86 protein-coding genes and 1 other RNA gene (2 of these 87 running past the window's edge) are annotated in these 115,343 nt (G+C 46.8%); 39 read left to right on the forward strand and 48 right to left on the reverse strand.

What is annotated here, in order from left to right:
- The 3 genes from BUR42_RS07675 to BUR42_RS07685 all read left to right on the forward strand — a co-directional run.
- Positions 1-1,357, forward strand: the 3' portion of a protein-coding gene (locus BUR42_RS07675) for a carboxypeptidase-like regulatory domain-containing protein (RefSeq protein WP_074238668.1). Its footprint begins 56 nt before the window's first position; 1,357 of the gene's 1,413 nt are visible here — the last part of the coding sequence; its start codon lies off the left edge, out of view; it ends in the stop codon at positions 1,355-1,357.
- Positions 1,358-1,448: 91 nt separating this feature from the next.
- Positions 1,449-2,591 (forward strand): TlpA disulfide reductase family protein, encoded by a 1,143-nt coding sequence (locus BUR42_RS07680; protein ID WP_074238669.1) that lies wholly within the window; start codon positions 1,449-1,451, stop codon positions 2,589-2,591.
- A 65-nt stretch (positions 2,592-2,656) separates the two neighbouring features.
- Entirely contained in the window at positions 2,657-4,255 is a 1,599-nt protein-coding gene (locus tag BUR42_RS07685; RefSeq protein WP_074238670.1) for a trypsin-like peptidase domain-containing protein, read from the forward strand.
- Positions 4,256-4,468: 213 nt separating this feature from the next.
- On the opposite strand, the gene BUR42_RS07690 is transcribed toward BUR42_RS07685, so the two are convergent.
- The 4 genes from BUR42_RS07690 to BUR42_RS07705 form a co-directional block, all read right to left on the reverse strand.
- On the reverse strand, positions 4,469-6,964 hold the full coding sequence (locus BUR42_RS07690) for a DUF5686 and carboxypeptidase regulatory-like domain-containing protein (RefSeq protein WP_074238671.1): 2,496 nt from the start codon (positions 6,962-6,964) through the stop codon (positions 4,469-4,471).
- A 61-nt stretch (positions 6,965-7,025) separates the two neighbouring features.
- Complete coding sequence (locus BUR42_RS07695) at positions 7,026-7,385, reverse strand: hypothetical protein (protein ID WP_074238672.1); 360 nt, start codon at positions 7,383-7,385, stop codon at positions 7,026-7,028.
- A gap of 8 nt (positions 7,386-7,393) precedes the next feature.
- On the reverse strand, positions 7,394-8,584 hold the full coding sequence (locus BUR42_RS07700) for a trans-sulfuration enzyme family protein (protein WP_074238673.1): 1,191 nt from the start codon (positions 8,582-8,584) through the stop codon (positions 7,394-7,396).
- 30 nt (positions 8,585-8,614) lie between these two features.
- Entirely contained in the window at positions 8,615-9,037 is a 423-nt protein-coding gene (locus tag BUR42_RS07705) for an OsmC family protein (RefSeq protein ID WP_074238674.1), read from the reverse strand.
- 143 nt (positions 9,038-9,180) lie between these two features.
- Between BUR42_RS07705 and metX the strand changes: the two genes are divergently transcribed.
- Both metX and BUR42_RS07715 read left to right on the forward strand, forming a co-directional pair.
- Complete coding sequence (metX, locus tag BUR42_RS07710) at positions 9,181-10,197, forward strand: homoserine O-acetyltransferase MetX (RefSeq protein WP_143197482.1); 1,017 nt, start codon at positions 9,181-9,183, stop codon at positions 10,195-10,197.
- 229 nt (positions 10,198-10,426) lie between these two features.
- Positions 10,427-13,309 (forward strand): TonB-dependent receptor, encoded by a 2,883-nt coding sequence (locus tag BUR42_RS07715; protein ID WP_084185446.1) that lies wholly within the window; start codon positions 10,427-10,429, stop codon positions 13,307-13,309.
- Between the two features lie 100 nt (positions 13,310-13,409).
- Here BUR42_RS07715 and ychF read toward each other — a convergent pair whose 3' ends face one another.
- On the reverse strand, positions 13,410-14,513 hold the full coding sequence (ychF, locus tag BUR42_RS07720; protein ID WP_074238677.1) for a redox-regulated ATPase YchF: 1,104 nt from the start codon (positions 14,511-14,513) through the stop codon (positions 13,410-13,412).
- Positions 14,514-14,656: 143 nt separating this feature from the next.
- On the opposite strand from ychF, the gene BUR42_RS07725 reads away from it, so the two are divergent.
- On the forward strand, positions 14,657-15,889 hold the full coding sequence (locus tag BUR42_RS07725; RefSeq protein ID WP_074238678.1) for a nucleoside recognition domain-containing protein: 1,233 nt from the start codon (positions 14,657-14,659) through the stop codon (positions 15,887-15,889).
- A 37-nt stretch (positions 15,890-15,926) separates the two neighbouring features.
- Positions 15,927-17,192, forward strand: coding sequence for a YeiH family protein (locus BUR42_RS07730; RefSeq protein ID WP_074238679.1), 1,266 nt, complete (start codon positions 15,927-15,929; stop codon positions 17,190-17,192).
- A gap of 47 nt (positions 17,193-17,239) precedes the next feature.
- Here BUR42_RS07730 and BUR42_RS07735 read toward each other — a convergent pair whose 3' ends face one another.
- Positions 17,240-17,539, reverse strand: a complete 300-nt coding sequence (locus BUR42_RS07735) for a thiamine-binding protein (RefSeq protein WP_074238680.1) — start codon at positions 17,537-17,539, stop codon at positions 17,240-17,242.
- Between the two features lie 5 nt (positions 17,540-17,544).
- Positions 17,545-19,068, reverse strand: coding sequence for a carbon-nitrogen hydrolase family protein (locus tag BUR42_RS07740; protein ID WP_074238681.1), 1,524 nt, complete (start codon positions 19,066-19,068; stop codon positions 17,545-17,547).
- Positions 19,069-19,140: 72 nt separating this feature from the next.
- Here BUR42_RS07740 and BUR42_RS07745 point away from each other — a divergent pair, with 72 nt between their 5' ends.
- The gene (locus tag BUR42_RS07745) at positions 19,141-20,334 is read left to right on the forward strand and encodes a glycosyltransferase (protein ID WP_074238682.1); all 1,194 of its coding nucleotides are present in this window, start codon (positions 19,141-19,143) and stop codon (positions 20,332-20,334) included.
- Between the two features lie 76 nt (positions 20,335-20,410).
- Here the strand turns inward: BUR42_RS07745 and BUR42_RS07750 are convergent, their stop codons facing one another.
- The gene (locus tag BUR42_RS07750; RefSeq protein ID WP_143197376.1) at positions 20,411-26,332 is read right to left on the reverse strand and encodes a PKD domain-containing protein; all 5,922 of its coding nucleotides are present in this window, start codon (positions 26,330-26,332) and stop codon (positions 20,411-20,413) included.
- Positions 26,333-26,704: 372 nt separating this feature from the next.
- Here BUR42_RS07750 and BUR42_RS07755 point away from each other — a divergent pair, with 372 nt between their 5' ends.
- Together BUR42_RS07755 and BUR42_RS07760 are read left to right on the forward strand one after the other, a co-directional pair.
- Complete coding sequence (locus BUR42_RS07755) at positions 26,705-28,039, forward strand: lipopolysaccharide biosynthesis protein (RefSeq protein WP_084185447.1); 1,335 nt, start codon at positions 26,705-26,707, stop codon at positions 28,037-28,039.
- Positions 28,040-28,042: 3 nt separating this feature from the next.
- A complete protein-coding gene (locus BUR42_RS07760) occupies positions 28,043-28,906 on the forward strand; it encodes a beta-1,6-N-acetylglucosaminyltransferase (protein WP_074238685.1) in 864 nt (287 codons plus the stop codon).
- 33 nt (positions 28,907-28,939) lie between these two features.
- On the opposite strand, the gene BUR42_RS07765 is transcribed toward BUR42_RS07760, so the two are convergent.
- The 7 genes from BUR42_RS07765 to BUR42_RS07795 are packed head-to-tail and all read right to left on the reverse strand — an operon-like array spanning position 28,940 to position 36,430.
- A complete protein-coding gene (locus tag BUR42_RS07765; RefSeq protein ID WP_074238686.1) occupies positions 28,940-29,707 on the reverse strand; it encodes a class I SAM-dependent methyltransferase in 768 nt (255 codons plus the stop codon).
- Position 29,708: 1 nt separating this feature from the next.
- Positions 29,709-30,836 (reverse strand): glycosyltransferase family 4 protein, encoded by a 1,128-nt coding sequence (locus BUR42_RS07770; protein WP_074238687.1) that lies wholly within the window; start codon positions 30,834-30,836, stop codon positions 29,709-29,711.
- A 1-nt stretch (position 30,837) separates the two neighbouring features.
- Positions 30,838-32,739 (reverse strand): asparagine synthase (glutamine-hydrolyzing), encoded by a 1,902-nt coding sequence (asnB, locus tag BUR42_RS07775; RefSeq protein WP_074238688.1) that lies wholly within the window; start codon positions 32,737-32,739, stop codon positions 30,838-30,840.
- On the reverse strand, positions 32,727-33,659 hold the full coding sequence (locus BUR42_RS07780) for a glycosyltransferase family 2 protein (protein WP_074238689.1): 933 nt from the start codon (positions 33,657-33,659) through the stop codon (positions 32,727-32,729). Before BUR42_RS07780 ends, asnB begins: the two co-directional genes overlap by 13 nt.
- Complete coding sequence (locus tag BUR42_RS07785) at positions 33,640-34,851, reverse strand: glycosyltransferase family 2 protein (protein WP_074238690.1); 1,212 nt, start codon at positions 34,849-34,851, stop codon at positions 33,640-33,642. Before BUR42_RS07785 ends, BUR42_RS07780 begins: the two co-directional genes overlap by 20 nt.
- Positions 34,851-36,005 carry a sugar transferase gene (locus BUR42_RS07790; RefSeq protein WP_084185448.1) on the reverse strand — a complete coding sequence of 385 codons (1,155 nt, stop codon included), beginning with the start codon at positions 36,003-36,005 and terminating at the stop codon, positions 34,851-34,853. Before BUR42_RS07790 ends, BUR42_RS07785 begins: the two co-directional genes overlap by 1 nt.
- Before the next feature lie 32 nt (positions 36,006-36,037).
- Positions 36,038-36,430 (reverse strand): response regulator, encoded by a 393-nt coding sequence (locus BUR42_RS07795; protein WP_074238692.1) that lies wholly within the window; start codon positions 36,428-36,430, stop codon positions 36,038-36,040.
- 900 nt (positions 36,431-37,330) lie between these two features.
- Here BUR42_RS07795 and BUR42_RS07805 point away from each other — a divergent pair.
- The 11 genes from BUR42_RS07805 (at position 37,331) to BUR42_RS07850 (ending at position 55,541) form a co-directional block, all read left to right on the forward strand.
- Positions 37,331-39,526 (forward strand): exopolysaccharide transport family protein, encoded by a 2,196-nt coding sequence (locus BUR42_RS07805; protein ID WP_074238694.1) that lies wholly within the window; start codon positions 37,331-37,333, stop codon positions 39,524-39,526.
- A 5-nt stretch (positions 39,527-39,531) separates the two neighbouring features.
- Positions 39,532-40,629, forward strand: a complete 1,098-nt coding sequence (locus BUR42_RS07810; protein ID WP_074238695.1) for an acyltransferase family protein — start codon at positions 39,532-39,534, stop codon at positions 40,627-40,629.
- Positions 40,626-40,754, forward strand: coding sequence for a hypothetical protein (locus BUR42_RS30070; RefSeq protein WP_262488000.1), 129 nt, complete (start codon positions 40,626-40,628; stop codon positions 40,752-40,754). The genes BUR42_RS07810 and BUR42_RS30070 overlap by 4 nt, the downstream gene beginning before the upstream one ends.
- Before the next feature lie 47 nt (positions 40,755-40,801).
- Positions 40,802-42,187, forward strand: coding sequence for an O-antigen ligase family protein (locus BUR42_RS07815; RefSeq protein ID WP_159442236.1), 1,386 nt, complete (start codon positions 40,802-40,804; stop codon positions 42,185-42,187).
- Between the two features lie 10 nt (positions 42,188-42,197).
- Positions 42,198-42,914 carry a TolC family protein gene (locus tag BUR42_RS07820; RefSeq protein WP_084185449.1) on the forward strand — a complete coding sequence of 239 codons (717 nt, stop codon included), beginning with the start codon at positions 42,198-42,200 and terminating at the stop codon, positions 42,912-42,914.
- Positions 42,915-42,942: 28 nt separating this feature from the next.
- Positions 42,943-43,740 (forward strand): carboxylesterase family protein, encoded by a 798-nt coding sequence (locus BUR42_RS07825; RefSeq protein WP_143197377.1) that lies wholly within the window; start codon positions 42,943-42,945, stop codon positions 43,738-43,740.
- Positions 43,737-44,309, forward strand: coding sequence for a gluconate 2-dehydrogenase subunit 3 family protein (locus BUR42_RS07830; protein WP_074238699.1), 573 nt, complete (start codon positions 43,737-43,739; stop codon positions 44,307-44,309). Before BUR42_RS07825 ends, BUR42_RS07830 begins: the two co-directional genes overlap by 4 nt.
- A 21-nt stretch (positions 44,310-44,330) precedes the next feature.
- Complete coding sequence (locus tag BUR42_RS07835; RefSeq protein ID WP_074238700.1) at positions 44,331-45,515, forward strand: glycosyltransferase family 2 protein; 1,185 nt, start codon at positions 44,331-44,333, stop codon at positions 45,513-45,515.
- On the forward strand, positions 45,512-46,669 hold the full coding sequence (locus BUR42_RS07840) for an acyltransferase family protein (protein ID WP_074238701.1): 1,158 nt from the start codon (positions 45,512-45,514) through the stop codon (positions 46,667-46,669). The genes BUR42_RS07835 and BUR42_RS07840 overlap by 4 nt, the downstream gene beginning before the upstream one ends.
- Before the next feature lie 310 nt (positions 46,670-46,979).
- Positions 46,980-53,774 (forward strand): fibronectin type III domain-containing protein, encoded by a 6,795-nt coding sequence (locus tag BUR42_RS07845; RefSeq protein ID WP_074238702.1) that lies wholly within the window; start codon positions 46,980-46,982, stop codon positions 53,772-53,774.
- A gap of 69 nt (positions 53,775-53,843) precedes the next feature.
- Positions 53,844-55,541 carry a GMC oxidoreductase gene (locus tag BUR42_RS07850; protein ID WP_074238703.1) on the forward strand — a complete coding sequence of 566 codons (1,698 nt, stop codon included), beginning with the start codon at positions 53,844-53,846 and terminating at the stop codon, positions 55,539-55,541.
- Between the two features lie 2 nt (positions 55,542-55,543).
- Here BUR42_RS07850 and BUR42_RS07855 read toward each other — a convergent pair whose 3' ends face one another.
- The 4 genes from BUR42_RS07855 to BUR42_RS07870 all read right to left on the reverse strand — a co-directional run bounded on the left by BUR42_RS07855 (position 55,544) and on the right by BUR42_RS07870 (position 60,299).
- The gene (locus BUR42_RS07855; RefSeq protein ID WP_074238704.1) at positions 55,544-56,632 is read right to left on the reverse strand and encodes an acyltransferase family protein; all 1,089 of its coding nucleotides are present in this window, start codon (positions 56,630-56,632) and stop codon (positions 55,544-55,546) included.
- 105 nt (positions 56,633-56,737) lie between these two features.
- On the reverse strand, positions 56,738-57,991 hold the full coding sequence (gene metK / locus BUR42_RS07860) for a methionine adenosyltransferase (protein ID WP_074238705.1): 1,254 nt from the start codon (positions 57,989-57,991) through the stop codon (positions 56,738-56,740).
- 20 nt (positions 57,992-58,011) lie between these two features.
- On the reverse strand, positions 58,012-59,379 hold the full coding sequence (locus BUR42_RS07865; RefSeq protein WP_074238706.1) for a DUF4270 family protein: 1,368 nt from the start codon (positions 59,377-59,379) through the stop codon (positions 58,012-58,014).
- 98 nt (positions 59,380-59,477) lie between these two features.
- Entirely contained in the window at positions 59,478-60,299 is an 822-nt protein-coding gene (locus BUR42_RS07870) for a glycogen/starch synthase (protein WP_074238707.1), read from the reverse strand.
- A 110-nt stretch (positions 60,300-60,409) separates the two neighbouring features.
- On the opposite strand from BUR42_RS07870, the gene panC reads away from it, so the two are divergent.
- The 7 genes from panC (at position 60,410) to BUR42_RS07905 (ending at position 67,877) form a co-directional block, all read left to right on the forward strand.
- Entirely contained in the window at positions 60,410-61,279 is an 870-nt protein-coding gene (panC, locus tag BUR42_RS07875; RefSeq protein WP_074238708.1) for a pantoate--beta-alanine ligase, read from the forward strand.
- Positions 61,280-61,353: 74 nt separating this feature from the next.
- Complete coding sequence (panD, locus tag BUR42_RS07880) at positions 61,354-61,698, forward strand: aspartate 1-decarboxylase (protein WP_074238709.1); 345 nt, start codon at positions 61,354-61,356, stop codon at positions 61,696-61,698.
- A 12-nt stretch (positions 61,699-61,710) separates the two neighbouring features.
- Positions 61,711-62,709, forward strand: coding sequence for a lysylphosphatidylglycerol synthase transmembrane domain-containing protein (locus BUR42_RS07885; protein ID WP_084185450.1), 999 nt, complete (start codon positions 61,711-61,713; stop codon positions 62,707-62,709).
- 107 nt (positions 62,710-62,816) lie between these two features.
- Positions 62,817-64,964: a polyphosphate kinase 1 gene (gene ppk1, locus BUR42_RS07890; protein WP_234979624.1), complete on the forward strand. Its 2,148-nt coding sequence runs from the start codon at positions 62,817-62,819 to the stop codon at positions 64,962-64,964.
- A 34-nt stretch (positions 64,965-64,998) separates the two neighbouring features.
- Entirely contained in the window at positions 64,999-65,892 is an 894-nt protein-coding gene (locus tag BUR42_RS07895; protein ID WP_074238710.1) for a Ppx/GppA phosphatase family protein, read from the forward strand.
- 74 nt (positions 65,893-65,966) lie between these two features.
- A complete protein-coding gene (gene panB / locus BUR42_RS07900; RefSeq protein WP_074238711.1) occupies positions 65,967-66,785 on the forward strand; it encodes a 3-methyl-2-oxobutanoate hydroxymethyltransferase in 819 nt (272 codons plus the stop codon).
- Between the two features lie 198 nt (positions 66,786-66,983).
- Positions 66,984-67,877 carry a DUF1338 domain-containing protein gene (locus BUR42_RS07905; RefSeq protein ID WP_074238712.1) on the forward strand — a complete coding sequence of 298 codons (894 nt, stop codon included), beginning with the start codon at positions 66,984-66,986 and terminating at the stop codon, positions 67,875-67,877.
- A gap of 472 nt (positions 67,878-68,349) precedes the next feature.
- On the opposite strand, the gene BUR42_RS07910 is transcribed toward BUR42_RS07905, so the two are convergent.
- The 9 genes from BUR42_RS07910 to BUR42_RS07955 all read right to left on the reverse strand — a co-directional run bounded on the left by BUR42_RS07910 (position 68,350) and on the right by BUR42_RS07955 (position 84,335).
- Positions 68,350-68,640, reverse strand: coding sequence for a hypothetical protein (locus BUR42_RS07910; protein WP_074238713.1), 291 nt, complete (start codon positions 68,638-68,640; stop codon positions 68,350-68,352).
- 1,419 nt (positions 68,641-70,059) lie between these two features.
- Positions 70,060-71,664 carry an IPT/TIG domain-containing protein gene (locus tag BUR42_RS07920; protein ID WP_159442237.1) on the reverse strand — a complete coding sequence of 535 codons (1,605 nt, stop codon included), beginning with the start codon at positions 71,662-71,664 and terminating at the stop codon, positions 70,060-70,062.
- A 10-nt stretch (positions 71,665-71,674) separates the two neighbouring features.
- On the reverse strand, positions 71,675-72,367 hold the full coding sequence (locus tag BUR42_RS07925; protein ID WP_074238716.1) for a fasciclin domain-containing protein: 693 nt from the start codon (positions 72,365-72,367) through the stop codon (positions 71,675-71,677).
- Between the two features lie 17 nt (positions 72,368-72,384).
- Positions 72,385-73,884, reverse strand: a complete 1,500-nt coding sequence (locus BUR42_RS07930; protein WP_074238717.1) for a RagB/SusD family nutrient uptake outer membrane protein — start codon at positions 73,882-73,884, stop codon at positions 72,385-72,387.
- 20 nt (positions 73,885-73,904) lie between these two features.
- Positions 73,905-77,129, reverse strand: a complete 3,225-nt coding sequence (locus tag BUR42_RS07935; protein ID WP_074240492.1) for a SusC/RagA family TonB-linked outer membrane protein — start codon at positions 77,127-77,129, stop codon at positions 73,905-73,907.
- Between the two features lie 25 nt (positions 77,130-77,154).
- Positions 77,155-78,189 (reverse strand): DUF5007 domain-containing protein, encoded by a 1,035-nt coding sequence (locus tag BUR42_RS07940; protein ID WP_159442238.1) that lies wholly within the window; start codon positions 78,187-78,189, stop codon positions 77,155-77,157.
- A 13-nt stretch (positions 78,190-78,202) separates the two neighbouring features.
- Entirely contained in the window at positions 78,203-79,828 is a 1,626-nt protein-coding gene (locus BUR42_RS07945; RefSeq protein ID WP_074238719.1) for a carbohydrate-binding protein, read from the reverse strand.
- Between the two features lie 11 nt (positions 79,829-79,839).
- On the reverse strand, positions 79,840-81,339 hold the full coding sequence (locus tag BUR42_RS07950; protein ID WP_084185453.1) for a RagB/SusD family nutrient uptake outer membrane protein: 1,500 nt from the start codon (positions 81,337-81,339) through the stop codon (positions 79,840-79,842).
- A 14-nt stretch (positions 81,340-81,353) separates the two neighbouring features.
- On the reverse strand, positions 81,354-84,335 hold the full coding sequence (locus tag BUR42_RS07955) for a SusC/RagA family TonB-linked outer membrane protein (protein ID WP_084185454.1): 2,982 nt from the start codon (positions 84,333-84,335) through the stop codon (positions 81,354-81,356).
- A gap of 709 nt (positions 84,336-85,044) precedes the next feature.
- On the opposite strand from BUR42_RS07955, the gene BUR42_RS07960 reads away from it, so the two are divergent.
- Positions 85,045-86,889 carry an eCIS core domain-containing protein gene (locus BUR42_RS07960; RefSeq protein WP_074238721.1) on the forward strand — a complete coding sequence of 615 codons (1,845 nt, stop codon included), beginning with the start codon at positions 85,045-85,047 and terminating at the stop codon, positions 86,887-86,889.
- Positions 86,890-86,892: 3 nt separating this feature from the next.
- Here BUR42_RS07960 and BUR42_RS07965 read toward each other — a convergent pair whose 3' ends face one another.
- From BUR42_RS07965 to BUR42_RS07975, 3 genes are all read right to left on the reverse strand, one after another.
- Positions 86,893-87,306 carry a hypothetical protein gene (locus BUR42_RS07965; RefSeq protein WP_143197378.1) on the reverse strand — a complete coding sequence of 138 codons (414 nt, stop codon included), beginning with the start codon at positions 87,304-87,306 and terminating at the stop codon, positions 86,893-86,895.
- Positions 87,307-87,439: 133 nt separating this feature from the next.
- Entirely contained in the window at positions 87,440-87,850 is a 411-nt protein-coding gene (locus BUR42_RS07970; RefSeq protein WP_234979625.1) for a DUF6691 family protein, read from the reverse strand.
- On the reverse strand, positions 87,847-88,416 hold the full coding sequence (locus BUR42_RS07975) for a YeeE/YedE family protein (RefSeq protein WP_074238723.1): 570 nt from the start codon (positions 88,414-88,416) through the stop codon (positions 87,847-87,849). The genes BUR42_RS07970 and BUR42_RS07975 overlap by 4 nt, the downstream gene beginning before the upstream one ends.
- Positions 88,417-88,451: 35 nt before the next feature.
- Between BUR42_RS07975 and amaB the strand changes: the two genes are divergently transcribed.
- The gene (gene amaB, locus BUR42_RS07980) at positions 88,452-89,978 is read left to right on the forward strand and encodes an L-piperidine-6-carboxylate dehydrogenase (protein WP_074238724.1); all 1,527 of its coding nucleotides are present in this window, start codon (positions 88,452-88,454) and stop codon (positions 89,976-89,978) included.
- Between the two features lie 143 nt (positions 89,979-90,121).
- On the opposite strand, the gene BUR42_RS07985 is transcribed toward amaB, so the two are convergent.
- Positions 90,122-90,658 (reverse strand): histidine phosphatase family protein, encoded by a 537-nt coding sequence (locus BUR42_RS07985; RefSeq protein WP_143197379.1) that lies wholly within the window; start codon positions 90,656-90,658, stop codon positions 90,122-90,124.
- 382 nt (positions 90,659-91,040) lie between these two features.
- Here BUR42_RS07985 and BUR42_RS07990 point away from each other — a divergent pair, with 382 nt between their 5' ends.
- Positions 91,041-92,726 (forward strand): S8 family serine peptidase, encoded by a 1,686-nt coding sequence (locus tag BUR42_RS07990; protein WP_074238726.1) that lies wholly within the window; start codon positions 91,041-91,043, stop codon positions 92,724-92,726.
- A 68-nt stretch (positions 92,727-92,794) separates the two neighbouring features.
- On the opposite strand, the gene BUR42_RS07995 is transcribed toward BUR42_RS07990, so the two are convergent.
- From BUR42_RS07995 to bioD, 12 genes are all read right to left on the reverse strand, one after another.
- Entirely contained in the window at positions 92,795-93,508 is a 714-nt protein-coding gene (locus BUR42_RS07995) for a hypothetical protein (RefSeq protein ID WP_074238727.1), read from the reverse strand.
- Between the two features lie 115 nt (positions 93,509-93,623).
- Positions 93,624-94,052, reverse strand: coding sequence for a DUF4870 domain-containing protein (locus BUR42_RS08000; protein WP_074238728.1), 429 nt, complete (start codon positions 94,050-94,052; stop codon positions 93,624-93,626).
- Between the two features lie 52 nt (positions 94,053-94,104).
- Positions 94,105-94,471, reverse strand: an RNA gene (rnpB, locus tag BUR42_RS08005) — RNase P RNA component class A.
- Positions 94,472-94,494: 23 nt separating this feature from the next.
- Positions 94,495-95,511 carry a Smr/MutS family protein gene (locus BUR42_RS08010; RefSeq protein WP_074238729.1) on the reverse strand — a complete coding sequence of 339 codons (1,017 nt, stop codon included), beginning with the start codon at positions 95,509-95,511 and terminating at the stop codon, positions 94,495-94,497.
- A gap of 40 nt (positions 95,512-95,551) precedes the next feature.
- Positions 95,552-96,007, reverse strand: a complete 456-nt coding sequence (locus tag BUR42_RS08015) for a DoxX family protein (protein WP_074238730.1) — start codon at positions 96,005-96,007, stop codon at positions 95,552-95,554.
- 100 nt (positions 96,008-96,107) lie between these two features.
- Positions 96,108-97,430, reverse strand: a complete 1,323-nt coding sequence (locus tag BUR42_RS08020; protein WP_143197381.1) for a hypothetical protein — start codon at positions 97,428-97,430, stop codon at positions 96,108-96,110.
- Position 97,431: 1 nt separating this feature from the next.
- Complete coding sequence (locus BUR42_RS08025; protein ID WP_074238732.1) at positions 97,432-99,102, reverse strand: amino acid permease; 1,671 nt, start codon at positions 99,100-99,102, stop codon at positions 97,432-97,434.
- A 77-nt stretch (positions 99,103-99,179) separates the two neighbouring features.
- A complete protein-coding gene (locus tag BUR42_RS08030; RefSeq protein ID WP_074238733.1) occupies positions 99,180-100,151 on the reverse strand; it encodes a polyprenyl synthetase family protein in 972 nt (323 codons plus the stop codon).
- Between the two features lie 15 nt (positions 100,152-100,166).
- Complete coding sequence (rnr, locus tag BUR42_RS08035; RefSeq protein ID WP_074238734.1) at positions 100,167-102,224, reverse strand: ribonuclease R; 2,058 nt, start codon at positions 102,222-102,224, stop codon at positions 100,167-100,169.
- A gap of 27 nt (positions 102,225-102,251) precedes the next feature.
- Positions 102,252-103,334, reverse strand: a complete 1,083-nt coding sequence (gene lpxK, locus BUR42_RS08040) for a tetraacyldisaccharide 4'-kinase (protein ID WP_074238735.1) — start codon at positions 103,332-103,334, stop codon at positions 102,252-102,254.
- Between the two features lie 12 nt (positions 103,335-103,346).
- Positions 103,347-103,934: a 5-formyltetrahydrofolate cyclo-ligase gene (locus BUR42_RS08045; protein ID WP_074238736.1), complete on the reverse strand. Its 588-nt coding sequence runs from the start codon at positions 103,932-103,934 to the stop codon at positions 103,347-103,349.
- Complete coding sequence (bioD, locus tag BUR42_RS08050) at positions 103,931-104,572, reverse strand: dethiobiotin synthase (RefSeq protein ID WP_074238737.1); 642 nt, start codon at positions 104,570-104,572, stop codon at positions 103,931-103,933. The genes BUR42_RS08045 and bioD overlap by 4 nt, the downstream gene beginning before the upstream one ends.
- Positions 104,573-104,658: 86 nt before the next feature.
- Between bioD and BUR42_RS08055 the strand changes: the two genes are divergently transcribed.
- The 8 genes from BUR42_RS08055 to BUR42_RS08090 all read left to right on the forward strand — a co-directional run bounded on the left by BUR42_RS08055 (position 104,659) and on the right by BUR42_RS08090 (position 111,717).
- Positions 104,659-106,017, forward strand: coding sequence for a pyridoxal-phosphate dependent enzyme (locus tag BUR42_RS08055; protein WP_074240495.1), 1,359 nt, complete (start codon positions 104,659-104,661; stop codon positions 106,015-106,017).
- A gap of 2 nt (positions 106,018-106,019) precedes the next feature.
- Positions 106,020-106,802, forward strand: a complete 783-nt coding sequence (locus tag BUR42_RS08060) for a helical backbone metal receptor (protein ID WP_074238738.1) — start codon at positions 106,020-106,022, stop codon at positions 106,800-106,802.
- 71 nt (positions 106,803-106,873) lie between these two features.
- A complete protein-coding gene (locus tag BUR42_RS08065) occupies positions 106,874-107,311 on the forward strand; it encodes a QcrA and Rieske domain-containing protein (protein ID WP_074238739.1) in 438 nt (145 codons plus the stop codon).
- A 175-nt stretch (positions 107,312-107,486) separates the two neighbouring features.
- Complete coding sequence (gene fbaA, locus BUR42_RS08070; RefSeq protein WP_074238740.1) at positions 107,487-108,557, forward strand: class II fructose-bisphosphate aldolase; 1,071 nt, start codon at positions 107,487-107,489, stop codon at positions 108,555-108,557.
- Positions 108,558-108,680: 123 nt separating this feature from the next.
- Positions 108,681-109,526, forward strand: coding sequence for an acetyl-CoA carboxylase, carboxyltransferase subunit beta (gene accD, locus BUR42_RS08075; protein ID WP_074238741.1), 846 nt, complete (start codon positions 108,681-108,683; stop codon positions 109,524-109,526).
- 56 nt (positions 109,527-109,582) lie between these two features.
- Positions 109,583-110,023, forward strand: a complete 441-nt coding sequence (gene smpB, locus BUR42_RS08080; RefSeq protein ID WP_074238742.1) for an SsrA-binding protein SmpB — start codon at positions 109,583-109,585, stop codon at positions 110,021-110,023.
- A 108-nt stretch (positions 110,024-110,131) separates the two neighbouring features.
- Complete coding sequence (locus tag BUR42_RS08085) at positions 110,132-111,274, forward strand: hypothetical protein (RefSeq protein WP_143197382.1); 1,143 nt, start codon at positions 110,132-110,134, stop codon at positions 111,272-111,274.
- A 41-nt stretch (positions 111,275-111,315) separates the two neighbouring features.
- Positions 111,316-111,717 carry an META domain-containing protein gene (locus BUR42_RS08090; protein ID WP_074238744.1) on the forward strand — a complete coding sequence of 134 codons (402 nt, stop codon included), beginning with the start codon at positions 111,316-111,318 and terminating at the stop codon, positions 111,715-111,717.
- Between the two features lie 37 nt (positions 111,718-111,754).
- On the opposite strand, the gene BUR42_RS29545 is transcribed toward BUR42_RS08090, so the two are convergent.
- From BUR42_RS29545 to BUR42_RS08110, 4 genes are all read right to left on the reverse strand, one after another.
- The gene (locus BUR42_RS29545) at positions 111,755-112,141 is read right to left on the reverse strand and encodes a helix-turn-helix domain-containing protein (RefSeq protein WP_143197383.1); all 387 of its coding nucleotides are present in this window, start codon (positions 112,139-112,141) and stop codon (positions 111,755-111,757) included.
- Between the two features lie 22 nt (positions 112,142-112,163).
- Positions 112,164-112,355, reverse strand: a complete 192-nt coding sequence (locus tag BUR42_RS08100; RefSeq protein ID WP_074238745.1) for a type II toxin-antitoxin system HicA family toxin — start codon at positions 112,353-112,355, stop codon at positions 112,164-112,166.
- 144 nt (positions 112,356-112,499) lie between these two features.
- Positions 112,500-114,674 (reverse strand): peptidase domain-containing ABC transporter, encoded by a 2,175-nt coding sequence (locus BUR42_RS08105; protein ID WP_074238746.1) that lies wholly within the window; start codon positions 114,672-114,674, stop codon positions 112,500-112,502.
- Positions 114,675-114,677: 3 nt separating this feature from the next.
- Positions 114,678-115,343 carry the 3' portion of an HlyD family secretion protein gene (locus tag BUR42_RS08110; protein WP_074238747.1) on the reverse strand. It continues 486 nt past the right edge of the window, so 666 of the gene's 1,152 nt are visible here — the last part of the coding sequence; its start codon lies off the right edge, out of view — the gene reads right to left on this strand; it ends in the stop codon at positions 114,678-114,680.

The following is a 115,343-nucleotide window of genomic DNA, read 5'->3' on the forward strand; positions in this document are numbered from 1 at the left end:
ACAACAACAAATAGTAGTTTCCGCAGGCGGAGGAGTTAATAATACGTTGCCTGCTGTAAAGGACAAGAGTTACCTGGGAAATGGTTCTAATATACAGGCAGATGTATTGGTGCCTTTTCTGAGTAAGGCCAATAACAGGTTTACAATCGGTATCCTGGCCGGAGGCACATATGTTACAGCCAAAAACCTGGCGCCAAACGTCGATAAACTTCGGGATGAATACAAACTATACAGCGGCAACCTGAGCATTTCCAATGCTCAAAACGGATCCAGTGCAGGCTTTACTGCGCACCTGGGCTTACAGGCCGGCCTTTCATTAGGAGCGCTTGTGCTATCGCCCTCCATTAGCGGTGGTTATTTCAACTTCTCACAAAAGGGTTTTGCACAAACCACCACTATTACAAACAACGGCACCCAACAAACCGTTAAACTTTCTGATCTGCCGGAAGTAAAGAGGACCGGCTTTGTAACGATCCCACAGCTAAAGATCAGTTTTCCGCTGGCAAAAACAATCAGCATTTATACCGCTGCCGGTTTGAACCTTGGGCCCAAAATAACAACAGGGCAAAGGAAATTAGAACCAGCCGGCGGTTATAACGCGGATCATACTTATGAACCTGCGCAGTTAAGTTCAGGGAAAATGACAGTACAACCTTCGGAAATAAATTACCGTTCATACATGCTTAGCGCGGGTCTGAGCTTCCGCATAGGAGGTAGAAGCAAACGCTCAGGAACGGCAGATACAACACGAAACCCTTTATTTGAAAATGGCGGTCTTTCCGGGCAAAATCCTATGTATGGACAAGCAATGCCGGGCTCGCCCATTGGCGGAATTGTGGTAAAGGGCGGCAAAAATCCGGGTGGAAATCTAATAACGGCCGTAAGCGATCATAACGGAACGTTTGAATTGAACGATCTGGAGCCCGGTATTTACAGGTTTACCCTTGAAATGCCTGGCCAACCACAGGGTAAAAGTATTAGTGAACAGGGAGTAAAAAGACAGGAATCAACTGAGCTGGAAACAAGAACATACACCGGCGGTCGTAAGAACGAACCACAGGGCAAAAGCATTAGTGAAAAAGGCCTAAAACGCAGCGACACAGCACAAATGGCACTTCCCGGGCAACCGATCGGCGGTATCGTAGTAAAAGGCGGAAAAAATCCCGGGGGGAACCTGAGCAATCTGACCATTGACACAGATGGATCCATCCGGTTTGAAGTTTTAGAAAAAGGCAACTATCAATTCCTGATCCAGGCAGGCGAACAGTCAAATAAAAGCGGATCTGACAAGAAACAGGGAGAAGTAAAAGGAAACGGGAGAACAGGTCTCAGGGATGTAGTTAAAACACAGGTATGATCCCGGCGGGGCTTATTTCCACATTTTTCATACAAAAACGCTAAGAAAAAGGCAGCATTGTGCTTTATCATATAGATAAACCAGCAATTACATGAAATTCAGATTCTTACTCTTAGCGTTATCAGCTCCTGTGTTGACTTTTGCACAAACATCCAACTTCAGCATAACCGGCAAACTTGGTAACCTGGATAAACCAGCCAAAGTTTATATTGATTATTCAGATGCCAGCGGACACGGTAAGGAAGACTCCGCTAATGTGATAAACGGCGTATTTACATTCAAGGGCGCCGTTTCCGGTCAGACTACCGCCCGTATGTCCCTCGATCATGAAGGAAAAGGCAAACCTTTTTCCATTTATTCTCCCGGCGCCGATGTGATCTATTTTTATTTCGGACCTGAACAGATCAAAGTAAGCTCCAAAGACTCATTAAGCACAGCCATGTTTACCGGTTCTAAAATATACGATGAGCATGCCGCATATAATAAGGCCATCGGCGGCTCCATCATGGAGCTGACTGCCATGTACCAGAAAGAGTATGCCCAGGCATCTCCTGAAGACAGAAAAGACCCCGAATTCATGCAGGCGCTTAATGCTAAACAAATGGAACTAAGGAAACAAAGAGGCGAGAAAATGATAGCGTTTGCCAAAGCTAATCCCAATTCCTTTTTCTCCCTTGTAGGGCTCTCTGAATCAGCAGGCATGTACACGGATATGGCTACCGCACAAACAATACTCAGCGGACTGAACAAAGATCTGCAGAAACTGGATATGGCTAAGGAACTGCAACAGCGTATAGACGCTGAGCGCCTTACCGCAGTTGGCAAACCCGCCCCGGCCTTTACACAGAACGACGTAAACGGTCAACCAATTTCACTAGCCAGCCTCAAAGGCAAAGTGGTACTGATCGACTTCTGGGCCAGCTGGTGCAGCCCCTGCCGCGCAGAGAACCCCAATATGCTGAAACAGTATAAGATCTATAAAGACAAAGGGTTTGAGATCCTCTCCGTATCCCTGGATTCCAAAAAAGAACCCTGGGTAGAGGCGATCGAACAAGATGGTCTTCCCTGGCTACATGTATCTGACCTGAAAGGCTGGAACAATACCGTAGGCCGCCTGTATGGTGTAAGAGGCGTTCCTGCCTGTTACCTGGTAGATAGGGACGGTAAGATCATTGCCACTGAAGTACGTGGTGAAAAACTGAACACAAAGCTGGCAGAGATCTTTAAAAACTGATCCCTTCTATCATTATATTCTCAAAACAAAGCCCCCTCTCCGGGGCTTTTAATTTTTTCTTCTATATGAAAAGATACAGGCTGCTGGTTATTTTTTTAACCATTACCTCCACCATTGCATATGGCCAGACCACCATGCAGAAAGCGATAGCAAAAGCCTGGCCTGCCAGCGTACGCATGTGGGGTTATGATACTGCCACCAAACAACAAATGAGCGCCCAGTTCAGCGCCGTGGTAGTAAGTGCTGAGGGAGACATCCTTACTGCAGCACATACTTCCACACCTGGTAAAACATACAGGGTAATGTTCCCCGATGGTAAGGAAGCTATTGCCCTGGCATTGGGTAAAATAGAAATGGCGGACGATCCCACCATACCGGATGTGTCTATGATGAAGATCATTACACCCGGCACCTGGCCGTATGCAGAGATGGGGTATTCCTCTTCGCTACAGCTCAACCAACCCTGCATCAGCATAGCATATCCTGAATCATTGAACCAGGCACTGCCAGGTGTGCGTTTGGGGATCATCACCAGCCTCGGCAATGAGCGTGGCTTCCTGCAATCCACCTGCGCCATGGAACCCGGCGACTCCGGCGGGCCGCTCTTTGATGAGCTGGGGCGTGTGATTGGCATACACAGTGCTATCAGCGTAGAAGAATCGCTGAACTATGAAATACCTGTGGACCTTTTTCGTAAATACAGAACGGCACTGGCCACTGCAAAGAAATACAATGCCTTTCCTGCTAATGCGGATAATGTGGGTAAAGATCCCTTGCAAATGCGGGTAAACACCCCTCCTGCTTTCAGCACCGCTAAAAACGCCTGCCTGCTTATTACCAGCCAGGTAAAGGATAAGCAAGAGAATATCTACGGAACAGTGATCAGCCCATTTTATGTAATAAGCAAAAGCTCTATGGTAGGCAGTGAACCGGTGATACACATAAATAACAAAACCTTTAAAGCTGCTATTATACGCCGCGACAGGGAAAAAGACCTGGTGCTGCTAAAAATGGATGCTCCTGTTAAAGACGGCATTAGCCTCGCAAAAGTAAAACCGGACAGCATCTCTTTCAAACAACTTGGCCAGTTCCTGGTAAGTCCGCGTTTAGATACAGCCAATGCGGTAAGCATAGTAAGCACCCTGCCATTCAGCCTGCCCAAAATTAACAGCACCGGTTTCCTGGGCGCCTCCATCGCACAAAAAAGCGGGCCATTGTTGCTCACCTTTGTACGTAAGAACTCCCCTGCTGCGGCCAATGATCTTAAGGTGGGCGACGAGGTGATCAGTATCAATAATGTTACGCTCCATAAAGCTGAAAATTTCACTGCAGCATTACAGCAATCCTGGCCGGGCGATACAATTACCATCAGCCTGAAAAGAGAAGGAAGTATTTATACGAAACAGGTTGTGCTGGACGAAAAACCAAAGATACCAGCCACCCACCCGGCCGAAATGTTTGCCGGTGGCAAAAGCTCACGCAGAGATGGATTTGAAAGGGTCTTTGCACACGATGCCTTCCTGGCACCTAACCAGTGCGGCGGCCCTGTGTTCGATGCAGCAGGTAATTTTATGGGGATCAATATTGCAAGGTATAGCCGTACAAGTACGTTGGCGATACCGTCAGAAATAATCCGGGAATTTATGCAGGAGCTGGCCTTTTAGGTCAGCTCTTACATTATAAGATGAAGGCATTGTATTGGTAAATTAATGCTTTTCTATTACCTTTGTACAGTCCTTAATTAGTTTAGTAACGTCAGCGGAATTGGACTGCTGTTTGCTAAACTAATTAAGGATTTTTTCTTTATGGACATATTCCATGAGGTTATACTCAGCGATCCATTGCAAAATTATCTTAAAACGTATAACGTACTCTTTTTACTCAAACTGGAACGCCTTTCCCAGGATCCCTCCAAACCCTACCCTCACCCCTACACGCGTAGGCAACTGGCTTTGATAGCCTGCCACCACATCTACCCGTATCACCTTGAAGATGTTTTCCAGGCCCGCAAATACTTCTACATAATTATTGTTCCTGTTCACATAAAAGGCATTAGACCCTGCTACCAGGTTCCATTTCAGCCGGTTGAACAAGGGTATCTTATTCGTCAGCAAACCGTTGAAATGATGCTCCACATTCGCTGTTGCATACAGGTTCGCCGATGTACTATACTGATAATAAGGCGCTAACTGGAAGCTGTTTACATATTTGGTGTTGTAAAAGGTTTGGTTACCATTAAAGTGTTGCAGATCAGGTATGCTCACTTTCTTATTGTTCAGGAAACCTCCTGTGGTGAATTTATAGGACAATGCACCGAAGAGCTTGAAATTCATATCGTCATGAACAGATAATTTCCATTTGTCGAAATCGCCGTCTATAAAGCCTTTGGTGTACATCAGCGTAAAAGTGGGATACTTGGAACCAATAGGCATTTTATATTTCGGGTACTCAATGAATTTCTGCCCGGGCTGATAACTCAGTGCACCCGTTAGCGTTAGTACCTGTTCTTTTTCGAAAGGCAGATGCGCTAACTCTTCCGGATGATTAGGCGTAAAGGTCCTGCCGGCGTTCTTAAAGAGTACATAGTCGGTAGTGTTCTCCAAAGGTATCCGGTCCTCATAAGTAACATTCACATTCAGCTTCATCGCATTCTGGAAGTTGCGGTTGAAGTTCAATGAACCGAACCAGTTCTCATATAACTTCATGTAATTCTGCTTCCCCAGCAGGGTATACAGGGAGTTAGCGATCGGCCCGATAGGGTTTTCCTTATTGAACTGGGAGATGCGTTTCCCTCCTGCTATGTTCCATACATTCCGCGATCCGAAATCATCCCGTCCTCCGCCGGAGAAGGTTAGCCCCGTGGAAGCATTCAGGTGTGTATTACTAAAGCCATACCGCACATAGTTATGCCATTGCAGGTATCGTTTATTCGGCAGGCTGAAGGTCACAGATGGCGTAATAGCTAAAGAAACCCCTTCCACTGTATTGTAACTCAAACCTTTGAGCAGGGATTGATTATGGAAGGAATGCGTGGCAATACTGCTGTCTCTTTTGAAATACCAGGTATGCCCGAAACCATTCAGCAGAACGGCATCCAGCTTTACCGGCTGTGGTTTTTTACGCAAAGAGTCCAGGTGATAACTGGAACGTGAGGAATCCCTTCTTACACGCGCTACACTGTCTTTCACGCGGAAGTCCTTTTGCTCATCAACTTCCAGTGGAACAGGACGGATGCTATCCCAGTATTTCAGATCGCGTTCGGCTGCGTCCTTTTCGTACTTCATCACCACTTTGTTAAAGAAGCCTTTCGGAAAAACAGGTTTAAGGTCGTAGTTAGAGTATACGTTCACGTTATTAGCAGCTACATCAAAGCCTAACATCTTCATGGCCACATATACCACCTGGTCTTTCGTGCGCCACACCTCATTATTCACCGGCACATGTGTTTGCCTGATGATCAATGTGTCCAGCAATTCCAGTTGATATTCCTTCGTAAGCATCAGGTCTGTGCTGTGGATGCGCCAGTCGTCTTCCGTGATATAGATGTAACCGGAAAACACGGGTTCGTATTTGCGGCGTGGTATCACTTTGATCTTGTTCACGAGTTTGCCATCTTCCATAAAAGTACCTTCCAGCCTGTATTTATAATTCATCATGGCGGTTTCTGCAATGGGCGAAATAAAACCACGTGGGCCTAATTGCGAGGTGATGGCTTCCACGTTATTATCATAGAAACTGATAGTGGTGGGAAAACTAAATCCTAATCCACCACCACTTTGCCGGGAAGAAAGTACGTCCACTTTCATATCCGGCTGCCGGTAATTTAAACGGGTGTAGGATTCTGATAAACCAACGATCCCTTTGCGGGTGGAGTCCAGCCCGAGATCTTCCGCATCCACTTTCTGGCCCAATACCTTTTTGGGGGCATTACGGAGTTTGGCCAGCATTTTTATATAAGCATCGCAGGTGTAGGCTTTCACCTGGTTCTGATAGAATGATCTTTTTTTGATGGCCTTCCGGATGATGGCATAGGCAGGATCTTCCCCGCCGGACTTCACGACCACCTCACGGATCTGCATACTTACAGGCTCCAGGCTAAAAGATAGTTCCTGGGCAGCAGTAGTGACCTGTATGGCCTTTTCCTGCTTTTTATAGCCCATATACTGGCAGAGGATGGTGTACTGGCCGGCTGGCAGATCTAACTGATAGCTGCCGTTGGCATTGGCGGTAGTGCCATTGGTGGTGCCTTTGATCATTACAGTGGCAAAGGGCAGTACCTCGCCTTTTTGATTGGTAACAGTGCCGTGTATTATACCGGCGTGGGTTTCAATGGCCAACAGAACAAACAGGGCAGGGAGTAGAAGTTTCGTCATATGCCAAAAATAACCGTTATGGCTATTGGATAGATATGCCACTAAATGGTTTATAGCAATTTTAACTTTTGGCTTTGCGGACCGGGCGGAACATACTGCCGGATAAAGCGCTGACTGCGCCTACAATGCCGCCAAGCAGGGCTGTTATGATTATCATGATAACCGGGGAACCAGGTTGTTTGAGGATCAGGTCCCCCATTCTGCCGGCCAGGATATGATCGTTGCGGTAATCAATGATCAGGGCCATGATACCCCATAAGAGGAATACGCCCAGGAATCCGCTTCCGAACGCCTTCGCCGGCGTTTGTGGGAACGCAAGCGCCACCACAAACGCCGCGATGGCAATGCACCACCAATCCAGGAATATTCCCAGCACATAGGCTAATAAGGCTGTTAAAAAAAGGCAAAGGAGAAAGCGCATATATGTTCTTATTTACTTGCTTCAAGTGCTTGTTCAATATCCTGCAGGATGTCGCCCAAATGTTCCAGGCCAACGGAAATACGGATAAGGCCTGGTGTGATCCCTACTTTCAACCGCTCAGCCTCGCTTAGCTTGGCATGGGTGGTAGATGCAGGATGTGAGGCAATGCTGCGGCTGTCTCCCAGGTTAGCGGTGAGGCTCAGCAGTTCCAGCTTGTCCAGGAAACGGCCTCCTCTTTCCAATCCGCCTTTGATCTCAAAACAAACAATACCGCCGCCGGCAGACATTTGTTTCTTTGCAATGGCATATTGGGGATGGCTGGGCAGGAAAGGATATTTCACCCATTCCAGGTGCGGGTTCTTTTCCAGCGCAGTGGCTAAAGCCAAAGCGCTTTCAGCGTGGCGGGCCATCCTTACATGCAGGGTTTCCAGGCTGCGGCTCAGTACCCATGCGTTGAAGGGAGACATCGCCGGCCCCGTGCTGCGGCAGAAGGCATATACTTCATCCACCAGCTCTTTACGGCCAACTACCACACCACCCAGCACACGGCCCTGGCCGTCTATCCATTTGGTGGCGGAATGTGTAACGAGGTCTACGCCTAAAGCGATGGGCTTCTGCAATACCGGTGTGGCAAAACAGTTATCCACGTTCAGGATCACCTTATGCTTCTTCGCTATTTTAGCCAGCGCCTCCAGGTCTATCACATCCAGACCGGGATTGGAAGGCGTTTCCACGAAGATCATTTTAGTATTGGGTTTGATCAGCGCTTCTATGGTTTCCGGTTGGGTGATATCGAAGTACGTATGTTCAATGCCCCATTTAGGCAGGAACTTCGTGATCACCGTATGGGTGGAACCAAAGATGGAGCTGGAAGACAGGAGATGATCGCCTGTTTTCAGGAAAGCCATGAAGCTGCCGAATACGGCGCTCATGCCGGATGCGGTGGCAAAACCGGCTTCGGCTCCTTCCAGGGCACACATCCTGTTGATGAACTCTTCTACGGAAGGGTTGGAAAAACGGGTATAGATATAAGCATCATTTTCGTCAGCAAAGGCTGCGCGCATGTGCTCTGCATTATCGTAGGTAAAACTGGAAGTAAGGTACAACGGCCCGCTGTGTTCCTTATGTGATGTACGTTCAGATTGGATCCTGATGGCCTGCGTTTCCGGATGGTATGTTGGTTTGTTCTTCTTGCTCATTAGTACTTGTCAAAAATAATTTGAATAATATCAGCCTTCGTTGAGCTTCACTTCCCAGGTAAGTTGTGTTTTACCCTGGCGGAGTGTTTCGGCAACGGAGCAATATTTGTTTACAGACAGTTCCACGGCGCGTGCCGCTTTGTCTGCATCAATATTGCCACTGAGGTGGAACACGATGTGCGCTTTTTCCCACAGGGAGGGCTCCTTTCCTTTCTCACGCTCTGCTTCGATCTCAATACGGAAGTCCGTGATCTCCTGGCGCTGCTTTTTCAGGATCATCACCACATCAATAGCGGAACAGCCTCCCAATCCCATGATAAGCATCTGCATGGGGCGTATGCCGTTGTTCTTACCGCCATTTTCAATGGAGGAATCCATCAATACCTTGTGGCCCTGCTCGTCCACAGCTTCCATGTTAAACCCGTCGTCAATACGTTTTAAAGCGATCTTCATGTGTTACTGATATTTTTCTAATCGACCCCAAAGATAACGCTTATACATTAAAAATTTCGGTATGACGAATCGTATTCATAATTACAAATTGACAATTCGTAATTGAATTTGTAGGTTTGCGCAAATTGAAAATGTAGTTGTCATTGCAAGTCTTTCATTATCATCAGCCTTTTCACCTGGAATCCGGCGAGGTACTCCCCTCCTTACAGATCGCTTATCACACTTACGGTACGCTCAATGAACAGGGCGACAATGTGGTTTGGGTATGCCATGCGCTGACCGCCAATTCCGATGTGGCTGACTGGTGGAAGGGCCTGATCGGGGAAGGCCGCGTGATAGATCCGCAAAAACATTTCATTGTCTGCGCCAACATCCTGGGCTCCTGTTATGGTACCTCCGGCCCGCTGACTATAGATCAGAACACCGGGCAGCCTTATTACCGGAGCTTCCCTACCGTTACCATCCGCGATATCGTTCAGGCCCATATCCTGCTGCGCCGGCATCTCAACATCGCCCGCATTCATCTGCTGGTAGGTGGTTCCATGGGAGGTTACCAGGTGCTGGAATGGGCGCTGATGGAACCTGAGCGGATCAACAGGCTCTTTTTACTTTGCACCGGCGCCGCTGAAAGTGCCTGGGGCATTGCCGTGCATACCTCGCAAAGGCTCGCCATTGAAGCAGACGATACCTGGGAGCAACCAAGAAAAGATGCCGGGGCACGTGGCCTCAAAGCCGCCAGGGCTATCGGTATGCTCACCTACCGCAACTACCGGACCTTCATGCGTGCCCAAACGGACCCGGATAAAGAGAAAACAGACAACTTCAAAGCCTCTTCCTATATCAATTACCAGGGAGATAAACTGGTAAAACGTTTCAACGCCCAAAGCTACTGGCTCCTCACCAAAGCTATGGACAGCCACAATATTGCCCGTGGCCGCCACCAGGATGTTGAAACCGCCCTCAGCCGGATAGAACAGAAAACCCTGCTCATCGGCATCACCAGCGACATCCTTTGCCCACCGGAAGAACAACAGTTGCTGGCAGAGAACATGCACAACACCAGCTACCACGAGATAGACTCCCCTTACGGCCACGACGGGTTTCTGATCGAATTCGAAAAAATAGGCCTGATCCTGGCCGCATTCCTGGAGAATAAATAATATTATCTGATTTATTATGCTTCCTAATTAACTATTAATCAACTCAATAATAGAAAACTTTTCATTTATCCAAAAAACCCTTAACTTCTCTGTAGAAAATCCAATGACGATTTAGCCCGGTGTCTTATCCCTTTAATTTTCATTATATTTAATTATACGGTTATTTGAGATCACGTAGTAAAACTTAAATTATTAAGGTCAGCCAATCCTCTCATTAAATTCGACGCTTATGAATTGCTATCTACCCAGGCAAGCATGGTTCATTGTTATGTTTATTTTTTTGTGCCAGACAGCCTTCTCCCAAAACTCCCGTACTATTTCCGGATCTGTAGTTGACGCCACCACCGGCAAAGGGTTGCAGGGCGTTTCTGTGTCTGTGAAAGGTGCCACTTCCGGAGCTATTACAGACGCCGGCGGTGCTTTCAGGTTCACCACAGGGCACTCCTTACCGCTTACCCTGCAGTTCTCGTTCGTAGGGTACAAACCGGAAGAAGCCACTGTTACAGATGCTTCCGTGAATGTGAACGTTCAGCTCTCTTCCACGGAGATCCTGGGGAAAGAGGTGGTAGTATCAGCCAGCAGGGTGGCGGAAAGTATCCTGCAATCGCCTGTATCTATTGAAAAGCTGGACATCCGGGCTATCAAAGCCACCCCCGCCCCTTCTTTCTACGATGCGCTGGCAAACATGAAAGGCGTGGAAATGAGCACGCAGAGCCTCACCTTCAAATCCGTGAACACCCGCGGTTTCAACAGCAATGGTAACACCCGCATGTTACAACTGATCGATGGTATGGATAACCAGGCACCCGGTCTCAACTTCTCCGTAGGTAATATTGTAGGGATCACCGAACTGGATATGGATAATGTGGAAGTATTGCCAGGTGCGGCTTCTGCATTATATGGCCCTAATGCCCTCAATGGTATCGTACTGCTGAACAGCAAAAGCCCCTTCCAGTACCAGGGCCTCAGCGCTAATATCAAAACCGGCCTGCTGAATGAATCCGGCAGAACCAACAGCAGCACAGGGTATTATGATGTGTCCGTTCGTTATGCCAAAGCCTTCAACGACAAATTTGCCTTTAAGATCAACCTTGGTTATGTAAAGGCAGACGACTGGCAGGCATATGATAAAAGGGACCAGAGCCTGCTCAATGGCAGCAAGCTCACCAACACCGGTCATGCTGCCAACCCCGGTTACAATGGCGTGAACACTTATGGGGATGAAACAAATGTGAACATGAAAGGCTCCTTGCGTTCTACTGCAATGACCACCGGCAATCCCCTCGGAAATGGTATTGCAGGGCTTTCTGCCGCTACCGGCGGAGCCATTACACGGGATATGATCTACAACGCCATCATGCCCGATTCCAACAACGCTTATGTATCCCGCACCGGTTATGATGAACGTAACCTCGCGGACTATGATACCAAGAACCTGAAAGTGAATGTGGCCCTCCATTATAAATTCAACAGCAACCTGGAATTATTAGGCCAGGGAAGTTATGGTACCGGTACCACCGTATATACAGGTGCAGACCGCTACTCTATCAAGAACTTCAGGATGGGGCAGTATAAGATAGAACTGCGTGCAGATAACTTCTATGTACGCGGTTATACCACGCAGGAACGTTCCGGCGACTCTTATGCCATCGGCACTTTGGGCGCAGGGATCAATGAAGCATGGAAGCCCAGCACTACCTGGTTCCAGCAATACTTCGGCACTTATGCAGGCGGTTCCTTAACTGCTTTCAGCACTGCATTCCAGCAAGCGCTGGGAGCCGGCCAATCTCCTGCTGCAGCATTTGCCGCCGCCACAGCCGCGGCCCAGGGAGGTTCCGCTAACTTCCACAATGCCGCAAGGACCACAGCAGACCAGGGCCGTTTATTACCCGGAACGCCCGCCTTTGATGCAGCCGCACAGAAAGTAAAAGACAAACCCATTCCCGGCGATGCAAGTGGCGTAGGTGCTAAGTTCAACGATAAAACCAATCTCTACCAGGGAGAGTTCATGTACAATTTCAAGAATCAGATCTCCTTCATGGAACTGATGGTAGGTGGAAATATCAGGCAATACGATCTCAACTCTGATGGTACCATCTTCGCCAAAGATGATAATGGAAAAGAATTCAACATCCTGGAATATGGCGGTTACCTGCAGGTCGGTAAAAGACTGCTGAATGATCAACTGAAACTTACCGGCGCATTACGCTATGATAAGAACGAAAACTTCGAAGGCCAGTTCAGCCCCCGTCTCTCCGCAGTATTCACCTTCCTGGAAACACATAATATCCGCGCCTCCTATCAGACAGGTTTCCGCATCCCGCACTGCCAGGACCAGTACATTGATCTGCTCACACCACAGGCAAGGCTGATCGGCGGTTTGCCATTCCTGCGGGAAAGATACGGCCTTAACACAGGCCCTGTGTACACATTGGAATCCGTACAGGCAGGCGCTCCGAAACAATATACTTTCAGAGAGTTCAAACCTGAAAAGATAGTGGCGTTTGAACTTGGATACAAGGCCCTCATCGCCAATAAACTGGTGATAGATGCTTACGTGTACACCAACACTTTCAAGAACTTCAACGGCACACAAATACTGGTGCAGCCCACCAGCCTTACCACGCGGAATATCTACTCTATCCCCGTGAACTACGAGAAAGATATTAAGTCGTGGGGATGGGCACTGGGCCTGGATTACAACCTGCCGCAACAGTTTGTTGTGGGGGGTAACGTATCTTATAACGAACTCAGCAACGAAAAAGACCTCGGCAGCTTCAAGGCTATGTACAATACACCAAAGGTGCGGTATAACATCTATCTCGGTAACCGCAACATTGCCCGCTCTTTCTTCAGCTTTAATGTTACCTGGAGATGGCAGGACAGCTTTATCTGGTCTTCTTCCTTCGTAGGCCCTGCCGTAAACGCCATGGGCCTGTCTGAAATTCCTTCTTACGGCACATTGGATGCACAGATCAGCAAACTGTTCCCCAAGCCTAAAGTAACGGTAAAAATAGGCGCTGCCAACCTTACGCAGAACGTTTATATCCAGTCATGGGGCAACCCGTCCGTGGGTGCGCAATACTACGCTTCCATCGGATACAACCTTTAGTTTTACTTGTTTATTGCCATAATAGCGAAGGCCCCCCGGATTTCCGGGAGGCCTTCTTATTTGTTGTAACCCTCATGATCATCTCATGGGTATCTTTGGTCTATACGTTGAAACGGAAGTGCATAACGTCACCATCATTTACAACGTACTCTTTACCTTCTATGCGTAAACGGCCATTATCACGGGCAGCAGCTTCAGAGCCATACTTCACGTAATCATCATAAGAGATCACCTCTGCTTTAATGAATCCTTTTTCAAAATCCGTGTGGATCACACTCGCAGCCTGCGGCGCTTTCCAGCCGGTATGGATGGTCCATGCACGTACTTCCTGCACACCTGCAGTGAAGTAAGTGATCAGGTCCAGCAGTTTGTAAGCAGAACGGATCAGGCGGTTCAGGCCGGGTTCTGTAAGTCCATATTCTGCAAAGAACAATTCTTTATCTGCAGGATCTTCCAGTTCGGTGATCTGTGCTTCAATGGAATTATTCATAATGATCACCTGTGCATTTTCTGCTTTCACAGCTTCTTCCAGTGCCTTGGAAAATTTGTTGCCGGTATGAAGGGATGCTTCATCCACATTGGCTACGTATAATACCGGTTTTTCCGTGAGCAGGAAAAGATCTGCAATTGCTACGCGCTCTTCTTTGGATAAGCCCAGCTCGCGGATGTTCTTTCCTTTCTCCAGGTGTTCCTGGCAGCGTTTCAGTATTTCAAATTCTACTTTTGCTTTGGGATCACCACCGGTACGGGCCATTTTTTCTGTACGCGCCACCTTCTTCTCTACACTCTCCAGGTCTTTCAGCTGCAGTTCTGTATCGATGATATCCTTATCACCCACAGGGTTGATAGGTCCTTCATCCCGGAGGATGTTATCATCTTCAAAACAACGGATCACGTGTACGATCGCATCTACTTCGCGGATATTGGCCAGGAATTTATTTCCCAAACCCTCCCCTTTGCTGGCGCCTTTTACGAGGCCGGCAATGTCCACAAACTCCATGGTTGTGGGAACGGTACGGTTAGGTTTCACCAGCTCTTCCAGTTTTGAGATCCGGGTGTCCGGAACATCTACCAGGCCAACATTTGGCTCGATAGTACAAAAACGATAGTTGCTGGCTTGCGCCTTCGCGCTGTTGGATACAGCGTTAAACAAAGTGGACTTTCCTACGTTCGGCAATCCTACAATTCCTGCTTGCAAAGCCATTTCTTAAAAAATTTGCGCAAAGATAGTGCATCTCAGCGAGTAATAGCGTGTTAAAATTTACTATTTTGGCTCCCGGTTGGCATTGTGTTAATCTGTAACTGATTGAAAATGATGCTAAACCGGTTTTAAACAAACCAAACATTATGGCTTTAAACTATGTATGGATCGGCTTCTTTGTGATTGCTTTTATCGTGGCATTATGCAAACTGATCTTTTTAGGGGATACGGAGATCTTCGGGCTGATGACAAAAACATTGTTCGAAAGCGGTAAAACGGGTGCAGAGATCTCTATCGGCCTGGTAGGTGTAATGACCTTCTGGCTCGGCATCATGAAGATCGGGGAAAAGGCAGGTATGATCGAAAAGTTTGCCCGTTTTGTAAACCCGCTCTTCTCCAAGCTGTTCCCTCATATTCCTCCCAAAGATCCCGCTATGGGTTCTGTGGTAATGAACTTCTCCGCCAATATGCTGGGGCTGGACAATGCCGCCACTCCTATCGGGCTTAAAGCCATGAAACAACTGCAGGACATCAACCCGGAGAAAGATACCGCCAGCGATGCGCAGATCATGTTCCTGGTACTGAACACCGCCGGGCTTACCATGATCCCTACTTCCGTAATGGCCGTGCGCTTATCCATGGGCGCCGCCAACCCCGCAGATATTTTCGTTCCCACCCTGATCGGTACTTTCATTTCCTTCTTATCCGGGATGATTGCAGTGGCCATGTATCAGCGTATTAACCTTTTTCGCCTGCCGGTATTGTTTTTTGTTGGAACCTTCATAGGAACGATGTATGGGTTCTATCGCCTGGTGCATAATTTGCCTGCTGAACAGATCGCTACTTATACCGCGTCCATCGGTGGTATATTGATTTTTGCAGTTATCGTGTCCTTCCTGATGCAGGGGTTCATCAGAGGGATCAATGTGTACGATGCCTTTATTGAAGGGGCTAAAGAAGGTTTCACCACTGCGGTGATGATCATCCCCTATCTCGTGGCCATCCTGGTAGGCATCGGTGTTTTCAGGGTTACGGGCTGCCTGGATTTTATTACAGATGGCATTGCACTCCTGGTAGCATGGATGGGCCTGAATACAGATTTCGTACCCGCGTTGCCGGTAGGTATCATGAAAACCTTCAGCGGAGGCGCAGCACGCGGACTGATGGCTGACCTCATGAAAACACACGGGCCGGATTCTTTTGTAGGCAGATTAGGATGCATCATGCAGGGTTCCACCGAAACTACTTTTTATATTCTCGCATTGTACTTCGGTTCCGTGAACATCAAAAAAACAAGATATGCCCTCGCCTGCGGATTGATTGCAGATGTGGTAGGTGTGGTTGCCGCTATTATTATCGGGTATATCTTTTTTCATTAAACAGACCACCAGGTATTACCAATTATATTATTAAAGAATGAATCAGAAGAAAACATTACATGAGGACTGGATCGCAGTGATCCTGGCATTCACCAGCATCGCGCTGATCTGCGCGGGACTGCATCCCGCCATGCCAAAATTTGAATGGAACGATGGCAACACCCTGCTGGCAAAATTGACAGACAGCGGTAACCTGGGCAGGATAGGCGGCCTTTTCCTTTGGGTACTGGGCAGCCTTTTCATCGCCTTCTTATTAAGCGGTAAACGTATCAGCTGGCAACTCATCACGGGCCTGGTGGCAGTGATGGCCATTTCCATGTTTGCACAGGTGATCACCGGCAACAATGCGGTGAAAGACCTGGGTATTGAGATCGTTTTGTTCAGCCTGCTGCTGGGCCTCTTTATCAGCAATGTACTCGGCGTACCGGAATGGTTAAAGCCCGTGCTGCAAACAGAGCTTTTCATCAAAACAGGATTGGTGCTGCTGGGTTCCGGTATTATCTTCCAGGAATTGATAAAGGGTGGTGGATTAGGTGTGATGCAATCTGTAGTGGTGGTATTCACCGTATGGTATTTCACTTTCTGGCTCTGCAAAAAATTCAAACTGGATGATGAATTCAGGATGATGATCTCCAGCGCAGTATCCATCTGTGGTGTATCTGCCGCTATTGCTACTTCAGGCGCCATTGAAGGAGATAACAAAAAACTCTCTCACGTTATTTCACTGGTATTGATCGTGGCCATTCCCATGATGATCTTCATGCCTTATGTAGCCGTTTGGATGGATATGTCTCCTGCTGTAGCAGGCGCATGGCTGGGTGGTACCATCGATACTTCCGGCGCTGTGGTAGCAGCCGGTACCATGCTGGGGGAAGAAGCCCTGAAATATGCCACACTGGTAAAGTTCTCTCAGAACGTATTACTGGGGCTGGCAGCTTTTTTCATTTCCATCTGGTGGTCTTATTCCAAGAAAGAACTCAATCAGCCTAAACCGGGCTTACGCACTATCTGGGACCGTTTCCCCAAATTCGTGCTGGGCTTCATCGTTGTATCTTTAATCTTTTCCTTCGTACTACCGGGCGCGTTAGTGAAAGAAGTGAAAGGCAATATCAAAGACCTGCAAACCTGCTTCTTTGCATTGGCATTTGCCTGCATTGGGCTGGAAACCAAATTTACAGATATCTTCAAAATGGAGAACGGGCGGCCTGCCATGGCATTCATTATTGCACAGGTATTCAATATCCTTGTAACATTAGGCATCGCTTACCTTGTATTCGGCGGGGTGCTTTTCGAAAAGCCTTAAATTAAAAAAGGGGCCGTATCCTACTTTGATACGGCCCCTTTTTAATATCATTCATCGTATTTCCCTGTTTTATCCTCAATGCTCACATCTCCCCCACTATTGTTCTGGATCTTTATAAACACCAGGACCTGCCCGGCACCGGCTTTAAAACATACTTCCTGCGCCTGCTTCACTACTTCCATCAACTGATCGTAAGTTCCTTCCATCACTGTTTCAAAGGGGCATACCCTGTACTTCACGCCGGAGTTATGGATCACGGCAATGGCTTCGTCTACAACGGCATATACTTTATCCGCCGCTACCTGGGGCAATATCTGCAAGGCCAGGTTGATTATATGATCATGCATATGGTCTATTTTTTCTTTAATACTACTTCATACAGGTCGTGCCGCATATCCTTCAGCGTTTGCACACTGCCAAAGGCATGCAGCTCTTTTAATAATACAAGGTCTACATCTGCTACAACAATCATTTCTGTATTAGGCGTAGCATCAGCCTTTACACCTGTTACCGGGAAGGCAAAGTCAGAAGGTGTGAGTACTGCAGATTGCGCATACTGAAGGTCCATATTCGATACCCTGGGCAGGTTACCCACGCAGCCGGCAATGGCTACATAACATTCATTCTCCACCGCCCTGGCCTGTGCGCAGAAGCGTACACGGTTGTACCCATTCTGCGTATCCGTGAGGAAGGGTACGAACAGTATCTGCATGCCCTGTTTGGCCAGGATGCGGCCGAGTTCAGGAAATTCCACATCGTAACAGATCAGGATACCTACCTTTCCGCAATCCGTGTCAAATACATGAATGTCGCTCCCGCCTTTCATACCCCAGGCATTTACCTCGCTGGGGGTTGGATGGATCTTGATGTAATGGTCCCATGTACCATCCCTGCGGCAGAGATAGGAAATATTATACAGTTGCTCTTCTATCACAATGGGCATGGTACCTGTAATGATATTTACATTATAAGCTACTGCCAGTTTTGAAAATTCTCCTCTTAACCGTTCTGTGTACTTGGCCAGCCCCCTGATGGCCGCAGCAGGCCCCAGTTGGTTGAATTCAAGCATCAGGGGGGCATTGAAGAACTCGGGGAATACCGCAAAATCTGCTTCATAATCACTCACGGCGTCTACAAAGAACTCCATCTGTTCCAGCATCCCCTCGATCCCCTTGTATGCACGCATCTGCCATTGCACCAGGCCAATGCGCACCGTGGATTTATTATAACGGATGGTATCCTGGTCTTTCTCGTAATAGATATTATACCATTGCAGCAGTGTGGCAAAACCTTTGGAAGCCTCATCCATCGGCAGGTAGTTACGCAGTATCTTCTTAACGATAAAATCGTTGGAGAACTGGAAAGTAAGCGTGGGATCATAGATCTCTTTATCACGCACCTTCTCAATATAATCCCTGGGTGTTAGCTGGTCCGCATACTTTTCATAATTGGGAATGCGGCCGCCGGCTACAATACCTTCCAGGTTGAGGCGTTCACACAATACCTTACGTGTATCGTATAACCGCCGTGCAAGGCGTTTGCCACGGTAATCAGGGTTTACAAATACTTCTATGCCATACAGGGTATCTCCTTTGGGATTATGCGTGCTGAAAGTGTAGTAACCGGTGATCTGCTCATAGGTATGATCGTCCCCGAACTTTTCATAATCTACGATGATGGACAGCGCACAACCCACCACCTTGCCATTCACGGTAACGGCTATCTGCCCTTCAGGGAACAGCTCTATCAGCCGCTGAATAGTCCCTTCGCGCCAGTAACTGCCCTGCATGTCCGCATAAGCCGATACCATGGACTCTTTCAGGTCCTTATAATCCTCTGCCGTCAACAGACGGACTTCAATCGTTTCTTCTGCCATAATTATAGGAAAGTTAAGAAAATTATATTTGCTTACATTTGTGCCTGAATTTTTCCCCATCCTTCCAACTTTATGATCATTCAGAACAGAGACATTGTAATCGTAGGCCTACAGCCCTGGTATACCAAAATAGGGAGCAATTGCAAGAACATCGCGCTGGAGTTTGCCCGTCATAACAGGGTACTATACGTTAACTCAGCATTAGACCGGCGTACGGTGATGCTGAGCAGCAAAGACCCTGATATTGCGGAACATATACAGATCTCAAAAGGCAATGGAGAAAACCTGCTGAAGGTGCAGGAGAATTTCTGGAACCTCTACCCTAAGCGCATCCTGGAATCCATCAGCTTTCTGCCTTTTACCAGCCTTTTTATGCTGGGCAACCGGATCAACAATAAAAGGTTTGCGGCAGACATACAGGAAGCCGTGGATAAACTGGGTTTTAAAGATATCCTCCTCTTCAACGATAATGATATCTACCGCGGCTATTACCTGAAAGAAATGCTGAAACCGGCGCAATACATCTACTATAGCCGGGACAACCTGGTAGCCATGGATTTCTGGAAGAAACATGGCAGTAAACTGGAACCTAAACATATTGCTAAGGCAGACGTATGCGTGGCCAATTCCCTCTATCTCACGGAAATGCTGCTGCAGTATAATAAGAACAGTTATTATGTGGGCCAGGGTTGCGACCTGCGTTTATTTGATCCGGCAAAAGCCCTGGATAAACCTGCGGAGCTGGTTGGGTTAAAAGGGCCGGTGATCGGTTATGTAGGGGCACTCACAGCTATGCGCATCGATCCGGCTATATTAATGTACATCAGCCGGGAAAGGCCGGATTGGCATGTAGTACTTGTTGGGCCGGAAGATGAAGTGTTCCGGCAATCCGCCCTGCATCAGCAACCGAATGTACATTTCCTTGGGCGGAAAGACATGTCCGCACTGCCTGCCTTCCTGCAGCATTTTGACGTATGCCTCAACCCGCAGTTAGTGAACCCCATCACCATCGGTAATTATCCTTTAAAGATAGATGAATACCTGGCTATGGGTAAACCCTCTGTGGCTACCGCTACCAAAACCATGGAGCTGTTCAAAGATTATGTACACTTAGCTGATTCCGTGGAAGCATATGTGCCGCTGATAGAAAAAGCGTTGCAGGAAAATGATCCTGCGCTAACAGCAGCAAGGATCGCCTTTGCACGATCACATACCTGGGAAAATTCAGTTGGAGATATTTATAAAGCAATAAGCGGAACCAGGTAAGTTCCGGAAGACCTTATAAAACAAAAAGCGGGGCTCTCATCAAGTCCCGCTTTTTGTTTTTAATCAGTTTAATAACCTAGTGACCGATCTTGACGAACTTCTCCGTCCATTTCTTAAAGTTAGGACCTGCCACATTTAAGATATAATGGCCATTCGGTAATTCGCTCAGCTGGATATCTTCCTGCAACCTGTCAATAAAGTTGGTAGAGAATTGTTTCCAGAGCTTACCGCTGATATCATAGATCTCGATATTAACCTTATAGGAACCTTTCCGCTGAATGTTCAGCCTTGCAAAGGTGCTGACAGGATTAGGGGTCAGGCTCGCCGTATCGCCCTTCGCGCCGTTACTATTGTCCAGTACCCGCACATTGAAGGAAGTATTTGTTTTGGCGCCTTTGTTATCCGTTACAGCAAGCTGGAATACATACTCACCTTTGATCAGGCCTGTAATATTAGTCTGTGCTTTTTGTGCATCCCAGATAAGGCTGTTATTAGGGCCTGTCAGCTGGATCCATTCATACGTACTGATCGTTCCATCGCTGTCGTAAGAAGTAGAACCGTTCACCTGAACGCTGTTATCAGGCAGCGTAATCTCCAGGTTGCCCTGTGTAAGTGCCACAGGCGGTTTGTTTTCAGGTGTTTGTGCCGGTAATACAGAAATGGTTACCCTTGCCGTAGCCGTAGCGTTGGCATTATCCGTTACCGTTAGTTCAAACACATACTGCCCTTCCGTTGTAAGATCTGTAATAGCAGTGCTCATGGCATTGGGAGAACCAATGCTGCCTGAAGCGCCGCTGATCTTTTTCCAGCTGTAGCTTATTATGGTTCCATCTTCGTCTGTAGAGGAGCTGCCATCCAGCGAAGTACCTGTTACCGGCAGGATGATGGTAAGATTACCATTCACCCTGGCCGTGGGCAGTTTATTTGCCGGTGTGTTCACCACTACTTTCACCTGTACGGAACTGGTAGCGTTGCCGTTATCTTTAACTGTCAGTTCAAAAATGTATTGGCCTGCAGCTGTGAGGTTCGTAATGTCCGTTCTCGCAGCTGAAGGAGCCGCAATGGTTCCGGTAACCGGGCCGCTCAATTGTTTCCAGGCATAGGAAACAATGCTGCCATCCAGGTCAACTGAAGGGCTGCCATCCAATGTAGCAGTGGTTACAGGCAGGGTGATATTTACATCTCCGCTGGTTTGTGCTACAGGTGGTTTATTGATCACTTCCGGATTCACCGTGATGGTAACGTTGCTGGAAGCACTTAAGCCCTGGTTATCTGTTACGGTGAGTTCGTATACATATACCCCTTCCAGCGTATAACCTGTTACGGTTGTTCTGCTGGCACTGGTCACCGTAATATTGCCACCCGCAGGGCCACCCAGTTTTCTCCAGGAGTAAGAGGCGATGCTGCCATCCGGGTCTGAAGATGCAGAACCATCCAGTTGTACGCTGTTCACCGGTAAAGTAATAGTAGTATTGAAACCTGCTCTTGCAACAGGTGGCCTGTTTGCTCCGCCAGCCACTACAACCACTTTTACCTGGTCTGTAGCAGAAGCGCCCGCATTATCCGTCACACTTAGCTGGTATACATATTCACCGGCAATGGTTAAACCGGTAAGCGTTGTTTTACTGGCATTGGCAGTGGTAATAGCACCTCCCGCAGGGCCACTCACTTTCGTCCACGCATACGTGGTAATAGTACCATCAGCATCGGAAGAAGCAGAACCATCCAGTTGTGCAGTATTTGTTGGCAGTGTAATGGATATATCGCCGCCCGCATTGGCAACAGGCAGTTTATTTACACCCGGTAATACCGTGATCTTCACATAATCTGTTTCCCTGGCGCCTGCATCATCTTTCACTTCTAACTGGAACAGGTAATCTCCCGCAAGCGTTAAACCGGTAACAGTTGTTCTGCTGGCAGAGGGGCTGCCTATATTACCCACGGCAGGGCCGCTGATCTTCGTCCAGTTATAATAAGTAATAGTACCATCCGGGTCGGAAGAAGCAGAACCATCCAGCTGTACAGTATTCACAGGCAGGGTGATGGTAATATCAACGCCGGCATTGGAGATCGGTTTCTGGTTAGCAGCCGCTTTCACCGTGATCGTAACATTGCTGGAAGTGCTTAATCCCTGGTTATCTGTTACAGTCAGTTCATAAACATATGTACCATCCAGCGTATACCCTGTTACCGTTGTTTTAGCAGCATTTGCAGTGGTGATCGTACCACTTGCAGGGCCACCGAGCTTCTTCCAGGAATAAGCGGCAATGCTGCCATCCGGGTCAGAAGAAGCAGAACCATCCAGTTCCACGCTATTTACAGGCAATGTGATGGTGGTATTAAAACCGGCTTTGGCCACAGGCGGTTGATTTGATCCACCTGTTATTACCACCACTTTTACCTGGTCTGTAACAGTAGTGCCGCCATTATCCTTCACACTTAATTCATACACATATTCACCTGCAATGGTTAAACCAGTGATCGTTGTTTTATTGGCATTGGCAGTGGTGATAGCACCTCCTGCAGGACCGCTGATCTTCGTCCAGGTATAATTGGTGATGGTACCATCCGGATCAGAAGAAGCAGAGCCATCCAGCTGGGCTGTACTGGCAGGGAGGATAACAGTTACATCTGCACCCGCATTGGCTACAGGTGGTTTGTTAGCCGGCGCATCTGTTACCGTTACTTTTACCTGTGCAGTAGCCTTACCACCGTTGTTATCTGTTACTGTCAGTTCATACAAATAATCACCGGCAATAGTTAAACCAGTCACAGCAGTTTTACTGACATTGGCAGTGCTGATAGCACCTGCGGCAGGGCCGCTGATCTTCACCCAGGAATAGGTACTGATAGTACCATCCGGATCGGAAGAAGCAGAACCATCCAGCTGTGCCGTACTGGTGGGCAGTGTGATGGTTACATTAGTGCCTGCATTGGCAACAGGCAGTTTATTGGCAGAAGGTAATACCGTCACTTTCACCTGGTCTGTAGCACTGGTACCGCCATTATCTTTCACACTTAATTCATATACATAATCACCGGCAATGGTTAAACCAGTGATCGAAGTTTTATTGGCATTGGAGGTAGTGATAACACCTGCAGCAGGGCCGCTGATCTTCGTCCAGGTATAACTGGTGATAGTACCATCCGGATCAGCAGAAGCAGAACCATCCAATTGCGCAGTAGTTGTTGGTAGTGTAATACTTACATCAGCACCTGCATTGGCAACAGGTGGTTTGTTGGCACCTACGCCCTGTACAGTAACGGTTACCTGTTTGGAATTGGTGAGGCCGCCGTTATCAGTAACAGTCAGCTCATATACATATACACCTTCAGCAAGGCCTGAAACAATAGCGTTGCTGGCAGTGATATCGTCAATAGTTCCGGCAGCCGGGCCGCTAACCCTCTTCCATTCATAACTTACGATCACACCATCCGGGTCAAGCGAAAAACTACCTGTTAATTGAGTGCTGTTAGAAGGCAGCACCAGGGTAACATTGCTACCTGCATCAGATACAGGCGGCTTGTTGGCTGCGGCCAGCACAGTAACTGTTACCTGGTCTTTTGCAGAAAGCCCTGCATTATCTGTTACCGTCAGTTCAAATACATAAGAACCTATTGCCAGGCCGCTGAGCTGCGTAGTAGCGCCGTTAGGCGTAGCAATAGTGGCCGCGGGCCCGCTGAGCTTTTTCCAGGCGTAGGAAGCAATCGTACCACCTTCTTTGGAGGAGGCGCTGCCATCCAACACCGTTGTTTTATTATCTGCGGGTACCAGTAATTTATCAGCACCTGCATTTGCCACAGGCAAAACCGCAGCGCTGCTGCCGTTGAATTCGAATGCACCGGCATCAAAAGAATTATTCACCGGGCGGGCATTACCATCGAAGTCGTTGGTAAGGCCAAGATCAGCCATGTTCCGTCCTGCGTCAATAGCAGTGGAACCTGCCTTCAGCCTGAAATCTCCGGCAAGGGGATTTACAAAGCCACCAAGGTCAGGCGTTTTATAGTTTACATTGTTCTTGAAATCATACAGGATGGGTTTGGCACCTTTCACATAATAACCCGTCATCGGATCATCCCATTGCGTGCCGGGAGCAATTACAACGTTGTTATAGATCTTGTGCCCCAGCAGTGTTTCATAACCATACACCTTAATACCGTTTACGCCGGTATTATAAACAGTGTTGTTATAGATGTAAGCAGTGGCCGGATCAAACAGGGGTTTGTCAGACACATTGATCCCTTCATAATGAATATCCGTTACCACGTTATTATACACCTGGTTGATCCCGGAACCAAAGATCTCAATACCTGAATTATATCCTTTACTTACGTAATTGCTGTAGATACGGAGGCTGCTGCCTCCGCCCGACAAAATGCCATAGCCGTGCGCAGAGTTGCGGGCCATGGCATAATTAACAACGCGGTTGTTGTATACCCTGTTATCACCATTATAAGCAGTGGAGATCTGAATACCATCACTGCCCATATTCTCCAGGTTGTTATTATATACAGAAAGGTTCTCGATGAGATGTGATTTCATATCCACACAACTGCCCTCTGTATAGAGGTAATGTGTGTTACCGATATAGAAACCTTCCCATGCAGAGTTACGGCACATCAGGTCGTGGATCTTTACATTCTTCATGGTAAAACTACCATCCAGCCATTCAGGATGGCTGCATTGCTGCAGTGTTTTAGCCTGCAGGAACATACCTGCATCGTGAATGTAAGCATGATGTACATCAAAATCAGAAGTACCGTTCCCGAAGAACATGCCGAACATCTTAACACCGTTCTTGTTGGTACCATTGATATCAAAACCGTATTCGATACCAGCGGCGCCGGTACCTTCTACTTTAAAATATTTACAGGTGCTTAATACAAAACTTGCAGCAGTGGCAGAACTGTTCACACCCGCTCTCACAAGGCCTCCGCAGTTGGTGATCACAATTGGTTTATCTGCAGTGCCCAGCAGTTTACCAAAATGGATGTACTCATAATCGCCGGGAGGGATACACAAGGTATCTCCGGCGGTTACACCCAATTGGCTCATGGCATTATCATAATAGATGATATTGGCAGAGGAAGGATTTACCGTGATCTTTTTATTGCCCGGCGGTGGTGGCGGTGGCGGAGGTGGTGGTTGTACAACCGTTCCCCTTGTATACTGCAGCATCCACTCATAAACATTCAAGCCCGTCTGGGGATCTTTATAGGCAGGGTCATACGTTTTGCTCCAGGCATCATGTGAAGTGCTGCTGAATACGGTGAGCAAAGCTTTTGGATTTGGAGCAGGTATGATGGCATTGATACCATTTACCCAATCCTGGGAATATTTTAAAGGAACTGTCGGGTCCCTGTCGTTATGCGTAGCAAACACCGGCATGTTAATGCTGGCAATGTTCCATTGTAAACTCGGTGTTCTTGGTGCATCGTTTGGATTCCATGCTCCGCACACCACTACAGCTGCGGCAAACAATTTCGCTTTATCTGTATTCTCTGAAATAACACCCCATGTTACACCGCCACCCATACTAAGCCCTGTAACATAACAACGGCTTTCATCAATGCGGTAAATTGTTTTCAGGTAAGCAAGCAGTTCATGCACATCATTTCCCCCGGGCCATGTAATGAACTGCGGGGAGATCACGATAAAAGAATGCGTTTGTCCGTTAACGGTAAAGGAAGCAGGAAATTTCCCCTGATTGATCAGCTTTGCGGGTCCATTTGCTAAAACTGCGGATAAGGGGTTCTTCAGATCTGCACCTGCCAGTTCACCAACACCATGTACAAATATGAGAACGGGATACTTTTTGGTAGTAGAGGCATAGTCAGCCGGCAAGGACTCGTAATATCCTGTCATATTACGAACCGGCGCCCCGGCGGGGAAAGTTTTTGGAACCTGCTGGGCTTTGACCTGCAGGCTGAGAGATATAAAGGATAAATAAAAGAGATAGCGGACACACCATCCCCTTACCTGATAGAATTTCTTCACAATAATTTGGTTTTTCTAGTATGGATTTTTGTCTGGTCCGAACGGACGCGCTTCGCATTTGTGTCTTAATCTCGTCTGATCATCTATATTCTAATACACGTACTTATACTTGTTTACAAATAAACAAAATTTATTCAAAACAAATGGTAAAAAATTAAATATCTATTAAGTTTAATAATAAATTATTTATTATCCTTTTCATACACTGCTGATAATCCAGCAGTTAAATTTATTAACGTACATTTTCCGCTTAATTAATTTATAATTTAATAAACTTGCATCCTGATTTAACCTCCCTGTGTTTGTTTTTAACCGGTATCCTACTAGAAACCAGTATATTGTAATCAAAATTAATTTATCTAATAATCACATATGATATCGAGGCTTTTATCCGTCTATAGGAATAAGCAGGTTTTATCGTTGTTCGGCAATCTGGTTTCGGCTTTTTTCAATCTTCTTTCATTTATGATCCTTGTAAGGATCTTGCCCACGCTGGATGACTTCGGACAGTGGGTGGTATTCACCGGTACTTATAACATCCTCGATCAGATTCGTACCGGTTTACTGCAATCGGGCATTGTAAAATTCTACACGGGAGCGGATATAGAAACTTCGCGCAGGGTAGCCGGCGCTGCCTGGCATCTTTCGTTACTGATCACCATCGGGTATGTAATACTTTCATGGGTTGGCTACTTTGCCGTATCTCCTTTCCTGGGCGCTCCCTGGCCATTATTCCTGGCATGGTTAGGTATCCTTACTTTATTATCCCTCCCAATGAATTTTGCCAGCTGGGTATTGCAGGCAGAGAACCGTTTTAATGAGATCGTGTTCATCAGGATTTCCCAGAATGGTTCTTTTGTAGTGCTGCTGGCCTTGTTATGGTGGTTCAAACAGGTGTCCCTTGCGAATGTGTTATATGCTTACAGTGGTTCGATGGCTATCTCCAGTGTATATTGCCTGCTTAAAAAATGGACGGGGATCCGCAACATTGTTTACCGTACAAGGGAACAGGCACTGGAACTATATCGTTTCGGCCGTTTGATCATTGGCAGCATGGTATCTTCTTCACTGATCAATAACACTAACAATTTTGTGATCCTGAAAATGCTGGGAGCGGCTAACGTAGCGCTTTTCAGTATTCCACAAAAGTTCATAGAGGTGATCGAGATCATCCTTCGCAGCTTTGTAGCCACCGCACAACCAACTTTATCTGCCGCAGCCAATCGTGGTGATAAACAGGCGGTGGCCATTGCTTTCTGCAGGTATACCGGCACAGTTACTTTACTGATCATTCCATTCATTATTGGCATGCTGATATTTACAGAGCCGCTGATCCTCATCCTCGCCAAAGGCAATTACCTCGGCGCTACCGCCGTAGTGCGCATCTCGCTCATTACCGCCATCCTCTGGCCGCTGGACCGCTTCAATGGCGTAACGCTGGATATGATGGGCCTCGCACATGTGAATTTCTACAAAAACATTCTCAAACTGATATTGAATGCCATCTTTGCGGTGGTGCTGGTATGGATCTTCCCTAATATTATCTCTGTGGCGCTGGCCATGTTGCTGCACATCCTCTTTGCTATTGCATACGGATACTATGTCATGAAAAAACATATGTCCGTTCACCTGAAAGACCTCTGGCATTACGGCTGGATTGAATTTAATATACTGGTAAAAAAGGCCTTAAAACTCAAGCATTCATAAATTATGAGAATAGCTTTCATCATCCTGGCACATAAAAATCCGGCACAATTACACCGGCTTTTAACCAGGCTGCAACACCCCAATATCGACTGCTTTGTACATATAGATAGAAAATGTAAAATAGAAGATTATGCCGAAGCGCTTTCCCTGCCACAGGTATATACCATAACTCCCCGCGTGAAGGTCACCTGGGCCGGATGGAGCATCGTGCAGGCTACATTGAACGGTATGGAAGCCATCCGGCAATCCGGTAAGTCCTACACGTATATCACCATGCTCAGCGGCCAGGATTATGTGATCAAAACCACGGAACACATTTACCAGACCCTCATTCAACCCGGCAACCGGCAATACATCGGGCTTATTTCTGAAAAAGACTTAAAGCCCATGATGTCTAAGGTGGATAATTATCACCTGGTGGAATGTAACTTCCCGGGCAAGTACAAATTCGCCAGCCTGCTCACAAAAATACTGCCTGCCCGGAAAACGCCATTCGGGCTTAAAATCTACTCCGGATCCGGCTGGTGGACACTGACCCAGGACTGCGTGAATTACCTGCTGGATTACATCCGGGAGCGCCCTCAACTGGTGCGTTATTTCAAGCTCACCTGGGGTTCTGATGAATTCATCTTCCAGACCATATTAATGGGCAGCCCTTACAAAGAAGCGGTAACCGGGTATGATCTGCATTATATCGATTGGGGGAATGATCGCTCAAAGGGGCAGAACCATCCTAAAACGCTGGGAGTGGAAGACGTGGAACTTATGCTGAAGAGTGACAGGCTGGTAGCCCGCAAATTTGAAATGGATAAAGATCCCGCCCTGCTGGACAAAATAGACCAGGAACTAAAAAGGCTGTTCCCATAAGGAGAACAGCCTATGTAAGTCATAAAAAAAACACTAGACTCTTTTCTTCCACAATGTATTGAACCCACCGGTAAAACCTATAGGCAGGATCTCAGCTACCTCGCAATCCAGCTTTTGCAGGAACTTAATGCGCTTGGTGAGCAGGGAAAAAGGGAATACATCTTCCACAAAATTCGTTTTCGAAAACTTGATGATATCGTAATTATTTGTTTGCGCGAGGTTCAGCAGGTCCTTACGGGTAAAGAACTGCACATGGTCCAGGTTATCTGCCTGTGACTGTACGGTAGTACCTTTAAAACCAAGGGCACTTTTAATTTTATTAATGAACTTCCACATGCCGGGGTTATTCCGGGCTTTCAGCATAGGCCTTGTTACGCACAGTTCACGCGGGCCCACTCCATTCGGTACGGTCACTACCAGCAAACCATTGTCCTTAATGGTATCATATATTACACGCAGTAATTTTTCAGGATGGTCCAGGTGTTCCAGTACTTCACTGCAGATCACTGCATCATATTTTTCACCTGCTGCCGTGAGCGCTTCTGCACTGATGGCTTCAAAGCGTACATTAGGCAGTGTATTCTTGGAACGGGCCACATCAATTGTTTTCTGGCTGATATCAATGCCCAGCACATCATAGCCAAACTGGCCAAGATGGCGGCTGATAACGCCATTACCGCAACCTACGTCCAGCACGCGGCCTTTTTCAGGGATCTCTTTCTTGAGGGCCTCTGCAATAAATTTCAGTCGCTTGATATCTGCGATACGTTCATATTCGTAGGTGATCGTTGCTTGTGTCATGTCAGTTATGGTAAAGCTGTTGATATATTTTTTCAATTTGCCGTGTCATGCCGGATACGGTGTATTTACTCCGTATCGTATCCATGGCACGCTGTTGTAATTGTGCTCTGAGCGTTTTGTCTTTGGCCAGTTTCACAATGGCGGCAGCCAGGGTTTCACTGTTCTTTGCAGGTACCAGCAAACCATTATCGCCATCCGTTACGGCTTCGCGGGTTCCGTCCACATCGCTGGCAATCACTGCTTTTCCCATGGCCATTGCTTCCAGCACTCCTATCGGGAATCCTTCCCATAAAGAAGGAAGGCAGTAAATGTCTACGCCGTTCAATACGGCCGGTACATCCTGGCGGAAATTATCAAAGATCACATGATCTGTTATGTTCAATCTGCGGGCTGCATCCAATGCTGCTTCTTTTAACTCTCCCTCTCCTATCATCAGCAGTTTCATATCAGGGAATTGCTGAAGCGCCAGGCTGAATCCTTCCAGCATGCCCACCGGATCTTTTTGCAGGGTCATCCTTGCAATGTAACCGATCACCAGCTGATCCGCAGGAATACCATAGGCTGCTTTCACATCAGGGTATGCTGCACCGGGATTGAATTTCACCGGGTTCACACCATTCTTGATCACTACGGAATCAAAGCGGCCGAAAGTTTTAATACCTGTTTCCCTGTTGGAATCAGATACGCAGATGTTCACCTTTGCCTTGCGGGTAATATATTTCTCTGCTGCAATACGCGCTCTTTTGATCAATGGGTTCAGGCCATCGTGAAAGGACCATCCATGGATGGTGTAGATCAGCGGCAAACCCAGCCTGCGCGCAGCCCACATCACATTTGTATTGGCGCGGGTGCCGTGTACGTGTACAATATCGATGCGTTGTTCCGTGAGGAAGGCACGCACCTTTTTCCAGATACTGATATCAAATGCTTTTTCGCTGGCAATCACATGCACCGGTACGCCGATTGCCGTGAGTGCCTGTACCATAGGCCCATCCGTGAAGGAAAGCACCACCGGTTCAAACAATTCGCTATCCATTGTTTTCACAAGGTCCAGCACATGGCTTTCCCCTCCTCCTATCTTACCCTGGCGGATCGTTTCTAATACTCTTATTTTACGGGGTTGCTCCATGTTACAGCTTTTCGATCCAACGGTCATACCATAACTGGAACACCAGTATATTCCATAATTTCTGATGGCTTACCCTGCCGCCATCCAGGTATTTCTTCAGCAGCTCCTGCACATGCGATGCATTGAACAATCCTGTTTTCTGCAGGCGTTCCGGTGCTAAATAATACTGCATCTGCTCTCTCAGGTCATCTTTGAACCATTCCTGCAAAGGCGCGATGAAAGGCCGTTTCGGGCGGTCCATCATGGATTTGGGAATGTATTTATGTACAATCGTTTTGAGGATGTATTTATTGGTTTGCTCCTTTACCTTCAATGCTGCAGGCACAGTTGCCAGGAATTCCAGCAGGCGGTGGTCCAGCATCGGCTCGCGGCCTTCGATGCTCACACTCATCGTAGCACGGTCCACTTTCACCAGGTTGTTATCTACCAGGAAGGTGCGGTAGTCGATGGCCAGTAATTTATTCAGCGGATCAGGAATGGAACTCAGTTCTCCGTTGAGGTCAAAGTTAGTTTTGTATTTACCCGTGGCAGAACCCATGTAATAAGCCGCCTCACTTTCCGTAATGTACTGGCTGATATATTTCAGTGCCTGTTGCGGTTTACCATCCTGCCAGATCAGTTTCATCTTTTCGTAGCGGGAGGCAAAGTTGTATTTCTTATTGAAGTAAGGGATCACTTCCGGCTGTATGATGCTCATGGCGGCACCCAGTAGGGATTGCACACCTCTTGGCAGCTGGCTGGTATATTTGATCGCCTGGTTGAACTTGTTATATCCGGCAAACAGTTCATCACCGCCATCTGCAGACAGTACCACTTTTACATCCTTACTCGCCAGTTTACTCACCAGTGTGGTGGGCACGGTAGAGTTATCAGCAAAAGGTTCATCGTATATTTCAGGCAATTGATGTAATACATCTTTTGCATCGGATGCACCAATGATCCATTCTGTATGATCTGTTCCCAGGTGGCGGGCTATCTTTTTCGCTTCCGCAGATTCATCCCATTGTTTTTCCTTGTAGCCAATGGTAAAGGTCTTAATGCGGCTGCCGGACCCTTCCTGCAGGATGGCGGCCACGCTCGCACTGTCGTACCCACCGCTCAGGAACACTCCTACGGGCACATCAGATACCATGCGGTACTGGTATGCACTCTTCATCAGCTCTTCTGTATGCGCGATCACATCCCTTTCGGAAAGTTTGGTTTCAGGCTGCCTGTATGCTTCCAGTACGTTCCAGTATTCCTTTTCTTCAGGGATAGCTTTTTGCAGGTTCAGTGTTAAATAATGTCCCGGCTTCAGTTTATAGGTATTCCTGTAAACAGTGTATGGTGCAGGGATGTAGCTGTATTGCAGGAAGAGGGAAACACTCTTTTCATCAATATCTTTACGGAAAGCAGGATGCTCAACAAAGCTCTTCAGCTCTGAGGCAAACAGGAACAGGTTCTCGTGCCAGTAATAATACAGTGGTTTTACCCCTGCCCTGTCCCGGCAAATGAACACCTCTCCTTTCTGTTCGTCGTAGATCACAAAGGCGAACATACCGATGCATTTGTCCATCACTTTCTCCTGCCAGCAATCAAAGCCCTTCAGCAATACCTCTGTATCCGTACCGGAACTGAAGGTGTACCCTTTAGCTTCCAGTTCTTTGCGTATTTCCTTAAAATTATAGATCTCTCCGTTGAACACCATGCTGTACTGCCTGAAATGCATTGGCTGGTGGCCGGAGCTGCTAAGATCGAGAATGGATAACCTGCGCTGGCCGAGCCCTACAACAGCGTTTTGGCTGCTGTAACATTCGTAACCGGCATCATTAGGACCACGGTGCAATAACACATCTGTCATTTTCTGCAGCGTATCCTGACCTGATTTTTGCGAAAAATCAATAAACCCTGCTATTCCACACATAAGTCTGTAGGTTTTTTAAGATGTTGGATATTCCAGAAGATCCCCCGCCAAAAGGCTTTCAGATGAACCCCTTCTCTTTTGAAAAGGAATCCGAGGGTATTTTTGGGTATCGTTAAGAATGTAAAATATAACATAAAACCCAAACGTCCTGTCATAGTTGTATTTCTTCTCATAAATAACAACCTGTTCCTCGTTATGAAATACGTTTTTAATGGGCTGTTCTTACCGGTGGTCATCGACTCCTTATGGTAAATAAGGGATTTGTACTGGTAGTATATCTTATAACCGTTCCTTTTAAACTGCTCGCACCAGTCGAACTCCTCATAATAGAGGAAATAAACTTCCGGCATGAGCCCTGTTTTCTCCAGCGCTTCGCGGGAGATCATCATGGCGCCGCCGTGTGCATAAGGGGTAACGGAAACAGCATCGTACTGGCCGTTATCCTTTTCCTGGCAACCGATCATGGCATTCCGGCCTGTAAAGGGGTCTACCGCCTGGTAACCGGCATATTCGATGGTGCCTTTATGGAAGAAGTAATGGAATTTGGGGCTTACCACGCCGGCATCGGGGTATTGTTCAAAGGTTTCGATCAGCCCTTCTATCAACCCGTCTGTGAATTCCGTATCGTTATTCACCAGGAAGAGGAAGCTGCCGGAAGCTGCTTTGATCCCCAGGTTATTGCCGCCGGCAAAACCCAGGTTCTTTTCACTCCGGATCACTTTAACAAGGGGCCAAACGTTCAGAAGTGACGCGGTGGGGTCTTCCTTGGAAGCGTTGTCCACCACGATCACTTCGATATTATGGTAGCTATTTATTTTGAGGGAAGCCAGTAGCTCACATGTTACAACCGAATTATTGTAATTCACTGTAATAATAGAAACCAGCGGCTTATTATTATGTTCAGTTCTTACGGCTTGCATGGAGTAAAGGATTATCGATATCTGTTTTATTATGCTTGGTATGTATGAAAGTATTGTTGGCTCCTTTTAAGCGGAAGACCAGCATTACCATAATACCTATCGCTTTTGGCAGTATCAGCAGGGCAGTGAAAAAATATTTACGGTAAAAGATCCAGGGCAAAGGCAGGGCCAGGCTGATAGCATTCATCACAAAAAGGATCGCCCAGGCTGTGAAAGGTATAAATGTATAAGCATGAAAGATAGCGCTCAGTAATGTCAGCAGGCAGATAGCGGCAATCAGCAGCATGCGTGGCAGCATCAGGTTATGGCAGAAGGAAAGATTGAAGTAATCAAAGTTCCCTGAAAACAATGCCTTCAGCCCTTTCTTCCAGAACATGCGCAGGTATACGAACTGGCTGGAGATCCATCTTCTGCGCTGGTTGCTGAAAGCGTTGGGATTTTCGATCTTTTCATCGAAGATGAGCGCATCTTCCAGGTAATAGACCTTATGGCCCAGTGTTACCATTTCCAGTTGCAGGATCTTATCAAAACCACCTGTAGCACTAACCCTTTGCATCACTTCTTTGATCAGCGGAAAGTGAAATGCCATACCAGAGCCAATCACGGAAGAAGATAATCCTACGGCATTGGCACCTTTACGGTAAATATGATTCGCAATGATCTCGTTAGCAGTATCCAGAACAGCAAATGGTGTTTCCAGGTTCTTGGCCACCCTTTGCGCCTGTATCACATGTTCCCCATCCAGGTAAGCCCGGTTGATCTTTAAGAGGAAGTCCGGCTCCAGCATATTGTCTGCATCGCAGATCAATGCTATGTCGTAATTATCGCCGATCTCACCAAAAGCCTTGTTCAGGGAACGGGCTTTGGTACTTTTATCGAATGAAACGGGTAATACCTTTACAGATGCTTCTTTCAGCAATTCAAGCGTTTCCGGCTGAAGGGAATCCGCGATCACGATCACATCATAGCGGGAAGCAGGGTAGCGTAACTGGGCGTAACTTTTGGCGGAGGACAGGATAATACTGTCTTCCTTATACGCAGGCACCAGGATGGCAACACTGCTGTAAGTTTCGGGTTCACTGATGTCTGTCTGTTTGCGGGCAACGATCTTACCTGCAATAGAAAAGAACAAATTGTACAGTACGCATCCGGCTAAGTAGGCAAATAAAATTATCTCTAAAAAAGCAATCATTATACGTTATCTTTTTGAATAAGCGCTAACGGCGTATTCACGATCAACCACATATCGTAGGTGAATGAGTTTTTGTAGGCGTAGTCTATATCCAGGCTGATGCGTTCTTCTACAGACATTTCTTTCTTTCCTCTCTTGCTGATCTGCCAAAGACCGGTGATCCCTGCAGGAGCCAGGAAACGTTCCACCCACACATCCGTAGTTAAAGTGGTGGCTTCGTACAAAGGTAAAGGGCGGTTCCCGACCAGGGACATGTCTCCCTTTAAAACGTTAAACAACTGCGGCAGTTCGTCCAGGCTGCTGTTCCTTAAAAAGTTGCCCAGTTTGGTGATCCTTGGATCGTTGGACACTTTGTAGAACACCGGCCCTGAGTCGCTGGCATCATATTGATTCAGGTGTTTCAGGTCCTTCAGCTTTTTATCAGCGTCTGCCACCATACTCCTGAACTTGTAGAATTTGAAAACTTTGTAGTTCCTGCCGGCCCTTTTGGAAGCATAGAAGATAGGGCCTTTGGATTCGATGCGGATGGCCGCTGCAATGAGCAGCATGATCGGAGAAGCCACGATCAGGCCGAGGGAAGCCGCTGTGATATCCAGCCCGCGTTTCAGGAAAGTGTTCAGGTAATCCTTTTTGTACCGGATCTCCTTGGGCGCCTGTGTTTGGTCTGGAATTGCCTGGAGGCGTTTGATCTTCTTTACAAAGTCGATCTTGGAGAACAGCTGACGTTCCATGCACTCCCGGGTAATGATCTCATCAATAAAAAGATGTTTCTTAACAAATGTTTTGAGGGGTTCTGTTACGTTTTCAGCGTACAGGAAAAACGGGATGGATTTCAGGATCTGATGAGATGCAAAATAAGCAGACCATTTCTGGCAGGCGGCTTCACACTGTTCATTATACTGAACAATGATCACGGAAGGAACAGTTCTGTTTACATTGAGCATTTCCATGATCTTCCGCTGCGCACCAATAGTGTCCTCCACCATACAATAGTTGTAGTATGGAAGTAGATTGGTCGCCTGCAGAGATGCTCCGACAATCATTACGATCCTCTCTTCCTTTGCAATCTGGGAAAGATCGGTTGTTTGCCTGGCAGAATTGCTACGCTCAATGGATGGGGCCTCTAAAATGTTAGGTGTAGTCGTAAAATTCATAAAAATCACAATTGTATTCAGGGTCAATAAAATCAGGGCATCACCGGAACCAGCTTCTTGCTGATAATTCCTTCCACTTTCTCCATCAGTTCTACCGGATCAAATGGTTTGCGCATAACTTCATGCACGTTGCTGTATAATTCTGTAATAGATTCGGTACGGTCATTCATGCTACCACTGAGTACAACAACCGGGATATCTTTATAAAGATGGCTGTCTGCTAAGTAATCCAGCAACTCCCATCCGTTCACATTTGGCATAGCCAGGTCCGTTATGATCACATCTGCCATGTTTCCTTTGGATAACCAGGCCATCGCTGCCAGGCCGTCCTGTGCGGAAACCACATTATATTCTTTACGGAACATCGCCTCTAACAAGTACCTTATCGGCATACTATCATCAATAATTAAAATTCTCTGTTTCATTTTTACCTTCTTTTTTGCTTTACGATAATGTTTTTGGCTGTTTGATCAATAACTAAACTGATCTAGAGCCATAGAAGGCTTTTGATGGATAAGGTCGAGTTTAAATTTAAACGTTGTAGTTTTCCAGAGGAGGATGGCGAAGAATACGGGTTAAATCAATTGATCTTAGCAAACTTACAATATAATTTTCAAAACCTAATATGTGGTACCGAAGAATTATTTTGTTTGATGCTCTTAACGGATGTAAAATTAATGCGCGAATTATATATTCACAATTTTAATTGGTGAAGGGAGGTTTTTTCTCAGTAAACGCATGGAATTTCCACTTTAATGGTTTTTATCCGGCCATTTTAACCTCAAAACGACCGTTTCACCCCCTTAATGGGTATAATTACACAAATGGACAACCCCCTTTCCTATATATTATGGCGTATCCCACCTCAAATACTATAATTTAATGATATAAGCTTTTCCCCAGCCCTGTATTTGGCTACGTAAAACATTGCGTTTACCAATAAAATCCGTCCATTCACCCAAATAAATTATGCGGATTGAAATTTGCGTTCTACTTTTGCGAACGAATCGGATACATTTATATATCAATTGAAATGAATGGTTATTTCCATTCCCCCCAATTAGTTCCGGTTCCCTACAAGTTATTTCTAACCTGATCCTCTGGCAAAACCTGCATACAAAATAGGTTGTACTGCATTATCTACTAAATTATGGGTTTGTTCTCTTCCTTTTATACTGACAAAGCGCTAAACAGCTTTTTATCAGTTACAGGGATCCAGTGCAAAAGTCCGTGTGTTAGCCCAGGTCTATTTGTTTGCTAAAGAAATGATCCGGTGTAAACCGGTTTTTTTAAGGATTTATGATTGATAAAAATAAATAATTGATATGGATGTAATATATTTTGTGAAGGCGTTATTAAAAAAGAAGTGGTGGATCATTTTCAGCACCGCGCTGGCACTGGTGGCCGCATTCTTTTTTACTATGGGAAGAGCAAAACTATATGTTTCCAGCGCACAGATCTCTACTGGTTTTACCATGAAAGATCAGATCACCCTCCGCGATGAAAATGTTAACCTCTATGAGGCTGACGTAAAGTTTGAGAACACTATCCAAACGATCAACTCACCACTGGTGATCAGCCTCCTCTCCTACTCCCTGCTTATTCACGACCTTACCAGCAATAAACCTTTCAGGACCCTGCATGAGAAAGACCTGAAATCACCGGAATATCTCCAGTTCAATAAAGAAGAAGGCCTGCGCATCTGCCGCCAGAAACTGGATTCACTCCAGATGCTCACTTCCTACAGACCGGACGAGCGCAAGCTGCTGGAATATATGAAGCTCTGCAAGTACGATAATGAGTCTATCACCAAGACCTTAAAAGTGAACAGGGTACCGAGAACAGACTATATTGATATTTCTTATGGTTCTGAAAACCCTGAGCAGTCTGCCTTTGTAGTGAACACGCTTTACCAGGAGTTCATCCGTTACTACAGGAGCCTTCGTTCTGAGCGTGGTGTGGAGAACGTGGTAACTTTTGAAGAGCTGGTGAATAAAAAGAAAATAGAACTGGATGCAAAAGTAGAAGCCCTCCGTTCCTATAAATCATCTGAAGGGATCCTGAACGTGGAAGCAGCCAGTGGTACAAAAATGGGCCAGATCAGCCAGCTGGAAAAAGACCTGCTGGGTGAAAAGTCCAATTTGAACCTCATGCAGGCTAACCTGAATAATATCAACGATCAGATCAACCTGGCCAACCAGGGTAAAACTACTTATGGTAATGCCGGTAATAATGAGATCGTGAACCTGCGCAGGCAGATCAATCAGCTGAATGATGAGTATATCCGCACCGGCAGTACAGATGAAAAGCTCGCAGATAAGCTGGAGGCCCTTCGCAAACAATATAACACAGCGGTGTCCAAAAGTGGGGCATCCACACCAGGTATTGTAGTGAGCAAAGACAAGCTGTTGCAGGAAAAAGCCACGGTTGAATCCAATATCTCCGCAACCAAACTGAATATTATCAACCTGGAGAAAGCTATTAATTCCCTGCAATACTCTGTAGGTTCTTATGCCAACAAAGAAGCTACCGTGAGTACTTTACAGAAGGAAGTAGATCTGGCACAGGAAGAATACAATAAACTGAAAGAGAAACTGAACTCGGCGATAGACAGCAGAAGCGTACCGGTAGATAACTTCAGGCAAACCCTGAAAGGGCAGCCGGCCTTCAAGCCGGAATCGTCCAAACGCATAGTGATCATGGGTATGGTTGGTATGGCCGTGTTCATGTTATCTACGCTCAGCATCCTGTTCAAAGAATTCTTTGACTCTTCCATTAAATCTCCTTCCAACTTCCTGAAGAGCGTACACCTGAAACTGATCGCTACCATCAATCATGCGGACCTGAATAAATACAGCATCCTGGAAGTACTGCAGAAACGGATAGAAGACAAGAAGGCCATTGTGAAAAGGCAGAACAGTTTCCGGGAATTCCTGCGTAAACTGCGTTTTGAGATCGAGAATAGCGGTAAGTCCATCTTCCTGTTCACCAGTACAGAATCACAGCAGGGAAAAACAACCCTGGTGCAGGCGGTAGCCTATAGCCTCAGCTTAAGTAACAAACGCGTGCTGGTAATAGATACCAACTTCTGTAACAACGACCTTACCGTACAACTGGAAGCGAAACCTACGCTGGAAACATTTTCCATCGCACCCCAGGATTTCAGCATCGAGAAGGTAAGGGCCATCGTTACTACGTACAGCATCGAGAATATTGAAGTGATCGGCTGTAGAGGTGGTGACTATACGCCAACGGAGATCCTCCCCAAAAATCACCTGCTGAACTATCTGCCGCAGCTGAAAGAATATTATGATTTCATCTTGTTTGAAGGCGCTCCTTTGAATGAATATACTGATAGTAAAGAGTTAGAGAAATATGCGGAAGGAGTGGTTGCTATCTTCTCATCCAAAGCATCGATAAAACAAACAGATAAAGAATCCATCGAGTTCCTGCAAGGTTTGGGAGATAAATTCCTGGGAGCTGTACTGAACAATATTAATGACGATTATCTGGAACTCTAGAATAAATGTCTGAGCAACCGTCCATAAGATCCCTATCACTGTCCGGCGCATTGAAATTCATTTTCACCTTTCGCCCCGGAACATCCAGGAAATACGCCTGGGTGGACTATGCGAAAGGTATTGCGATCATATTTGTTACATACCGGCATGTGATATACGGATTACTATATAACGGCATCCCCATCACCTCAACACTGATGAATGCCAACGAAATGCTGTATGGCTTCCGGATGCCCATGTTCTTTTTTCTGTCGGGCCTGTTCTTTGCATCCAGCCTTCACAGGCGGGGCGGCAAGAACTTTATGATCTCAAAGATCAATACACTTTTATATCCGTATCTGCTTTGGTGTTTTATACAACTCACCCTGCAGATCTGGTTCTCTGATTACACGAATTCTAAAAAGGGAGTGGAAAATTACCTGGACATATTGATACATCCGCGGAGCATGCTGCAACTATGGTATTTATTTGCCTTGTTCAATGTTACTGCCCTGTACCTGATGGTAGACCGCTGGTTAAAGTTCAGCCCCTGGATGCAACTGCTGCTGGGCTTTGCCTTACTTCCGCTGAAAGGGCTGGCAGGTGATATCAGCACCTTGTCCGACGTGATGGTGTTCTATGTGTATTTTGCCCTGGGGCATATTGCAACGCCCTATTTCTTTAAAGAAAGCGTGCAGGAGCAGCTCGCCTCTCCTGTTAAAGTATTGCTGCTGATACCGGTGTTCTTACTTGTGCAGTATTACTGCATGAAGAATGTAGACATGAGCATTTACCTCTTCTCTACATTCGCACTGCTGGGTGGGCTGCTGGTGATCATGATCTCCTTTGTGCTGGCTAAATACCGCAAGCTGGAATTTTTGCAGGTAATAGGGCACTATTCTTTATACATCTACCTCATCCATGTGGGTATTGTATTCTTGTTACGCAACATCATTTTGAGTACGGGTATCCAGATCAGAACATCTGTATTCACATTCATACTGATAGCAGCCGGGATCTTTTTCTCCATCGTTCTATACAGGATATGCCTGCTGCTGAAACTTAATTTCATTTTCCAGGGACCTATTAAGGATATACCCAGGAGACAAGTCAGTGCATCATGAAAAAGATAAAAACGAAAAAGGTAAAAGAAAAAAAAGTGGTGAGCGAGCAGCTGCATGAGATACTGCTGGTAACTTTTGCTGCCGTGATCATACTCATGTTAGTGTTTAAAACGATGTTCCTGTAATAGCAATGCAACTGAGCAAAAAAAATATCAACCAGTTTTTCGGGATTTTGCTGTGGATCTTACTGATCCCCGCCATTGCATGGGTGGGTGCCACAGATGCCAAGATAGCAGCTATGCTGGTAATAGGCATCCTGGGTACTGCTACCTGCCTGGTGTGTATCCTCAATTACAGGTTGGGATTTTATATCTACATGACCATTTCCCTCATCCTTCCTTTGCTGGAAAGGATGGCTGGTACGGAACTTCCCATGGGTGTAGTAATGGATGGGTTACTGGGTTGCTCCTTACTGGGGTGTTTCTTTAAAGGAGGGGATCCATCCGCAAAGAAAGTGGATTTCCTGAAAGATCCGCTGCTGATCTCCATCTACCTTTACCTGCTGTTATTGATATTACAAATAGCCAACCCTTATGGATTCAGCGTTTCAGGCTGGTTCATCTTTATACGGGTAACTTTCCGCAACCTGCTTTTTCTTTACCTGGGCCTCCACGTGTTTAACAGCATGAAGGACGTGTATGTATTCTTTAAGTACTGGCTGTTGATGGGTACGCTGGCGGCTATATATGCCTGCATGCAGCAATGGATGGGACTTATGCCTTACGAAAGAGCATTTATAGCCAGGTATCCGCAAATGTTCAATACCACTATCATCATCAGCGGGATCCGTATCTTCTCTTTTATGGCAGATGCGGCCTCCTTTGGTATTATCATGGCCTGCAATATTGTGATCATTATGATCATGCTTACGGCCAGGATGGCAATCATTAATCTGCCCAAAAAGATAGTACTGATCATTTCCCTCGTACTGCATGTGCTGGCACTGGGCTTTTCCGGTACCCGCACAGGGTATGTAATGATCCCGCTGGGCCTGATGCTGTTCTTCATTGCCAACCTGCAAAAACGGAATACCATTCTCATTGCCGCTGCTTTCGGTTTTTTTGCCATGGTGATCTTATTCGGGCCTTTCCATAGTAACCCTACCATTGTGCGGGTGAGAACGGCTTTCCTGGGAAAACAGGATGAATCTGTGAATGTAAGGGACCGGAACCGCGCCAAGGCACAACCTTACATCTACTCCCACCCCTTTGGCGGTGGTTTAATGACCACGGGGGGTAATGCACTGATCTTCCATCCGGGGCATCCCATGGCCAACCTGCAGACAGATAACGGGTACCTGAGGGCTGTACTGGAAACCGGGTGGCTGGGTATCCTGCTGATGGGCGCCAACTTCGTGATCCTGATCGCCGCTTCTGTCGGGAATTTTTTCCGGGTAAAAGGTGAGCTGGACAAACTATTAATGATCAGTATGGCGGCGGCGGTGCTTGAAATAGCGCTGGCGCAATATGCCCAGGATGCTTCCACCCTGGTGGAATCTGCCATCATGCTGAATGCATTCACTGCAATTGTTATAAAAATTAAATACTTATACTCTTAAAAACTAGAACATGAAACGTATCTCTTTAGTCGTTCTTGCTTTGTTCCTGGGTTTTGCTACACAGGCGCAGGTTGTGAAAACAGATACCAGCGTTTTGTTGAAACTGCCCCCTGACCCGGCCAGGATAGCCCGTTTTAAAGAAAAGCTGGTGGAGTTGGCTTTGCAGCACCCGGATATGAAACAATACGCAATTAAAAAGCAGATCAACAAATACGAACTGAACAGCACCGGCGCGCAATGGTTAAACCATTTCAACGCAGCCGGTAACTTAAATGAGTTCACGCTAAAAGGTGGCAGTTCCAACAATACTTTCTTCCCACGGTATAACTTTGGGGTAGTATTGCCGATCGGTAACCTGATCAAGATCCCGAATGATGTTAAACGCGTAAGGGCAGAGAAAAAGGTACTGGAATCACAGCAGGAATCCGATGCACTGACCATCAAGGCTACCGTACTGCAATTGTATGAAGAATATGCTGCCAACAAACAACTGTTTGAACTGCATATGCCACTGGTAGAAGATGCATTACTGAACTACCAACAGGCTGAAGAGAAATTCCGCGCAGGAGACGAAACCGTTTCCATCGAGCTTTATAAAGAAGCTTACCGCGCATACAATGGTGAAATGGCTAAAAAGATCTTACTTGAAAAAGAATTACGCCAGTCCAAACTGAAGCTGGAGGAAATGGTTGGAACAACCTTAGAACAAGTGTTGCTGCAGATATAGTTTTCATCATTAACCAACACTGTCACACATGTTGAAAATGATCGCTTTGGTTTGTTTTATGCTGGTAGTGGGTACCGTGAACGCGCAATACGAGCCCATGCGTAAAATAGACGTTAAGATAAGTCCGTGGCAAACAAGGCAGGCACTTATCTATACACCAACACCTACTGTCGCCGGAGAGCGTTTTCCACTACTGATAGCCTTTCACGGAAGAAGCGTGGCCGGGAAGGACCTTAGCATTATCTATAAAGAAGGTGTACCGCGGCAATTGAAAGAAGGGAAGATGATCGAGGCGGTGAATAAACTGGACGGTAAGCTGTACAAGTTTATCGTACTGGCCCCTATGGCGCAAAGCTGGTCCTGGGCCCCGCAGGATGTAGGGCCTATGCTGGACGATATCATCAAAAGATACCCGGTAGACACTACGCGGATCTATCTCACCGGCTATAGCGCCGGCGGATGGTCTGTAGAAGCTGCTAAAACACACAGTCCGGAACTGGCTGCCCGCATTGCGGCATGTATCACCATGTCTCCCGCCAACCTTGATCCGGATTACCTGAAGCGGTTCAAACTGGTGGCAGATGCCGATATACATACCTGGTATTTTGTTGGTTCCAAAGACGATTACTTCCGCGAAAACGTAAAACGTTTCATGGACAGTACAGCGAAGTATAAAAAAGGATTATTGAAAATAACGGTCTATCCGGGTGCGCATTGCTGCTGGCATTCCTTCCTCACACCCAGGTACAGGGAGAACGACATGAATGTATATGAGTGGCTGCTGCAGTATAAAAAAACATACGCTGTAAAACCCAGAACAAGATGAACCGCAGAAAAGCAATAAGGAACATTTTCCTCTTTGGTGGCGCCGGTGCAGCGGCTGTAGGAGGTTTTAACTTCTACCGCTTTTACAAAACGCCGGACCTCAGCAGCCTGGAAGGTCATAAAAGGCTGATCGAAGAACTATCGGAGATCATCATCCCGGAAACGGATACGCCCGGTGCAAAATCTGCCGGTGTAGCACCGGTGATCATCACACTGGTAAAAGACTGTACCAACCGGAAAGCACAGAACAGGTTCCTGTATGGTTTGGAGGATGTGGAAGACTATGCCCGTTCCAAGTACGGCAAATCTTTCGTGGAATGCGACAAAGCTGCCAAAATTGCTATTACCGGCCACTTTGAACAACGGGACCGCCCATGGGCCGGTATCAAAGGAAAGGTTTCCCGCAGGCTGATCGGCGATCCCTTTTTTATCACCCTGAAAAAATACACCCTGCTGGGATACGGCACCTCAATGAAAGGAGCCACCATGGGTATGGCCTACGACTTCATTCCCGGCCACTATAATGGCATTGTGCCGTTGCGCCCGGGGCAGAAATGCTGGGCCACCTGATCACATAAACATTACGACTCCATGATACTGCTTTACGTATTATTTTATGTTAGTTTTTTTATCCTCTTCTACAACTATATAGGGTATGGCATCCTGCTGTACATCCTCATAAAGATCAGGAGACTGATCAAACGCCCCAGGGAAACACAATCCGCATTTGAGCCGGCTGTTACCATCCTCATCGCCGCGTACAACGAAGAAGAGCACATCCGCGAAAAGATAGCGAACACACTTGCATTGGAATACCCCGCAGATAAATGTCATTTTATATTTGTTACAGATGGTTCTACAGACGGCACTATGGATATCATCCGGCAGGAACCCCGCATACAGCTGCTGCATATCCCGGACCGTAAAGGAAAAACCGCTGCCATTAACCGCGCCATGCCTTTTGTGCAAACCCCCATTGTGATCTTCTGCGATGCCAACACCATGCTCAACACAGCAGCTATCCGCAATATTGTAAAACATTATGCAGATGAAAAAACCGGTGGTGTGGCCGGAGAAAAGAAAGTGATCAGCAAAGAAAAAGGAGACGCGGCTTCAACAGAAGGTATCTACTGGAAATATGAATCCTTCCTCAAAAAGCTGGACGCAGAATTGTATTCCGTAGTAGGTGCAGCAGGAGAACTATTCTCTATCCGTACTGCGCTCTTCCAGCCTGTTGAAGAAGATGTGGTGCTGGACGATTTCATTATTTCCCTGCGCATCAATCAGAAAGGTTACCGGATCGCATACGCGCCGGATGCTTATGCCATGGAAGAACCTTCCTTCTCCATTGAAGAAGAACATAAGCGTAAGGTAAGGATCAGCGCCGGAGGTTTTCAATCCATTGTGATGTTAAAAGCATTATTAAATTTCTTTAAATACCCCGTACTTTCTTTCCAGTACATTTCGCACCGCGTATTGCGCTGGACGCTCTGCCCGCTCAGCATGCCCATTCTTTTTATCAGCAATCTCCTGATCGTAGTGGCTACCGGCAGCCTTTTCTATAGCACCGTACTTGCCGCACAAATGATCTTCTATACCGTTGCCTTTATTGGTTACCAGCAGGCAAAACAACATATAAAATCCAAGTTCTTTTATATCCCTTTCTACTTTGTTTTCATGAATGCGGCTGTATACCAGGGCTTTTCCAGGTATCTGCAAAAGAAACAATCCGCCGCCTGGGATAAGTCCAAACGCAGTAAAACCGTTACAGTATGACGCTCCAGCAAAATAACAGGATATACGGATTGGATGCCTTACGGGCAATAGCTATGCTGCTGGGTGTTTTACTCCACACCATCATTGCTTACAAGATCTATCCGAATCCTTCCTGGCCATCCGATAATTCCCTGCATAGTTACTTTTTTGATGGCGCTTACTACCTGGTCCATTCTTTCAGGATGCAATTGTTTTTTGTAGTAGCGGGCTTTTTTGCCAGGATGTTATACCTGAAAATAGGTGAGCAGGCATTCATCAGGCATCGTTTCAAACGCATCGTGATCCCTTTTGTGGGAAGTCTCATTTTTATCCTGCCATTTACGATCGCACCTTTCCTTTATTATAAATACTTTATCGCGGATGGTTTGCCAACGGCAGAGGCCTGGGCCGCACTCCGTTCCCAGTTCTTTCGCTGGAACGGCATGGCGCATTTGTGGTTCCTGTACTACCTGCTTTTCTTTTACGGGGCAATGCTGGTAGTATTAAGGCTGGTTCCGGCTTTCCTGAAGAACCGCCTGCTGAACCTGGCTTCCTTTTCACATATCTTACTGATAGGCCTGTTACTGGGCGCTATCCAGGTAATTTTCTGCGAAGAGCCAATTGTTGAAGTATCAAATGGCATTATACCCCGGTTCTCCAACCTGCTGTATTATGGCTTCTTTTTCGCGGTAGGCTTCCAGGTACATAAAAATGCCGGGCAGCTGAAGCAGATCCCTCAGCGCACCTGGCTGTACCTCTCCATTGGCTTATTGCTGGCTACCGTACTGTTCTATATACTGATCTGGCATAAAGAACAGCCTTTCCCCTATGGCATATGGATCCTGAAACTGGGGGTAGCCATGCAGAGCACTTTCCTGACATTCGGCGTGATGGGCGTATTCCTGAAATACCTGAACAGGGAAAGCCGGACCTTCCGCTATATTTCAGATGCCTCCTACTGGCTGTACCTGGTTCACCTGGTGATGGTATCCGGCTTAGAGGTACTGTTCCTTTATACAAATATCCCGGGCATTGTACGTATAATACTTATACTGACTATTACTTCGGGCGTGGCCCTGGTCACTTACCAATGGTTTATCCGGTATACCTTTATCGGAAATATCCTGCATGGACCCCGTAAAAGGGAGGAACATATCATAAAAACAATCGCTTAATGTCAAATTTTAATATTTTAACCGGGTCAGCTTTTTGCAGTAATGGACTTAAAACATCCATTTACCAGCTTTTTCCCGCATTTCACCAAAAAGTAACAACTAGTTATATTAATTCGATATAAATTGCAGCATATTCTTATAAGTATTTTTTCCTTTTCCTATCTAAAAGCCTCTAACGCGCAGTGAATGGCGCGAATATTTTAAACCCCGTCCTCTCGAAAAACTTCACGAAATGATGAGCAACGCGTACGCTATCGTACTGTCGTGCAGCATCGTTCACAATTAACACGTTAGAGCCAATCTCACATATATGAAACAATTTTACTACCTACTGTTCATGGTGTTCCTTTTAGGAGCATTCCCCGCTAGTGCCCAGGTACTAGACCCCAATGATCCTGTAGTTACCTACAACCCCTCTGCGCCTCCAACAGAGCCACAATGGGGCAGTGTTGGTAAATGGGTGAGAACTGTCCGCGTGAGCTGGACTTCCACCTCCTACAAGGCTTACATCTACAAAGGCCTGGCCTTCCGGCTGAAATTCCCTAAAAACTATGATGCATCTGGTAATAAAAAGTACCCGGTGCTTATATTTTTCCATGGACTTGGTGAGAAAGGCACTATCTATGATAATGAGTATCAGTTGCTCCATGGCGGCCAAACCGCTATGAACGCCGTGGATAACGGTAAGTTCGATGGCTTCCTGCTGTATCCTCAGAATCAGTCCGGTTACTACGGCGCTACGCAGTACGACCTGATCAACGAACTGATCACTAACTTTTTTGTTCCGCAGATCAATGTGGATATCAACAGGATCACAGCACATGGTCTTTCTGCAGGTGGTACCGCTACCTGGGATTTTCTGCTGAGACTTCCTAAACAGGTTGCAGGCGCGGGCCCTATCAGTGCTGCTGCCGCTGCTACCGCTAACAGCATCAACGTTTTCAAATTCACGCCTATCTGGTGGTTCCAGGGTAACGACGATACTAACCCTCCGAAAAGTGTTGCACAGGGTGTATACGACCAGGCCATAGCACAAGGTGCTAATATGAAACTCTCCATCTATCCCGGCGGCCACGGCATCTGGGACCAGGCTTGGGCAGAAGCAGATTTCTTTGGCTTTATGCAAAGGGCTAACAAAGTGAACCCCTGGCCTTTAACCGGCAGAACCGAGTTCTGTCCGGGCGACCCCGTTAATTTAACGCTTGGCTTAACCGCAGGATATGATGGTTACGAATGGCGTAAAGATGGCGTGGTGATCCCTGGCGCTAATAGTAATACCCTTGTTATTAATTCACTCGGTACTTACGATGCCAGGATCAAACGTGGAACTGATTGGTCTTACTGGTCTCCTATCCCTGTGGTAGTGAAAACAAAAGGCGCTACCGTTCCTCCTACGATCGCTGTTTCCGGCCTGATGAGTAAGGTATTACCTGCTCCGGATGGCTTGAATAAAGTAACTTTATCTGTTCCTGCTACCTATGCCACTTATCTCTGGAAGAAAACTACAGATGGCACTACATTAGGTACTGCAGCATCATATGACGCAACCACTCCCGGCCTTTATACAGTTAAGGTTCAGGAACAATTTGGTTGTTCCAGCGACTTCTCTACGCCGTTTGAAGTGATCAATGCTAATGGCCCTAATAAACCAGATGCAGCTACCGGCCTTACCGCTACAGACCTCTCCAAAACATCTATCCAGCTGAACTGGGTAGATAAACCTAACCCGGCTTACAATGAAACCGGTTATGAGGTTTACCGCTCCAACACACCTGGCGGCCCTTATACGCTGCTTGCCATTACTGCCCCTAACGTAGTAACCTATACCAGCACAGGGCTGATCGCCAATACAACCTATTACTATATTGTAAGGGCAGTGAATAATACCGCCGCTTCTGCCAATAGTAACGAAGCCAGTGCTAAAACACAGGTGGATAATGTTCCTCCGACTGCTCCGGGTAACCTTATTGTAACAGCTTCTTCTCAGAATCAGATCAGTCTGAAATGGGATGCTGCTACAGACGATGTAGGTGTTGTTAAATATGACATCTATGTTAACGGCCTGAAATCCTATACAGTTAACAGTGATAAGCTCACATATGATGTGCTGAACCTTTCAGCAGGTCAGCTGTATACCTTCACTGTAAAAGCCAGGGATATTGCAGGTAACTTATCTCCTGCCAGCAACCAGGCCAGCGGTTATGCTACCCTGAAAGGTTTGAAGTACAAGCTGTACCAGGGAGACTGGAATAACCTGCCTAACTTCGCGACCCTTACGCCGGTTAAAACAGGCATCCAGCCACAGGTAGACATCACCACGATCGGTGCACCGGAAGATTACTTCGGCGTACTGTGGGAAGGATTTATCAAGATCCCTGTAGCCGGTAACTACACCTTCGAAACATATTCCGATGATGGCAGCAAACTGTACATCGGCCCTTATAGTCATACTGCCACTGCGCTCGTGAACAACGATGCCCTGCAAGGCCCCACCTACAAAACAGGTACCAGGAACTTTGCTACTGCCGGTATCTATCCTATTGCCATCACTTATTTTGAAAAGAATGGTGGCCAGGAAATGAAAGTATACTGGAAAAATACAGCTAATGGTGTAGGCAGCACCCGCCAGCTCATCCCAGCTGAATTCTTCGTGGAAGCTGAATTGCCAGCTGCCAATATAGCTGCACCAACAAACATCATTGCTTCTCCTGCAGCTTATAATAAGATCAACCTTACCTGGACGGATAACAGTAATAACGAAACTGGTTTCGAAATTTACCGTTCAACTTCCCGTACAGGTACTTATAGTATTGTGAAAACAGTAGGCGCTAATGTAACTACTGCTTCAGACAGCGCGTTGAACCCCCTCACTACTTACTACTACAAGGTGAAGGCGATCAACGACATGGGTAATTCAGGGTTCCATTCATTGGCAGATGGTGGTTTAGCGTATGATTACTATGAACCAGCCACTGTTACTGTATTACCAAACTTTGCTTCGCTCACTCCTGTAAGGTCTGGTACTATCAGCACCGTTTCCCTGAGCATCTCACCTGCACCAAGGGCAGACAGGTATGCGATAAAGTATGCTGGTTACATCACCATTCCAACCACAGGCAGTTATACTTTCTATACCCGTTCTAACGACGGTAGCAGATTGTATATCGGTGGGTTCACTGCTGCAGATATCGTAGTGGAAAATGATGGCACCCGTTCCTCTGCATCTGAGAAGAGCGGTACCAAAACTTTAAATGCAGGTACTTACCCGATCTACGTTACTTTCTTTGAAAATACAGGTAGCGCAGAACTCTCTGCCAGCTGGCAAGGCCCTGGTATCAGCAAACAGGCTATCCCTGCAGCCCGCTTCCTCGATTCAAGGAACCAGGCTACTACGCAGGCATTGCCAACTATACCTGTTGCTGCCAGCAATCTTGTAGCAACTGCGGCATCCCCTACCAAGATCAATCTTACATGGAACGATAACGCAAATAACGAAACCTCTTACCAGGTTTGGCGCTCCATTACAGATAATACCAACTTCACTTTGCTGGCAACTTTACCTGCCAATGCAACTGCACAGGGAAGTTATACTGACTCTCTCCTCTTCCCCAACACTACTTACTACTATAAAGTACGTGCAAGGAACGACGGTGGTATCGGTAACTACTCTCCTGAAGCCTTTACATCCACATTGAACTCTGTTCCGGTTGTATCTCCAATCGCCAGCCGTTCTATGCGTTTTGGCACACAACTCTCTATCCCTGTCACTTATGCTGATGCAGATGGAGAAACAGTAACATTAACTGCAGAAAACCTGCCAGCCTTCGGTACATTAACCGATAACGGCAATGGTACTGCTACTTTAGTGTTCAATCCTTCCGGTACTGACCTGGGTGATTTTGCAGGTATTGTGATCAAAGCTACGGATGGCCATAGCGGTGTAGGTACACAAACATTCACATTATCTGTGAATGACAACTATCCGCCGGTACTGTCTGCTATTGCAAACATTACCATGAATGAGAATGCTTCTCAATCAATTGCCCTCTCTGCTGCTGATCAGAATGCAACAGATGTGATCACCTGGTCTGCAACAGGATTACCATCCTTTGCTACCTTAACGCCGAATGGTAATACTGCTCAACTGCAGCTCAATACTACCATCCTGGATGCCGGCACATACCCTGTGACCATCACCATCAACGATGGCCGCAATGGTATAGACAGCAAAACGTTCAACATTGTGGTAAATGATGTGAACCCAAGCCGAGTGGTTTATGTGAACTTCAACGACGGTAGCGCAAACTCTGCCAGTGGCGGATATTGGAACAACACCAATAAACCTCCGTTGCAGAACGATGTACATGCTAACCTGAAAGATACCACGCTGACTGCAACCGGTATTTCCCTGACGATCATGACCAGGTGGCAGGATGTTGGCGGATACAACAACTCTGGTGCTGTAACCAACAACAACTCCGGTGTATATCCTGATAACGTAATGCGCTCTGCTTATTTCAGCAACAGCGGTGTTACACAAACAGTGAAGATCTCCGGCCTCACAGGTGGTTCAGACTACAAGTATAACTTTACCTTCTTCGGCAGCCGCGGTGGTGTAACGGATAACCGTACTTCCATCTACACTATCAATGGTGCCAGCGTAGCATTAAATGCTGCGAGCAATACTACCAATACAGTCTCTTTAACCAATGTAATACCTGATGCAAACGGAGAAGTGCTGCTGAACCTTACAGCAGCTCCGGGCTCTTCCTTCTCTTATCTGAATGCTATGGTGATCCAGGCTTCATATGAACCTGCCATCGCTCCTTCCAAACCAACCAACATTACTGCTGAATCTGTAAGCGCTGGTGTTAAAGTTGGCTGGAAAGATGTAGCGTTCAATGAAACTGCATACGAAGTTTACCGTGGTACCACTTTAGCAGGTCCGTTCACTAAACTGACCACTCCTGCTAATAATGCCAACACTTCTTCATTCATCGATGAAACAACGCTGGCTGGTACGCAATACTACTTTACAGTAAGAGCTATCAACGGTTATGGTGCATCTGCATACTCCGATACAGTGGGTGTTGTTACAACTAACAAGAACCCGTCACTGAATGCGATCAGCAACATCAACATGAAAGCTGATTCTGTGATCAACCTGGCACTGGCTGCTACGGATGATCCTCAGGATGTGATCACGCTTTCTGCTACCGGTCTCCCTGCATTCGCAGTATTGACTGATAACGGAAACGGTAATGGCGTACTGGCTATCACACCTAACAACAGCCATGTAGGTACTTACAATAATATTTCTGTAACTGCATCAGATGATAAAGGTGGCAGCACAACCCGCACCTTCAGCATCACGGTTCAGGACAAAACACTGAGTTCAGTGTTTGTGAACTTCAATGAAGTGAATCCTGCTCCGGCTCCATGGAACAACCTTACCAGGTATCCAAGTGCAGGTACTTCCTTATCAAACCTGCTGAGCCAGGATGGATCAGGCACAGGCTTCACCCTTACACTGGTAGACCAACTGTCTGGTACCAATACACTGGGTGCTACAACTGGCAGCAACACAGGTGTATACCCCGATGTGGTAATGCAAACAGCATGGTTTGAACAATCTGATGTAGCAAAACGCTTCAGGATCTCCGGCCTGCCGCTCAACAAGAAATACAACCTTGTATTCTTTGGCAGCCGTGGCGATGTGACCGATAACAGGAACACTGAGTATACTGTAGGCGCGCAAACAGTAACCCTGAATGCTGCCGGCAATAAAACAAACGTGGTGAAGATCAATGGCCTCTCTCCTGCCGCAAATGGCGAGATTGAGTTCAGCATCAAACGTGCCGCAGGTTCCAGCTATGCTTATCTGAATGCACTCGTGATCCAGTCATACGAAGACAATGGTATACCATTAGCACCTTCTAACCTGAAAGCTACCGGTAAATCAAGGACTAAGATCACCCTCAACTGGTTCGATAATGCCAGCACAGAAACAGCATATGAAGTATACAGGTCAGCCAGCGAAAACGGTACTTATTCCCTGATCGCTACCCTGGGTGCTAATGTTACAACTTACGATGATAATACTGCAACAGCAGGCAGCAGCTTGTTCTATAAAGTAAGGGCAAAAGCAGGTGCTATCAATTCTGAATACAGTAATATCGCCAAAGGTTCTACTTATTCTTACAGCACTTACATCAACGTAAACCGTGATCTTCCGGCGGGTGCTCCATGGAACAACACCAATAACGCGCCGTTTGCAGGTGACAACTACGGACCATTCCTGAACGATCAGGGTAATAATTCCGGTCTCTCCTTCACCATTGAGCAGAATTTCTCCGGGGATAACTCCCTGGGTGTGATCACCGGCAATAACTCAGGTGTTTACCCTGATAATGTGATCAGCAGCTCATGGTGGTGCGATTTCGGGGTAACAGGTAAACTGAGGATCAAGGGCCTGAACCAATCTCAGAACTACACCTTTGTGTTCTTCGGTAGCCGTACCAGCGATGGTAACCGTACCAGCAATTACACGATCAATGGTAAATATGTATCCCTGAATGCTTCCTTCAACTCAACACAAACCGTACAGCTGGAAAATGTGAAACCAGACGAAAATGGTGAAGTGGTGGTAGAAGTAAGCCCGGGCACAGGTTCTCCATACGCTTACCTCGGTTCAATGGTGATCCATGGTTATGCAGCAACTGGTGGCGAACCTACCGGTGCAGATGTACCAGGATTTACTTTGAGAACAGTTCAAACTACCGGTAATGTAAACAATGCCGTAGCCAAAGCTGCTCCTGAAGAAACACCGGAAAAACTGGTGATCGAAAGAGCTTATCCGAATCCGTTCGCATCCAACCTGTATGTAACCATCAACAACTATGGTTCTACCAAACGGTTGTTCTCCAGGATCTACGACATGTCCGGCAAACTGTTGCTGAGCAATGTTCTGGGAGACTTCGGAAATGGCAGGTACAATACCAGGATAGATGTAACGAACCTTCAATATCTCCCTGCCGGCATCTATCTGCTGCAAGTGGTGGATGAGAAGAACCAGGGCAAGTCTATCAAGATCATCAAACAATAATCAGATAAAAATTCTCCTTAAAAAGCCCGGTAGCATTACCGGGCTTTTTATTTTTCACTAACTTGAGGTATGCATCTTAATATTAAAGCAACGGATCAGCACACGTATGATGCCATTGTGATCGGGTCAGGTATCAGTGGCGGGTGGGCCGCAAAGGAACTTTGTGAGAAAGGGCTAAAAGTGTTGCTGCTGGAAAGAGGGCGCAACGTAGAACATGTGAAGGATTACACCACTGCCAACCTCAACCCCTGGGATTTTCCGCACCGCCTGGTGAATACAGAAAAGGATATGGAAGAAGATCCTATCCAGGGAAAGGCTTATGATGAAAGCAGTAAACATTTTTTTGTACGCGATAAAGAACATCCTTATATCCAGGAAAAACCCTTCAGCTGGGTACGGGGCTACCACGTAGGCGGGCGTTCCCTCACCTGGGGGCGGCAGTGTTACCGCCTCAGCGACCTGGATTTTGAAGCAAATGCAAAAGACGGGCATGGAGTTGACTGGCCGGTCCGTTATAAGGATATCGCCCCCTGGTACGATTATGTGGAAACATTTGCCGGTATCAGCGGGCAGGCGGAAGGTTTGCCCCAGTTGCCGGACGGGCAGTTCCTCCCTCCCATGGAAATGAACTGCGTGGAAACCCACCTGAAAGAAAAAGTACGGGAAAAGTTCAAGGACCGTTTAGTGACCATTGCCAGGGTAGCCAACCTCACAAAAGGATGGAACGACAGAGGCCCCTGCCAGTTCAGGAACCTCTGCCATCGGGGCTGCCCATTCGGCGGTTATTTCAGCAGTAATTCCGCTACCCTCCCGGTTGCCATGGCCACAGGAAATTTAACCCTCCGCCCCTTCAGCACCGTAAGCGAGATCATCTACGATAAAGAAACAAAGAAAGCAAAAGGCGTACGCGTTATTGATACGGAAAGCAAAGAAACCACCGAATACTTTGCCCGTATCATTTTCCTGAATGCTTCCACGATTGCCAGCGCTTCCATATTACTGCAATCAAAATCCGAAGTATTTCCCAATGGCCTCGGTAATAACCAGGACCTGGTGGGCAGGCACCTGATGGACCATCACTTTAAAGTAGGTGCCATGGGAGAGTTTAAAGGATATGAAGACCAGTATTACAAAGGAAGGCGCCCCACCGGCATTTACATTCCCCGCTTCCGCAATATCAATGATGCCACCCGCAGGGAGGATTACATCAGGGGATTCGGTTACCAGGGTTATGCAGAACGGGAGGCCTGGAACGATGCCTATGCCATCAACGGATATGGGGAAGATTTCAAAAATGAGATCACCAAACCCGGTAAATGGGTGATGTGGATGGCAGCATGGGGTGAAACACTGCCTTATGCGGACAATCGCATTACGCTGGACGATAACAGGAAAGATGCATGGGGTTTACCCCTTGTAAAGATCAACTTTGAGATCAAAGAAAATGAGAAGGCCATGCGTAAGGATATGCAGGGCAGTGCCGTGGAAATGCTGGAAAAAGCCGGCTTTCATAATATCTCTGGTTTTGATTACGACTACATAGGCGGGGAATGTGTGCATGAAATGGGTACCGTAAGGATGGGGCTCGATCCCAAAACGTCCGTATTGAACAAGTGGAACCAGGTACATGATGTGCAGAACCTCTTCATTACTGATGGAAGCTGTATGACCTCATCCGCCACACAAAACCCCTCACTTACCTATATGGCACTCACCGCCAGGGCCTGTAACTATGCCGCGGAAGAAATGAAAAAACAAAATTTGTGATCTCAGATCACAAATTTTTTCTTCAGCCTTAAGAAAGGTAACTCCAGCAAATGGAAACTGAGCACGCTGATACCAATAGAGAATAACAGGATACCTGTTTTCACCAGCAATACGGAAGGAGTGCTTACTGCATGGAAATGGTCCAGCAGGGTTTTAGTGAACATAAAATGAATGGCTGCGTGGTACAGGTAAATGCCATAGGAGTATTTGCCCAGGAACATCATCAGCCTGCTGTTCACTGCAGGTTTAAAGATCCCCGGAATATTGGAGGACATGCTCCATACCACTACTGAACCAAAGAACAGCGCAAAGAAAGTAAAGGAAGAATAAAAGTCCTGAAAGGATCCACCCTTGTTAAAGCCAATCATAATCACCAGTGAAACAAGGGCAAAGATCATCACATAACTGGTGTACTTCTCCAAAACCTCCCGGTTAGTTCTCACCAATACCGCTATCAGCGCACCCACAGAGATAGTATCCAGCCGGGCAAAAGTGTTCACGTACTTATAATTGCTGTTGATCCCTTCGATATGGATCAGCCGCAATACATTGGCAGCAATAATAAAAAAGATCAGTACCCTGAGCAGGTTCTTTGTATTTAATTTATAGACCAGCAGCGGGAAGAACATATAGAACTGCTCTTCAATGCAGAGCGACCATGTATGCATCAATACCCAGTCAGCAGGATACCCATCAATACTGAACAGCCAGTTCTGCAGATATAACCAGAACCAGGCCTGATGCTGAAGGTAATACTTAATATTAGGTACCGCATTGATGAAGATAACAGGTATCACGTAGAGGATGAGCGCCAGCACAAAGAAATAAACCGGAAATATCCTGAGTATACGTTTAACGTAAAAGTTCCTGAAATAGCCCGGCTTATCTTTTGTATCCAGCAGAATGCCTGTGATCAGGAAGCCGGACAATACAAAGAACAGGTCCACCCCCATCCGTCCTATTCCCAGGATCCTTACATGCTCTGCATAAAAATGCAGTAATAATACGAGGAATATAGCCCAGCCGCGGATCGCATCCAGCTGTTTTACATGGAGGCCATTGCTGTAATTAATAACCGGTCTGAGCGTCATTTAGTATAAGAATAGATGGGGAATAAATACCTTACAATTGCGCATAAAGATATAAAAAAAAGGTGCTGATCTAACAGACCAGCACCTTTTCTATGATTTCGTTCATTAAAGACCGAAGGCCTGTTTCACTTTCTCTACATAGTCCAGTTTCTCCCATGTGAACAGCTCCACTTCTACTTTCTTTTCTGATTTTTTACCTGCGTTGAAGGTTTTGGTGATCACCTTGCTTTCGCGGCCCATGTGACCATAAGCAGCAGTTTCTGCATAGATTGGGTTACGCAGTTTCAGGCGTTGTTCGATAGCGTAAGGGCGCAGGTCGAAAACAGCTTCTACCTTACGTGCGATCTCACCATCGTTGAGGCCAACTTTTGCCGTACCGTAAGTATCTACAAATACACCGCATGGTTTAGCTACACCGATAGCATAAGAAACCTGTACCAGTACTTCATCACAAACACCGGCAGCTACCAGGTTCTTTGCAATGTGACGGGTAGCGTACGCTGCAGAGCGGTCTACCTTGGAAGGATCTTTACCGGAGAATGCACCACCACCGTGCGCACCTTTACCACCATAGGTATCTACGATGATCTTACGGCCTGTTAAGCCGGTATCGCCGTGAGGTCCGCCGATCACGAACTTACCGGTTGGGTTGATGTGGTAAGTGATCTTATCCGTGAACAGCCCTTGCAGTTCTGGTTTCAGTTGTGCCTTCACACGTGGGATCAGGATGTTGATCATATCCTGTTTGATCTTGTCCAGCATCTGCTGGTCCTTGTCAAAATCATCGTGTTGGGTAGATATTACGATCGTATCGATACGAACGGGTTTATTATCGTCAGAGTACTCGATCGTTACCTGGGATTTGGCATCCGGGCGGAGGTACTTGATATCTTTATTTTCGCGGCGGAGTGCAGCGAGTTCGATCAGCAGTTTGTGAGCGAGGTCCAATGCCAGGGGCATGTAGTTCTCCGTTTCACGGGTTGCATAACCAAACATCATACCCTGATCGCCTGCACCTTGTTCTTCGGGGCTTTTACGAACCACACCCTGGTTGATATCGGGAGATTGTTCGTGAATAGCGGAAAGGATACCGCAGGAATTTGCTTCGAACATGTATTCGCTCTTGGTATAACCAATCTTACGGATCACTTCACGCGCAATATCCTGAACGTCCAGGTATGCTTCAGATTTAACCTCACCCGCCAATACAACCTGACCGGTTGTTACAAGCGTTTCGCAAGCTACTTTGGAAGTAGTGTCGTACGCGAGGAAATTATCGATCAGTGCATCTGATATCTGGTCGGCAACTTTATCCGGGTGCCCTTCTGAAACGGATTCTGAGGTAAATAAGTACGGCATAAAATTAAAAATTCTGAAGATTATAGTTGAGTATAAATTATTCTTAGTTTGGCATTGATAGGTGGAGTACCTGTACCGCCGCCCACTTTCACACTCCTCATATCTATCTGGTGCCTGTTGGAGACTGCTTCCAGCTTGAACACTGAATTATCTAATTTCTTGTCCAGCATGAACTGCAAATGCCGCGCAATATTAAACTTATATTGCACAACTTCAATGCCTCCTATATTAGAAATGACGGTTCTATTACCACCGAAGTAAGCGAGGTCAGGATTGGAGGGGTTACCGTAGTCTACGATATATCCAAGACTGTCGTGCGTGATGTATCTCCAGAGGAATAACCGGTCCGGATCGGTAAAGATCTTTTCCTTACCGGCCAGGTTGCTGTTGATCTTGGTGAACACCAGTTCAGCCTTGTTGATGATGGCCTTGGGGAAGTTTTCTATACCCGGGATCTGGAACTTGGTGTAGATACCCGGCGCTTCCTGCAAATAGATGGCTGTATCCCCTGTTGGTTTGTTGGTATTAAGATAAGGAGCCACCTGCGCGTTGGTGTAATTACGGGTAAAGTAATTAGCATGCGGGCTGTAGTATTGCTGGAATGGGAAGTTTGCAATCAGTGAGTCTTCCGTAGAGTTCTTATAATAAACGGAAATACGGGTATCGCCCTTGTTCAGGTTTACGAAGAGCATGGTTTTGCTCACATTGGTATCCGGAACAATAGCCAATCCCTTCAGGAAGGCTTTGAAAGTAGTATCGTCTTTAAAGGCACCATCTGCACGCTGCTGCAGTAACAGGTTACCAAAGGCTGCACTCAGCGGGATGCGCAGCGCGGGCGCCTGTTTTACCCCGTAAATGGAGAGGGAATCCTTAGGATATACCGGGAAAGCCGTAACATTCGCCAGCAGTTCGCCCTGGTCGTAACTCAGGGGCCTTGTATAACTGTAATTAGAGTCTGCCTTGAAATCGGGCTCATTCATCCGGTACACTCTCAGGTTCATGCCCTGGTTCTCGCCATACCAAAGGGTATCACATCCTATGTATAATACAACAGAATCCAGCGTTTGGCCGGTCCCTGCGAAGGAGAATTCTAATTTGGGAAGACCTACGCCGGTATAAAGGAAACCACTTGATTTACCGAAGATGGGATCATCGGTGATGCTTCCAAGCGCTGCGCCATAGTTGGCCTGACCGGTACGGATGCTGGAATCTGCTTCCTGCACATTCAGCGTGATCAGGTTATTGATCGTTGTATCTTTTACGGTTACTTTATCAGAGCCTGGGATAAGGTCCTTACCCAGAATGGTGGATTCATTACAACCGGTAAATGCATATAACGCCGTTAAGAAAGCAGCACTATAGCCAAGATTCCTGAAATTGATCTTCACGTAGTTTGGTTTGAAGAAAAGAAAAACTAAAAATAAAAAGTAAAAAGCAGGATCGGTAACTACCCGTCAAGTTTTAACTTTTCGTTTTAATGGCTGACTTATTTTAAGCCCAATAATTGATGATAAAGCTGCAGGTAGTCTGCCAGATCTTCATTGTCCTTTTTAAAAGGAACGATGATCTTACCTTTTTCTGCTTTCAGTTCGTCCACCAACTTTTTGTCCGCCTTGTCGCTGGCCACAACCACCGCATCGGCATATTTGCATGCTCCTTTATTCAGCGCAGCATTGGTTCCTTCTTTATATAATTCCAGGTCTTTTTCTTTGATCTGGTTACTAATGATCGCTTTTTTCAGGAAAGTAGCGCCTAATTTCTCTTTAAATGAATTAGGCTCTAAGGAAAATACCGTTTTTGAATGGGCAAAAACAGGTTCTTTTTTATACGCCGTTTTTAAGTAAACGGGGATCAGGGAGGTCATCCAGCCACTGCAATGGATAATGTCAGGAGGCCAGCCAAATTTCTTTACGGTTTCCAGTGCACCTTTGCAAAAGAAGATCTCACGGGCTGCATTGTCATCGTAAAATTTTCCGTCATCGTCGTTAAATACCGCTTTACGTTTGAAATAATCTTCATTGTCCAGGAAGTAAACCTGCAACCTGGCATTAGGTAAGGAAGCAACCTTGATGATCAGCGGATAATCATCCCCGTCAATCACAATGTTGATCCCTGAAAGGCGCACCACTTCATGTAATCTATGCCTGCGTTCATTAATACTTCCAAACCTCGGCATGATAACCCTCACCTCCAGACCGGCCTCATTGGATTTAATCGCCATCTTATTGACCATAGCCGCATAATCACTCAATTCAAGATAAGGCGACATCTCCTGGGCAATAAAAAGAATTCGTTTCTTTGTGGACATTTAATGCTGATTATTAATGCAGTTATTTTTAATTTGGCTTGCAAAACTACTAAATTTTTAGGTAAAATTGGCCAAATTGTCACTTTTAACATCCTTTTAAGCAAAGGTTTATGTATCTATTCAAACAGGTAGCGGATCTGAGAGAGGCGCTGGAACACGAAAAAAAGGCAGGAAAACGGATCGGATTCGTTCCCACCATGGGAGCATTGCACCAGGGGCACATTTCCCTTATCAGGCAAGCTAAAGCATTGACAGACATAGTAGTTTGCAGCATTTTTGTAAATCCTACACAATTTAATGACCCCAAAGATTTCGAGAAATATCCCATCACCATTAAGGAAGATATCCTGAAATTAAATGATGCAGAAACAGATATATTATTTATACCATCCGTGGCAGAGATGTACCCGGAGGGTGTGAACGGCCTTCACCTGCATTACGACTTCGGCTATGTTGAAACCGTACTGGAAGGCGCTTTTCGTAAGAACCATTTCCAGGGCGTGGGAATGGTGGTGCATAAACTGCTGGACATTGTACAGCCCCATGATCTTTTCATGGGCCAAAAGGATTTTCAGCAATGCATGATTATCAAGCGTTTACTGGAGATAACCGGAATTCCGTCTACATTACACATATGCCCTACCCTGCGGGAAAACGATGGTTTGGCCATGAGCAGCCGGAATATGCGCCTCAGCCAGACAGAAAGGCAAACCGCCACGCAGATCAGCCGTACTTTAACCTATATGAAGGAGCAACTCCGGCAACTTCCCTTTGATGTTTTAAAGCAGAATGCGCGCAAACAGTTGCAAGATGCTGGTTTTCAGCCAGATTACGTAGAAATTGCAGATACAGATAACCTGCAGTTATTAGACAAACCCATTCACAAAGAGATGGTGATGCTCATCGCTGCCAAATTGGGTGAGGTCCGGCTGATCGATAATATGATCATCCCTTCAATGGCATCAATTCCCCTGTCATAACAAAATCATAAAAGCAGCCGCACTGGCTTCCTATTATATAAAATTCCTCTACCTTTGCGGACTACACAAGAAATATGTTGATCGAAATTCTGAAATCTAAGATTCACAGGGCGGTAATTACGGAAGCCAATCTGAACTACGTGGGCAGTATCACTATTGATGAAGATCTGATGGATGCAGCCAACCTGATAACTAATGAGAAAGTGCAGGTAGTAAACGTAAACAATGGCGAACGCCTGGAAACGTATGTCATTAAAGGCAAACGCGGCTCCGGCGTAATATGCATGAACGGCCCTGCGGCCCGCCTCGTACAGGTAGGCGATGTAGTGATCATTATATCCTACGCCACCATAGATTTCGAAGAAGCAAAAAAATTCACTCCTGTAGCCGTTTTCCCAAAGGAAGGCAATAAACTCTAAGAGAGGTTCGATATGGCCATGCCCAAAGCGCTTAAAAATGTACTGAAATTCTTTGTTTTTTTAAGCATTGGACTGCTCATGATCTGGCTTGCCCTGAAGGACATGACGCCTAAGGACTACCAGGATGTGAAGACCGCTTTCCTCAGCGGTAACTACTGGCTCATTATCCCCGCTTTCATCATCGGCATAGGCAGCCACCTTTCCCGCGCACTGCGCTGGCGCATACTCATAGAAACACAGGGGTTTAAACCCGGCGTACTGAATACCTTTTTTGCCGTGATGGTAGGTTACCTCGTGAATATGGGCGTGCCCCGCCTCGGCGAAATTGCCCGTTGCGGTGTACTCGCCAATTATGAAAAGATCCCGGCAGACAAGCTGATAGGTACCATGATCGCAGAAAGAGCGCTGGACCTATGCTGCCTCATGCTCGTATTCCTCATTTGCTTCCTCCTGCAGATAGATATTGTACTGGCCTTCCTGAATGCTGAAGTATGGCCTAACATGGCCAAAATGAACGGATCAAAGCTCCTCATTGTACTGGCCATAGCATTGGTGGCAATAGCCGTATTGATATTCCTCTTCAAACGTTTTGCCGCTTCCAGGGCCGCTATTAAATTGCGCGCATTGCTGAGGGGTGTACTGGAAGGCGTGCTTTCCATTGGTAAAATGGATAAAAAGAAACTGTTCTGGTTCATCATCCATACACTCTGCATCTGGGCACAATACCTGGCCATGCTGTATGTAGGTTTCCTTTGCCTCCCCGCTACCCGGGAACTGGGCTTTACCGCGGCACTCACCGTACTGGCGTTAGGCAGTATAGCCATGATCGTTAGCCCCGGCGGCATAGGCGTATATCCTTACCTTGTTCAGAAAACACTCCTCTTATATAATATAGCACTTCCCATCGGCTGGGCTTTCGGCTGGATCATCTGGGGAGCACAAACCCTGCTTATCTGCCTGCTGGGGCTTATGTCCTTTATCTGGCTGCCCATTCACAACAAAAAAGCGTAACTTAATAATAAGTTAACACCGGCTATACAGTCTGGCGATCAGTTTTTTATAACTTTTGCGGGCATTTAACTATATGCCCTTGCAATGCTTCGTAAAAACATGTGAATATGAGTATGGACTCTAATGCTGCTCCTGTACCGGTGAAAGAAAAAAAGATACCGGTGAAAAAAGTTACCAAGTTAAAGACCGTTTCCAAAAAGATAAAGACCATTGTAAGGGATATCAGCTGGCTTTCATTCAATGCCCGTGTATTACAGGAAGCAGCAGACACTACCGTTCCGCTCCTGGAAAGGATCCGCTTCCTGGGTATTTTCTCCAATAACCTGGATGAATTCTTCCGTGTAAGGGTAGCCACCTTAAAAAGAATGGGCGCAGTAGGCAAAACCGCCAAGATGCACCTGGAAGAAAATCCCGACCAGATCCTGGAAGAGATCCAGCGTACCGTACTCAGCCAGCAGCAGGAGTTTAACCGCATCTGGAAAGAGATAGAAGAAGCCCTCAGGAACGAAAGGATCTTCCTGCATACAGAAAAACAACTCAACAGGGAACAGCAGAAATATGTGCAGGATTACTTCAATGAAGAAGTACGCACCAATATCATTCCCCTGATGATAGAAAGTATCCCGCACATGCCTTACCTGCGGGATAAATCCATCTACCTGGCCATTGTACTGGCAAAAGAAGATAATTCCGTTCGCCAGAAGTTTGCGCTCATTGAAATACCGGCATCTGTTCTCCCCCGCTTCCTCATTCTCCCTTCCAAAGAAGGTGAGCATGACATTATGCTGCTGGAGGACGTGATCCGTTACAACCTGCCGCATATCTTCTCCTACTTCGGTTATAATAAGTTCTCTTCCTACATCATCAAAGTGACCAGGGATGCAGAACTGGATATAGACAACGATATTGCTACCAGCATCATTCACCAGATAGAAAAAGGGCTCAAGGCCCGCAGGAAAGGCAAACCCGTACGCTTCATCTACGATCAGCAGATAGATCCCCTCCTGCTGGAATTCCTGATGCGCAGGATGGGGCTTTCCAAAAAAGACAATCTTATTCCCGGTGGCAGGATCCATAACTTCAAAGACTTTATGGATTTCCCCGCAAAGGTGTTCACACGGGAACGCATGCACCGCAAAACCTTTATCCATCCACTGTTCCAGAATGCGCCCAGCGTAATGCAGGTGATTGCTCAAAGTGATGTGATGCTGCACTTCCCCTATCATTCCTTTGATACCATCATCGATCTGCTGCGGGAAGCAGCCATGGACCCGAATGTAACCACCATCAAAATAACCGCCTACCGCCTCGCTAAAAACAGTAAGATCATCAACGCCCTTATCAATGCCGTACGCAATGGCAAACAAGTGTCTGTTGTGCTGGAACTCCGCGCCAGGTTCGACGAAGAGGCTAACTTAAAATGGAAGGAAAGACTGGAAGAAGAAGGTGTGAAGGTATTGTTTGGCGTACCCGGCATGAAAGTACATGCCAAGCTATGCGTGATCAAAAAACGCATTGCCAATAAAACAGTGCAGTATGGTTTTGTGAGTACCGGCAACCTCAATGAAAAAACAGCCAAATTATACGGCGATCATTGCCTGCTCACCACCAACCGGAACGTGATGGCAGACATCAACCGCATCTTCACTTTCCTGGAGAACAGGAGCCATGATGAAAAGATCCTGCATGCCTGTAAAACCCTGATAGTGAGCCCGCATAATATGCGCAAGTTCTTTGTGCGGATGATAGAACGTGAGATACGCAATGCACAGCGCAAAAAGAAAGCTTCCATCATTCTCAAAATGAATTCATTATCAGATGAGGAACTGATCTCAAAATTGTACGATGCCGCCAAAGCAGGTGTAACCGTACAGCTGATCATCAGGGGCATCTGCTGTGCCTTCACAGAGAATAAAAAATGGAAGAAAGATATGGAGGCCATCAGTATCGTGGATGAATACCTGGAACATGCCAGGGTATTCATTTTCCACAACAACGGCCATGAGCGGGTATTCCTCGCCTCATCCGACTGGATGGTGCGCAACCTGGACCACCGCGTGGAAGCTGCAGTGTCCATCGAAAATAATTCCATCAAAAAAGAATTAATAGAGATCCTGAACATCCAGCTAAACAGCAATGTGAAAGTGCGCGTGCTGGACAATGAGCAGCAAAATGCCTATAAACACACCACTGGCCGCAAGATGCGGGCACAGGTGGAAATATTCAAATACCTCCACGAAAAAACATACCTTTGACGCATTCCACAAAACAAAGAAAGGGATGTAGCACATGAAGCTGGCAGCTATAGACATCGGTTCCAACGCCGCACGTTTGTTAATATCAGAAGCATCTCCCAAAGCAAACGGCGAGATGGATTTCACCAAAGTAAACCTGGTGCGCGTGCCGCTGCGTTTAGGCATAGACGTTTTTGCTACCGGCACCATCTCCGTGAAGCGGGCAGACAGCCTTGTGAATACCATCAAAGCCTATAAACTGCTGCTGGACGTATACGAAGTAAAATACCTGAAAGCTGCCGCCACCTCCGCCATGCGCGATGCCACCAACGGCCTGCAGATCCTGGAGAGGGTGAAACGGGAAACAGGGATGGACATCCGCGTGATCACCGGCCAGGAAGAAGCCTCTTATATATATGAGAACCATGTGGCAGAAAACATGGATAAAACCAAAAGTTATCTCTATATAGATGTAGGCGGCGGCAGTACAGAACTCACTTTATTCAGCGGCAACCGCCTGGTATTCAAAGAATCCTTCAACATCGGCACCATCCGCCTGCTACAGAACAAAGTAACGGAGCAGCACTGGCAGCAAATGAAGGATTTCCTGAAAACACAGCTCCGCGGGAATAACCAGGTGATTGCCATCGGTTCCGGTGGTAACATCAACAAGATATTCTCCCTTTCCAAACGGAAAGAAGGCAAACCCCTTTCTTTAGACCTGCTCAAAGACTATTATAAAGAATTCAGCAGCTTTTCCGTGGAAGAACGCATCCATCTCTACAATCTCCGGGAAGACCGCGCAGACGTGATCGTACCTGCTTTGCAGATCTATGTGAACGTAATGCGCTGGACAGATATCATGGAAATATTCGTACCCAAGATCGGTCTCGCCGATGGTTTGGTACGTTCGCTCTACAATGAGATACATCAGCTAAAAATGCAATAAGCTCCCGCTCTTCAAAAAATAGTGCACAAATCCGATTAATATTGCAACTTTGTGCATTCTAATACCATAACGCAATGTCTGCTGCAAGTAAAGAGATCAAGCGCATCACCACACACATCCTGCAAAAAATGAAAATGGACGGAGAGCGTATTTCCATGCTCACCGCTTACGATTTTTCTATGGCAGGGATCCTGGATGATGCAGGAATAGACATATTACTGGTAGGAGATTCCGCCTCCAATGTAATGGCTGGTCACGAAACCACGCTGCCTATTACGCTGGACCAGATGATCTACCACGCCGCATCCGTAGTAAGGGCCATCAAACGCAGTTTTGTAGTGGTAGACCTTCCCTTCGGTTCCTACCAGGGCAACTCCAAAGAAGCCCTGATATCCACCATCCGCATCATGAAGGAAACCGGTGCGCATGGCGTAAAGATAGAAGGTGGCGAAGAAGTGATAGAATCCGTGAAAAGGATCATCAGCTCAGGTGTTCCGGTAATGGGGCACTTAGGCTTAACGCCACAGTCCATTTACAAATTTGGCACCTACGCCGTACGTGCCACGGACGATACAGAAGCCCAGAAACTGCTCAAAGATGCCAAACTGCTGCAGGAAGCAGGTGCATTTGCCATTGTACTGGAAAAGATCCCTGCCCTGCTGGCCAAACAGGTGGCAGAGGAACTGACCATTCCCGTGATCGGCATCGGCGCCGGTAAATATGTGGATGGCCAGGTGCTGGTGATGCACGATATGCTGGGCATCAACAAAGAGTTCAAGCCCCGTTTCCTGCGCCGCTACCTGAACCTTTATGATGATATCTTCAAAGCTACCCAGCAATATATCCACGATATCAAAAGCCGGGACTTTCCTAACGATCAGGAACAATACTAAGGCTGCAAAACAGGAGTTTTAACATCTTTTAAAGGGCTAAAACTCCTGTTTTTCTTATATTCGCTGTTGTGAACACATTGTTGAACATACAGCTATCACTCCTCTCCTTTCTGCGCAGCACCTGCTCGCATGTGCCCTGAGTGCCTGCTATTTACCCCTTTTTCCGCAGGACCCATATTCAAATCTAAACTTATACAAATGACAACACTGGAAACAGTCTTAAATGGCCTTATGAGCCGTTATAAGGAGCGCGTGCCCGATGTGGGTGCCATTATCAACGCCATGATAAAAGAGGGCGTTATAAGCCACGCAAATGACATTGAGAACGATCATATTGCCTTCCGCACCCTGGGTGTGGAACATTTAGGCATTCAATCCCTCGAAAAGATCTTCCTCCATTACGGTTATACCAAAATGGAATACTATAACTTCCCCGAAAAGAAACTGGATGCTTACTGGTATGCTCCCCCGTCCGAGCAATATCCCCGCATCTTCATCTCTGAGCTGCGTGTAAAAGAGCTAAGCCCTGAAGCGCAACAGATCATCAAAAGCTACACCAACGAAGTAAAGCAGGACCCGGTGAACAACCTGGACCTCGATAACGGTGCAGCCGTAGATACTTTCCTGCACAGCGCCCTCTGGCATACGCCTACTCTGCAGGATTATAAAACCCTTGCTGCCGAAAGCGAATATGCAGCCTGGGTGATCTACAACCGTTATTACCTGAACCACTTCACCGTGAGTGTACATAACCTCAAAGCAGGCTATAACACCGTTGCGGACTTTAATATCTTTTTAGAACGAAATGGTTTTCACCTCAATGATTCCGGCGGGAAGATCAAAACCAGTCCGGATAAAGGCCTGCTCCAAAGCTCCACCGTTGCCCGCATGATAGAAGCCACTTTTGCGAATGAGGAAAAACATGCTATCGCAGGCTCTTATGTAGAGTTTGCCGAACGCCGCGTGTTACCTCAATTTGCGCATTTACCGGCTGCAGAGATCAAACGCAAACATCGCAGAGAGGGCTTTGAAGCGAATAATGCGGATAAGATCTTTGAGAGTACTTATTCTACGCAGACGGGGAAAGTGTAAAATTACGCGGATGAGTTGTCCGGCACAAATGAACCCGCCGCTTTTGCCGGATTATGCCGGGAAAAAGTTTTCCCTGCTGCGGCATAGTGCGTTCATAGTGTATTGGTAGTGCGTTCTAATAGCGCTGGTAGTGTATTGATAGTGTATTCTAATAGCGCTGGTAGTGTATTGATAGTACGGTGAATATACGGATGCTAAGCCCGCGAGAAGCATATGAGAAGCAGTAATACAGTATTGGAAGATATTAAAAAAATCCCCCGGGTAATATTGCCTCGGGGGATTTTTAATTGTTATTGTGCTTCGATGATCAATCCATTGATATACGAATAGATGCCATGAATATTTGAATCTGCGTTCGCTTATGTAAATTAATCTATCAACTCTAATAAATTCTTCTCAACAGCTGGCAATCTCTCTTCTATTCAAAGCACGATTAGTATATGGAACAATAAATTCAAGAAAACTTTACAACCTATGGACTAATCCCCCCAAGCATTCCATGAACGCTAATTGATTCTACTATTTCCTCTATTGTAGGATTCGTTGAAAAATGTCCTTCTAATTCTTCTGTTTGCTCATTATCATCAACTATTATTTTTTCAACTTCCCACGAAGAAATATTATAAACCAGCATAATCATTACGCCGATATTATACAAAGAACCATTCCAAACCAGTCTATCTTTTCCATCACGTCCACTCTTTGTCAAAGGCTCAAACCCTGTAAATCCTAATGCGTGTAAATAATTTTTATTTATCATCATTCCTTTTTGAAAATTTCGTCAACTGATATATAGTTGCCATTACTATCGCCTTTACTGATGGCAAATATATTCCTCGTGGAATTAGATACCTTATTGTATCTGATAGTATGGAATAATGATCAGTACTTCTATCCAAATACCACCTCCATCCCATCAATATCTAGGACTTCAATAGGGCTATTACGCAAACTGATAAAACGTCAATTCCGGATAATGTTTGGCGATTGGGTCAGCGCTCAGGAATTTCCTGATTTGCTGATCATATACCCGCAACCTATAATTCAGCTGCGTCCCTTTATCTTATTATCATTTTCCTTCCCGTTAAACCCATAACTGTAAGAACCTCCCTCTAAAACATAAATCTATTTTGTAATTGTTACTTTGCTTGATATGACTGATAAGATGAATGCGGTTGCGCAACCAAACCCAAAAATGAAAGTCGGCCTATCGAATATCAAATAAAACAAAACGACAACACCAATCATAACCATACTGGTAGAGGCAATTGTCAACTTGATATATTTACAAACAAGGAATGTGATAGACAAAATAAATGTAAACAACAGAAAACCTACTATTAGCAATACAAGCGAGTTTCCGCTAATGTACTCTCGTTTAACAAAAATGAAAATTAGAATCCAAAAAAAACTTAATAACACATAACGTAAGAAGATTCGAGAAGCCTTCATCATTTACTAAAGTTAAATTGTGTACCAATATGCGTGTTTAATCCTAAGATCACTTAGGCACAAGTCAGCTCTCACACATAGCCAGCGCACAAGACTTGCGCCAGCTAGGGCGATTATCTCTTCACATTCAAAAAACTCTGTTCAACAAATGTCCCAACTCTTCTTTTTTCGACTTCTGAAAGTGATTTCATTCTAAAATCCTTAGACTTCAAACTCTCAAAAAAATCATTATTCAAATCCACAAAATCATTTTTCCTTAAAAAATGTTAGGCGTCTCAAACTTCAATCTATCACCCACTTGAAGCCTATCATGCTAGCGACCACATCGAGCTGAACTGTCATTATTTTACTTCTATCATAGATCGTAAATAATGCCCTACCTTGTGCATCGAAATCACCCAACCCATGCTTCCCGCTATCTATTGTCTGTCACCTTAACATTCTCAAAAGGTGGTTCCCAACAATCAATTGAACTTAAACATGCATAAAATGCAGTCATTGTTAGCTCGACTTTAATCTTTAAAATACGATGATCATATTCTACTAAAATACATGATCGCCCTACCTGCGGAAAAAATAACTTATAAGGAAACAAAGAACATAACATCTTTGGGGTATTTATCCATAATGTTTGGAGTTCTAACATCTATGCCTGAAGGAATAAAAAAGGGGGGTGAAAATAAAGCAAAGGACCTTACTTTATTTCACCCCCTCAATTTTATTAAAATTTCTACTGGTAAACCACCCGCACAATCCTGTTTGCCTGCCGGTAATCAAACTGAGAGAAAGTACCCACCATCAGCAAAGCATTCTGCCCGGTCATAGGCAGCACTTTCATTACCTGCCCTAAACCCGCATTTCCGCTGAAAGTGATCCCCCCATTGGTATTGTAAGTTTTATGCACTGCACCAGTCGGCGTAAGCACCACAAAGTTACTGCGTGTGATCCCCGCAAATTTGCGGAAGCTGCCGGACACAATGATATTGCCACCAGGTATCAGTCCCAGCCTGTTCACATATCCATCAGCCCCATCTCCTGCATTAAAGGTGGGATCCAGTGAGCCATCTGCATTGAGCCGTACGATACCGCCCGTAGTTACCCCATTGAACTTTTTAAAGTTACCCGCGCAAAGGATCTTGCCGTCCGGTTGTACTAAAAAGTCGTTAATGGCCTGGTCTGGTCCTGCGCCGGCGTTGAAGCTCGCATCCAGCGTTCCGTCTGTATTCAGCCGCGCAATACGCCCAACACTCTGACCTGCATAGGTGGTGAAGTTACCAGCTATGAGCAGCTTATCATCCGCAAGTAAATAAGAGCTGGTGATACCTCCGTTCACGGTTACTTTGCCCTGGTGATTCACCAGGTCGTAGTGATAAGAGGAATCCAGTGTACCATCCGCGTGCAGGCGGGCAATATTCTGTACCATGGTAGAATCTAAGTGCAAAGAATCTAAGCCCAGCTCTACAGTGGTGAGGTTATAATTAGGCTTCACATAGTAGCGGTAGTTGCCGATAGCCAGGATCTTTTTATCACGCTGCACATGCAGTCCGTTCAACGTACCCCGGAAACCGCCTTCCAGCTCAGAAGCCGGAGTAACGGCGCCCGATGGACGAATCACAGAACGTTGTGAAACGCCTCCGTTCGCATTCACTTTTGCAATGCTGTACACATGGCTCACCTGGTCGTAGCCGGAGAAGTATCCGCCTACCAGGTATTGCAATTCTTCAGACAGGTACACAATAGGATTGAGCGTACCGGAAGGGCCCGTATTGGTGCCATAAGCGAAAGTACGGTCCAGCGTACCATCTGCATTAATGCGCGCAAGCCTGTTCACACCTCCTGCGATGGCAGAGTTGTCATATTCATTAAATTCACCGGTTATCATGTATTTGTTATTGGGCACCGGGATAACATTGTAAATACCGGCATTACCACCCCTTACACCGGGGAAGATGGTATCCATCTGAAAAGGACCGAATATGGGAAAATAAGGCCCGAAATAGAACTCCTGCCCTATCTGTGCGGACACGGAACCACTGCTGCCCAGTTCAGGCACCGTTACCGTGATGGTAGTATCCGTTACTTTTACAATAGGCGCCGCAGTACCATTGAACAGTACTTTCAGGTTATCTTTCACCGCCAGGAAACCTTTCCCTTTCAGCACCACTTCATCTCCTACCTTACCCCTGGCCGGTGAAATGGCCTGTTCCTCCGCAAAATTGATAGCAGGCAATACGGGATCACCATACGGGCCTTTCCCGTCGCTGTTCACCGTTTCCTTGGTACAGGCTGCCAGCGTAATGCCAAGCAGCAGACATGCGTATATTACTGTTTTCATCATGTACATTTTACTTTAAGTAATCGCCCGCAATACGGGTAAATTCACCACGGCGGAAACCAAATTGGTGGGATATGCTCAGCGCATGTATCACGCCGTTCTTCGGCTGGATGTCTGAGGACACTACTCTTACCTTAGGATTATTCCTGAAGTTGGTAGGATCAAAAGTAACATCCGTCACCATCAGGATGCGCGGACCTACTGCTTCCACACCGTTATAGCTGGTATATTCCAGGCCGATGTTCAGGATATATCCGTCCAGCATAATGTAGTTGATGCCGGGAAAGGCGGTGATGTTTTCCGTGCTCACGCGGGGAAAGCTGCCTGCCACACGTTTACCTTTCATAATGTACATGCTCAGGAACTTGCGCCATACTTCCGGCCCAAGGTCGGAGATCTTAACGGAGTCCTTCATAGTGAAGTAGCGCTCTGCGTTGAGGTCGTTCATCGCTACGCGTATTACGTCGTCTGTCGGCGCAAAAAAAGTGATGGTATCGGAGGTCATCATGTCTTTCAAACCCGCCAGATCAATGATCTGTTTGATGGTATCGAAATACAGTTTTTTCTCCGTGAGGTAATCGTATATGGTGCCGTTATAATGAGGATTGGCCAGCCCGCCATCTGCATAGTAATCCTTTTTGCAAGCCTGTGTAAGCGTTACAATACAGGTGAGTACCAGCGTCCATCTGAATATCTTTTTCATACAATGCATTTTAAAGTTTACTGTACCCAATAAGCGGTTTGAACAAGAAGAGGATTTGTACGGATGGCACCAACAGGGATAGGCCATGTCCATGCGCGACGGTTGAACTGATCCTGTGTAAGGTAGTTCTCGCATTCGTTTATATCCATTACCCTGCCTGTCCTCACCAGGTCAATCCAGCGTTGTCCTTCACCCATCAGCTCTTTGGTCCTTTCCATGAAGATGGCGTCCTTCAGGTCCTTTCCGCCGGTGCCGGTATATTCTTCTGCCTGTGCACGGCGCCTGATCTCATTCAGCAGGCCCATTGCTTCTCCGTCCTTTCCACCTAATTCCGCCAGTGCTTCTGCCTGCAGCAACAATACGCCGGCATAACGGAAGTAGAGTATGTTGAAGTCGAAGCTGCGGGTACCAGGATCTGCAATAGCCGAGTACTTCAGGAACATGGAAGATTGAGGATTAAGTGTTGAATATGGGTCCTCGAACCATAACGTAAAGCGGGCATCTGATTTGCCGGGAGGGTACAGCTTATCGATAAACTCCTTTTTAATGGTGATCTCGCTGGCAAGGCCACCGTACAGAGTGGTACTCGTTGCCAGTATAGGCTGATGCAATACCCACTGCGCCATGAAGCCACCGTAAGAGTTGCCATAGTTAGCGTCCATACTAAGTTCCCAGATCCCTTCTTCGGAGCGGCCTTTGAACATATCCTTGAAAATTTCAGGCGCGTAAGGCATGAGGCGGTATTGGCGCAGGTCTGTTACAGCCTGGCATTCGTCCGCGCATTTTTTCCACCACTCGTTTGCACGTGTTTTGTCGAAACCCGCTTTCCATGCATACATATGCGCCATCAGCGCATGTGCCGCTCCTTTGGTGGCACGTACTGCGCGGAAGGTAGGATCAGCGTATGCTTCGGGCAGATCTTTCGCTGCCAGCTGCAGGTCAAGGATGCAGGTATCCAGGATATTCAGCATATTGCTGCGTGCTTTCAGCTTCGTATCGTATGGATCGAATTGCAAAGGTACATCGCCATAATAAGTAACCAGCAGGTAATAGGTGAAGCAACGAATGAAACGTGCCTCTCCCATGTACCTCGCTTTCTGATCGCTGGATATGGTTGCATCACTCATTTCTGGTATTTTGGCCAGGCACAGGTTGGCCATGGCAATAGCCTGGTAGAATTCCTTCCAGCCGTCACGCAGTGCACCCAGGCCATCCTGGAGGCTCAGGTCTGCACTTTGCATCTGGTTGGTAGAAAGCGCTATGAAGTTCCGCTTGGCCCAGAAGTTCCAGTTACCGGGCCTGAAATCAGAACTTACGTAGATAGCGGCATTGCCCATGCGTGAACGCAGCAGGCTGTAGGCGGCCGTTACGCCCATTTCCGCATCTTTATCGCTCTTCCAGAAATCCGCACCGGTAAACCTGTCGCTCGGTTCTACTTCCAGGAACTTTTTGCAGCCGGACAAACAGGTGCCCGCAACTACGATGCATGCCAGTAATATGTTAACCCACTGTTTCATTTCAATGTTTGTCTTTTAGTTTAAAATTCTGCGGAAAGGCCTATTGTAAAGCTTCTTCCTGCAGGATACCCATTAATGTCATCCCTTCCCAGCTGGCTCACCGTCTCGGGGTTGGGACCGGAGTATTTAGACAATACAGCCACGTTATACAATGTGCTATACGTACGCAACGTGCGCAGCCCCGCCCTCTTCATGAATCCGAAGTTGCGGAAATTGTAGTTGAGCGTGATCTGGTTGATCTTGAAATAAGAACCGTCTTCCATGAACATCGTCTGGTCCATCCTGAATGGCTGGATCTGTGCGTTGCGATAGGTATAGTATACGTTAGGATACTGCGCAGCCAGGTCTCCCTCTCCTTTCCAGTAATTCACCCGGTCCAGATCATAGATATTCACTGTGCCGCCAATACCGCCGCTATAGTTGATATTATTAGGCTGTGTGAGACGGATCAGGCGCGATGCCATGGCATTGTTGAGGATATCACGCTTGAGAGTGAAGGAGCAGAAAACGTTCAGCGAAAAATTCTTATAGCTGAAGGTATTTGAAAGACCACCTACAGCACGCGGTTCCGGATTACCGAGGATCATATTATCCTCAGCATCGTCCAGCATATAATCGCCGTTCACGTCAACCCAGATAGGATCTCCTGCAGTAAAATACTGAGGCGAGTTTCCTTTACCATTCCTGTAGCGCACACCACGAACAGGGTCTACCGGTACATCTTTAGTGTTTTGATAAATGCCTGTGGTCTTATACAGGAAGTTGGCAATAGGGCTATGACCTACTTTACGGGCAAGGTCCTGGTAGTAAGGCGCACCATCGCTGTAACGGTAAGACTCCAGTCCTTCAGGTAATGCTACCAGCGTATTTTTCCCTATAGAACCATTAGCGGTCAGCGTCCATTGGAAGCCATCTGCTTTGGAGGCCACAATGGGGCGTAATGTAATAGCCAGCTCATGCCCGTAATTCACAATAGCGGCGCCATTCTTTTGTATGCTGGAGTAACCGGTCACATCCGTAAGCGGCATCTCCAGCACCATGTTATAGGTACGTTTGTAATAAGTGTCGTAGGTAAAGGTGATACGGCCTTTCAGGAAGCTCATGTCCAGCCCCACATCGTACTGCCTTGATTTTTCAGACTGCAGGTATGGGTTAGGCATCAGCCTGAATTCAGGACCGATAGCGGTTTGGTTATTGTAATCCGCATGCACCTGGTAAATACCCAGGGAATTCACTTGGTTCGCAATAGGACGGCTGTTGATACCGTAGCTGCCGCGCAGTGATCCGTAATCGATAAATTGCAGGTTCTCAAAGAAGGTTTCCTTTCCAAAGTTCCAGCGAACACCCATAGCAGGGTTCACAGAATATCGGCTGGAAAGGCCGGAGCTGGAGTTACCGTCTGCACGGTAAGAGAGGTCCAGCACATACTTTGTTTTATAGTTGTACGAAATAAAACCGGCATAAGAAAGCGCATGATACAGGCGGCTCACCGGCGTACCATTGGTATTGATGTTACCTGCATCGTTCCAGGGGTTACCGGGGTAAAAGCGCGGAGAGTAGCCACGGGGACCCCAATAGTAATCACTCGGTCCGTTACGCATTTCACGCACATGCTGTTCGTTCTCGCTAATGTTGGCTTCTGTGAAAAAGCTCACCAATACGTTATGCCCTTTCTCCGTATTCTCTTTGTTACTATTGAAATTATAAGCAAGGCCATTGCGGGTGTTTAACTCTCCCCTCCGCCCAACAAAGCCATACAAAAGCGTTTGGTTGTTGTTGGAGAACCCTCTGTTGAAACGGTCCCTTGTATCCGTATAATAATCATAAGAAGTGGTGGTAGTGAGGCGCAATCCGGGGAACAGCTCATAGTCCACGTTCAGGTAACTGCGGATATTCACCGTGTTGTTATCATCCACGTTTTCCAGGTATGCCCTCAGTTCCGGGAATTCAAAAAAGTGAGAAGGACCGGGTAAAAGAGAGGAAGAGAAGGCATTGCCCGCACCGTTGCCTGTAAGACCGCCACCGTTACCACGCTGCTTTTGCCCATACGCGGCAAACAACTGGCCACTCATGCGCAACCGTGTATTGGGTTGTATATTCAACTGCATGTTGAGGCTGTATTTATTGAACCCGGTATTTTTAATAACACCCTGGTTCATCTGGTAAGCCAGGTTAGCCTTATAGTTCATCTTGGCATTACCGCCGCTGATCTGCAGGTTGTTATTAGTATTAACAGTCGTTTGATAAAAAAGCCCCTGCCAGTCTGTACTGTTATTATAAAAACCATTGAGACTGTCTGATATGAACTGCGCCTCGTCAAGTATCCTGCGCGCTTCGCGTTCACTCTGGCTGTAACCGAGGATGGCGGAAATACGGTAATCTCTTTCCTTTGAACCACCCCAAACGGCACGTAATTGCGGTGGCATGTTGACGAACACACTGTTGTTGCTGCTGATGATAGGAACAGCAGAATTACCACGCTTGGTAGTGATCACAATAACGCCATTGGCACCACGCGAACCATACAGGGAAGCAGCCTGCGCGTCCTTGAACACCTCAATGGACTCAATATCTTCCGGTGGTATCAGGGACAGCGGGCCTGTAGCAGCACCAGGCTGTAACATGCTCTGGTCTATGCCCCCGTCATAATCAACCGGCACATTGTCTATCACCAGCAATGGGTTAGAGCTGGCCAGGAAAGCCTGGTCGCCGCTACCCGATATATTCAGCTGGGAAATACCACGGATGGCAATTGTGCCCCCAAAACCGGGTGCGCCGGTAATGTTCTGGATGTTCATACCAGCTACCTTACCCTGCAACAGTTGCTCCAGGTTTGATACCGGTACGTTCTGCAGGTCCTTACCGCTGATATGGCTGGAAGCACCTGTCATCGTTTCCTTTGTACGTGCCTGGTATCCTACTATCACCGTTTCTTTCAATCCTTTTTCAGATACCGCCAGCTGCAGGTTGATCTCCGCTTTGGTAACCTTTACCGATTTATCTTCATAACCTATAAAGCGGAACAGCAGCGTTTTTCCTTCTTCAATGGAAATCGTGTAAAAACCTGCGTTGTCTGTTACCGCTATGGCTTTTTTAGCCGTCATATCCACAATGCTCACGCCGGGTATACCAGTGTGTGAGGCTGCATCTGTTACTCTTCCCTTTACCGTGATCTTTTGCTGTGCATACGCTGTACTGCAGGCAAAAAGTACCAGGGCTATAAAGAGCTTTATTACTTTATGCATAGTTTGCTGATTTAAAAGTTGCGTGTTAATCATCACTGAATTTTGGATTGATCATGTAACGGAACACTATCGTCCATTCACCCGGCTCATGAATACTGAACTTCATCCCTATCCTTCCCGTTGACCGGTAACCATAGGAAACCCTGCTGAAAGTAAAGCTGTATTCAGCCAGCTCATCTCCTGCAAATGATTCCGCGAGCACAGGGAAAGGGTTAGTAATGTCGTAGGTAACGGCGGAACTGTCTTTAGGTATCTGCCTGTTGAAGCCGAACTTAATATTACGGTCCGTCATTTTGCTGAAGTAATAAAGACTGTCCCAGCGCTGTATGTTAAAGGTGGAAATGGGAATGGGCAAACTATCCTTATCTACAAACTTGAATGTTAGCTTATTGGCGGCGGTCCCTGTTTTCACAAAGTACACCTGCACATTTTCTGCTTTGATCTCTACGCCTTTCGGGTCCCTGTGGCCAGACATAATAGTGGGGCGGATAATACCGCCGGCATTGTCTGCTTTACGAATACCGGTGAGGTCGTCATATTCATAAGGCTCGTAGGGCCTGGGGCGGCGGAGGTCTAACATAAGACCGGGGAACAGGCGCTCTCCTGCTCCGTTCTTTACCAGTACATCAAAAAAGTATTTGCCGTACTTTACTTTATTGGAGTCTGTGGGCCATACCACCAGCTGTCCGTTCTGCTTATTCAGGTCCAGGATAGGGCGGCGCACAACAGTGCGCTTGGCTTCAATTTCCGCGATGGATGTTTCTGTACCTGTATAATATTCTTTCCATTGCCGGGTATCTACTTCTTCCAGTAATACGGGAACAGGTTTGCCTTCCTGCCGCGTAGATTGCAGCGCGAATTGCAGCGGCTGCGTGGAATAGTCCGCATTGAAGATATCCACAAACACGTTCATACGCCCGAGATTGGCAACAAACGTTTCTTTCTTGAAGTTCATATCCTTACTCATGTAGTCTTTCTCTACCGGCAGGGTATCCTTATAACACCCCGTCAGCAAAGCCACACTACAACAGGCAAGAAGGTATATTTTAATGCTGTTCATTTTCATAATTTTATTATTTCGCAACAAAGATCACTTTGGAGATGTTGAAGCCTACGGCATCTGTTACTACTTTCAACTGATGTTCTCCCGCTGTGAGCGTTACATCTCTCCTGGGCAGGTCTGTATAAGTAGCGTATGCCCCCGTTCTTGGTACGGTCAGTACAGTGGTCACATTCACACCATCAATTTCAGCATGCACTTTACCTGTGGTATTCGGAGAAGCTACGCGGAATATGATATCATACTTACCTGATTTTTGTATGTTCACGGTATAGGAAGTATATTCTCCTACTGCAAGGCTCCCTATATTAAATCCGCCCTCACCCGGGTTCAGCTCTGTATCAGGGCCTTCAAATGCGCGCATGGTATGTTTGGCGTTACCTGTGTTCTGTACAGTCGCATCTTTGTAACCAATACCTTCGCCTCCCCAGTCAAACTCTACGATGGGAATAGTGCCCGGTATTTGTAAAGGCGTACCATTGAAAGGTTTGCGGAACTTTGGTACAAAGCCGAGGCGGCACATGTTATGGCCTGCAGCATCTACCACATAGTTTACCACATGTTCTCCTGCCGTGAGCTGAACATCTTTTCCCTGCACCGTTACCCAGTTCTGGTAACCTGTACCTTTCGGAATGTTCATGAGGCCGGTTACATTCACACCATCCACTTCCATATGCATGATGCAGTTGGCGTTCGGCGTAGCCACGCGTGAGTAGCTGGCATAAAGGCCGGTATATTCTACTTTCACGGTATACTTCATCCACTCGCCGGGAAAGGTATAGCCGATGTTGTAAGGGCCTTCTGTGCAAACATCTGTATCCACGCCTTCTTCAAAACGGAACTTACCGTTACCCCTGTTAGCTGGCTCAAAGTCGTGATAAGCCACGCCTTCTCCTCCACGGTCATAATAGGCGATATCTATGCTGCCTGTGCCCGGGATAAGGGCAGGAATGCCCCAGTAGGGAGTAAGCTGTGAGGGATAGGCCATTCCCAGGAAAGAAGAAAAGCCGAATACGTGTTTGGGCTCCAGCATATGTACAATACCATTCGTTGTTTTGATATTGGCAGATTCAGTAAGCGTGGATACCCAGAATTTAATGAGCCGGGAGTTGTTCTTATCGCTGTACTGGATAACCATGGAACCACCGTTGCTGATGCCGGATGCGGTAGTACTGATAGCCTTGGCACTCATTTCATATTCATAGGCATTCATCAGGTCCACGCCATCTCCCTTACGCAGAGAATCCAGGGTGTAAGTGCCCGAGATCAGGTAACGGTTCAGCAGGGTATCCCATACGCCTGTGCGCACACTGTCCACCGTCCAGTTCGGTGCATCGCCGCGTTTTTTGCGGATGAAGTTGAGGTTTTCCATCGCAGAAGAAATGCTGAAATCCTGCGGTGCAAAAAAAGTATTGGTGCTTGTTTTCAGCTTTTCTGAAATACCGGTCTTATCCAGCAGGTAGATCAGGGTATCATACAGGCCGGTTTGGTTAGCCTGCTTAATGAAATCGTAACTGCTCATTTTTACTTCACGCACAGGTTCCATGTTACGATATTCATTATTCTTCCGGCAGCCGGCAGCCATCACCAGCAGGGCGGCGGCGGCAAGTATATGTGTAGAGGAAATTATTCGTTTCATAGTTGTAGAGATTATTTCCAGAATGAATATTGCGTAAGTTGAGGATTGAGGCCGATGGTGTTTTTAGACATGGGCCAGTATGCCCCGCCGTTCTGAACATCTGCATTTGAAAGACGGCTGTAAGCAGGCACCTTACCATAACTCATCAGGTCAAACCAGCGCCATCCTTCACCGATCAGCTCGCGGCGGCGTTCTTCCAGTATAAGATCAAGCACCTGCTCTTTTGTTGCGGTAGCAGGCACCTCTTCAATATACCTTCTGACACGCAATAGGTTCAGCTCTGTACGGGCAGCAGCTACGTTGTTGGTACGTGCATAACATTCCGCGCGCAGCAGCAACATTTCTTCATACCGGAAGATCACAATAGCTGCATTGAAAAACTTTAAGGTAGGATTACGTACCGCTCCATCCAGCATACGCAGCTTGTAGAACATCGGTTGCATGCTGGACATATCTGTAAAGAAAATGGAAGCGCGCACATCTGATGAATTACTGTAAATATTGAGGATACTGTCCTTGGTTACAAAGATCTCCGCTTCTGCTTTCGGTACATCCGGGTAACGGAGCGTCCAGTATTCGAGCTGGCCGGTAGTGGATATTTCAGCATGGTCTATGTTAAAGTCCAGTTGAAAAATGTTCCAGTTGGTGCGGCCGCGGAAAGTAGAGCCGGAAGTACCGCTGGGAGCAACTATCTGATCGTTGTTCGTAACATACTCATAAGAGTTGCGCGCTTTGTTATCCAGGATAGTGTTGATGTGCTGCAACGCAGTAGCATAATCTTTTTTCCATGCGGCGATATGTGCCATCAGGTTGTAACAGGCACCACGGGTAGCAAGGATACTTTGCCAGTGGGACCCACCCTGCCCGCGGTAGTTGCCCTGCTGCTCAGGGTTAGTACCATCAAATTTCCATGGCAGGTCTTTAGCCGCAGCCGTTGCTTCATTCATGGCAAAATCCAGTACTTTATTCCAGTCTTCCCGGGTACTGGCCGTAAACTCTCCTTTGAATGGCTCTTTTATCAGGGGTACATCTCCCCAGACACGCACAATGTAGAAGTAAGTGAAAGCACGTATGAAACGTACCTGTGCTACATCCAGCTTCATTTCAGAGCGGGCGTAACGGTTATCCAGGTCCGGAATGCCTGGCAGTTTGCTGAGGGCAAGGTTACATTGTGCAATTACCGCGTAGAAACGGCGCCAGTCGCGCCATGCATCCATGGCGGGATAGTTGGAAGTGAGCTGATTGGAGCGCAGCGCCTGGAGGTCGCCACGTTTGGTAACGGTAAAATCTCCGCCACGCATATCTCCATACGCCCAGTAAGCATTTTCATTTGCCATCGCCGCGCGTAACAGGCTATAGGTGGCAAAGCTGCCTGCCCAGGCATCGTTCTTGGACTTCCACATGTTCTCTTCCGTTACCGCACGGGTTGAGTCCACATCCAGCATCTTTTTACAGGAAAGCCATCCGGTTGCCATCAGGCACATCAGGCTGCCTATCCATATATATCGCATAAGGTCAGTTTTAATTATTTGAACTGTAAGTTGAAGCCCAGGGTATAACTTCTGGGTGACGGCAAATTATACACGCCCTGGTCGTACCCGAAGTAATCGAAGGCCTCAGGATCTCCACCGGTATAATTGGTAAGTGTGAAAAGGTTATTACCGGTTACGAATACACGCAATTGCTGTACACCTTTCTTTTCCATCCATGCGCCGGAGAAATTATAGGTAAGCGAGAGAGAGCGGAGTTTTACGTAAGAGGCCTTTTCCAGGAAAAGGGTTTGCTCTGCCTGGTAGGCCCTTACAGGGCTCCAGGGATTGTAACGGTACATACCGTCCACATCTCCCTTGGGTTTGGTCCAGTAGGCGAATTCCTTTACACCGTCAATATCATCCACACCTTCACGGTTCACAAAGTCAAACCGGTCTGCCAGTGCCTTGTTCAGCAATTTTCTGCCAAAGGCATAGCTGAAGAGCATATTCAGTTCAAAGTTCTTATAACGCAGGTTATTGGCCCAGCCGCCCTGCACTGCGGGGTTATGGGTACCGGTAACTACACGGTCTCCGTCATCTATATTATTATCTCCATTCACATCACGCCATTTAGGATCACCGCCTTTCATAGGCAGGCCCTGGTAGGTTCTGCCAGCAGGCACATCTGCATTAGTTTCGTACATCCCTTCATTGATCAGCAACCAGTATTTATCTACCGGTTTCCCTACCAGGAAGCGACGGTTACCCAACACTACATCTGTTCTGCCACCTGGCAGCCTCAGCAATTTGGTTTTGTTCGCAGATGCATTCAGCGCGGTGGACCAGCCAAATTTTTTATCATTGATGATAATAGCTTCAACGCCGAGTTCACCACCATAGTTGGCAATATCCATCCCGTTCATCAATACGCCCGTATAACCACTTTCTGTCATAGCCGGCACTTTGAGGAGCAGGTTTTTATCCTGCCGCGTATACACGTCTACAGAGATATTCACACGGTCCTTCAGCACGCTTATATCCAGCCCGCCATTCAATTGATCTGTATATGACCAGCCGATACCGGGAGAAATATATCCCAGCTCATAAGCGGCATTCAGCACCGGAAAACCGTTGTAGGTGGACATATTAGGCGTACCTTCCCAGCCTGCTTCCACATTGTATACAGGGCCGCCTTTGTAATAATCATCATGGAACACTCTGCCGATGCGGCCTGCGCTGGCCCTCAGGCGAAGGTTACTGAACAGCTTGCTGTTCCGCAGGAATTCTTCTCCGGATATTTTCCAGGCAGCAGATAAGGTGGGGAACATCTGCCAGCGTTCATCCTCGCTTACGTTGGAAGAACCATCCTGGCGCAGGTAGAGATTGAAGGAATATTTATCCTTCAGATTGTAATCGAAGTTTGCATAAAAAGATGCGAGGTTGGTCTTCACCCTGTCTTTATAATTGGCAGTAAGACGGAGGTTATGAGAGGCCCCGGCTTTACTATCGTTACTACCGGGCTGATAGATCTGTATATAATCGCTTTTACCTTTAAAAGCACGGCCGTAATTGTACTTCCACATATCCCACTGGTTGTATTGCCCCAGGGTAACAGAAAGATGCTGTCCCTTTTTCTGCAGCGGTGTTATTTCCAGCGAGTTATCAAACACCAGGCGGCGATGCAACCCGTCGTAGTTGGATACAAAGTTGTTACCGTCGTTCACGGTAGAAGGAATGAACAGGTCCCTGTAGTTTTGCCCGTGATCAATGCCTAAACGGGAGTTCAGCTTCACGTATTTCCCAAAAGTATATTGCAGCGTGTTCACTACACGTATATTGGCATTCCTGTTTTTATCAAGGCCTTTTTCCAGGTATTCAAAATATTGATCCACCTGTGATGCGCTGGAGGATGGTGGTTTATCAAGACTGAGGATATAATCCTCATCCCCCATCCTGTCCCGCAGCAACTGCGGCCTGTCCCGGTTCACCACCGATGCGCTGGTGAAAGTGCTCCACAGGAGGTTCTTCACCGGCATGATGTTAATACCGAAGTTCACGTTATAGCGGCGCATGGCCGTTTGTTCCGCCACGCCCTGTTCAGATGCCTGCCCAACGCTGAAACGGAAATTAGCCAGCCTGTTACCACCGCTTACTGCTGCCTGCAGGCCGGTTGACCAGCCATTACGATAATAGGCATCATCCCAGTCCGCATGACCGTAGTAAGTAGAGTTAGTAGAGTCTGCGAGGTAACCGGGGAAACTTCTGAACTGTTCCTTGCTTGCATAGCGGTTGTAGAACTGTGTTCTGAAATCACGTTCCCAGCGGCCATTGATCACATCCACCGAAGGTTTGATGGAGATGCCGGCATAACCATTCACTTCCACCTTCAGATCTCCGCTGCGGGGACCAAAAGTGGTGATATTGATCACGCCGTTGGAGGCCAGGGGGCCAAACCTGGCAGTGGCACCGGCATCTTTCAGCACTTCAATGCTTTTGATGTCGTTCACATTCAGGAAGGAAAGCGGATCAATTTCTGTACCCATGCGGTTGAAATCAAACCTTTGTACATCGAATGCAAAAGCATGCTCAGTAATGAGCGGCATGCCATCTACAATGTACACAGGCTGTGCGCCAAACAGGTCCCCGTTTTTAAGCAGCAGACCTGAGGCACCACGTACAAAAACACTGCTGCGTTTGCCGGGCTCTGCGGTAGGGATGCGTACATCCACGCCGTTAGCCCTTCCGAGCAGCATTTGGTTTATACTGGTGTAAGGGAGTTTCTTTACTTCGTTCATCGACACCTTGCTAACGGCACCGACTGTACGTAAAAGAAATTCGCTGTTAGGCAGGTAACCTATTGTGTCCCTGGATTGCAGGGTCACTCTTTTCAGGCGTTCAGCAGCTTCTGCGCTGCCCGCCGTTCCGGTAGAGTCTGCCTTCTTATAATACTGTTGCGCCATAGCGCTCGCTCCCAGCATAAAGAGCCCCAGTAGTAACGTGGCGCGCTTCCCTGAATTTGGGTAGAGATATATCATAGTGTAGATTTGTTTTACAAACAAAAAAGCTCCATCCCGCTCCTACGACAAAACGTAGCCGGAACATTCAAAAACAAAACTTCCCCTTTCCTGTTATGCAGAAAGCATAGCAAGGCCACACCACAAACCATGAGGCGCGCGAAATAGCCACAGTAAGCAATGGTGTGCGTTACCGGACGTGGGGGATCATGTATACGGAAAAATTAACTTTTCACCAGCACAATGGATCTCACATGGAAGTTAAATTTCGGTCTTAGTGGGTACCAACAGCGTACATTGTGCGAGGTACTAGTGTGTAAAGAAACTCTGCATTTTTTTAGTGTTTAACGTGGTGACAAGATTCTAGTTAGGCTCTACTCTACTACTAAAACGATTTTGCGTTGATTTAATACCTTGGATAATGAGGTGTATCAATGTTGTAAGATACACAACCTATTATTCTGTGTCAATATGCGGATGTGCATCGTGTATAAATTATACAGCCATCAGCCAAAATATTACAATCTTCTGTTAATAAAACACTAAAATTATGCTTCTAACGGTTTAAAATTATTTAAAAGGATTTAAAGTTAGGTACTTCCTCAATTAAGTTATTGTTATCAGCGCTTAATAATATAGAGAGGAGCATTCATGCCTGATATAGACTAAGCAGCGATACAAATTTGTAAGAATCCGAAATTCTATGTAAATTAAGGTACAAATACCCCAAATGAAACTGCCCCAACCCCCAGCGCAGCGTTCTGCCATTACCCCATGCAGCAAAACTTTCTTTCCTGCACCTTCTGAACATTCAGACGTACCATTTTTCAGCCCGCCTGTAATTCAGACTAAACTGAATGTCAGCCAGCCGGGAGATAAGTATGAACAGGAAGCGGACAGCGTGGCCGAACAGGTAGTGCAAAAGATAGAAACATCTTCTGTTCAGAAGAAATGCGATAAATGTGAGGGTTTGCCTGTGCAGGAAAAGTGTGAACACTGCCAGGAAGAAGAAAAATTACAGAAGAAAGAAAACGATGGAGGCGGTATACATGATGCTGCACTGGAAAACCAGATCCGTTCTTCCCAGGGAGGCGGCCAGTCTTTACCCGGTATCACGCAGCAAGAGATGGGCAGTAGTTTTGGGGCAGACTTCAGTAATGTAAATATTCACGATAATGCTGCTTCCCATGAGATGAGCAGTACTTTAAGTGCCAAAGCATTTACAGTAGGTTCAGATATTTATTTCAATAAAGGGGAATACAATCCCGGTTCGCGTGCCGGCAAAAGCCTGTTAGCGCATGAGCTTACACATACTATCCAGCAGGGAAAAGTGAATACCGTTGCTATGAAAATAGACCGGCAGGAAGATGCGGGCGTGGATGGACCCAGGGATGCTGGCCTTCCCGGTGGTGTGCCCTTTGGCCCCACAGAACCGGAGCCAACGGCCCCGCCGCCACCAACGGAAGCACCGCGGGACCGCACACCCAGGGTACCCACTGTAACCTGCCCGACTACCTTTACAGCCGCTACTTCATTTACCACATTAATAGACCTTGTACGTGCTGCAGAAATAAAACTCTCAGCAGCCGGAATAACATCTACACAGGAGCAGATCCATTCCCTCCGGGGCATTTATTACGGCACCACCTGGAGCCATGATTACAGTGTGGAACACAGCACCATCAGAAATGAAGGCTTCCAGCGTTTTACGCGTCCTTCCGCCGCTGACCCCACTACTACCGCTCCACGTGATATACAGACCATATTGGATTGCGGCCTTTTCACCGCATTGTTCAACAGCCAGGATGTGGTGGATGGAACGCGGCACGTAGATTTCGGCCACCTGCTTATTGGCATGGATGCACGCTATGATCCTGCATTAACAACTAACGTGAACTACCCCGTTGCGGGCGGCCTCATGAATATAGACATGGGAGGTTCCGGTACAGAGCTCGTTACCTGGCTGGGAGACCTGGGAGGTGCAGCGGCATCCCTTTCGGTAAAACGGATCTCAACACCGTCTACCAGTGCCAGCACAGTGTTCAGGGGAACAGATTATGGTGGTTCCATTAACCTGGAAGGAGATATTGCAGGTTTTGTAGTGGGTGCCGGCAGCAGCGTTGCTTTAACGGCTCCCGTTATCACTTCCGGAAGCGGAAGATTATCAGATGCCCTCACCTCCTATCTGATGCCCGGCAGCAGTACATACAACAGCAGGGCCACTACTTTCTTATCCATGTATGGTGGCACTTTTGATCCCACCACACGCGCCCTCACCAATGGGCCAACGCTCATTACCCTCTTTGCCAATAAGATCCAGGTATTTGCATGTAACTACCTGGCTTCACGGGTAAGGGACAGCCGCATTACATATGCGCAGGCCACTACTGCGGCTACGTATATAATACCTACCTCTACGGAAGTAGCCACTACATTCGTAAATGCTTTATCTGATAATATAACCAGTGGTGGAAGAATAGAAGCTACCCGCTTCCCTACTCCAAGCCCTGCAGGTACTGCTGCCTGCGCAACGCAGATCGCTGCTGGCAGGTTGGCGGGAGGACTTGGGCTTTAGACCTTATGCATTAATTAAAACCGCTACTTCGCAATTATCAATATTGCCTTTCGATTTCATTTCTTCATAAGCAAGGGATGATACAACCAAACATCCTTCTTCATCCATGAAAAAGTCGTCTTCAGTTGATCCGTTAATATAAAGCCATTTGAATTGGGGAACATTTTTATTCCCGTTAAGATCATAGAAAAGCGGAGAGAACTCTATCTCTGCATTCCGGATGTTATATCCTTTCAGCGCTGAGCCTTCCAGCTTATTTAATAATTTCTCTGTTATCAGGAAAAAGGAAGAACAAGCGATCAGGTCATCTCCAAACCAATCGTCAAAAATGAACTGAACATGGGTACCTGGTACTGTTTTATTGCCCAATTGACCAGGGGTATCTGGCTTCAGTCTATAGTATCCTCTGCTTAGCATTTTCTATTTTTTCTTAAGTTAGGTCTGCTGCTATTTGGGGCTAAGGCATGGACTTGCTTATTCTCGATTACATTTAAATTTATGATATAGGACTCAATCTCTGATTTATATGAGTAAATGTAGCATTCTTTCTTTAATGCGGCAACTTCTCTTTAAACCTCCCATACACCCAGGTTCCCGCTACCGCACTCAGCAGCGTAACGATCACCACGGTAAACCCGCTCCCCACCTGCGCAAACAAAGGTCCGGGGCAAGCGCCCGTAATAGCCCATCCCAATCCAAAGATGAGTCCGCCAAAAATGTTACCTTTCGTAAATGGTTTCTTCGGGAAAACGATCGTTTCCCCTGAAATGGTACGGATACCCAACTTTTTGATCAGCAACACACCCAGCATGCCGGTGATCACCGCACTGCCTATCACCCCATACATATGGAAAGATTCCAGGCGGAACATTTCCTGGATACGGAACCAGGAGATAACTTCGGATTTCACCAGTATGATGCCGAACAGCATGCCAATGAGCAGGAATTTCAGGTTTTTCATAAAAGCAGCCATTTCATCAGGTGAGGTAATACCAGGTTGGTCATTATAAAACCACCGGCCATAAAACAGATCGTTGCTACCAGGGAAGGCCATTGCAGGGTGGAAAGCCCCATGATGGCATGCCCGGAAGTACAGCCATTGGCATACCGGGTACCAAAACCTATCATAAAGCCGCCGATGACAAAGAACAATAGGCCAACAGGGCTGGCAATATTGCCCCAGTTAAAGATATCACCGGGCATCAGCTCATCAAATTCCTGCACACCCTGCGCCTTTAAAGCGTCAATAGTGGCAGGGTTTAGCTGAATGGGCTCCCCGTTGTGCATAAATGCGAGGCAAAACACAGCCCCCAGGGCTATTCCTCCCACAAAAAATAAATTCCAGCTTTCTTTTTTCCAATCATAATTAAAAAAAGGAATTTTGCCGGGGAAACAAGCGGCGCAGATATGCCGCAAGGAAGAGGAAACACCCAGGGCTTTGTTACCTATGATCAGTAACAAGGGTACGGTTAGCCCGATTAATGGTCCTGCAACATACCAGGGCCAGGGTTGGGAAAAAGGATTCATGTATTAAAAATAGAAATAAATAATCAAGGTTCAATATGCAAAACATTCTTAAGCAATTTAACATTTCAGCTGTTAACAGTGGCGTATCAACCGGCGCTGTATGGATGGAAGCAGGAGGCCCGCAACTGACCTCGTTTTCGCCGGTAGACGGGAAAGAAATAGCCTCCGTTAAAAGCGCTAACCGCGAAGATTATGACGCTGTGGTGAAAAAAGCGGCGGAAGCTTTCCAGGCATGGCGCCAATGGCCAGCTCCCCGCCGTGGAGAAATTGTACGCCAGGTAGGCGAAGCCTTGAGGACCAATAAAGAAGCTTTGGGCAAACTCGTTTCCTACGAAATGGGTAAAAGCCTCCAGGAAGGATATGGCGAAGTACAGGAGATGATAGATATCTGCGACTTTGCAGTAGGGCTTTCCCGCCAGCTGCATGGCCTTACTATGCATTCCGAAAGGCCGGGACACCGTATGTATGAACAATGGCATCCCCTGGGTATTACTGCAATTATTTCCGCATTCAACTTCCCTGTAGCCGTTTGGAGCTGGAACTCCATGCTTGCCTGGGTATGCGGAGATGTGTGTATCTGGAAACCATCTGAAAAAACACCCTTAACAGCATTAGCCTGCCAGCACATCACCGCAAAAGTATTTGCAGAGAACGGCGTACCGGAAGGCGTATCCTGCCTTGTGGCAGGAGCCCGCGAAGTGGGAGAATGGATGGCGAAAGACACCCGCATTCCATTGGTATCTGCCACAGGTTCCACACGCATGGGCAAAAGTGTAGGCGCTGCCGTTGGAGAACGTTTAGGCAGGTCTTTACTTGAATTAGGAGGAAACAATGCCATCATTATCTCCAAAGATGCAGACCTCGATATGAGCCTGATAGGTTGTGTGTTCGGAGCAGTGGGAACAGCAGGACAACGTTGTACATCCACCCGCAGGCTGATCATTCATGAAAGTGTGTACGAGTCCTTCAAAGCCAAGCTGGTGAAAGCTTACGCGCAACTTCGCATAGGCGATCCATTGAATGAACATAACCATGTTGGTCCATTGATCGATAAGCAGGCAGTAGATGCTTATTTACAATCCATTGAAAAATGCAAAGCGGAAGGCGGAAAATTTGTAGTGGAAGGTGGCGTACTTGAAGGAGCAGATTATGCTTCCGGATGTTATGTAAAACCAGCTATTGCTGAAGTACAAAATAGTTACAGCATTGTGCAGCACGAAACCTTTGCTCCTATTCTGTACCTGATTAAATACAATACACTGGAAGAAGCGATAGCCCTCCAGAACGATGTACCACAGGGGCTTTCGTCTGCTATCATGACGGTGAACCTGCGGGAAGCGGAACAATTCCTCTCTCAATCCGGGTCAGATTGTGGTATCGCAAATGTAAATATCGGTACTTCCGGAGCAGAGATCGGTGGCGCATTCGGAGGAGAAAAAGAAACGGGCGGAGGCCGTGAAAGTGGCTCTGATGCATGGAAAGCTTACATGCGCCGGCAAACAAACACCATCAATTATACAGATAAACTCCCGCTCGCGCAAGGTATAAAATTCGACCTGTAACAGTTGTAGGGAAAAAAGAAAAATATTGATATCTAAAATTAGCGGGGTTGGAGAACCCCGCTTTTTCGTTAAACGGAAACCATGCTTATGAGAGAGAATACTGGTACTGGGAAGTATCCAGTTATCCTCTCTGGGTATAAATATTACACTTTTTTTTGAAAATTCATATTCAACTTTTGTGCTACTGCCGACCCTATTTCCAAAACATTGACGATCAGTACCTCATCAAACACGCCCCTATTGGATTTCAGCTCCTTTTCCCGGATCCCCAGGATGCCTGCCATTTTGATAATACTTTTGCCAGGAGCACATACAACGATCGTTTTCCCGTCATTTACTTCCATCATGGTCTTCAAAATATGCTCCATCGCCTCCATATTATCCATGGTTGCATCCCGGTAATACTGCACCTGGCACTTCTTTGATTGTGCCAGCGGCTCTACTGTTTTAATAAGGCAGGGAGAGTAGGGCGAATACACTGCCCCTATTTCCATATCCTTTAGGAATCCTGCCAAATGTGCGGATTGCTGCTGACCCGTCAGGCTTAAACCTGGCTCACCTCCATTAGTGGTTGTTTCAGCACAATTCACAAATATAACTGTGGTCGGAGCCTTTCCAGGTGTCCGCATCGAACACACTGCGCTCCAGATTAGAAGTAAAAGAAAACTTGTACGTAACATGGCGGAAAATTTAATATGTGATAGAAAAAGCTAAATTTTGAGTCTTTTAGTGAAGCAAATGTTAAAGCGACAGGGAGGTATGAATTTATACCTGATATTTGCCCTTTTTTTCCCGGAGAGATAATGGTTGAGATAGCGGTTGACCGGATTAAAAATAACTGTAATAAAAGGATAAGCAAAGGGCAATATGACAGAGGGCTGAGGAAAGAGGATAAAGCACAAAAACTGGATAAGAAGTGTCAGCAATATTTTCTAGCTGCTTTCAACCAATAGTCAGGCTGCATCACCACTCACCACATCAAAACACCTGTTATAACGCCTTTATCATATCTTTAACCAATTGTGGTATCTGAATTGTAATCTATTAGGAAAATTGAATAAAATGAGATCCATCTGCAGAGAACTGGCCATGCTAATTGGTGGAGTATTGTGTATGTCTGCGCAAGGTTTTAGCCAACAAAAACCAGCTGTTCCAAAGAACTGGCAATTACTGAGCTACTCAACTGACAGTGTTTACGGCATTGGAGCAGAAAAAGCTTATAAAGAACTGCTGAAGAACCGGAAAAGTAAAACAGTGATAGTGGCAGTAGTGGATTCCGGCGTCGACACTACCCATGAAGACCTCAAAGGCATTCTCTGGCACAACCCCAACGAAATTCCCGGTAATAATATCGACGACGACGGAAATGGTTATGTGGATGATGTATACGGCTGGAATTTCCTCGGCGCCAAAGATGGCAGCACCGTAAAAGAAGATTCTGACGAAGCTACCCGCGAATACTATCGCTATAAAAAGCTGTACCGTAACCCTGATTCTGCTTTGGAAAAAGAAAGCAAGGAATATGCTTACTGGAAACGGCTGAAAGAACGCATTGAGCGCCCTTCTTCCCAAAATAAATCCAACTACAAAATGATGCTCAAAGTGCAGGAAAACCTCCTCCGCTGCGAAACCATTTTGAGTGAATATGTAAAGACCACGGACTTTACCCTTCAACAGCTGGATACCATCTACACCCAGGACCAGGATGTAATGCTTGCCAAATCATTTGCGCTCAGGCTGCTGAAAAGCACGGGAGACGAAGAGATGACCTACCAGGGCTTCAAATCTGACCTTGCAGAATACATCAACGACCTGAAACGTAAAGCTGAGAACACAGGCCAGGAACCGGTAGATAAACGCGCCACCATTGTGGGCGACAATCTGAATGATATCAACGATAAATATTACGGCAATAACGATGTAATGGGCCAGTTTGCCATGCACGGTACACACGTATCCGGTATTATCGGTGCGATGCGCAACAACGATATCGGAATGGACGGTGTCGCAGATAACGTACGCATTATGGCTGTAAAGGTTGTACCGGAAGGAGATGAACGTGATAAAGATGTGGCATTGGGCATCCGCTATGCGGTAGACAATGGTGCGCAGATCATCAACATGAGCTTCGGTAAAGGTTTCTCCCCCAACAAAGCATGGGTAGATGATGCCATCCGCTATGCACAGCAAAAAGGCGTACTGCTCGTACATGCAGCAGGTAACGACGGTGCGAACAACGATGAAGTGGAAAACTTCCCGAAAGATACTTTTGATAATGGTGAAGAGGCTGATAATGTGATTACGGTAGGTGCCAGCGGTAACGGCCGTACCGGCAGCAAAATAGCAGGTTTCTCCAACTATGGTAAAAAGGAAGTAGATGTATTTGCTCCCGGCGTATCCATCTACTCTACCGTTCCCGGCGGCATTAAGTACAACAATGCCAGCGGTACCAGTATGGCGGCTCCGGTAGTAGCAGGTGTTGCTGCCATGATCCTCTCTTACTTCCCTGACCTGAGCGCAAGGCAGTTGAAAGCGATCATCGAAAAAACAGCCACTCCCCTCCCCGATCAGATGGTCAATAAACCAGGTGCAAAAGATGAAATGGTTCCTTTCGCTGAATTATCCAAATCCGGCGGGCTGGTGAATGTGTATGAAGCCATTAAACTGGCGGCTAAGACCAAGGGAGAAAATGCGAAGAAGAACAGGGAGAAAGAGAAGATGAAAGTGCTGCCGCTCACCAAAGATTAATGTTCGATCTCTATATAAACAGCAAGCCCGTTACAATGATGTAACGGGCTTGCTGTTTCTTCACCTGTTTATTCCACCAGTTCCAGTTCATTTTTTGTTATTTCCAGACCGGTAAGATCAGTTTGTTGATAATCCTGCCAGAATTTCTTTGTCACAAATAGCCAATCTCCCTGGATCTTCATAAAAGCAGGAGGTGTTACCACTTCCTTCATCTTTGTTCTGATAAAGGAAGTATTACTTTCATTCCGGATCAGTTGCTGGTATTCAGCCATATCTTTTACCTGGTGATACTGAAATCCAAGCCCCGGGGTTCCTGACCTGATGATGGAATACTCCATATCCAATAACTCCGGGCGGAGTGAACGAACGATCCAGAAATAAAATTTACCAGGTACTTCTTCTTTCTGGTTATACAAACGTACCGGAACCAACTCCTGCTCAACTCCTTTATAACCCAGAAGAAAATCTGCAGCCCTCTGGCTGATAATAATCCTGGTGGGAAACATGAATGGTCCATAATTCATAAAGTCCATCAGTTTGGCTTTAGGAACCATATCAGCCGATAGTTCAACCCCTATACCCGGGGATAAACTCCTGAAGGAAAGATCTTCCGGTGGATAAGTAAACAAGCGGTTTTTCCATTGTGCCAGCTTTTCCACTGTTTCAGAACGAAGTTGAACTGACGAACTTCCATCTTTCAGTCCGGTTATTTTTGGTTCGGGCGTAATCCATACACCGTTATATCTCATATTATGGCTGGCTGTATTTTCTGAAAAAGCCATTTAAATTTCCCGTTGGTCTATCATTCAACCAATTCCAACTCTTTTTTCATTAGTTCAAAATGGTCCGTTCACGCTAAAGCTTTGCGCAGTTGTTTTTTTGGATATTTTTATTTTATCATTTCACTACCCTCCAACTCACCGGGTACCTGTAATTTTTTCCTTTATTAGCCTCCACAGCTGCAAGGATGGAAAAAACAAGGTTCAGCACCCAAAGGATCTGCACCAATGCAACAGTGGAGAAGAATTCAAAGTTCCAGTCGTGATTCCTCCAGGGATTACTGCCGTTAAACACCCTGGTAAAACTCCAGAAGCCCCAGCGGATGCCGTTGATGATATTTACGATAAGCGATAAAATGGCGATGGTGATCTGGAAGTTCACAGCTTCCTTTCCTTCCCGGTCAACAAATGCAGAATCATTCTTTTTAAGCAGCCATATTACCAGTGCTCCGATCACATTCCCGCCTGCGGCAAACAGGGCATGACCTATGATACCGCCCAGGTGTACGAGCGTACCCCAGGTCCTGTCATCTTTTTGAAGTTCCATAAGTGAGAGATTTTGGATATAGGGTTTAAGTTAACATAAAATCCGGTAAAACCACCCGGCAAAGCTTATAAGCCGGATTCTGTATCCCGTTCTGCAACGGAACCGCTATCATTTATCTGCGGCATTCATCACTGAATACCTGTATCTGCCTACCCTCGGTCATCGGGCGGGCAGCCCTCAAACGACCGTTTACATGGCATTTCAGCACGCAAGGTTTACCCGCAGAACAGGTTACCCGGTTCTGCCGTGGGCTCTTACCCCACATTTTCACCCTTACCCCGGAAGGCGGTTATTTTCTGTGGCACTGTCTGTTCTCTTCACCGAAGCGAAAAGCCCCACCCGTTAGGTGGTGCGTTGCCCTATGCTGTCCGGACTTTCCTGCCTTTTGTTTCCAAAAAGCCGATAGCGCGGCTTTGCCGGGTGGTTTTACCGGATCGCAAAGTTACTTAAAAAATATCTCGGTGGCCCCGTATCCGTAGAAAGGATGGTATTGGTTCACAAAGTATTTGACCTCGGATACTGTTTTCAGGATCTCGTGCACCTCGTCCCGCAGTTTACCGGAACCGATGCCGTGTATCACGATCATGCTTTTCTGATGCTGTGCAATCGCAAGGTCCAGGTTGTACTGGAATTCATTCAACTGGATCCCCAGCATTTCCAGGTTACTTAGCTCCTGCCAGTTGCTGGCCAGTTTTTCAATATGAAGGTCTACTTCATACTTAGCCGTAACCGGTGTTGTATCCTTGATGGAATAGTTGGTGGTGAGGGTTTGCAGTTTCTTTTTTTCCACCGGGCTGAAGCCATAGGCATCTGTTTCCGTGCGGAGCGGGTATTTATCGAAGAGCAGGTAATCGATGGTGGCCTGTTGTTTCTCCTGTTGCTGACCCAGTTGCTGGAACAGTTGTTTTGCTTTTACCTTCCAGGTTTTTTCAAAAGAGGCGGCGAGTTTCAGGTCAGTTTCTTTAGGGCTGAAAGTAAATTCAAAACGGGGATTGTCGTTCAGCTGTTCAAACTCCAGGTCTGCCAGGTAAGTATGCTGGAATGCATGGATATCCTGCTTCAGTTCCAGGAACAGTTTGTTATTCAGCCAGATCTCAAAACGGTAATTATACCCTTTGCCGGTTTGGTTCAGCAGATGGAACTTAAGCGTGGTCACCACATCGTCTATCCCGTCTGATTCATAGATCGGCAACATGGTCAGGAATACCCCTTTTTCTACCCTTGGGGCAGCTGAGGGTTTTTCGCGGGGGATTTCCTCTCCCGGCGTTCTTTTAGGCGGCAAAGGCGTCTTTCCTTTCGTAAAACGGTGAAAATAGGGGAAGTCTATCTGGTCCAGGTACACCGGGAAAGTGGATTTGCCCACTTCCACCAATACCATATCATCACCCATAATATCAACTACCGTTCCTTCTTCTTTGGAATGCAGCAAAAGGATCTTATCGCCTACTGTGTATTTCATAGCAGGCAAAATTACTATAGTTCAACGGGAGTTGGAACTACTAATTCGTTCCCGGTGCTTTTTCCGGATGCCGCCGCATATATTCATCCACAGAGAAGCGGCCGCTACCCTCTACCAGGAAGAATATCAGCGCGCAGAGCACAATAATGGACAGGATCATTTCAGAGTGAACAGCAAAAAGATTAACCGGCGTGTGAACGAAGAAAACTGCTCCAAACAGGATGGGGATATTGGCAAGGATGCCTACCCGGGTCAGTAAGCCCAAAGTGATGAGCAAACCGCCGGCAATGTGAGCAAATACAATTATATGAGCCAGCCAGAAAGATAATACCGTGAGAAAGGGCTGTTCGTCGATCCGCGCTTTCAGCAGATCTATATTGCCTACGAACTGTATACCTTTCCACATCAGGATCAATCCAAGCACGATCCTTAATCCGTCTATCCATATGGGGTGATGCGTTTCACCCCACCGGTCTATGCGTTGCAGGAGGTTCATAACATGTGATTTAGTGATACAAAGAACTCTTATCCTAATTTACGAAAAAAAGCGCAAAGGAGTTGCCCCTTTTGCGCTTTTAACGTTATGTATAAAGCTGTTATTCAATCTTTACTGCTACTGCCGCCGGGAAGATCCGCAACGGATCCCCGAACAATGCCAGGCTCTCTGCCATTACGCCTACATTCAGCTGTAGTTTTTCATTGAAAACTTCCTTCCCGTTATACTTCACTTTCACCGGTTGTGCAAAATCCACTTTATCTACATATAACCTGATGGCCCCTTTCACCACGCCTTTCACATTGGAAGACCTGATCGTATAAACATTCCCGTGTTTCTCCACATAAAAACTACGCTCACCGCTTTGGGAAAGCCCATCCAGCCTTACATACCCGAAACCTTTCCGGTATGTGCAGGGTTGACCAGGTTCTGCATTATAAATAGTATCGCATTGTGCATAATACATCCAGCTTAATGTATCCGGATAATTCTTCCTTGAAAATTGTTTGATCCAGGGAGCTGCTTTCATATAATCGATACCATGACCTTTGCCGGCCTGGATCTCCACCGTATGAATAAATTGTCCGGGGTTGGCAGCAGCAGCACTGTCCAGCATGATCTTCCATCTTTTTGCATTCTCCACACGATCATATGCTTTATCAAATTCACCCATCTGGATGCAAAAAGCAGTGTTGCGAAGGTTCTCTATATGTTCCTGTTCCGGCCAGATAGCACCTGCCATAGGGCCAGCGGCAGCAAAGTAATCTGCGAGAAAAACACCCATCCTGAAACTGCCGTAACCTCCTTCCGAGATCCCTAAAATATAAGCTCTGTCCGGATCTACATCTCCTGAAAGCACACCCAGCTGCCATGCCCTGATATATGCGGCCATCGCTGAGCGGTGGTACCAGCGCCCCCTGCGGTCGTCCGGCATGCGGGGTACAAAATACAGGCTTGGCGCATCATCATAACGTTTGCCTAATGTTTTGGCTGCCTGCCATTCCCTGCTGTTTGCCTGGGATGTCCATGGGCCGGTTTCTTTAGGAAAGCAACCACCACCGTGAAGATTGATGAATAAAGGATAACCACCGGCAGGACGTTCTCCTTTGGTAAACACGGAGAACAACATCTTCCTGTTATCCGGCAATTGCCAGGTAAGCGAATCTTTTGTTGCCTCAGGCCAGGTGCTGAGCCTTGCTGTATTCGCCTTCTTCCAGTCTTCCCAGAGCTTGTTCCTGTAAGCGGGTAATTCACCAGGAGTGATCTCCTGCTTATAAAAGGCTTCATCCGGGTTATGCAGGCTATCCGCTTCAAGCGTAACACCAAAGTAAGAAACAAGCGCATCAGGTGTTATGTTCTTTGCCGGCTTTTTTACAGCACTGCAGGAAATCATAAACACGGCGGCCATTAATTTAATCTTCATCTTATGCTTGTTTCGGTGCCAGTTTGCTCTTCCAGTATCCATAGAGGAAATACACCAATAAGCCGAATCCCATCCAGCAGAAGAATACTAACCAGCTCTTCACAGGTATTTCTATCATCAGGTACAGGCAGCAAAGCATGCCTAATACAGGGATCAGGGAGAAACGTTTGATGATGGTAGCTACGGTAATAGCAAAGCTCAGTATCAGGAAGATCAGGAAAAGGATGCGCTCATGGTCTATTGTAGCGAGGTTCACAAAGGTATCTCCTATCTTATCCCGGAAGAAGAAACAGAACAAAGCAAAGATCGCTGGCACAATGATCATTCCGTTGATATAGGGCAGGTTGAATTTCTTGGACTCTTTATCCACCTTCGGTAACAATAACACGCCACCGCACACCAGTACAAATGCAAACAGGGTACCGATACTGGTAAGGTCTGTAACAATGCCGCTTTCAACGAATAAAGAAGGGATGGCTACAATGAATCCGGTAACAATAGTGGCAAAACTGGGTGTATGGAATTTACGATGCACCTTCGCGAATTTCTTTGGCAGCAGGCCATCGCGGCTCATGCTCATCCAGATGCGCGGCTGCCCGATCTGGAATACCAGGATCACACTCGTAGCAGCAACAACTGCACTGATAGAGATCACGTATCCCACTTTCTCCATGTTCAGTTTATCAAACACGTAGGCCAATGGATCAGCAATGTGATTGAACTCAGAATAGTTCACCATACCCGTGATCACCAGCGTCACCACTATATAGATAATGGTACAGATAATAAGGGAATAGATCATGGCACGCGGCATATCCCTTTGCGGGTTGGCTGTTTCTTCCGCCGTAGTGGAAATGGCATCAAAACCAATGTAGGCAAAGAACACAGCAGATACTCCTTTCAATACGCCTTCAAATTTATTCGGCAGGAAGGGCGTCCAGTTATCCGTATTGATATAGAACACACCTATGAGCACTACCACTGCCAATACAATGATCTTCAAACCCACCATGGCATTTGCGCTGCGCTTGCTTTCGCGGATCCCGATATAGGCTACGATAGTGATCAGCACTACGATCAGAAACGCAGGGATGTTCATGATCACCTTCCAGCTGCCCAACAAAGGCGCAGTGCTCCAGGCAAGCCCCTCCACGGGTAAATTAGTAGCCACTGCATGTTCATATGCTGCTTTAGCTGTGCTGGAATCTGTGATCAGCCAGGCCGGAAGATGTATGTTCATGCCTTCCAGTACATTATTGAAATAGCTGCTCCAGGAAATAGCCACCACAATGTTGCCAATGGAATACTCCAGGATAAGCGCCCAGCCTATGATCCAGGCAGCGAGTTCACCAAATGTAACATAGGAGTAAGTATAGGCACTGCCTGCAACCGGCACGCGGGAAGCAAACTCTGCATAACACAAAGCAGTGAATCCGCAGGTAACCGCCGTTAAAAGAAAGAGAAAGATAACGCCGGGGCCGCCGTTGTAAGCTGCCTGGCCAATCGTGGAAAAGATACCGGCGCCGATCACAGCCGCCACGCCCATCAGGGTAAGATCTCGTACATTCAGCACCTTGGTAAGACTGGCGCCGCCATGTGAATCAGAAACGCCATCCTTAGCGTCCTGCATAATTTTGGACAGGGACTTTTTCCTGAAAAGCGAGTTAGACATTCGTTGTAGTTAAGGGTTGATATTATAAAACCGTTAATGGCAAGCCATTAACGGTCAAATATAAGACATATCCCTAATCAATGTTGCCTCGTCAAAAGAAAATCGGCCAGCTCCCGGAGGGACTGCTTGCGGCTGGAAAGTACGGCTATACTATCCAGATGCTCAAATGCCTTCATACTGAAAAGTTCCTTTTCTTTCTCCGCCCATTCATCTACGCGGCAATCCCGGAACACCTGCAGTACCTCTTCTACCTTGTTATCAGGATTGGTATCCATCAACCCGTGCAGGTGTTTGCGTTGTGCGGGTGTACAAAGTTCCAATGCTTTCAGGAGCAGGAATGTTTTTTTATTAATGAGGATGTCTCCACCCTGTTTCTTACCGAATTTTTCCGGATCGCCAAATGCATCCAGGTAATCGTCCTGGATCTGGAAAGCAATGCCTACATGTTTACCAAACTCATACAGGTGTTTTTGATTGCCTTCGCTCCCACCCCCGATAATACCGCCCATTTGCAGGCTGGCAGCCAGCAGTACGGAAGTTTTCAATGCGATCATATTTACATAGTCTGTAAAATCAACCTGTTCAGGCTGCTTTTGCTCCATGTCCATATCCAGCTGCTGGCCTTCACATACTTCACGGGCAGCTTTGTTGAACACCTGCACGATCTTTGTGCGGATCTTGCTGTTGATCTTGTTCAGGTATTCGTAACTATGGATCAGCATAACGTCACCGGCCAGGATAGCGGCGGAATCGTTATACTTGGTATGCACCGTAGGCATACCGCGGCGCAGGGGCGCCTTGTCCATAATATCATCATGGATCAGGGTGAAATTATGGAACAGCTCTACGGCATTGGCGGCGTGATAAGCATCCTGATGGACCTCATCAAACAGCTCATTACCCAAAAGGCAGAGCACGGGGCGTACTCTTTTCCCCCCTATCCCTAAAATGTATTGCGCAGGATCATACAGGTTGGAAGGCTGGTCCGGGAACTGTCTTTTACTAAACTGTTGTTCAAATTTCTCTGATAACTCTTTAAATGAATGCATGATAGCGGCTTATTATTACTTTTTTTTCTTCCTGGCTTTTGATCTATCCTTCGGTTTGGAGGAGCGGTCCGGCTTGTAGGATGAAAGCGGTTTACCAGTCATTACACTGCTGCGTTTCGCTGTATTCCCTTCGTTCTCTACAAGGTCGTAATCCAGTTGGCGTTTTGCCAGGCTGGCCGCCACCACGCGGATGGTCACTTTATCGCCTATACGTATCTTACGGCCTGTTTGCTGCCCGATTAATGCATAGTCTTCTTCAGAATGGCGGAATACTTCATCCATGTTATGGATGCTTACCAGCCCTTCGCATTTCGTATCCACTGTTTCTACCCAGAAGCCGAAATGCGCTACACCGCTTACCACACCTTCAAAGGTATCACCTATGAATTGCTGCATGTATTCCACCTGTTTGTATTTGTTACCGGCACGTTCTGCATCCATCGCTTTCCTTTCCATATCGGAAGAATGTTTGCAGCGTTTCTCCAGTTGTTTGTCCACCTTGATATCACCTGCCAGGCATTGCGCCAGGATGCGGTGCACCAATACATCCGGGTAACGGCGGATGGGGGAAGTGAAGTGGCAATAATGTTCAAATCCCAAACCATAGTGGCCCACATTTTCTGTTGTGTAGATGGCTTTTGCCATGGTGCGGATCCCGAGTGTTTCCAGCACATGCTGTTCCGGTTTGCCTTTCACAGCCGTTAATAACTGGTTGAAAGATCTGGCGATGCTTTCCGGGTTGCTCATATCGAACTTGTATCCGAACTTATTTGCAAACACCGCAAACACATGCATCTTCTCTTCATCCGGCGTATCGTGTACCCGGTAAGGGAATGGCACGGGTTGCTTATTCGCTGCTTTCTGTTTGGAAACATATTCTGCCACCGTACGGTTTGCCAGCAGCATAAACTCTTCGATCAGCTGATGTGCTTCTTTACTTTCTTTCACCATAATGCCAATGGGTTTCCCCGTTGCATCCAGCTGGAAGCGCACTTCCTGTGAAGAGAAGTTAATGGCGCCGTCTTTGAAACGTTTTTTACGTAAGGTCTGCGCCATGGTATTCAGCAATAATACTTCCTGGTCATAAGGGCCTTCGCCTTTTTCTATTACTTCCTGCACTTCTTCATACGTGAAGCGATGCGCGGAATGGATCACGGTACGGCCTATCCAATGCTGCTTTACCGCACCTTTTTCGTCCATCTGGAATACTGCGGAGAAAGTAAGTTTATCTTCATGCGGCCTCAGCGAACATAGTTCATTAGAGATCTTCTCCGGCAGCATGGGCAATACCCTGTCCGGCAGATACACAGATGTAGCACGTCTTTCCGCTTCTTTATCAAGCGCTGTGGAAGGTTCCACATAATGGCTTACATCTGCAATATGCACGCCCACTTCATAGAGGCCGCTCTTCAGCTTACGGATAGAGATGGCATCATCAAAATCCTTGGCATCTACGGGATCTATGGTAAAAGTGAGGATCTTACGGAAGTCTTTACGGTCTTTTATCACGCTGGCGCTGATACTTTCTTCGATCGTAGCCAGTTCTTCCAGCACTTCATCCGGGAAGTTCAGCGGAAAGCCGCTTTCCACGAGGATCTCTTTCATGGCCAGGTCGTTGGTATCGCTGGCATCCAGGATCTCGAGGATCTCTCCAACGGGCTTGCGGGTCTTTTCTCCCCAGGCCACGATCTTCACTACGGCTTTATCACCGTCTTTTGCTCCTTTGAGGGAGTTTTCAGGAATATAGATATCAGGCATAAAAGCCCCCTTGTCCGGGAGCAGGAAAGCGAAATTCTTACTTAATTGTATGGTGCCGGTGAATTCTGTTTTCTTTCTTTTCAGTACGTCTGTAATATAACCTTCTGTGCGGCCCCGGCTTTTTCCGTTGCCGATCACATCTACTAATACCTCATCTCCGTCCAGTGCGGAGCCGATGTTCTTTTGTTTTACCAGGATATCGCTGGCCAGTCCTTCCACTGTCACATAGGCCATTCCTGTGCGCGTAACATCCACTATACCTTTATAGGTCTTCTTCTGGCTGCTATTCTTTTTGGGTTTCTCTTTTTTTGTCATTGACATGATTTTAGGGTGCGGCCCTTTCTACTCAGCGTATTCATTTTCAGCCGCTAACATAGCATTTGCTACGTAATCAAAAATATAACTATTAAACGAATCTGCCTCTCCAAAGAGGAATTGTACTTCCACAGGGAGAACGGTGAACGGCAAACCCATACCTGTTATCCTCTCATGCAGCAGATGCAGCCTCACGGCATCTTTTTCAGTAGTAACAATGTATTTATGTTCGCCATCGAGCTGTTCCAGCTCCAGCTTTATCTTGTCCAGGTCCTTTTGTGTGTAGTAGTAATGATCAGGGAAAGAGAGCAGATGTACGTTTGCGTACCTTTCCAACAAATGTTGTACCAAAGGTTCCGGCCTGGCAATTCCGCAGACCACCAGGATGGAGGCATCCGCCGGCAGCCGGGCCTGTTCGGGCTGGAACAGATGATACAGACCGCCATACTGCAAGGTGGTGAAGAACAGCCGCTGGTGCGGCAATGGGTTGATTTCCCGGGTGATAGACTCTTTCTCCTGCACACTCAGTTTTGCCGGGCATTTGGATACAATAATGCCATTGGCGCGATGGTAGCCCTTCCTGTCTTCCCGCAACCGCCCAAATGGCACAACATGGTCCCGCGTGAACAAACGGTTGTGATCTGTGACCATCAGGTTCAAACCCGGTTTAATGGAACGGTGCTGGAAAGCATCGTCCAGCAGGATCACCTGCGTTTCCGGACGGTCTCCCAGTAACTGGGGTACTGCCAGCATCCTTTCCTCTCCCACACATACCGTTACATCCGGGAATTTCCGGTGGAACTGCATGGGCTCATCTCCTATATCTGCAGAGGAACTGCCGGGTGTTGCCAGCAAATAACCTTTCGTTCTCCTGTTATAACCACGGCTTAAAGTAGCCAGGCGATAATGCTGTTTCAGCAAACGGATAAGATATTCCACATGCGGCGTTTTGCCGGTACCGCCAACAGAGAGATTACCCACTGATATTACCGGCAGGTCAAACTCCACGGCGGTAAGCATCCCGTTATCGTATAGCCGGTTGCGTATCCATAATACAAGTCCGTATAAAAGGGAAAAAGGGTATAAAAGATATTTTAAATACTGCCACACTGGGTTTCCGTTTTAAGCTGTAAAAGTATAGATCCGTTCCGGCGTAATGATGTGGTTCATAGGTACATCACCTTCAAAAACATCTTCAATGAGTGCCGGAACTGGCCCAAAGAGACTTAATCCTATTTTCAGAACATCTTCCCTGCACTGCCGCAGGAAAGCATCATACATTCCTTTTCCATATCCCACCCGGTGGCCCGCTTCATCAAAAGCCAGCAGCGGAACAAATACCACATCCATCTCCTGTGGTGCAATCAGCTTTCCGCTTTCCGGTTCAGGAATACCGTAGGAATTATGGATAAGCGTGGTATGCTCATCCCAAAGGTAATGCTGCATGCCGGCGGTTGCAAGATAAGACCGGGATAAGACGAGTGAAATACCCGGATATTGCTCCCGCAGCCATGCTGCCAGCGGATAAGTGTCCACTTCTTTTTTTGCTGCGATGGGAAGGAAAAGATGTACATACCTGCTGTGCGGCGGCAGTACGAGAGATTTACATTGTTCCAGTAAACGCGCATTGCGTTGCTGCGCTTCATCATCTGAGAGGGCCAGCCGTTTTGCAAGATAAGCTTTCCGGATCTCCTGTTTATTATGGGTCATGCAGGTATTAATTGTTGTAAACCCGGCCGGATCAGGGCTGCCTGCGCCTGCACAAACTCCTTATTCAGCTTGCGTGCGCGGGCAATACGGGCAATGCGGGGAAAATTACTCCAGCCGATGATATCCTCTTCGTTGGAATGATGGTCCCCGTTGAAGATCCATCCGATAACGGGTATATTGGCCTGTTTGAGTGCCATGGCGGTAAGGAGGCTGTGATTGATGCTGCCCAGGTAATTTTGCGCAACGATGATCACTTTTGCGCCCAGGGCTTTGATCAGGTCGATAGTAAATACATGCTGACTGATAGGCACCATCAGCCCGCCTGCACCTTCTATCACCAGTGGCTGATCCGCTTTCTGCATCTGCTGTGCCCGCTCTACGATCTTTTCCTCATAGATGGTGATCCCTTCCCTGCTGGCTGCCAGGTGGGGGGAAGCAGGCATGTGCAAACGGTACAATTCATCTTTAACATGGGAAGGCTCACTTATCAATGCTCTGACCGTTTGTGTATCCGTAGTGTCCTGCAAGCCCGCCTGTATGGGTTTCCAGTACTGGGCGCCCAGGGCTTCCGTTACACAGGCGGATGCCACTGTTTTTCCTACGCCGGTACCAATTCCGGTGATGAAGATGTTGTTCATAACAGCAAATATAGGGAGCTTAGACGTCAATGAGCTACTTCAATCTCAACCAATTCCCTTAATTTCGTTACTTAACACATTAGATGATGAAGTACTGCGAAAACATTCTTGAGACCATTGGAAACACCCCGCTTGTAAAGCTTCACCGCGTTACTGCCGAACTTCCCTGCCCCGTATTTGCCAAAGTGGAGTTCTTTAACCCCGGCAATTCCATCAAAGACCGTATGGCCATTAAAATGGTGGAAGAAGCAGAAAAACAGGGCCTGCTGAAACCCGGCGGCACCATCATTGAAGGTACATCCGGTAATACCGGTATGGGACTGGCCCTGGCTGCCGTGATCAAAGGTTATAAATGCATTTTCACCACTACCGATAAACAATCCAAAGAAAAGGTGGACATTCTGAAAGCCGTAGGTGCAGAAGTGATCGTTTGCCCTACCAATGTGCTCCCGGAAGATCCCAAATCATACTATTCCGTATCCAGGAGGCTGGGCAAAGAAATACCTAATTCCTTCTACGTGAATCAATACGATAACCTCGCGAACCGGGATGCGCATTATGAGCAGACCGGCCCTGAAATATGGGATCAGACGGATGGTAAGATCACCCACCTGGTAGTAGCCACCGGTACCGGCGGAACTATTACCGGCACAGGTAAGTTCCTGAAAGAAAAGAACCCTGCCATACAGGTTTGGGCCATTGATAGTTATGGTTCGCTGCTCAAAAAGTTCCATGAAACAGGTGAGCTTGATATGAGTGAAGTATACCCTTATATCACGGAAGGCATCGGAGAAGATTTTGTGCCACAGAACTACGATATGAGCGTAATTGATCACTTTGAAAAGGTAACAGATAAAGATGGCGCCGTAATGGCCCGCCGCATCTCCAAAGAAGAAGGCATTTTTGTTGGATATTCTGCAGGATCTGCCATAGCAGGACTGCTGCAACTGAAAGCAAAACTGAAACCAACAGATGTGGTAGTAGTGGTATTCCACGATCATGGCAGCCGTTATGTTGGAAAAGTATACAACGATCAGTGGATGATGGAACGCGGGTTCCTGGATGTAAAAACAGTGAAGGATGTAGTGAACAGCCGCCGCAACCTGCCATTGGTAACCATTATGCCCGATGAAAAAGTAAGTGATGTAATTGCGAAGATGAAGAAGTTCGACATTGAACATTTACCGGTATTACAGGGCGATAAATTCATCGGTTCCATTTCAGAAAGCGGCCTGTTCGGCAAACTGATAGATCAGCCGGACCTGAAGGAGGCTTCCGTAAAAAGCGTAATGCAGAACGCCTTCCCCATCGTGAACATGCAAACGCCTATTGAAAAATTAACGATGTACATCAACAAAGAAAATGGCGCCGTACTCACGCAGGACGAATCTGCCAATTATCATATCATCACCAAATACGACATTATCCAGGCATTGGGTAATTAAACATGCTGTATAAAGATCAACTGGGCCGAGAGGTAGAGATCTCCTCTCCTCCCCAACGCATTGTTTCGGTAGTGCCTTCTCAAACAGAATTATTGTATGAGCTCGGCGCAGATGTAGCGGGCATTACAAAATTCTGTGTGCACCCGGAAGAATGGTTCCGCAGCAAAACGCGCGTTGGCGGCACCAAGCAACTGCACCTGGATAAAATAGCCGCCCTGCAGCCGGACCTGATCATTGCCAATAAAGAAGAGAACACCAAAGAACAAATAGAAGCCCTTGCTGCACAATTCCCGGTATGGGTCAGCGATATCAATAACCTGGAGAGTGCCCGCGATATGATCACTTCCATCGGGCACATTGTAAACAAACATCACGTTGCCAATAACATCGCCACTACTATAAGAGAACGTTTTGATCTTTTAAAACCCCTTCAACCTGCTGTACCCACCGCTTATTTTATCTGGCGCAATCCCTGGATGGTGGCGGGCGGCGATACCTTTATCCACGAAATGCTCCGCAGCATCGGGTTGAGGAATGTGTTTGAAGATCTTCCCCGTTATCCCTCCGTTACGCTACCACAATTAGCAGCCAGCGGTTGCCGCCTGGTATTACTTTCCAGTGAGCCCTATCCCTTTAAAGAAAAACATATCGCCGAAATACGCGAATATTTACCGGATGCATTGATACAACTCGTAGATGGAGAAATGTTTTCCTGGTATGGCAGCCGCCTGTTACATGCACCTGCTTATTTCAGTAATTTATTGGCTGAAGGCAACCTTCAATAATTACGCTTCGTAATAATCCTGAAAATCCAATTACTAACCTGATAATCGAAGCGTCCAAAAATCACTCATTTATGGAAAGAAGAGACTTTTTGTCCAACATGGGCATAACCCTTGCTGTTGCCTGTACCGCCGGTTTAGCTGCGTGTGGTGGAAAAGGTGATGATCCTGCACCTGGTCCCGGTCCCGGCGGCGGTGGCGGTGCAGATAAACTCACTGTTAACTTAGCCACGCAGATCCCTAATGTCGGAGATTACATAATCAGCGGCGGCGTAGTGCTGATCCGCCTGGCTGCAGGAAATGTACCGGCTTCTTTTTCAGCCGTGACCAGCACCTGCACCCATATGGGCTGTACCCTCTCCGGTTATAACGGCGGCCTGATAGAATGCCTCAGCGCCTGCGGCCATGGCAGCAAATACAATCCGGATGGAACGGTGGCCAATGGGCCTACCACTACTGCCCTCGCCAAATACACCGTAACAATAAGCGGTACAACACTCACTGTTAAATAATTTTTTACCCGGGCTGCATGAAAATGCGGCCCGGCTTGTTTTTACCCCCTCTCAACTCCCATCGTTGCAAGAAAACTAAATATTGCCTTGTTGCAATGCCAAATCTTGCAAAATTGCAAATCCTGAAATTCCTATATTTGCTTTCCTTTAAAAATCAAACGAAAAAAGACCATATATGGGAAAGTACAAAGCCGGCGTATTATTCGGTGAAGAGCTGGAAGCGCTCTACAATGATGCCAAAGAGAATGAATTTGCTATGCCCGCAGTGAACGTGGTAGGCACCAACTCCATCAATGCTGTGCTGGAAACAGCCGCTAAGGTGAATTCACCGGTGATCATCCAGTTTTCCAATGGCGGCGCCCAATTCTTTGCCGGTAAAGGAATGCCCAATGATAAACTGCAAGCCAACATTTCCGGTGGTATCTCCGGAGCAAGGCACGTACACGAGGTAGCCAAATACTATGGCGTGCCCGTTATCCTGCATACAGACCATGCTGCTAAAAAGTGGCTGCCCTGGATAGATGGTTTGCTCACAGCTGGCGAGGCTTTTAAGAAAGAAACCGGCCAGCCCCTCTACAGCTCCCACATGCTGGACCTCTCTGAAGAGCCGATCCATGAAAATATTGAGATCTCCAAAGCTTACTTCGAAAGAATGAACAAGCTGGGTATGAGCATCGAGATCGAACTGGGTGTTACCGGTGGTGAAGAAGACGGGGTAGACAACTCAGGGGTGGAAAACTCCCTCCTGTACACTCAGCCTGAAGACGTTGCATATTCCTATGAGCAACTTTCCCAGGTAGGTACCCGTTTTACCATAGCCGCAGCTTTTGGTAATGTTCACGGTGTTTACAGCCCCGGAAACGTGGAATTACGCCCTGAGATCCTGAAAAACAGCCAGGATTTCATCCGGCAGAAATTCGGTACCCCCACCCATAAACCTGTATTCTATGTGTTCCACGGCGGCTCCGGCTCTCCCAAGAACCAGATCAACGAAACCCTGGGTTACGGCGTGATCAAGATGAATATCGACACAGATATGCAATGGGCATTCTGGGAAGGTATCCTGGGCTTCTATAAAAAGAACGAAGCATACCTGCAGGCCCAGCTCGGCAACCCTGAAGGCCCGGCTAAACCGAACAAGAAATACTACGATCCGCGCGTATGGCTGCGCAAAGGCGAGGAAACTTTCGTGAGCCGCCTCGAGGAAGCCTTCACAGACCTGAATTGCATTAATCGCAATAAATAATCATATTATAGCCGTAAAAGCCCTCCCGTTTTCCCGGGAGGGCTTTTGATTTACGGAAAAATTGAATTTATCCGTATCTTGCACCACTTATTCTTTATCTAATTTTATATCTCAAACGCTAGTATGAGCTGGTTTAAGCGAGTTAAACAAGGAATTTCCACCACTACCAGTGAAAAGAAGGACGCACCGGAAGGTTTGTGGCATAAATGTCCTAACTGTAAGAAAACATCCACTATGCAAGACCTGAAAGAGCATTTGTACGTATGCGACAAGTGTAACTTTCACAACCGTATCAATTCACCTGAGTATTTCGAGATCATTTTTGATAATAACACCCTGGAAGAACTATTCAGCAACATCTATCCCAAAGACCAGCTGGGCTTCAGTGACCTGAAACCTTATGATGAAAGGTTGAAAGATGCACAGAAGAAGTCAGGGCTTTCTGATGCCATGCGCGTAGGCACCGGCCTCGTAAATGGTCATGGCCTGGTGGTAGCCTGTATGGATTTTAACTTCATCGGGGGCTCTATGGGCTCCGTGGTAGGGGAAAAGATCGCCCGCAGCATCGATTATTGCATTGCCAATAAGCTGCCGCTGATGATCATCTCCAAATCCGGCGGTGCCCGGATGATGGAAAGTGCCTTCTCCCTCATGCAAATGGCCAAAACGTCCGCCAAGCTCACACAGCTGGCTGCCGCACACCTCCCTTACATTTCGTTAATGACAGACCCCACCACCGGCGGTGTAACAGCTTCTTATGCCATGCTGGGGGATATCAATACAGCCGAGCCAGGCGCCCTTATCGGTTTTGCCGGCCCGCGTATCATCAAAGAAACTATTAAAAAAGACCTTCCCGAAGGTTTCCAGAGCGCTGAGTTCCTGCTGGAACACGGATTCCTTGATTTTATCCAGGATCGTAAAGAACTGAAGAACAAATTGAGTACGCTGCTGCAGCTTTTTAAGAATTAAGAATTTGTTCCGTCCCGCCGGTCCTTATAGTCCGGCTGGGCTGAACACCCCGCAACATGGCAGAATTAAAGAACAGATCGGCTTATTTTGAATTTGCGATAGAAGATAAATATATCGCCGGCATGGTATTAACCGGTACGGAAATAAAATCCATCCGGGAAGGCAGAGTGAGCTTTAACGATAGTTTCTGCTATTTCTCTAAAGGAGAGCTGTTTGTGAAAAGCATGCACATCGCCGAATATTCTCACGGATCATACACCAATCACGACCCCGTCCGTGAACGTAAGTTATTGTTACAGCGAAAGGAACTGAAAAAGATCGAGAAGAGAATGCAGGAACGCGGGTACACCGTTGTTCCCCTCCGTATCTTCCTTACAGAGAAAGGCCTTGCCAAAATGGAAATAGGCCTTGGTAAGGGTAAAAAACTGCATGATAAAAGAGACTCCATAAAATCACGTGAAGTAGACCGGGAATTACGTCGCAATTTTAAAATATAGGCGCTATTGTTAAAACAATGATAATTCCCTGCGTGTTATTCCTCTTTGAAATTCAATCCGGAAATCTGGCCCATCATTTGCCTGCTTCTGATTGTAAATAACAGCTATATGAATACCTATCTCCGCTACCTGCCTATTTTCCTCGCTGTGATCCTTTTTTCCTGTAAATCCGGTGAAAAACTCTTTAACAAAGGCCGTTATGGCGATGCCGTGGAAGCTTTCGTGAAAAAGCTCCAGCGCCGTCCTTCAGACGCCACTTCCCTGCAATTACTGCCACAGGCTTATGCCGCCGCCATGGAATTCCATGAAGGCCGCGCCAAACAAGCCATTGCTTCTAATAATGATCTTAAATGGGAAGCCGTTCGCAATGAATATAATTCCATGCAACGCCTCTATAATGTGATCCGTTCCTCTCCGGCTGCCAGCGTCATCGTAAAACCAAAGGATTACTCCACCGCCCTGGCCAGTGCATTGAATAATGCCGCCGAAGCCCGTTACGAAAGAGCGGTGCAATTACTGGAAATGGGCGATAAACAAAGTGCCCGCGAGGCCTATGACGAATTCACCGCTTCCCTGCAGCTCAGTGCCAATTACAAGAACGCCGCACAACTGAGGGACCAGGCTTACCAGATGGGCCTCATACATGTAGTGATCAGTGAAATAGCCATCAGCTCCTCTTATTTCCAATTCACTGCAGACCAGTTCCGCGATGCCGTGGTACGCCAGCTGGAACAACGCCGTATCAATAACTTTGTGAAGTTCTATGATGAACGTTACGTACGTAATCAAAAAGATTTTCAGCCGGACCAATACCTGGAAATGCGCTTTAATGATTTTGTAGTAGGCCAGACCTATGTAGATCGCTATCAACGCGAAGTATCCAAAGTGATCAGCGTACCCAGCAATCAAAAAGATTCTACCGGTAAAGTGATCAATGTGGACATCACCGTAAAAGCCACACTCTTCATTACCCGCAAAACCTTAGCCTCCAGTGGTTTCCTTGATTACCGCATTACAGATGTTACCAATAATAAATTATTGCGGCAGGACAGGCTGCCCGGTTCCTACACCTGGCAAAACCAGTTCGGTACCTTCCGTGGAGATGAACGTGCGCTTAGCAATGAAGATAAACGCCTGATAGGTGGCCGCGATGTTCCTCCTCCACCGCCACAGGACCTTTTCGCAGAACTCACCCGCCCTATTTACGACAGGCTGGCCAGCGACCTGCAGAGTTTTTACAGCCGTTATTAACCATTCTCTTTTTCGGATGTTATAACCTAAAACCTCCTAACATGAAGAAAATCCTCTCGGCAGCAGCCTTTATACTAATGGTCGGTTGCGCATCCTCCCAAAAGAGCAACGGCTCCGCTGAAAAAGATCTGTACAGATCATGGCGGGTAACCGGGTTTGATACCACTGGTGCCAACCACGCCCCTACCATTACATTTGACCAGGCACAGAACAGGGTTTCCGGCAACGGGAGCTGTAACAGGTATTCCGGCGGATTTACTTTAACCGCGCCGGATAAGATTGCCTTCTCTCCTATGGCAGCCACTAAAATGGCCTGCCCCGGTTTGAATGTAGAGGGTAAATATTTTGAATTACTGAATAAAGCAAATAAATGGAGCATTAAAGATGGGGTGCTTACCCTGAGCCAGGATGGTAATGCTTTACTAACGTTTGTGGCAGAATGATATTGAAAAGGCGGATCAAATGATCCGCCCTTTTTATTTATACAAGTTCAAGATGAATAAATTCCTTCCCCAGGTCTTTAATACCCGTAAGTATCCTGTTCACCTGCTTTTCTGAGGGTACTTTGATGCGGTTAGCATATTGGGATAACAGCGATTGGCTGATCCCTATCCGCTCTGCTAAAGCGGATGCGTTGATCACTTTATAGTACTCAAAGAACTGCGCCAGATCGAGGCGGATAATTACATCTTTTTCTGTTACTGCTTTTAAACCTTTGTACTCCGTCCAGGTGTTCATGGCATCGAGAACATTTTTTCTTAATTCGCCCATGTTTCTGCCGGTTGTAAAAACAGGATAACGATCTTCTGCAGCAAATGCAGAATAACCTGTGCGCGTTTTTTCAACAATAAATACAATCTTTTTCATAAAGGATTTTTACAGCGGGCCATTACCTTAAGCCCATTTGTTTTAAAATTTCTTGTTCAATTCCCTTTGCAATTTCAGCGGGGCCGTGATCGGCAAAGATGATTTCAACTCCGGGTTTTTCAGGGTTGATCAGGATCATATGGCTTCCCTTTCCTTTACGCGATACTACCCAGCCTGCCCTGCTGAGCAGCCTCCTTAATTCTGAACATTTCATACGAGGTTAACAATTTAAAGGTACTAAATTTATTACGTTTAACAAACAATACAAGTAATTATTTTATTACTTCAGCTTAAGATGATAAAAGGGCCGCCCTAGACAAAGCAGCCCATCATTTTGTTCACTTAAAACCAATGTAAATTAAAGCGGTATCGCCTGGTGATGTTGCCACAACCTGGAGTAGATCGCGTTATTCTGCAACAACTGGCTATGCGTTCCTTCTTCTGCCATCACACCTTCCTGCAGCACTACAATTTTATCTGCATTCATCACCGTACTTAAACGGTGTGCTATTACAATGATCGTTTTCCCTTCATCCCGCAACTGCTGCATCACATCCTGCACATATTGATCGGAAACGGAGTCCAGGGAAGAAGTAGCTTCATCCAGGATCAGTATTTCCGGGTTCCTGTACAATGCGCGGGCAATAGCTACCCGCTGACGCTGGCCTCCGGAGAGGTTTACACCATGTTCTCCCAGCATGGTATTAAAACCATCCGGTAGTTTTTCAATGAACTGGATGATCCCCAGCTGCGTGGAGATCTGCAAAACGCGTTGCATATCCGGCTCCACTTCTCCCACGGCAATATTCTCCATTACGGTCCCGGCAAAGAGGTCTATCTGCTGTGGCACCACGCTTACACGTTTGCGCAAACTGTCTGTATCTATATAACGGATATCCATTTTGCCGATAAGGATACTTCCTTCCTGCAAAGGATACAGGTTCTGCATCAGGGCCATGAGCGTAGATTTCCCGGACCCGCTCTCTCCCACTATCGCCGTTATCTTTCCTTTCGCTATCTGCATATTAAAGTTCCGGAACACCTGCACACGCGTGCCATACCGGAAGGATACATTCTGGAATGCCACATCTCCTACCAGCTCCGGCGTGAGTGTTACTTTATTCCCTGTTTCTTCCTGCTCCAGGTCCATGATCTCAAACAAACGGTCTGCAGCTATCAGGGCATCCTGCATACTTCTGTTGGCACCGATCAGGCTCATAGCCGGCCCTGTGAAGTAACCGATCAATGCATAAAAGCTGAGTAGCTCCCCGGGGCTCAGCTGCCTGTCCATCACAAAATAAGAACCTGCCCATAAAAGGATCACCACAAATGCACTGGTAATAAAACCGCCGGCATTCCCGATATAGAGATTGGTAACAGAAGAAGAAAAGATTGTTTTCAGGAGTTTCACAAAACGGTTCTCCGTTTTCATATTCGCATAATCCTCCAGCCCGAAACGTTTGATGGTAGAAACGGAGTTCAGGGACTCCACCAGCTGGCCGCCCAGTTCCGCATTCTCTTCCATCAGCTTCCGCTGCATCTTTCTGTTCACCTGGTTGCTGATCCAATAGATAATGCCATATACCGGAAGAATGGCCAGCATAATGATGGCGAGCTTCCAGTAATAGGTGAACATCAGGCAGAAAGAAAAGATCACAATGAAAACGTTCACCACCAGGCCAATGGCTATATCGTTAATGAATACACGTATTTTAACGGCATCACTGATCCGGGAGGTGATCTCCCCCACCCGCATGGTATCAAAGAACTGCTGCGGCAGGCGGAGCAGGTGTTTATAATAACCGAGGATCAGCCGCGCATCTATCTGCTGGCCTGTTTTTAAAGCGAACACACTTTTCAGCTGCCCGATGAACAATTGCAGCACCAGGATCAGGATCATGATGATGCCCAGGAGGTTTAGCAGGTTCTTATTACCTTCTACCAGTACATTGTCCACTATCTTCTGTACATAGATGGAAGTGGATAAACCAAGGATGGTGTATACAATAGCACCGAAAAGGGCCTGCAGCACTACAGTCCTGTGCGGTTTCAGCAGGTACCAGAAACGTTGCAGGTGTGAGATCTTTTCATTGCCTGCCCTGAAATCTTCGCTGGGCATAAGGAGAATAAGCACATTCGTCCAGATGGCTTTGAATGCCTCATGGGTTAATTTGTGGAACAACCCGTCTGCCGGGTCCATCACCACCACATGTGTTTTAGTGACCTTATAGATCACTACAAAGTGATGTAACCGTTCTTTGATCACCACATGTGCAATAGCAGGTTTGGGGATATTGAAGAGCGCTTCCCATGGGCCTTTCACACCTTTGGCTTCAAAGCCCAGTTTAGTGGCAGCTTCAATGATGCCTAATACATTGGTACCTTTATTATCCGTAGCGGCTAACTGGCGGATGCGGGCAACAGGTAACTGCAACTGGTAGAATGCCGCAATGGAAGCAAGGCATGCGGCACCGCAATCGCTGATATCGCGCTGGCGGACACGGGAACTATTTTTTAGTCGTATAGAGGACATGGTTTATTTTTTTCCGATACTATTCGGATTCATCCAATCATCGGTTTTATCATAGAGGAGCTGAAACAAACTGCGTTGTGTAAGAATGAAGCGGGCCTGCAGCGTCATTCCTTTTTTCAGTTTACCTTTTACACCGCTGGCGGTACGCACTTCGGTATTGGCAAACTCACATCTCACTTTAAATACAGGCTGATTGTCCACGAGTGTGAAATCATTATCTACAGATTGCACGGTACCTTCCACCACCCCCCATTCATTATAATTAAAGGCATCTACTTGGAACTTCACGGGCATGCCTGCTTTGAGGTACCCGATATCTTTGGGGGAAACAAGGCATTCTGCCACCAGGTTGGAATCGGGAGAAATGGTGCCCATCAGCTCACCTACCTGTACATATCCGCCGGCATACCTTCCGCTGAACTGTTGCAGCGTACCGCTCACCGGGGCTTTGATCAGGTTCCATTCCTTCTGTTTTTCCAGTTGCGCTGCATCTGCCTGCAGACGGCTGCTTTCTGATCTGTAGCGGCTTAGCTCTTCCTGCCAGGCACTGCGTTGCTGCTGTACGGAAGATCGGTACATCGCCACACTTTTATCATATTCATATTGTTTATCGCGCAGTTCTTTTTCTGCGATCACTTTATCTGCGAAGAGTTTTTTGTACATATCCAG

The organism is Chitinophaga niabensis (assembly GCF_900129465.1).
In the GTDB taxonomy this organism is placed as follows: Bacteria; Bacteroidota; Bacteroidia; order Chitinophagales; family Chitinophagaceae; genus Chitinophaga; species Chitinophaga niabensis.

Bases quoted from the DNA above. Each gene is read 5' to 3' on its own strand.
- BUR42_RS07785 (WP_074238690.1), bottom strand. From the start codon at position 34,851: ATGATTGCTTTTTTAGAGATAATTTTATTTGCCTACTTAGCCGGATGC.
- BUR42_RS07990 (WP_074238726.1), top strand. From the start codon at position 91,041: ATGAGATCCATCTGCAGAGAACTGGCCATGCTAATTGGTGGAGTATTG.
- BUR42_RS08085 (WP_143197382.1), top strand. From the start codon at position 110,132: ATGAATACCTATCTCCGCTACCTGCCTATTTTCCTCGCTGTGATCCTT.
- BUR42_RS07740 (WP_074238681.1), bottom strand. From the start codon at position 19,068: ATGGCAGAAGAAACGATTGAAGTCCGTCTGTTGACGGCAGAGGATTAT.
- BUR42_RS07795 (WP_074238692.1), bottom strand. From the start codon at position 36,430: ATGAAACAGAGAATTTTAATTATTGATGATAGTATGCCGATAAGGTAC.
- BUR42_RS07885 (WP_084185450.1), top strand. From the start codon at position 61,711: ATGGCCATGCCCAAAGCGCTTAAAAATGTACTGAAATTCTTTGTTTTT.
- BUR42_RS08020 (WP_143197381.1), bottom strand. From the start codon at position 97,430: ATGAAGATTAAATTAATGGCCGCCGTGTTTATGATTTCCTGCAGTGCT.
- BUR42_RS07695 (WP_074238672.1), bottom strand. From the start codon at position 7,385: ATGCGCTTTCTCCTTTGCCTTTTTTTAACAGCCTTATTAGCCTATGTG.
- metK (WP_074238705.1), bottom strand. From the start codon at position 57,991: ATGCCGTACTTATTTACCTCAGAATCCGTTTCAGAAGGGCACCCGGAT.
- asnB (WP_074238688.1), bottom strand. From the start codon at position 32,739: ATGTGTGGAATAGCAGGGTTTATTGATTTTTCGCAAAAATCAGGTCAG.
- rnr (WP_074238734.1), bottom strand. From the start codon at position 102,224: ATGACAAAAAAAGAGAAACCCAAAAAGAATAGCAGCCAGAAGAAGACC.
- BUR42_RS07760 (WP_074238685.1), top strand. From the start codon at position 28,043: ATGAGAATAGCTTTCATCATCCTGGCACATAAAAATCCGGCACAATTA.
- BUR42_RS08030 (WP_074238733.1), bottom strand. From the start codon at position 100,151: ATGCATTCATTTAAAGAGTTATCAGAGAAATTTGAACAACAGTTTAGT.
- panB (WP_074238711.1), top strand. From the start codon at position 65,967: ATGTCTGCTGCAAGTAAAGAGATCAAGCGCATCACCACACACATCCTG.
- BUR42_RS08025 (WP_074238732.1), bottom strand. From the start codon at position 99,102: ATGTCTAACTCGCTTTTCAGGAAAAAGTCCCTGTCCAAAATTATGCAG.
- BUR42_RS08065 (WP_074238739.1), top strand. From the start codon at position 106,874: ATGGAAAGAAGAGACTTTTTGTCCAACATGGGCATAACCCTTGCTGTT.
- BUR42_RS08010 (WP_074238729.1), bottom strand. From the start codon at position 95,511: ATGAAATACACAGTAGGCGATAAGATCCTTTTGCTGCATTCCAAAGAA.
- BUR42_RS07850 (WP_074238703.1), top strand. From the start codon at position 53,844: ATGCATCTTAATATTAAAGCAACGGATCAGCACACGTATGATGCCATT.
- BUR42_RS07685 (WP_074238670.1), top strand. From the start codon at position 2,657: ATGAAAAGATACAGGCTGCTGGTTATTTTTTTAACCATTACCTCCACC.
- BUR42_RS07770 (WP_074238687.1), bottom strand. From the start codon at position 30,836: ATGGAGCAACCCCGTAAAATAAGAGTATTAGAAACGATCCGCCAGGGT.
- BUR42_RS07960 (WP_074238721.1), top strand. From the start codon at position 85,045: ATGAAACTGCCCCAACCCCCAGCGCAGCGTTCTGCCATTACCCCATGC.
- BUR42_RS07725 (WP_074238678.1), top strand. From the start codon at position 14,657: ATGGCTTTAAACTATGTATGGATCGGCTTCTTTGTGATTGCTTTTATC.
- BUR42_RS07780 (WP_074238689.1), bottom strand. From the start codon at position 33,659: ATGCAAGCCGTAAGAACTGAACATAATAATAAGCCGCTGGTTTCTATT.
- BUR42_RS07950 (WP_084185453.1), bottom strand. From the start codon at position 81,339: ATGCGATATATATGGATAGGCAGCCTGATGTGCCTGATGGCAACCGGA.
- BUR42_RS07790 (WP_084185448.1), bottom strand. From the start codon at position 36,005: ATGAATTTTACGACTACACCTAACATTTTAGAGGCCCCATCCATTGAG.
- amaB (WP_074238724.1), top strand. From the start codon at position 88,452: ATGCAAAACATTCTTAAGCAATTTAACATTTCAGCTGTTAACAGTGGC.
- BUR42_RS07870 (WP_074238707.1), bottom strand. From the start codon at position 60,299: ATGTCCACAAAGAAACGAATTCTTTTTATTGCCCAGGAGATGTCGCCT.
- BUR42_RS07825 (WP_143197377.1), top strand. From the start codon at position 42,943: ATGTTGAAAATGATCGCTTTGGTTTGTTTTATGCTGGTAGTGGGTACC.
- BUR42_RS07765 (WP_074238686.1), bottom strand. From the start codon at position 29,707: ATGACACAAGCAACGATCACCTACGAATATGAACGTATCGCAGATATC.
- BUR42_RS07905 (WP_074238712.1), top strand. From the start codon at position 66,984: ATGACAACACTGGAAACAGTCTTAAATGGCCTTATGAGCCGTTATAAG.
- BUR42_RS08015 (WP_074238730.1), bottom strand. From the start codon at position 96,007: ATGAACCTCCTGCAACGCATAGACCGGTGGGGTGAAACGCATCACCCC.
- BUR42_RS07745 (WP_074238682.1), top strand. From the start codon at position 19,141: ATGATCATTCAGAACAGAGACATTGTAATCGTAGGCCTACAGCCCTGG.
- BUR42_RS08055 (WP_074240495.1), top strand. From the start codon at position 104,659: ATGAAGTACTGCGAAAACATTCTTGAGACCATTGGAAACACCCCGCTT.
- BUR42_RS07965 (WP_143197378.1), bottom strand. From the start codon at position 87,306: ATGCTAAGCAGAGGATACTATAGACTGAAGCCAGATACCCCTGGTCAA.
- BUR42_RS08100 (WP_074238745.1), bottom strand. From the start codon at position 112,355: ATGAAATGTTCAGAATTAAGGAGGCTGCTCAGCAGGGCAGGCTGGGTA.
- BUR42_RS07700 (WP_074238673.1), bottom strand. From the start codon at position 8,584: ATGAGCAAGAAGAACAAACCAACATACCATCCGGAAACGCAGGCCATC.
- BUR42_RS07935 (WP_074240492.1), bottom strand. From the start codon at position 77,129: ATGCATAAAGTAATAAAGCTCTTTATAGCCCTGGTACTTTTTGCCTGC.
- BUR42_RS30070 (WP_262488000.1), top strand. From the start codon at position 40,626: ATGAAAAAGATAAAAACGAAAAAGGTAAAAGAAAAAAAAGTGGTGAGC.
- BUR42_RS07945 (WP_074238719.1), bottom strand. From the start codon at position 79,828: ATGAAACGAATAATTTCCTCTACACATATACTTGCCGCCGCCGCCCTG.
- bioD (WP_074238737.1), bottom strand. From the start codon at position 104,572: ATGAACAACATCTTCATCACCGGAATTGGTACCGGCGTAGGAAAAACA.
- BUR42_RS07705 (WP_074238674.1), bottom strand. From the start codon at position 9,037: ATGAAGATCGCTTTAAAACGTATTGACGACGGGTTTAACATGGAAGCT.
- BUR42_RS07810 (WP_074238695.1), top strand. From the start codon at position 39,532: ATGTCTGAGCAACCGTCCATAAGATCCCTATCACTGTCCGGCGCATTG.
- panD (WP_074238709.1), top strand. From the start codon at position 61,354: ATGTTGATCGAAATTCTGAAATCTAAGATTCACAGGGCGGTAATTACG.
- BUR42_RS07930 (WP_074238717.1), bottom strand. From the start codon at position 73,884: ATGAAACAGTGGGTTAACATATTACTGGCATGCATCGTAGTTGCGGGC.
- BUR42_RS08105 (WP_074238746.1), bottom strand. From the start codon at position 114,674: ATGTCCTCTATACGACTAAAAAATAGTTCCCGTGTCCGCCAGCGCGAT.
- fbaA (WP_074238740.1), top strand. From the start codon at position 107,487: ATGGGAAAGTACAAAGCCGGCGTATTATTCGGTGAAGAGCTGGAAGCG.
- BUR42_RS07975 (WP_074238723.1), bottom strand. From the start codon at position 88,416: ATGAATCCTTTTTCCCAACCCTGGCCCTGGTATGTTGCAGGACCATTA.
- BUR42_RS07835 (WP_074238700.1), top strand. From the start codon at position 44,331: ATGATACTGCTTTACGTATTATTTTATGTTAGTTTTTTTATCCTCTTC.
- BUR42_RS07920 (WP_159442237.1), bottom strand. From the start codon at position 71,664: ATGAAAACAGTAATATACGCATGTCTGCTGCTTGGCATTACGCTGGCA.
- BUR42_RS07715 (WP_084185446.1), top strand. From the start codon at position 10,427: ATGAATTGCTATCTACCCAGGCAAGCATGGTTCATTGTTATGTTTATT.
- BUR42_RS08090 (WP_074238744.1), top strand. From the start codon at position 111,316: ATGAAGAAAATCCTCTCGGCAGCAGCCTTTATACTAATGGTCGGTTGC.
- BUR42_RS07940 (WP_159442238.1), bottom strand. From the start codon at position 78,189: ATGAACAGCATTAAAATATACCTTCTTGCCTGTTGTAGTGTGGCTTTG.
- BUR42_RS07840 (WP_074238701.1), top strand. From the start codon at position 45,512: ATGACGCTCCAGCAAAATAACAGGATATACGGATTGGATGCCTTACGG.
- BUR42_RS07690 (WP_074238671.1), bottom strand. From the start codon at position 6,964: ATGACGAAACTTCTACTCCCTGCCCTGTTTGTTCTGTTGGCCATTGAA.
- ychF (WP_074238677.1), bottom strand. From the start codon at position 14,513: ATGGCTTTGCAAGCAGGAATTGTAGGATTGCCGAACGTAGGAAAGTCC.
- BUR42_RS07995 (WP_074238727.1), bottom strand. From the start codon at position 93,508: ATGGCTTTTTCAGAAAATACAGCCAGCCATAATATGAGATATAACGGT.
- BUR42_RS07805 (WP_074238694.1), top strand. From the start codon at position 37,331: ATGGATGTAATATATTTTGTGAAGGCGTTATTAAAAAAGAAGTGGTGG.
- BUR42_RS08000 (WP_074238728.1), bottom strand. From the start codon at position 94,052: ATGGAACTTCAAAAAGATGACAGGACCTGGGGTACGCTCGTACACCTG.
- smpB (WP_074238742.1), top strand. From the start codon at position 109,583: ATGGCAGAATTAAAGAACAGATCGGCTTATTTTGAATTTGCGATAGAA.
- BUR42_RS08045 (WP_074238736.1), bottom strand. From the start codon at position 103,934: ATGACCCATAATAAACAGGAGATCCGGAAAGCTTATCTTGCAAAACGG.
- BUR42_RS07855 (WP_074238704.1), bottom strand. From the start codon at position 56,632: ATGACGCTCAGACCGGTTATTAATTACAGCAATGGCCTCCATGTAAAA.
- BUR42_RS07680 (WP_074238669.1), top strand. From the start codon at position 1,449: ATGAAATTCAGATTCTTACTCTTAGCGTTATCAGCTCCTGTGTTGACT.
- BUR42_RS07970 (WP_234979625.1), bottom strand. From the start codon at position 87,850: ATGAAAAACCTGAAATTCCTGCTCATTGGCATGCTGTTCGGCATCATA.
- BUR42_RS07730 (WP_074238679.1), top strand. From the start codon at position 15,927: ATGAATCAGAAGAAAACATTACATGAGGACTGGATCGCAGTGATCCTG.
- BUR42_RS07845 (WP_074238702.1), top strand. From the start codon at position 46,980: ATGAAACAATTTTACTACCTACTGTTCATGGTGTTCCTTTTAGGAGCA.
- accD (WP_074238741.1), top strand. From the start codon at position 108,681: ATGAGCTGGTTTAAGCGAGTTAAACAAGGAATTTCCACCACTACCAGT.
- BUR42_RS07985 (WP_143197379.1), bottom strand. From the start codon at position 90,658: ATGTTACGTACAAGTTTTCTTTTACTTCTAATCTGGAGCGCAGTGTGT.
- BUR42_RS08060 (WP_074238738.1), top strand. From the start codon at position 106,020: ATGCTGTATAAAGATCAACTGGGCCGAGAGGTAGAGATCTCCTCTCCT.
- BUR42_RS07925 (WP_074238716.1), bottom strand. From the start codon at position 72,367: ATGAAAAAGATATTCAGATGGACGCTGGTACTCACCTGTATTGTAACG.
- BUR42_RS07955 (WP_084185454.1), bottom strand. From the start codon at position 84,335: ATGATATATCTCTACCCAAATTCAGGGAAGCGCGCCACGTTACTACTG.
- BUR42_RS07755 (WP_084185447.1), top strand. From the start codon at position 26,705: ATGATATCGAGGCTTTTATCCGTCTATAGGAATAAGCAGGTTTTATCG.
- BUR42_RS29545 (WP_143197383.1), bottom strand. From the start codon at position 112,141: ATGAAAAAGATTGTATTTATTGTTGAAAAAACGCGCACAGGTTATTCT.
- BUR42_RS07830 (WP_074238699.1), top strand. From the start codon at position 43,737: ATGAACCGCAGAAAAGCAATAAGGAACATTTTCCTCTTTGGTGGCGCC.
- BUR42_RS07910 (WP_074238713.1), bottom strand. From the start codon at position 68,640: ATGATGATAAATAAAAATTATTTACACGCATTAGGATTTACAGGGTTT.
- panC (WP_074238708.1), top strand. From the start codon at position 60,410: ATGTATCTATTCAAACAGGTAGCGGATCTGAGAGAGGCGCTGGAACAC.
- BUR42_RS07735 (WP_074238680.1), bottom strand. From the start codon at position 17,539: ATGCATGATCATATAATCAACCTGGCCTTGCAGATATTGCCCCAGGTA.
- BUR42_RS07895 (WP_074238710.1), top strand. From the start codon at position 64,999: ATGAAGCTGGCAGCTATAGACATCGGTTCCAACGCCGCACGTTTGTTA.
- ppk1 (WP_234979624.1), top strand. From the start codon at position 62,817: ATGAGTATGGACTCTAATGCTGCTCCTGTACCGGTGAAAGAAAAAAAG.
- BUR42_RS07820 (WP_084185449.1), top strand. From the start codon at position 42,198: ATGAAACGTATCTCTTTAGTCGTTCTTGCTTTGTTCCTGGGTTTTGCT.